The sequence below is a fragment of the Rhodococcus sp. BUPNP1 genome, from assembly GCF_002215235.1.
In the GTDB taxonomy this organism is placed as follows: domain Bacteria; phylum Actinomycetota; class Actinomycetes; order Mycobacteriales; family Mycobacteriaceae; genus Rhodococcus.
Window position 1 is genome coordinate 56,743 of sequence record NZ_NERM01000011.1, and the last position, 115,343, is coordinate 172,085.

107 protein-coding genes (2 of these 107 only partly in view) are annotated in these 115,343 nt (G+C 69.1%); 42 read left to right on the forward strand and 65 right to left on the reverse strand.

Translation table 11 applies throughout. The features are described 5' to 3' along the window. Positions 1–651 carry the 5' portion of a uroporphyrinogen decarboxylase gene (gene hemE, locus B9C99_RS13180; RefSeq protein ID WP_016694449.1) on the reverse strand. 447 nt of this gene lie to the left of the window's left edge, so the window shows 651 of its 1,098 coding nt (coding positions 1–651); the start codon lies at positions 649–651; its stop codon lies beyond the left edge, outside the window. 168 nt (positions 652–819) lie between these two features. Between hemE and B9C99_RS13185 the strand changes: the two genes are divergently transcribed. From B9C99_RS13185 to B9C99_RS13195, 3 genes are all read left to right on the forward strand, one after another. Then, positions 820–1,395, forward strand: a complete 576-nt coding sequence (locus B9C99_RS13185; protein ID WP_026061620.1) for a DUF3000 domain-containing protein — start codon at positions 820–822, stop codon at positions 1,393–1,395. A 51-nt stretch (positions 1,396–1,446) separates the two neighbouring features. Further along, positions 1,447–2,859 (forward strand): wax ester/triacylglycerol synthase family O-acyltransferase, encoded by a 1,413-nt coding sequence (locus tag B9C99_RS13190; protein WP_088898187.1) that lies wholly within the window; start codon positions 1,447–1,449, stop codon positions 2,857–2,859. A gap of 116 nt (positions 2,860–2,975) precedes the next feature. Beyond that, a complete protein-coding gene (locus tag B9C99_RS13195) occupies positions 2,976–4,229 on the forward strand; it encodes a ribonuclease D (protein ID WP_016694452.1) in 1,254 nt (417 codons plus the stop codon). A gap of 55 nt (positions 4,230–4,284) precedes the next feature. Here B9C99_RS13195 and B9C99_RS13200 read toward each other — a convergent pair whose 3' ends face one another. Next, positions 4,285–5,094: an oxygenase MpaB family protein gene (locus tag B9C99_RS13200; RefSeq protein ID WP_253250070.1), complete on the reverse strand. Its 810-nt coding sequence runs from the start codon at positions 5,092–5,094 to the stop codon at positions 4,285–4,287. Between the two features lie 287 nt (positions 5,095–5,381). On the opposite strand from B9C99_RS13200, the gene B9C99_RS13205 reads away from it, so the two are divergent. Further along, positions 5,382–6,779 carry a sugar porter family MFS transporter gene (locus tag B9C99_RS13205; RefSeq protein ID WP_088898189.1) on the forward strand — a complete coding sequence of 466 codons (1,398 nt, stop codon included), beginning with the start codon at positions 5,382–5,384 and terminating at the stop codon, positions 6,777–6,779. A gap of 79 nt (positions 6,780–6,858) precedes the next feature. Here the strand turns inward: B9C99_RS13205 and dxs are convergent, their stop codons facing one another. The 5 genes from dxs to B9C99_RS13230 form a co-directional block, all read right to left on the reverse strand. After that, entirely contained in the window at positions 6,859–8,802 is a 1,944-nt protein-coding gene (dxs, locus tag B9C99_RS13210; RefSeq protein ID WP_088898190.1) for a 1-deoxy-D-xylulose-5-phosphate synthase, read from the reverse strand. Positions 8,803–8,961: 159 nt separating this feature from the next. Beyond that, positions 8,962–10,557, reverse strand: coding sequence for an MDR family MFS transporter (locus B9C99_RS13215; protein ID WP_088898191.1), 1,596 nt, complete (start codon positions 10,555–10,557; stop codon positions 8,962–8,964). Beyond that, positions 10,554–11,012 carry a MarR family winged helix-turn-helix transcriptional regulator gene (locus B9C99_RS13220; protein ID WP_016694457.1) on the reverse strand — a complete coding sequence of 153 codons (459 nt, stop codon included), beginning with the start codon at positions 11,010–11,012 and terminating at the stop codon, positions 10,554–10,556. The genes B9C99_RS13215 and B9C99_RS13220 overlap by 4 nt, the downstream gene beginning before the upstream one ends. A gap of 151 nt (positions 11,013–11,163) precedes the next feature. After that, on the reverse strand, positions 11,164–12,447 hold the full coding sequence (locus B9C99_RS13225) for a class I SAM-dependent RNA methyltransferase (protein ID WP_016694458.1): 1,284 nt from the start codon (positions 12,445–12,447) through the stop codon (positions 11,164–11,166). Next, entirely contained in the window at positions 12,444–14,441 is a 1,998-nt protein-coding gene (locus B9C99_RS13230) for an APC family permease (protein ID WP_016694459.1), read from the reverse strand. Before B9C99_RS13230 ends, B9C99_RS13225 begins: the two co-directional genes overlap by 4 nt. 139 nt (positions 14,442–14,580) lie before the next feature. Between B9C99_RS13230 and B9C99_RS13235 the strand changes: the two genes are divergently transcribed. After that, a complete protein-coding gene (locus tag B9C99_RS13235) occupies positions 14,581–15,246 on the forward strand; it encodes a TrkA family potassium uptake protein (protein WP_016694460.1) in 666 nt (221 codons plus the stop codon). A 25-nt stretch (positions 15,247–15,271) separates the two neighbouring features. After that, on the forward strand, positions 15,272–15,925 hold the full coding sequence (locus tag B9C99_RS13240; protein WP_016694461.1) for a TrkA family potassium uptake protein: 654 nt from the start codon (positions 15,272–15,274) through the stop codon (positions 15,923–15,925). An 84-nt stretch (positions 15,926–16,009) separates the two neighbouring features. On the opposite strand, the gene B9C99_RS13245 is transcribed toward B9C99_RS13240, so the two are convergent. Together B9C99_RS13245 and B9C99_RS13250 are read right to left on the reverse strand one after the other, a co-directional pair. Beyond that, positions 16,010–16,762: a DUF3159 domain-containing protein gene (locus B9C99_RS13245; protein WP_088898192.1), complete on the reverse strand. Its 753-nt coding sequence runs from the start codon at positions 16,760–16,762 to the stop codon at positions 16,010–16,012. Positions 16,763–16,837: 75 nt separating this feature from the next. Next, positions 16,838–17,212 carry an OB-fold nucleic acid binding domain-containing protein gene (locus B9C99_RS13250; RefSeq protein WP_088898193.1) on the reverse strand — a complete coding sequence of 125 codons (375 nt, stop codon included), beginning with the start codon at positions 17,210–17,212 and terminating at the stop codon, positions 16,838–16,840. A 183-nt stretch (positions 17,213–17,395) separates the two neighbouring features. Between B9C99_RS13250 and B9C99_RS13255 the strand changes: the two genes are divergently transcribed. After that, positions 17,396–18,127, forward strand: coding sequence for an alpha/beta hydrolase (locus B9C99_RS13255; protein ID WP_216359305.1), 732 nt, complete (start codon positions 17,396–17,398; stop codon positions 18,125–18,127). A gap of 12 nt (positions 18,128–18,139) precedes the next feature. Here the strand turns inward: B9C99_RS13255 and B9C99_RS13260 are convergent, their stop codons facing one another. Both B9C99_RS13260 and dut read right to left on the reverse strand, forming a co-directional pair. After that, a complete protein-coding gene (locus B9C99_RS13260) occupies positions 18,140–19,009 on the reverse strand; it encodes a DUF3710 domain-containing protein (protein WP_088898195.1) in 870 nt (289 codons plus the stop codon). Position 19,010: 1 nt separating this feature from the next. Beyond that, positions 19,011–19,481, reverse strand: coding sequence for a dUTP diphosphatase (dut, locus tag B9C99_RS13265; RefSeq protein ID WP_016694466.1), 471 nt, complete (start codon positions 19,479–19,481; stop codon positions 19,011–19,013). A gap of 126 nt (positions 19,482–19,607) precedes the next feature. On the opposite strand from dut, the gene B9C99_RS13270 reads away from it, so the two are divergent. Then, positions 19,608–20,060 (forward strand): DUF3093 domain-containing protein, encoded by a 453-nt coding sequence (locus B9C99_RS13270; RefSeq protein ID WP_016694467.1) that lies wholly within the window; start codon positions 19,608–19,610, stop codon positions 20,058–20,060. Positions 20,061–20,228: 168 nt separating this feature from the next. Here the strand turns inward: B9C99_RS13270 and B9C99_RS13275 are convergent, their stop codons facing one another. After that, entirely contained in the window at positions 20,229–20,531 is a 303-nt protein-coding gene (locus B9C99_RS13275) for a DUF4193 domain-containing protein (protein ID WP_006551346.1), read from the reverse strand. 361 nt (positions 20,532–20,892) lie between these two features. Here B9C99_RS13275 and cei point away from each other — a divergent pair, with 361 nt between their 5' ends. Next, a complete protein-coding gene (gene cei, locus B9C99_RS13280; RefSeq protein ID WP_026061624.1) occupies positions 20,893–21,576 on the forward strand; it encodes an envelope integrity protein Cei in 684 nt (227 codons plus the stop codon). An 86-nt stretch (positions 21,577–21,662) separates the two neighbouring features. Here the strand turns inward: cei and B9C99_RS13285 are convergent, their stop codons facing one another. Then, positions 21,663–22,556, reverse strand: coding sequence for an inositol monophosphatase family protein (locus tag B9C99_RS13285; RefSeq protein WP_051033002.1), 894 nt, complete (start codon positions 22,554–22,556; stop codon positions 21,663–21,665). Between the two features lie 101 nt (positions 22,557–22,657). On the opposite strand from B9C99_RS13285, the gene ppgK reads away from it, so the two are divergent. Together ppgK and B9C99_RS13295 are read left to right on the forward strand one after the other, a co-directional pair. Then, entirely contained in the window at positions 22,658–23,443 is a 786-nt protein-coding gene (gene ppgK, locus B9C99_RS13290) for a polyphosphate--glucose phosphotransferase (protein WP_088898196.1), read from the forward strand. A gap of 134 nt (positions 23,444–23,577) precedes the next feature. Then, complete coding sequence (locus B9C99_RS13295; RefSeq protein WP_016692739.1) at positions 23,578–24,948, forward strand: RNA polymerase sigma factor; 1,371 nt, start codon at positions 23,578–23,580, stop codon at positions 24,946–24,948. An 82-nt stretch (positions 24,949–25,030) separates the two neighbouring features. Here the strand turns inward: B9C99_RS13295 and B9C99_RS13300 are convergent, their stop codons facing one another. From B9C99_RS13300 to B9C99_RS13310, 3 genes are read right to left on the reverse strand one after another with little or no spacing between them, the layout of a single operon-like run. Then, positions 25,031–26,245 carry a cation:proton antiporter gene (locus B9C99_RS13300; RefSeq protein WP_016692738.1) on the reverse strand — a complete coding sequence of 405 codons (1,215 nt, stop codon included), beginning with the start codon at positions 26,243–26,245 and terminating at the stop codon, positions 25,031–25,033. A 9-nt stretch (positions 26,246–26,254) separates the two neighbouring features. After that, positions 26,255–26,737 carry a cation:proton antiporter regulatory subunit gene (locus B9C99_RS13305; protein WP_088898197.1) on the reverse strand — a complete coding sequence of 161 codons (483 nt, stop codon included), beginning with the start codon at positions 26,735–26,737 and terminating at the stop codon, positions 26,255–26,257. Between the two features lie 10 nt (positions 26,738–26,747). Continuing rightward, entirely contained in the window at positions 26,748–27,128 is a 381-nt protein-coding gene (locus tag B9C99_RS13310) for a DUF952 domain-containing protein (protein ID WP_088898198.1), read from the reverse strand. 258 nt (positions 27,129–27,386) lie between these two features. Here B9C99_RS13310 and B9C99_RS13315 point away from each other — a divergent pair, with 258 nt between their 5' ends. Further along, on the forward strand, positions 27,387–27,581 hold the full coding sequence (locus B9C99_RS13315) for a hypothetical protein (protein WP_006551338.1): 195 nt from the start codon (positions 27,387–27,389) through the stop codon (positions 27,579–27,581). 75 nt (positions 27,582–27,656) lie between these two features. Here B9C99_RS13315 and B9C99_RS13320 read toward each other — a convergent pair whose 3' ends face one another. Next, a complete protein-coding gene (locus tag B9C99_RS13320; protein WP_229567969.1) occupies positions 27,657–29,384 on the reverse strand; it encodes a DEAD/DEAH box helicase in 1,728 nt (575 codons plus the stop codon). A 211-nt stretch (positions 29,385–29,595) separates the two neighbouring features. On the opposite strand from B9C99_RS13320, the gene B9C99_RS13325 reads away from it, so the two are divergent. Next, entirely contained in the window at positions 29,596–30,933 is a 1,338-nt protein-coding gene (locus B9C99_RS13325) for a YihY/virulence factor BrkB family protein (RefSeq protein ID WP_088898200.1), read from the forward strand. Here B9C99_RS13325 and B9C99_RS13330 read toward each other — a convergent pair. Continuing rightward, on the reverse strand, positions 30,906–31,142 hold the full coding sequence (locus B9C99_RS13330; RefSeq protein WP_006551335.1) for a DUF3039 domain-containing protein: 237 nt from the start codon (positions 31,140–31,142) through the stop codon (positions 30,906–30,908). The genes B9C99_RS13325 and B9C99_RS13330 overlap by 28 nt on opposite strands. 73 nt (positions 31,143–31,215) lie before the next feature. Between B9C99_RS13330 and B9C99_RS13335 the strand changes: the two genes are divergently transcribed. From B9C99_RS13335 to B9C99_RS13345, 3 genes are all read left to right on the forward strand, one after another. Then, the gene (locus B9C99_RS13335; protein ID WP_026061236.1) at positions 31,216–31,575 is read left to right on the forward strand and encodes a DUF3099 domain-containing protein; all 360 of its coding nucleotides are present in this window, start codon (positions 31,216–31,218) and stop codon (positions 31,573–31,575) included. 37 nt (positions 31,576–31,612) lie between these two features. After that, a complete protein-coding gene (locus B9C99_RS13340) occupies positions 31,613–33,091 on the forward strand; it encodes a methyltransferase (protein ID WP_088898201.1) in 1,479 nt (492 codons plus the stop codon). A gap of 168 nt (positions 33,092–33,259) precedes the next feature. Continuing rightward, a complete protein-coding gene (locus tag B9C99_RS13345; protein ID WP_016692730.1) occupies positions 33,260–34,222 on the forward strand; it encodes a sigma-70 family RNA polymerase sigma factor in 963 nt (320 codons plus the stop codon). A gap of 100 nt (positions 34,223–34,322) precedes the next feature. On the opposite strand, the gene B9C99_RS13350 is transcribed toward B9C99_RS13345, so the two are convergent. After that, on the reverse strand, positions 34,323–36,977 hold the full coding sequence (locus B9C99_RS13350) for a bifunctional GNAT family N-acetyltransferase/acetate--CoA ligase family protein (RefSeq protein WP_088898247.1): 2,655 nt from the start codon (positions 36,975–36,977) through the stop codon (positions 34,323–34,325). A 106-nt stretch (positions 36,978–37,083) separates the two neighbouring features. Next, positions 37,084–38,355: an acetoin utilization protein AcuC gene (locus B9C99_RS13355; protein WP_088898202.1), complete on the reverse strand. Its 1,272-nt coding sequence runs from the start codon at positions 38,353–38,355 to the stop codon at positions 37,084–37,086. A gap of 104 nt (positions 38,356–38,459) precedes the next feature. Here B9C99_RS13355 and B9C99_RS13360 point away from each other — a divergent pair, with 104 nt between their 5' ends. Together B9C99_RS13360 and galE are read left to right on the forward strand one after the other, a co-directional pair. Then, positions 38,460–39,146, forward strand: a complete 687-nt coding sequence (locus tag B9C99_RS13360; RefSeq protein ID WP_016692727.1) for a metal-dependent transcriptional regulator — start codon at positions 38,460–38,462, stop codon at positions 39,144–39,146. Between the two features lie 45 nt (positions 39,147–39,191). Next, positions 39,192–40,184, forward strand: a complete 993-nt coding sequence (gene galE, locus B9C99_RS13365; RefSeq protein ID WP_172414945.1) for a UDP-glucose 4-epimerase GalE — start codon at positions 39,192–39,194, stop codon at positions 40,182–40,184. Positions 40,185–40,203: 19 nt separating this feature from the next. On the opposite strand, the gene B9C99_RS13370 is transcribed toward galE, so the two are convergent. Together B9C99_RS13370 and B9C99_RS13375 are read right to left on the reverse strand one after the other, a co-directional pair. Then, entirely contained in the window at positions 40,204–41,340 is a 1,137-nt protein-coding gene (locus tag B9C99_RS13370) for a DUF4192 domain-containing protein (RefSeq protein ID WP_088898203.1), read from the reverse strand. A 170-nt stretch (positions 41,341–41,510) separates the two neighbouring features. Further along, positions 41,511–42,185 (reverse strand): sensor domain-containing protein, encoded by a 675-nt coding sequence (locus B9C99_RS13375; protein WP_172414950.1) that lies wholly within the window; start codon positions 42,183–42,185, stop codon positions 41,511–41,513. Between the two features lie 219 nt (positions 42,186–42,404). On the opposite strand from B9C99_RS13375, the gene B9C99_RS13380 reads away from it, so the two are divergent. The 4 genes from B9C99_RS13380 (at position 42,405) to B9C99_RS13395 (ending at position 48,043) form a co-directional block, all read left to right on the forward strand. Further along, on the forward strand, positions 42,405–43,427 hold the full coding sequence (locus B9C99_RS13380; RefSeq protein ID WP_088898205.1) for a proteasome assembly chaperone family protein: 1,023 nt from the start codon (positions 42,405–42,407) through the stop codon (positions 43,425–43,427). 174 nt (positions 43,428–43,601) lie between these two features. Next, positions 43,602–44,639 (forward strand): alpha/beta hydrolase, encoded by a 1,038-nt coding sequence (locus B9C99_RS13385; RefSeq protein WP_006551325.1) that lies wholly within the window; start codon positions 43,602–43,604, stop codon positions 44,637–44,639. A 90-nt stretch (positions 44,640–44,729) separates the two neighbouring features. Continuing rightward, entirely contained in the window at positions 44,730–47,234 is a 2,505-nt protein-coding gene (locus B9C99_RS13390; protein WP_016692721.1) for an RNA helicase, read from the forward strand. A 41-nt stretch (positions 47,235–47,275) separates the two neighbouring features. Beyond that, on the forward strand, positions 47,276–48,043 hold the full coding sequence (locus tag B9C99_RS13395; protein WP_088898206.1) for a LysR family substrate-binding domain-containing protein: 768 nt from the start codon (positions 47,276–47,278) through the stop codon (positions 48,041–48,043). A 36-nt stretch (positions 48,044–48,079) separates the two neighbouring features. Here B9C99_RS13395 and B9C99_RS13400 read toward each other — a convergent pair whose 3' ends face one another. Both B9C99_RS13400 and B9C99_RS13405 read right to left on the reverse strand, forming a co-directional pair. Then, positions 48,080–49,012 (reverse strand): hydrogen peroxide-inducible genes activator, encoded by a 933-nt coding sequence (locus B9C99_RS13400; RefSeq protein WP_088898207.1) that lies wholly within the window; start codon positions 49,010–49,012, stop codon positions 48,080–48,082. 68 nt (positions 49,013–49,080) lie between these two features. Next, positions 49,081–49,791, reverse strand: coding sequence for a hypothetical protein (locus B9C99_RS13405; RefSeq protein WP_088898208.1), 711 nt, complete (start codon positions 49,789–49,791; stop codon positions 49,081–49,083). 131 nt (positions 49,792–49,922) lie between these two features. Between B9C99_RS13405 and B9C99_RS13410 the strand changes: the two genes are divergently transcribed. Next, positions 49,923–50,189: a hypothetical protein gene (locus B9C99_RS13410; protein ID WP_088898209.1), complete on the forward strand. Its 267-nt coding sequence runs from the start codon at positions 49,923–49,925 to the stop codon at positions 50,187–50,189. Here B9C99_RS13410 and B9C99_RS13415 read toward each other — a convergent pair. Continuing rightward, positions 50,149–51,342, reverse strand: a complete 1,194-nt coding sequence (locus B9C99_RS13415) for an aminotransferase class III-fold pyridoxal phosphate-dependent enzyme (RefSeq protein ID WP_088898249.1) — start codon at positions 51,340–51,342, stop codon at positions 50,149–50,151. The genes B9C99_RS13410 and B9C99_RS13415 overlap by 41 nt on opposite strands. A gap of 125 nt (positions 51,343–51,467) precedes the next feature. On the opposite strand from B9C99_RS13415, the gene B9C99_RS13420 reads away from it, so the two are divergent. Continuing rightward, complete coding sequence (locus B9C99_RS13420) at positions 51,468–52,433, forward strand: TIGR03621 family F420-dependent LLM class oxidoreductase (protein WP_088898210.1); 966 nt, start codon at positions 51,468–51,470, stop codon at positions 52,431–52,433. A 50-nt stretch (positions 52,434–52,483) separates the two neighbouring features. After that, complete coding sequence (gene hrpA, locus B9C99_RS13425) at positions 52,484–56,377, forward strand: ATP-dependent RNA helicase HrpA (protein ID WP_088898250.1); 3,894 nt, start codon at positions 52,484–52,486, stop codon at positions 56,375–56,377. Positions 56,378–56,389: 12 nt separating this feature from the next. Here hrpA and nrdR read toward each other — a convergent pair whose 3' ends face one another. Both nrdR and B9C99_RS26140 read right to left on the reverse strand, forming a co-directional pair. Further along, positions 56,390–56,860 carry a transcriptional regulator NrdR gene (gene nrdR, locus B9C99_RS13430; RefSeq protein ID WP_059381265.1) on the reverse strand — a complete coding sequence of 157 codons (471 nt, stop codon included), beginning with the start codon at positions 56,858–56,860 and terminating at the stop codon, positions 56,390–56,392. 193 nt (positions 56,861–57,053) lie between these two features. After that, the gene (locus B9C99_RS26140) at positions 57,054–57,659 is read right to left on the reverse strand and encodes a LysM peptidoglycan-binding domain-containing protein (protein WP_232622139.1); all 606 of its coding nucleotides are present in this window, start codon (positions 57,657–57,659) and stop codon (positions 57,054–57,056) included. A 253-nt stretch (positions 57,660–57,912) separates the two neighbouring features. Between B9C99_RS26140 and lexA the strand changes: the two genes are divergently transcribed. Then, positions 57,913–58,623, forward strand: a complete 711-nt coding sequence (gene lexA / locus B9C99_RS13440; protein WP_016692711.1) for a transcriptional repressor LexA — start codon at positions 57,913–57,915, stop codon at positions 58,621–58,623. Between the two features lie 79 nt (positions 58,624–58,702). On the opposite strand, the gene B9C99_RS13445 is transcribed toward lexA, so the two are convergent. From B9C99_RS13445 to ptsP, 3 genes are all read right to left on the reverse strand, one after another. After that, positions 58,703–59,845: an acyl-CoA dehydrogenase family protein gene (locus B9C99_RS13445; RefSeq protein WP_016692710.1), complete on the reverse strand. Its 1,143-nt coding sequence runs from the start codon at positions 59,843–59,845 to the stop codon at positions 58,703–58,705. A 172-nt stretch (positions 59,846–60,017) separates the two neighbouring features. After that, a complete protein-coding gene (locus tag B9C99_RS13450; RefSeq protein WP_088898211.1) occupies positions 60,018–61,310 on the reverse strand; it encodes a solute carrier family 23 protein in 1,293 nt (430 codons plus the stop codon). 85 nt (positions 61,311–61,395) lie between these two features. Next, on the reverse strand, positions 61,396–63,063 hold the full coding sequence (gene ptsP / locus B9C99_RS13455; protein WP_016692708.1) for a phosphoenolpyruvate--protein phosphotransferase: 1,668 nt from the start codon (positions 63,061–63,063) through the stop codon (positions 61,396–61,398). A gap of 132 nt (positions 63,064–63,195) precedes the next feature. On the opposite strand from ptsP, the gene B9C99_RS13460 reads away from it, so the two are divergent. The 4 genes from B9C99_RS13460 (at position 63,196) to B9C99_RS13475 (ending at position 67,404) form a co-directional block, all read left to right on the forward strand. Further along, the gene (locus B9C99_RS13460; RefSeq protein WP_088898251.1) at positions 63,196–63,963 is read left to right on the forward strand and encodes a DeoR/GlpR family DNA-binding transcription regulator; all 768 of its coding nucleotides are present in this window, start codon (positions 63,196–63,198) and stop codon (positions 63,961–63,963) included. Then, a complete protein-coding gene (locus B9C99_RS13465; RefSeq protein ID WP_088898212.1) occupies positions 63,960–64,949 on the forward strand; it encodes a 1-phosphofructokinase family hexose kinase in 990 nt (329 codons plus the stop codon). Before B9C99_RS13460 ends, B9C99_RS13465 begins: the two co-directional genes overlap by 4 nt. A gap of 8 nt (positions 64,950–64,957) precedes the next feature. Then, a complete protein-coding gene (locus tag B9C99_RS13470; protein ID WP_088898213.1) occupies positions 64,958–67,048 on the forward strand; it encodes a fructose-specific PTS transporter subunit EIIC in 2,091 nt (696 codons plus the stop codon). 98 nt (positions 67,049–67,146) lie between these two features. Next, positions 67,147–67,404 (forward strand): HPr family phosphocarrier protein, encoded by a 258-nt coding sequence (locus B9C99_RS13475; RefSeq protein WP_006551308.1) that lies wholly within the window; start codon positions 67,147–67,149, stop codon positions 67,402–67,404. Between the two features lie 2 nt (positions 67,405–67,406). Here B9C99_RS13475 and B9C99_RS13480 read toward each other — a convergent pair whose 3' ends face one another. The 5 genes from B9C99_RS13480 to B9C99_RS13500 all read right to left on the reverse strand — a co-directional run bounded on the left by B9C99_RS13480 (position 67,407) and on the right by B9C99_RS13500 (position 72,569). After that, positions 67,407–68,447: a hypothetical protein gene (locus B9C99_RS13480; protein ID WP_088898214.1), complete on the reverse strand. Its 1,041-nt coding sequence runs from the start codon at positions 68,445–68,447 to the stop codon at positions 67,407–67,409. Continuing rightward, entirely contained in the window at positions 68,447–69,913 is a 1,467-nt protein-coding gene (gene hflX / locus B9C99_RS13485) for a GTPase HflX (protein WP_059381257.1), read from the reverse strand. Before hflX ends, B9C99_RS13480 begins: the two co-directional genes overlap by 1 nt. Positions 69,914–70,019: 106 nt before the next feature. Continuing rightward, the gene (gene dapF / locus B9C99_RS13490) at positions 70,020–70,886 is read right to left on the reverse strand and encodes a diaminopimelate epimerase (RefSeq protein WP_088898215.1); all 867 of its coding nucleotides are present in this window, start codon (positions 70,884–70,886) and stop codon (positions 70,020–70,022) included. 10 nt (positions 70,887–70,896) lie between these two features. Beyond that, a complete protein-coding gene (gene miaA, locus B9C99_RS13495; protein WP_172414946.1) occupies positions 70,897–71,859 on the reverse strand; it encodes a tRNA (adenosine(37)-N6)-dimethylallyltransferase MiaA in 963 nt (320 codons plus the stop codon). Beyond that, on the reverse strand, positions 71,856–72,569 hold the full coding sequence (locus B9C99_RS13500; RefSeq protein WP_088898216.1) for a hypothetical protein: 714 nt from the start codon (positions 72,567–72,569) through the stop codon (positions 71,856–71,858). The genes miaA and B9C99_RS13500 overlap by 4 nt, the downstream gene beginning before the upstream one ends. A gap of 149 nt (positions 72,570–72,718) precedes the next feature. Here B9C99_RS13500 and B9C99_RS13505 point away from each other — a divergent pair, with 149 nt between their 5' ends. Beyond that, on the forward strand, positions 72,719–74,131 hold the full coding sequence (locus B9C99_RS13505) for a DUF349 domain-containing protein (protein WP_088898217.1): 1,413 nt from the start codon (positions 72,719–72,721) through the stop codon (positions 74,129–74,131). Between the two features lie 76 nt (positions 74,132–74,207). Here B9C99_RS13505 and B9C99_RS13510 read toward each other — a convergent pair whose 3' ends face one another. Further along, positions 74,208–74,801 (reverse strand): hypothetical protein, encoded by a 594-nt coding sequence (locus B9C99_RS13510; RefSeq protein ID WP_088898218.1) that lies wholly within the window; start codon positions 74,799–74,801, stop codon positions 74,208–74,210. Next, positions 74,789–76,318, reverse strand: a complete 1,530-nt coding sequence (gene miaB / locus B9C99_RS13515) for a tRNA (N6-isopentenyl adenosine(37)-C2)-methylthiotransferase MiaB (RefSeq protein WP_088898219.1) — start codon at positions 76,316–76,318, stop codon at positions 74,789–74,791. The genes B9C99_RS13510 and miaB overlap by 13 nt, the downstream gene beginning before the upstream one ends. Before the next feature lie 225 nt (positions 76,319–76,543). Between miaB and gluA the strand changes: the two genes are divergently transcribed. From gluA to B9C99_RS13535, 4 genes are all read left to right on the forward strand, one after another. Next, a complete protein-coding gene (gluA, locus tag B9C99_RS13520; RefSeq protein WP_172414951.1) occupies positions 76,544–77,272 on the forward strand; it encodes a glutamate ABC transporter ATP-binding protein GluA in 729 nt (242 codons plus the stop codon). A gap of 69 nt (positions 77,273–77,341) precedes the next feature. Next, positions 77,342–78,175 carry a glutamate ABC transporter substrate-binding protein gene (locus B9C99_RS13525; RefSeq protein WP_006551297.1) on the forward strand — a complete coding sequence of 278 codons (834 nt, stop codon included), beginning with the start codon at positions 77,342–77,344 and terminating at the stop codon, positions 78,173–78,175. A gap of 123 nt (positions 78,176–78,298) precedes the next feature. Further along, a complete protein-coding gene (locus B9C99_RS13530; RefSeq protein WP_006551296.1) occupies positions 78,299–78,979 on the forward strand; it encodes an amino acid ABC transporter permease in 681 nt (226 codons plus the stop codon). Further along, a complete protein-coding gene (locus tag B9C99_RS13535) occupies positions 78,976–79,884 on the forward strand; it encodes an amino acid ABC transporter permease (RefSeq protein ID WP_006551295.1) in 909 nt (302 codons plus the stop codon). Before B9C99_RS13530 ends, B9C99_RS13535 begins: the two co-directional genes overlap by 4 nt. A 56-nt stretch (positions 79,885–79,940) precedes the next feature. Here B9C99_RS13535 and recX read toward each other — a convergent pair whose 3' ends face one another. The 6 genes from recX to B9C99_RS25880 form a co-directional block, all read right to left on the reverse strand. Beyond that, positions 79,941–80,558, reverse strand: a complete 618-nt coding sequence (gene recX, locus B9C99_RS13540) for a recombination regulator RecX (RefSeq protein WP_033096537.1) — start codon at positions 80,556–80,558, stop codon at positions 79,941–79,943. A 96-nt stretch (positions 80,559–80,654) separates the two neighbouring features. Continuing rightward, positions 80,655–81,698 carry a recombinase RecA gene (gene recA / locus B9C99_RS13545; protein WP_006551292.1) on the reverse strand — a complete coding sequence of 348 codons (1,044 nt, stop codon included), beginning with the start codon at positions 81,696–81,698 and terminating at the stop codon, positions 80,655–80,657. 277 nt (positions 81,699–81,975) lie between these two features. Continuing rightward, positions 81,976–82,170, reverse strand: a complete 195-nt coding sequence (locus B9C99_RS13550; protein ID WP_006551291.1) for a DUF3046 domain-containing protein — start codon at positions 82,168–82,170, stop codon at positions 81,976–81,978. Between the two features lie 37 nt (positions 82,171–82,207). Continuing rightward, positions 82,208–83,353, reverse strand: coding sequence for a nucleotide disphospho-sugar-binding domain-containing protein (locus B9C99_RS13555; RefSeq protein WP_211269808.1), 1,146 nt, complete (start codon positions 83,351–83,353; stop codon positions 82,208–82,210). A 40-nt stretch (positions 83,354–83,393) separates the two neighbouring features. Further along, complete coding sequence (locus tag B9C99_RS13560; protein ID WP_088898221.1) at positions 83,394–84,116, reverse strand: PIG-L deacetylase family protein; 723 nt, start codon at positions 84,114–84,116, stop codon at positions 83,394–83,396. A 16-nt stretch (positions 84,117–84,132) separates the two neighbouring features. Continuing rightward, on the reverse strand, positions 84,133–84,306 hold the full coding sequence (locus B9C99_RS25880; RefSeq protein ID WP_006551287.1) for a hypothetical protein: 174 nt from the start codon (positions 84,304–84,306) through the stop codon (positions 84,133–84,135). Between the two features lie 249 nt (positions 84,307–84,555). On the opposite strand from B9C99_RS25880, the gene B9C99_RS13565 reads away from it, so the two are divergent. Genes B9C99_RS13565 through B9C99_RS13575 form a run of 3 tightly spaced genes read left to right on the forward strand, consistent with a single transcriptional unit; the run spans position 84,556 to position 86,454 of the window. Continuing rightward, complete coding sequence (locus B9C99_RS13565) at positions 84,556–85,152, forward strand: biotin transporter BioY (RefSeq protein ID WP_088898222.1); 597 nt, start codon at positions 84,556–84,558, stop codon at positions 85,150–85,152. A gap of 19 nt (positions 85,153–85,171) precedes the next feature. Continuing rightward, complete coding sequence (locus B9C99_RS13570; RefSeq protein WP_024100681.1) at positions 85,172–85,852, forward strand: energy-coupling factor ABC transporter ATP-binding protein; 681 nt, start codon at positions 85,172–85,174, stop codon at positions 85,850–85,852. Continuing rightward, a complete protein-coding gene (locus tag B9C99_RS13575; RefSeq protein ID WP_088898223.1) occupies positions 85,849–86,454 on the forward strand; it encodes a CbiQ family ECF transporter T component in 606 nt (201 codons plus the stop codon). The genes B9C99_RS13570 and B9C99_RS13575 overlap by 4 nt, the downstream gene beginning before the upstream one ends. Positions 86,455–86,513: 59 nt before the next feature. Here the strand turns inward: B9C99_RS13575 and B9C99_RS13580 are convergent, their stop codons facing one another. The 4 genes from B9C99_RS13580 to pgsA form a co-directional block, all read right to left on the reverse strand. Then, the gene (locus B9C99_RS13580; RefSeq protein ID WP_088898224.1) at positions 86,514–87,323 is read right to left on the reverse strand and encodes a hypothetical protein; all 810 of its coding nucleotides are present in this window, start codon (positions 87,321–87,323) and stop codon (positions 86,514–86,516) included. A gap of 26 nt (positions 87,324–87,349) precedes the next feature. Further along, on the reverse strand, positions 87,350–88,156 hold the full coding sequence (pspA, locus tag B9C99_RS13585) for a phage shock protein PspA (protein ID WP_006551283.1): 807 nt from the start codon (positions 88,154–88,156) through the stop codon (positions 87,350–87,352). A 199-nt stretch (positions 88,157–88,355) separates the two neighbouring features. Beyond that, positions 88,356–88,742 (reverse strand): helix-turn-helix domain-containing protein, encoded by a 387-nt coding sequence (locus B9C99_RS13590; RefSeq protein ID WP_026061660.1) that lies wholly within the window; start codon positions 88,740–88,742, stop codon positions 88,356–88,358. 219 nt (positions 88,743–88,961) lie between these two features. Then, complete coding sequence (pgsA, locus tag B9C99_RS13595) at positions 88,962–89,690, reverse strand: CDP-diacylglycerol--glycerol-3-phosphate 3-phosphatidyltransferase (protein WP_016694602.1); 729 nt, start codon at positions 89,688–89,690, stop codon at positions 88,962–88,964. 43 nt (positions 89,691–89,733) lie between these two features. Between pgsA and B9C99_RS13600 the strand changes: the two genes are divergently transcribed. Together B9C99_RS13600 and B9C99_RS13605 are read left to right on the forward strand one after the other, a co-directional pair. Beyond that, complete coding sequence (locus tag B9C99_RS13600) at positions 89,734–90,261, forward strand: amino-acid N-acetyltransferase (RefSeq protein WP_016694603.1); 528 nt, start codon at positions 89,734–89,736, stop codon at positions 90,259–90,261. A 25-nt stretch (positions 90,262–90,286) separates the two neighbouring features. Next, positions 90,287–90,571 carry a YciI family protein gene (locus B9C99_RS13605; protein WP_033096530.1) on the forward strand — a complete coding sequence of 95 codons (285 nt, stop codon included), beginning with the start codon at positions 90,287–90,289 and terminating at the stop codon, positions 90,569–90,571. Here B9C99_RS13605 and B9C99_RS13610 read toward each other — a convergent pair. The 6 genes from B9C99_RS13610 to thyX form a co-directional block, all read right to left on the reverse strand. Beyond that, positions 90,561–91,544, reverse strand: coding sequence for a TerC family protein (locus B9C99_RS13610; RefSeq protein WP_088898225.1), 984 nt, complete (start codon positions 91,542–91,544; stop codon positions 90,561–90,563). The two genes, B9C99_RS13605 and B9C99_RS13610, sit on opposite strands and share 11 nt — an antisense overlap. A 217-nt stretch (positions 91,545–91,761) precedes the next feature. Then, entirely contained in the window at positions 91,762–94,545 is a 2,784-nt protein-coding gene (locus B9C99_RS13615; RefSeq protein ID WP_172414947.1) for a DNA translocase FtsK, read from the reverse strand. A 92-nt stretch (positions 94,546–94,637) separates the two neighbouring features. Beyond that, positions 94,638–95,264, reverse strand: coding sequence for a TIGR03085 family metal-binding protein (locus B9C99_RS13620; protein WP_088898226.1), 627 nt, complete (start codon positions 95,262–95,264; stop codon positions 94,638–94,640). Between the two features lie 77 nt (positions 95,265–95,341). Next, the gene (locus B9C99_RS13625) at positions 95,342–97,147 is read right to left on the reverse strand and encodes a ribonuclease J (RefSeq protein WP_016695557.1); all 1,806 of its coding nucleotides are present in this window, start codon (positions 97,145–97,147) and stop codon (positions 95,342–95,344) included. After that, a complete protein-coding gene (gene dapA, locus B9C99_RS13630; protein WP_016695556.1) occupies positions 97,147–98,052 on the reverse strand; it encodes a 4-hydroxy-tetrahydrodipicolinate synthase in 906 nt (301 codons plus the stop codon). The genes B9C99_RS13625 and dapA overlap by 1 nt, the downstream gene beginning before the upstream one ends. A gap of 152 nt (positions 98,053–98,204) precedes the next feature. Next, positions 98,205–98,960, reverse strand: a complete 756-nt coding sequence (gene thyX, locus B9C99_RS13635; protein ID WP_016695555.1) for an FAD-dependent thymidylate synthase — start codon at positions 98,958–98,960, stop codon at positions 98,205–98,207. 143 nt (positions 98,961–99,103) lie between these two features. Between thyX and B9C99_RS13640 the strand changes: the two genes are divergently transcribed. Further along, the gene (locus tag B9C99_RS13640; RefSeq protein WP_088898227.1) at positions 99,104–99,676 is read left to right on the forward strand and encodes a hypothetical protein; all 573 of its coding nucleotides are present in this window, start codon (positions 99,104–99,106) and stop codon (positions 99,674–99,676) included. Between the two features lie 57 nt (positions 99,677–99,733). Then, on the forward strand, positions 99,734–100,174 hold the full coding sequence (locus tag B9C99_RS13645; protein ID WP_088898228.1) for an SRPBCC family protein: 441 nt from the start codon (positions 99,734–99,736) through the stop codon (positions 100,172–100,174). A 2-nt stretch (positions 100,175–100,176) separates the two neighbouring features. On the opposite strand, the gene B9C99_RS13650 is transcribed toward B9C99_RS13645, so the two are convergent. From B9C99_RS13650 to B9C99_RS13705, 12 genes are all read right to left on the reverse strand, one after another. After that, positions 100,177–100,680: a flavodoxin family protein gene (locus B9C99_RS13650; protein ID WP_172414953.1), complete on the reverse strand. Its 504-nt coding sequence runs from the start codon at positions 100,678–100,680 to the stop codon at positions 100,177–100,179. 64 nt (positions 100,681–100,744) lie between these two features. Next, positions 100,745–101,224: a hypothetical protein gene (locus tag B9C99_RS13655; protein WP_039587008.1), complete on the reverse strand. Its 480-nt coding sequence runs from the start codon at positions 101,222–101,224 to the stop codon at positions 100,745–100,747. Further along, positions 101,221–101,976: a 4-hydroxy-tetrahydrodipicolinate reductase gene (dapB, locus tag B9C99_RS13660; protein WP_170318494.1), complete on the reverse strand. Its 756-nt coding sequence runs from the start codon at positions 101,974–101,976 to the stop codon at positions 101,221–101,223. The genes B9C99_RS13655 and dapB overlap by 4 nt, the downstream gene beginning before the upstream one ends. Before the next feature lie 153 nt (positions 101,977–102,129). Further along, positions 102,130–103,467, reverse strand: a complete 1,338-nt coding sequence (locus B9C99_RS13665) for a pitrilysin family protein (RefSeq protein ID WP_088898230.1) — start codon at positions 103,465–103,467, stop codon at positions 102,130–102,132. Positions 103,468–103,551: 84 nt separating this feature from the next. Next, complete coding sequence (gene narI, locus B9C99_RS13670; RefSeq protein ID WP_088898231.1) at positions 103,552–104,283, reverse strand: respiratory nitrate reductase subunit gamma; 732 nt, start codon at positions 104,281–104,283, stop codon at positions 103,552–103,554. Then, positions 104,280–104,945: a nitrate reductase molybdenum cofactor assembly chaperone gene (gene narJ, locus B9C99_RS13675; RefSeq protein ID WP_088898232.1), complete on the reverse strand. Its 666-nt coding sequence runs from the start codon at positions 104,943–104,945 to the stop codon at positions 104,280–104,282. The genes narI and narJ overlap by 4 nt, the downstream gene beginning before the upstream one ends. Then, positions 104,942–106,612, reverse strand: a complete 1,671-nt coding sequence (narH, locus tag B9C99_RS13680) for a nitrate reductase subunit beta (protein ID WP_088898233.1) — start codon at positions 106,610–106,612, stop codon at positions 104,942–104,944. Before narH ends, narJ begins: the two co-directional genes overlap by 4 nt. Positions 106,613–106,637: 25 nt before the next feature. Continuing rightward, the gene (locus tag B9C99_RS13685) at positions 106,638–110,333 is read right to left on the reverse strand and encodes a nitrate reductase subunit alpha (RefSeq protein ID WP_088898234.1); all 3,696 of its coding nucleotides are present in this window, start codon (positions 110,331–110,333) and stop codon (positions 106,638–106,640) included. After that, positions 110,330–111,577 (reverse strand): NarK/NasA family nitrate transporter, encoded by a 1,248-nt coding sequence (locus B9C99_RS13690; protein ID WP_160875927.1) that lies wholly within the window; start codon positions 111,575–111,577, stop codon positions 110,330–110,332. The genes B9C99_RS13685 and B9C99_RS13690 overlap by 4 nt, the downstream gene beginning before the upstream one ends. A gap of 192 nt (positions 111,578–111,769) precedes the next feature. Continuing rightward, on the reverse strand, positions 111,770–114,055 hold the full coding sequence (locus B9C99_RS13695) for a polyribonucleotide nucleotidyltransferase (protein WP_060650958.1): 2,286 nt from the start codon (positions 114,053–114,055) through the stop codon (positions 111,770–111,772). Positions 114,056–114,379: 324 nt separating this feature from the next. After that, entirely contained in the window at positions 114,380–114,649 is a 270-nt protein-coding gene (gene rpsO, locus B9C99_RS13700; RefSeq protein WP_006551263.1) for a 30S ribosomal protein S15, read from the reverse strand. Between the two features lie 137 nt (positions 114,650–114,786). Continuing rightward, positions 114,787–115,343, reverse strand: the 3' portion of a protein-coding gene (locus B9C99_RS13705; protein ID WP_143543560.1) for a wax ester/triacylglycerol synthase domain-containing protein. It continues 862 nt past the right edge of the window; 557 of the gene's 1,419 nt are visible here — the last part of the coding sequence; its start codon lies beyond the right edge, outside the window; the stop codon is at positions 114,787–114,789.

Genomic DNA, 115,343 nt, shown 5'->3' on the forward strand with positions numbered 1-115,343 from the left:
GACACCGGCACCGATCTGCGCGCGGAGGAAGGCGATGGCGACATCGGTGAGCTTGCCGAGGAGGGCGTGCCAGGTCTTCGGGTCGGCGTGCATGAGCGCCTTGGTGCGCTCGTGGTTGCGGCTCGGGCCGCCTTCGACGAGATAGGAGGCCAAGGTGAAGGGCGCGCCTGCGAACCCGATGAGCGGGGTGTCTCCGAGCTCGCGGGTCAGCAACCCGACCGCGCGGGCGACCGCTCCGACCTCCTCGGCCTCGAGGGTCGGCAGCGCGGTGACGTCGGCGGCGGTGCGGACGGGGTTCGCGACGACCGGGCCCGTGCCGGCGACGATGTCGAGGTCGATCCCGGCGGCCTTGAGCGGGACGACGATGTCGGAGAACAGGATGGCGGCGTCGACCTTGTGACGCCGCACCGGCTGCATCGTGATCTCGCAGACCAGTTCGGGATCGAAGCACGATTCGAGCATGCCGATGCCGGCCCGGATCTCCCGGTACTCGGGCAGGGAGCGACCGGCCTGGCGCATGAACCACACGGGGCGGTGGGCCGGCTTCTCACCGCGAGCGGCCGCCAGCAGGGGCGCATGGGGCAGGATCCTCCGCGCGGGGTAGTCCGCGGGCACCGCAGATCCGACGTTCGTGTTCTCCAAGCCGGTCATCGATCCTCGTTCTTCGGGCACTGCGCGCCGTCGCGCAGGGCAGCGTCTGCCGGGGCGCACACGGGACGTGTGGTCCGGACCCGTTGCCCATGCTGCCACGCCCGTGCCGTTCGCCGGAATCGGCGCGCCTCCCGCGTGCGGTGCGTCACCGGCACTAACCTCCGCTCGGTGACCACCTCGCCCGCCGAGCCGGCCCGCTTCCGTTCCGCAGTCGATGCGATGAACGCGGCCACCGTGCGCCCGGAGATCGAGGTCGGGCCGATCCGGCCCCCGCAACGGCTCGCGCCCTACAGCTACGCGCTGGGCGCCGAGGTCCTGCACGACGAGACGGACCGGGTGCCCGAGCAGTCCGAGGGCGACGCGTTCGGCCGCCTCATCCTTCTCTACGACCCCGACGGCGACGAGGCGTGGCACGGGACCACCCGGCTCGTCTCGTACATCCAGGCCGACGTCGACGAGAGCCTGGCAGCGGACTCACTGCTGCCGGAGGTCGCGTGGAGTTGGCTCGTCGACGCCCTCGCTGCGCACGGTGAACCGCTCACGGCGCTGGGCGGCACGGTGACGGCGACGACCTCCGTGCGGTTCGGGGACATCGCCGGGCCGGGACGGGCCCACCAACTGGAACTGCGTGCATCATGGACTCCGCAGTCCGACATGCTGACCCCACACGTGGAGGCGTTCTGTGACGTCCTTGCCTATGCCGCGGGTCTGCCTCCGGCGGGGGTCGCGCGCCTCCAGCGGTGAAAACCGGCGCAATCCGACCGGATTTCTAGAACCTGTTCTACCCTTGTTTCCATGCAGCGTCTCAGCGGGCTCGATGCCGGTTTCCTCTACCTCGAGACCCCCAGTCAGCTCCTCCACATCTGCGGGCTGATCGTGCTGGATCCGTCCACCGTCCCGGGCGGCTACGACTACGTGAGCCTGCGCAACGAACTCGCAGCGCGCCTCACCGCCGTGCCCCAGTTCCGGATGAAGCTGGCCGACAGCAGGTTCAACCTCGACCATCCGGTCTGGGTCGACGACCACGACTTCGACCTCGACCGGCACGTCCATCACGTCGGCGTGCCCGCCCCGGGCAGCCGGACCGAGCTCGCGGAGCTGTGCGGCCACATCGCCGCGCAACCCCTGGATCGCTCCCGGCCGCTGTGGGAGATGTGGTTCGTCGGCGGCCTCGACGACGGCAGGATCGCGGTCATCGCGAAGATGCACCACGCTGGGGTGGACGGGGTCTCCGGCGCCGCACTCATCGCACAGCTGTGCAGCCTCGACCCCGCCGATCCCCGGCCCGAACCGGTGCAGTGGGGCGCCGGCGACGCGAACGACCTCGCCATCGCGATTGCCGGAGCTCTCAACGTGGCCCGCCGGCCCCTGCATCTGCTGCGGATCCTGCCCGGCGCGGTCACATCGCTGACCTCGTGGATCGCCCGCGCACGACGCGGCGACGCCATGCCCGCGCCGTTCACGGCGCCGCGCACCCCGTTCAACTCCACCATCACCGGCCACCGCAACGTCGGCTTCGCCGAGTTGAACCTCGACGACGTGAAGCTGGTGAAGAACGTCTTCGGCGTCACCGTCAACGACGTGGTGATGGCGGTGTGCTCCGGCGCGCTGCGCCGATATCTGGAGCGGCGCGGCGAGCTGCCCGACTCGCCGCTCATCGGGATGATCCCGGTCTCGGTGCACGGAAGGTCGGATCGGCCGGGGCGCAATCAGGTCTCGGCGATGTTCGCCGACCTCCACACCCACATCGCCGACCCGGCCGAGCGGCTGCGGGCACTCTCGGAAGCGAACGCGGTGTCCAAGGAGCACAACGCCGACCTCGGCGCGAACCTGCTGCAGGACTGGTCGCAGTTCCTCGGCGCGGCGGTCTTCGCCCCCGCGATGCGCGCGTACGCCGGGCTCCGCCTCGCCGACCGGCATCCGGTGATCCACAACCTCGTGATCTCCAACGTGCCCGGGCCGCCCGTGCCGCTGTACTTCCTGGGTGCGCGCATGACGGCGATGTACCCCTTCGGACCGATCTTCCACGGCGCGGCGCTCAACGTGACGGTGCTCTCCCTCGACGGCAGGCTCGACATCGGCCTGATCTCGTGTCCCGATCTCGTCCCCGACCTGTGGGAGCTCGTCGACGACTTCTCCCCCGCCCTCGAGGACCTCGTCCTCGCGGCCGGTGCGGACAGCGACGATGTCGTCTCGCAGGAGGGGTGACGCGGCGCCCCGGAGAGGTTCGCGTGGCATCGAGCGGGTCCGCGCGTGTCCACCGATCGGACGTTCCGGACAGGAACGGAATTGCGCACGGGGACGACACCGCTAGAGTCACGCCCATGCCGGCACAGAACGACGAGGACGAGCAGAAGAGCACGAGCGTGACCACGGTGCCGCTCCTCGAACCGCGCGACGGCGTCCCGGAGGTCGTCACCACGGCGCGCGGGGTCGCCGACGCGGCAGCGATGCTCGCGCGGGGACACGGCCCGCTCGCCGTCGACGCCGAACGCGCATCGGGTTACCGCTACTCGGCGCGCGCCTATCTCGTCCAGCTCCGTCGTGACGGCGCCGGCACGGTGCTGCTCGATCCCATTCCGACACGGGACGACCTGGCTCCCCTGGCCGAGGTGATCAACGACCTCGAATGGGTCCTGCACTCCGCCGACCAGGATCTCCCCGGCCTGGCCGAACTCGGACTCCGCCCGGCGAAGCTGTACGACACCGAACTCGCCGGTCGTCTCGCCGGATTCCCCCGTGTCGGGCTCGCCGCGATCGTGGCCGAGACCCTCGGCCTCGAACTGCGCAAGGGCCACGGTGCGGCGGACTGGTCGACGCGACCGCTCCCCGACTCGTGGCTCAACTACGCCGCGCTCGACGTCGAACCGCTCGTGGAACTCCGCGAGGCGATGGCGCGCGAACTCGAGCGGCAGAACAAGACCGAGTGGGCCGCCCAGGAATTCGAGCACATCCGGCTCGCGGGGCCGCCCGCTCCGAAGCCCGATCGGTGGCGGCGCACGTCCAAGATCCACGCGATCAAGGACCGACGCCGTCTGGCGATCGTCCGGGAACTGTGGACCACACGCGACGAGATCGCTGCGCGGCGCGACATCGCGCCGGGGCGCATCCTTCCCGACTCCGCGATCATCGCCGCCGCAGAGGCGAATCCCACGACCGTCGAACAGTTGCAGAAGCTTCCGGTCTTCGGCGGTCCGCGGCAGCGCCGTTCCTCCCGCGCGTGGCTCAACGCGATCGAGCGGGCCCGTGCACTGCCGGAAGACCGGCTCCCACCCCTCACTCCGCCGCTGACCGGGCCTCCCCCGGCCGGTCGGTGGTCGCGTCACCACCCCGAGGAAGCGGCACGTCTCGCCCTCGCGCGCGGCGAACTCGCCGCCCTGAGCGAGGAAGTCGCCGTTCCCGTCGAGAATCTGGTGAGTCCCGAACTCGTTCGGCGCCTGTGCTGGGACTGGGACGTCTCCGACGGAGACGACGTCGAGGAGTACATCGACGGCCGCTTCGCCGAGGGTGGGGCACGGCCGTGGCAGCGCGCGCTGACCGCGCCGCGGCTGGCGAAGGCGCTCACGGCGGAGAACTGATCTCCGCCGTCCGCCCTGCGTGCCATCTACTTCCGGCGCTGCCGCGTCCTGGACATCACATCCGGGCAGCCGCAGCGTGCGCGGGCAACGCGGCGAACCTCTTGCGTGCGTCGCGCAGGACCAGCTTCCTGGGCAGGTGCCGCGCCGCCGCGGGCAGTGCCCGGTAGGCGGGCGCCGCGATCCGCATGAGGCGGTCGAACCACCGCTGGTGGGCCTCGGTCCACGTGAATCCGTAGGCCTCACGGATACGGGGATCGAGCATGCCCAGGGTGAAGAACCTGTTGAGCGCCATCGCCGGCCGGACGACGATCGGCAGGTCGCCACCGGAGAGCAGGGCGCGCGCGTAGGAACGAACGGTCCCGTCGATCTCGAGATCGTCGACGACGCTGTGCCAGTAGGCATCGAACGCGTCGAAGTCGGCAGGCCACATCTCCTCCGGTACCTGCAACGACGTGCCGTAGACCGCGAATTCGCGGTACAACCGTTCGGCCTCGGCCCGGTCGAGGCGGCCGAAGAACCGCTCGTACACGTCGCGGCCGCCGTGGAACATCACCGCGGCGATCCACAACTGGAGCTTCGGATCGAAGGCGTTGTATCCGTCGGCGCGAACCGGTGCGTGTGCGCGGTTGACGAAGCGCACCACCCTGCGCCGTTCCTCGTCATCGCCGAACGCCACGAGGAAGATATACGCGCTCGTGTTCCGGAAACGTGTGACGGGATCGATGAGCGCCTTGCTGTGTTCCACCACACCGTGCCCCACCGGAGGCAGAGCGATCTCCATGAGGAACCTCCAGGGAGAGGTCAGAAGGAACGCCGCTTCACCCACCACACCCTGCACCGTTGCGTCCGGTCGTCGCCGAGTCATGGAACGAGACTGTATTCCCAGATCACACAGTGTCAAGCAGAGGTCCTCACCGGACGGGAACGTCGCAGGCAGAACGACGGTGCGGAGAGAATATTTCTTAACTTCCTGCCCGCTCGGAGGCGTCGTCACACACCGTGGATGTCCCGTCCGGAGTCCGCCCTGTGGGCGAGTTCTCGCCGGAAACGTCGAGTCGGCCGTTCACCCCGGCGTAATGTTCCCCTGAAGAAAACACACTGTGTCCAGCCCTTTTCCCGCCCTCGCGGCCAGTCCCATCTAGGAGTTCCTCGGTGACCCAACCATCGACCGCACACGCCGCGAAAGTCATCGCCGTGACCGTCGCGGCAGCCGTGGGCGGTTTCCTGTTCGGCTTCGACAGCTCGGTCATCAACGGCGCCGTCGACTCCATCCAGGACAACTTCGCGCTCAGTTCGTTCGTGACCGGTTTCGCCGTCGCCATCGCCCTGCTCGGCTGTGCCGTCGGCGCATGGTTCGCCGGACGCCTCGCCGACAGTTGGGGCCGCAAGCGCGTGATGCTCCTCGGCTCCGCCCTGTTCGTCATCTCGTCGATCGGGTCCGGTCTGGCCTTCAGCGTTCCCGATCTCATGCTGTGGCGCGTGCTCGGCGGCCTCGGCATCGGTATCGCCTCGGTCATCGCACCCACCTACATCTCCGAGATCGCACCCGCCCGCTACCGCGGTGCGCTCGCATCGCTGCAGCAGCTCGCCATCACCCTCGGCATCTTCGCGGCCCTGCTGTCCGACGCGGTCCTGCAGAACGCCGCCGGTGGAGCGTCGAACGAGCTGTGGTGGAATCTCGAGGCCTGGCGGTGGATGTTCCTCGTCGGCGTCGCGCCCGCCGTCCTCTACGGCGTACTGGCGCTGACGATCCCGGAGTCGCCCCGCTATCTCGTCGGCAAGGACATGGACGAAGAGGCCGCGGCCGTGCTGGCCAACGTCACGGGCGAACTCCGGCCCGACGAGCGTGTCCGCGAGATCCGGCTGACGCTGCGGCGGGAGTCGAAGGCGTCCTTCGGCGACATCCGCGGCCCGGTCTTCGGTCTGCAGCCGCTGGTGTGGGTCGGCATCACGATGGCCGTCTTCCAGCAGTTCGTCGGTATCAACGCGATCTTCTACTACTCGACGACCCTGTGGAAGTCGGTGGGCTTCACCGAGAACCAGTCGTTCACGACGTCGGTGATCACGGCCGTGATCAACGTGCTCATGACGTTCGTCGCGATCCTGTTCGTCGACAAGATCGGCCGCCGTCCGCTGTTGATGACCGGTTCGATCGGCATGTTCGTCAGCCTGTTGCTCGCCGCGATCGCCTTCTCGCAGGCGGTCGGCAGCGGTGAGGACGTCGAACTGCCGGCACCGTGGGGGGCGCTCGCGCTCGTCGGCGCGAACGCCTTCGTGATCTTCTTCGCTGCCACCTGGGGCCCGATCATGTGGGTGATGCTCGGCGAGATGTTCCCGAACCGCATGCGCGCAGTGGCCCTCGGCATCAGCACCGCCGCCAACTGGGTCGCGAATTTCACGGTGACGCTGGCGTTCCCGCCGCTCACCTCCGCGGTCGGACTGTGGTTCCTGTACGGACTGTTCGCGTTCTTCGCCCTGCTGTCGTTCTTCTTCGTCAAGTCGAGGATTCCCGAGACCAAGGGCATGGAACTCGAGGAGATGCAGAGCTAGTCGATACAGACGCGAGGGGCGGTATCCGGATCACCGGATACCGCCCCTCGTGTCTGTGTGTACCTGGGTCCGGCCGGACTCAGCCCGCTTCGCGGTCGGACTGCTCGACCGCCGAGGGGCGCGACCGTTCCTCGGGTTCGCTGTCCAGGCCGGCGACCCAACCGGTGACCTGACGCGCCACGTCCTGGGCCGTCAGACCGAGTTCGGCGTGGATCTCGTTGCGGGAGGCGTGATCGAGGAACTTCTGCGGCACCCCGAGATCGCGCGTGGGCACGTCGACGTCGTTGCGGCGCAACGCGGCGGAGACCGCCGAGCCGACACCACCGTGGAGGCCGCTGTCCTCGATCGTGACGACGATCCGGAAGCCACGGGCGAGGTCGACCACCGCGTCGGGCACCGGGAACACCCACCGCGGGTCGACGACGGCAGCGTCGATGCCCTGCTTGGAGAGACGATCGGCGACGTCGAGCGCGAGACCGGCGAAGGCACCGACCGCGACGATCAGTGCGTCGCCGCGACGCGATGGCGGCATCCGCAGCACGTCGACGGTGCCGTCGAGACGCTCGATCGTCGGGATGTCTTCTCCCACCGAGCCTTTGGGGAAGCGGAGGACGGTCGGTCCGTCGGAGACGTCGAGCGCCTCACCGAGTTCCTCGCGCAGCGTCGCCCCGTCGCGTGGAGCGGCGACCCGGATGCCGGGGACGATGCCCAGCAAGGACAGATCCCACATGCCGTTGTGGCTGGCGCCGTCGGAGCCCGTCACACCCGCACGGTCGAGCACCACGGTGACCGGCTGCTTCAGCAGCGCGACGTCCATGAGCAGCTGGTCGAACGCCCGGTTGAGGAAGGTCGAGTAGACGGCGACGACGGGATGCATCCCGCCGAGCGCGAGACCTGCCGCCGAGGTCACCGCGTGCTGTTCGGCGATGCCGACGTCGAAGGTGCGATCGGGGAACCGTTCGCCGAACTTGGCGAGGCCGGTCGGCCCGGGCATCGCGGCGGTGATGGCCACGACGTCCTCCCGCTTCTCCCCCAGCGCGATGAGTTCGTCGGAGAAGACCGACGTCCAGTCGGGGGCGGAGGCGGACTTCGCGCGACCCGTGCGCGGATCCATCACGCCCGTGGCGTGCATCTGATCGGCGAGGTGGTTCTCGGCGGGCGCGTAGCCGGCTCCCTTGCGGGTGACGGCGTGGACCAGGACGGGGCCGCCGTACGCCTTCGCACGGCGCAGAGCGGATTCCATCGCCTGCTCGTCGTGCCCGTCGACGGGGCCGAGATACTTGATGCCCAGATCGGTGAAGAGCACCTGGGGGCTGACCGCGTCCTTCACGCCGGACTTCATGCCGTGCAGCACCGAGTAGGCCGCCGAGCCGATCCAGGGGATCCGCTTGACGATGCGCCGACTGTTGTCGAGCACCTTCTCGTAGCCGGGCTTGAGGCGCAGCGCCGCGAGGTGCTCGGCGAGACCGCCGATCGTGGGGGCGTAGGAGCGGCCGTTGTCGTTGACGACGATCACCATCGAGCGGTTCTGCCCGGCGGCGATGTTGTTGAGCGCCTCCCAGCACATACCACCGGTCAGCGCGCCGTCGCCCACCACGGCCACCACGGTCCGATCGGACTGTCCGGACAGCGAATAGGCCTTGGCGAGTCCGTCGGCGTACGACAGGGCCGCCGAGGCGTGCGACGACTCGATCCAGTCGTGTTCGCTCTCCGCGCGGCACGGGTAGCCGGACAACCCGCCCTTCTGCCGGAGACTGTCGAACTCGTCGCGACGACCGGTGAGGATCTTGTGGACGTAGGCCTGGTGACCGGTGTCGAAGAGGATCGGATCGCGTGGCGAATCGAACACCCGGTGCAGAGCGATGGTCAGCTCGACGACGCCGAGATTGGGCCCGAGGTGACCGCCGGTCGCCGCGACCTTCTCGACCAGGAATTCCCGGATCTCCCCCGCGAGCTCGGTGAGCTCCACAGGGGAGAGTCGACGCAGATCGTCGGGCGACTGGATGCGGGACAGAACACCCAACTGGAACAGCTCCCTCCGGCTCGTGGCTCACGCTCGTCGCGCGAGTGATTTCCTCAGTCTACGGAGCGCGGGAACGGAGCGTCTCCCGCCACCGCCTCGCTTCCGCGTGATCTCCTGGTCACCGGCGGACGGATCGTCCGCCGGTGAGCGAGGTCACCCTCACGAGGAGATGTCGGCGCGATCTGCCGGCGACTTCTCCTCGACGAGGTCGATGGTGGTGCGCAACGCCTGGTTCGGAATCAGCACCACTGCCACCAGGGTAACGACCGCGAACGCCGCCGCCACGAGGAAGAGGGTCGCCGTCGCGTCGCCGTAGGCGGCACGGATGACTTCCGCCACGGGTGCGGGCAGCTGGGAGAAGTCGAGGCTTCCGCCCGATCCGCCGCCGGAGGTGTCCACACCGAGCTTCGCGAGGCCGTCGGCGGAGATCGTCGCGACGCGGGACGCGAGGATCGAGCCGAGCACCGACACACCGATCGCGCCACCGAAGGTGCGGAAGAAGGCGACCGAGCTGCTCGCGGCGCCGATGTTGCGCACGCTGACGGTGTTCTGCACGGCGAGGACGAGGTTCTGCATCAGCATGCCGGTGCCCAGACCCACGATCGCGATGTACACGCTGATCAGCGTGAGCGAGGTGAGGTGGTCGACCGTGCCGAGCAGGCCGAAACCGACCATCTGCAGGATCGCGCCGCCGATCAGGAAGCCCTTCCACTTGCCGAAGCGCGTGATGAGCTGACCGGAGAGCATCGACGAGACGAGCGTGCCGGCGACCATCGGGATGGTGAGCAGACCGGCCACCGTCGGGCTGTAGGCCCGCGAGGTCTGGAAGTACTGACCGAGGAAGGTCGTGGCACCGAACAGACCGATACCGACTGCCACGGACGCGATGATCGCGAGGCCGGTGGTGCGTTCGGTGACGATCTTCAGCGGGATGATCGGATCGGCGACCTTCGACTCGACGATCAGCGTCGCGACGAGCAGGACGATGCCGGCACCGACGTAGAGGGCGGACTCGAGCGAGAACCACTCGTAGTAGCCGGCCTTACCCGCGAAGGACACCCACACGAGCAGGACGCTCACGGCGGCGGTGATGAGCGTGGCGCCGAACCAGTCGATGCTCACGTTCTCCTTGCGGACGGTCGCGACGTGCAGCGTGCGCTGCAGCAGGATCAGCGCCACGACGGCGATCGGCACGCAGACGTAGAAGCACCAGCGCCAGCCGAGGAGGTCGACGATGACACCACCGAGCACGGGTCCACCCGACATGGCGACGGCCATGACGGCGCCCATGTAGCCGGAGTACCGGCCACGCTGACGGGGCGGGATGATGCTGCCGATGATCGCGACGACGAGAGCGGTCAGACCACCCATGCCGATGCCCTGGATCACGCGGGCGGCGAGCAGGACCGGCACGTTGTGCGCGATACCGGCCAGCACCGAGCCGATCACGAAGACCAGGATCCCCAGCTGGACGAGCATCTTCTTGTTGAACAGGTCGGCGAACTTGCCCCAGATGGGCGTCGACGCGGCGTTCGCGAGGAGGGCCGTGGTGATGACCCAGGCGTACTGGGTCTGGGTGCCGTTCAGGTCGGCGATGATCGTCGGCAGGGCGGTCGAGACGATCGTGCTGCTCAGCAGCGCCGTGAAGAGAGCGGCGAGGAGGCCCGACAGCACGACGAGGATCTCGCGGTGCGTCATCTGCTCCTCGGCTGCCGGAGCATCCGGCTGCGCTCCCGATCCGGAGACTGTGGTCATGAATTGGTCCTTCGAGTATCGATGACGAGCGGAGCCAGGGACGAGGTGAGACGGTCGAGCGTCGTGATGGCGCCCGCGATCTCGTCCTCGTGCCAGTCCGCGAGTTCTGCGGAGAGCCGTTCGGTTCGGCGCTTCTTCACGAGTTCGAGGATCTCGATACCCGCGACCGAACAACTCACCCGATGAGCGCGACGATCGTCGGGATCGGGATGTCGATCCACGAGGCCTCGCTCGACGAGTTCGGCGATCTGTCTGCTCAACGACGACTGGCTGACGCACATCTCGACGGCGAGCTCGCTGGGGCGGCACTCCCCCATCCGTGCGAGCACGAACAGCACCGCGACGAGCGCGGAAGGAAGCACATCGGTGTCGTGGTGCACGAGTGCACCACGCAGCGTGCGACCGAACATGAAGATGGCGTCGGCGAGTTCGTGGGCCTGAGCCTTTTCCGGCACAGCGAACCTCCGTCGGAACGAACTAATTGATTACGTCATGCAACTATACAGATTAGTTGCGTACTACAAGCAATCGTATTTTCATGTCACACGGACTACCCCGATGCGGTCTCCGTCACACCTCTTCCGAGCGGTGCGGCGGGAACCCTGTTCAACGGGTGAACAGACCGATGCATTCCACGTGATGGGTGGAGGGGAACGCCGCGAAGGCCCGGACGTCCGTCAACTCGAATCCGTGGTCCCGGTACAGACCCACGTCCCGACCGAAGGACGCGGGATCACAGCCGACGTGGACGATCCGGCGAGGTCCCGCCGCGGCCACGGCGGCCACCACGTCCTTGCCCGCCCCCGCGCGCGGCGGATCGAGGACGACCACCTCGGGAGCCGGCAGATCAGGGATGATCCGCTCCACCCGTCCGTGACGGAAGGACACCTGATCGAGGTCGGCGAGCGCCTCGATCCCGTCGTCGACCGCGGTCTTCGACGACTCGACCGACACCACCCGGCCGGACGGACCGACCTGCTCGGCGAGCACGGCCGCGAAGACCCCCACTCCGCCGTACAGATCCCATGCCGTCGCACCCTCCGAGGCCCGCGCCCAGTCGGCCACCGCAGCCGAATAGGTCGACGCAGCGCCGCGATGGGCCTGCCAGAAACCGGTCGGAACCAACCGCCACTCGCGCTCGCCGACCCGCTCGACCACGCGTCCCGGGCCTTCGATCACCTTCTCCGGACGAGGCGCGTTCACCGCCGCCCGTCGCGACGCCGCGCCGCGCCGGCCCTGCCGCCGGGCACCCCCCGAGAGGACCGGAGGTGCGATCTCCACCACGTGCCGCCTGCCGTCCGCGTCGAGCACGACCTGCAGCTCCGCTCCCGGCTGCCACACACGATCGGCGAGACCGACGTAGGCGTGCGGATCGATCTGCGGGCACGCAAGTTCCGGGACGACCTCGTTGCTGCGATACCGGCGGTAACCGGGGTTCCCCACCACGTCCACCGCGAGCCGGACCCGGGTGCGCCACAGGGTGCCGTTGGACGCACCGCCCGGCACCTCCTCGACGGTCACTTCCCGGTCCACCCCACCGAGCCGACGCAGTTGTTCGGCCACCACGGCGCCCGTGAAACGGCGTTGAGCCTCGACGGTCATGTGCGAGAGGTCGCAGCAACCCGCTCCCCCCGGGCCGGAGATCGGGCAGACCCGCTCGACGCGGTCCTCGGACGCCTCGAGCACGTCCTCCACGTCGGCGAAACAGAACGACCCGCCCCGATCCTCGGTGACGCGAGCGAAGACCCGCTCCCCCGGCAGTCCGTGCCGCACGAACACGACGCGTCCCTCGAACCGCGCGACACACGCACCGCCGTGGGCGGGATTGCCGAGGATCACCTCGATCCTCCGGCCGGACCAATCCGTGCGCGGGTGTGCCTGACGATTCACCGCGGTTCCTCCTCGTTGTCGAACTGTCGATCCTGCCCGTTCGGGGTGGCCCGCCCCACCGCGCCGGCGTCCGCGGACGAGCGCAGCTGCCAGGGCACACTCGTCACCATCACCCCCGGCTGGAAGAGGAGCCGGCTCTTGAGCCGCAGGGCGCTCTGGTTGTGGAGCAATTGCTCCCACCAGTGCCCCACCACGTACTCGGGGATGAAGACGGTCACGACGTCGCGGGGAGAATCACGCCGCACCCGGCGGACGTAGTCGAGGACGGGCCGCGTGATCTCCCGGTAGGGCGACTCGACGACCTTCAACGGCACGGTCAGATCGCTCTTCTCCCACTCGAGGACGAGACGCCGGGTGCTCTCGTCGTCGACGTTCACGGTGATCGCCTCGAGCGTGTCGGGGCGTGTCGCCCGCGCATAGGCGAGGGCGCGCATCGTGGGCAGGTGCAGGGTCGAGACGAGCACGATCGAATGGGTGCGGCTGGGCAGCACGCCGTCCCAGTCCGCCCTCTCGAGTTCCGCGGCGACCGTGTCGTAGTGGTGCCGGATCGCCTTCATGAGCCCGAACGCGACGACCATGGTCACCACCGCGATCCACGCACCGGCGGCGAACTTGCCCGTCAGCACGACCAGCAGCACCACCGACGTGGAGACGCATCCGACACCGTTGATCAACCGCGATCGGGTCATGCGGCCCCGGGCCGCCGGATCCGTCTCGGTGCCCAGTTCCCGCGTCCAGTGACGCACCATGCCGGCCTGTCCCAGGCTGAACGCGACGAACACACCCACGATGTACAGCTGGATCAACCGGGTGACCTCGGCCTCGAAGACCCACACGAAGACGATCGCGATCCCGGCGAGGAAGAGGATGCCGTTGCTGAAGGCGAGCCGGTCGCCGCGGGTGTGGAACTGGCGCGGCAGGTAGCGGTTCTGCGCGAGAACCGAGCCGAGCACCGGGAATCCGTTGAAGGCCGTGTTGGCGGCGAGCACGAGGATCACGGCGGTGACGATCGTGATCAGGACGAATGCTGCCGGCACCCCCTCGAAGACGGTGTGCGCCAACTGGGAGAGCAGCGTCTTCTGCTCGTAACCCTCGGGTGCACCGCGCAGCTGGGTGTCGGGATGCTCGGCCACCACCACGCCGAGTCGCTCGGCGAGGAAGACCACCCCCAGGAACAGCGTGACGGCGACACCGCCGAGCACCAGCAGGGTCGTCGCGGCGTTGCGTGCCTTCGGCTTCTTGAAGGCCGGCACGCCCGTGCTGATCGCCTCGACACCCGTCAGCGCCGCGCAACCGGACGAGAAGGCGCGCGCGAGCAGGAGGACGAAGGCGAGCGCGGTCAGATCGGTCTGCTCGGCGACGAGTTCGAAGTCCGCCGACTCCGCACGCAGGTCGTCGCCCAGGACGAAGATCCGGAACAGCCCGGCCCCGAGCATCACCAGCATGCAGCCCACGAAGGTGTAGGTGAGCACGGCGAAGGCCCGGCCGGCGCGCCGGAGTCCGCGCAGGTTCACCGCGGTCAGCAACGCGATCGCGACGACGACGAAGAGCACCTTGTGCCGGGCGACGAACGGGACGGCCGATCCGACCGTCGCCGCCGCGGACGACAGCGACACCGCGACCGTCAGGACGTAGTCGACGAGCAGCGCACTGCCCACGGTCAGTCCTGCCGTGGGGCCGAGATTCTTCGTGGCGACCTCGTAGTCGCCGCCGCCGGACGGGTAGGCGCGCACGGTCTGGCGGTAACCGGCGATCACGATCACGAGCACGAAGGCGACCGCGAGACCGATCCACGGGGAGAAGGCGTAGGCGGACAGCCCCGCGACGGACAGGACGAGGAAGATCTCCTCGGGTGCGTAGGCGACCGACGACAGCGCGTCGGAGGCGAAGACCGGCAGTGCGGTGCGCTTGGGCAGCAACTCGTGCCCGAGAGTGTCGCTGCGGAAGGGGCGACCCAGCACGAGCCGCTTCGCCGCGGTGGAAAGCTTGGACACGCGCAAAGCCTATGCGGTTCCGGCCCCGAAGTACCCCTCGGCCGGGTCACGACCTCTCGAAGATCGTCACGCGGTACCGTTCGGATCGGCGGTCCGCTGCGGTCCGTCTCGGAAAGATCGACCGGAACGGAGTCCACGGGTGTACGTGGTGGTGATGGGGTGCGGTCGGGTCGGTTCGGCGGTGGCCACCGCTCTCGTCCGGCTCGGTCACGAGGTCGCGGTCATCGACCGCGACGAGAGCGCGTTCGGACGGCTCGGCCCGGACTTCCCCGGGCACACGGTGCTCGGCATGGGCTTCGACCGCGACGTCCTGATCTCCGCCGGCATCGAACGAGCCGATGCCTTCGCGGCGGTCTCGTCCGGCGACAACTCGAACATCATCTCGACGCGCGTGGCTCGGGAGACCTTCGGCGTCGAGCGCGTCGTCGCGAGGATCTACGACGCCAAGCGGGCCGCGGCGTACGAGCGGCTCGGCATCCCCACCGTGGCGACGGTGCCGTGGACCACCGACCGTTTCCTGCATGCGCTCACGCACGACAGCGAGACCGCCCGTTGGCGCGATCCCACCGGATCCGTCGCCATCGCCGAGGTGAACGTGCACGAGGGGTGGGTCGGACGACGCGTCACCGAACTCGAGGAGGCCACGGGTTCGCGTGTCGCGTTCCTGATCCGGTTCGGCACCGGACTGCTGCCCGACCGCAGGACGGTGCTGCAGGCCGACGACTCCGTCTACATCGCGGCCGTGTCGGGTTCGGTCTCGGAGGCGATCACGCACGCCGAGAACCCGCCGGTCGACGAGAACTGACCCGTCCACCCGAGAGGAAGCCCACATGAAGGTGGCGATCGCCGGCGCCGGCGCGGTGGGGCGCTCGATAGCGCGGGAACTGCTGCGCAACGCCCACGAGGTGATGCTCATCGAACGCAAGCTCGACCACGTCGAACCCGAGTCCGTGCCGGACGCGACATGGGTCCACGCCGACGCCTGCGAACTCAGCTCGCTCGAATCCACCGGACTCGAACAGTACGACGTCGTGATCGCGGCGACGGGTGACGACAAGGCCAACCTGGTCCTCAGCCTGCTCGCGACCACCGAGTTCGGTGTCCCGCGGGTCGTGGCCCGCGTCAACGATCCGCGCAACGAGTGGCTGTTCGACGAATCGTGGGGTGTGGACGTCGCGGTCTCCACCCCGCGCATGCTTGCGGCGCTGGTCGAAGAGGCCGTCACCGTGGGCGATCTGGTGCGGCTGATGACGCTGCGCAAGGGCGCGAATCTGGTGGAGGTCACCCTGCGCGACACCACCGCCCTCGCCGGGAAACCGGTCCGGAAACTGGAACTGCCGCGCGATACGGCCCTGGTGGCGATCCTGCGCGGGGGGCGGGTGATCGTCCCGCAGCCGGACGACCCGCTCGAAGGCGGGGACGAACTGCTGTTCGTCACGGCGGAGGACGTCGAGGACGATCTCCGGCAGGCGGTGAACCGCTAGTCGCGGAGGCTGTGCCGACTGGTCGCGGAGGCTGTGCCGACTGGCCGCGGAGGCTGTGCCGACTGGCCGCGGAGGCTGTGCCGACTAGTCGCGGAGCCGGTGCTGACCGGGGAGTCGGTGCTCGTCGCGCGTGCCGTGCTCGTCACGGGACTTGTCCGACAGCGCGTCGTCCGCCGCCGGATCATCGGTCGGTGCGGCGTCGACCGATGCGTCGTCGACCGTCTCCGCGGGCGGGGGTTCGACGATGCGGTCGGCACGCCGGACCGCCCAGAGTGTCACGAGCAGGGCCAGCGCGGTCAGCGGCCAGCCCATGCCGATCCGGGCCACCGCGAGCCAGCCGGTGCGGTCCTCGTCGTAGAGGTGGTTCTGCACGAGATAGCGACCGAGGAAGACCAGGGTCCATGCGAGGGTCGCGACGTCGTACGCGCGCACCGCGGTGTGATGCGAGCGCCACCGCGATCCCTGGCCGTTGAGCATTCCCCAGATCACGCCCACGAGCGGTCTGCGGACGAGCACGGACAACAGGAAGGCGCCCCCGTAGACCAGGCTCGCGTAGATCCCGAAGAGGAAGTATCCCTTCGCATCGCCGGTGCGATGAGCGATGAAGGCACACAGCGCGACTCCGAAGAAGCCCGAGATCGCGGGCTGGATCGGGGTGCGCTGGATCAAACGCCACACGAGCACCGCGAGAGCGGCGCCCAGCGCGGACCAGATGGCGACGGTGAGGCCCCAGAGGCTGTTGACGGGAACGAACACCAGGACCGGCAGCGTCGAATAGATCAACCCGCTGATACCACCGAGTTGTTCGAGCATCGTCTGCTGGTTGGTGTTGCTCACTCCTACGAGCCTGCCACATCCGGCACAGGGCCACGACCCCGCATGCACCGGGTTGTCGCCCCCGAGGTGCACCGATCAGGCGGGCTCGCGCAGCTCGTAGTAGGGGTTGTAGATCACCTTGCGTCCGTCGCGTTCGCCGACACGACCGCGCACCGTCAACGTACGCCCGGGCTCGATTCCCGGGATGCGCCGACGGCCGATCCACACGAGCTGGATCGAGTCGGTCCCGTCGAAGAACTCCGCCTCGACGACGGCGGCAGCAGCACGCGAACACGACTCGACACTGCGAAGACGTCCGTACATGGTCACTTCCTGACCGCGGGCGCATTCGACGACGGGTAGAGCGCCCGTGGAGTGCGAGGATTCGGCCATCTCCTCGGCATCGAGTTCTTCGATGTCCTCGGTGAGCCGCCGTGTGAGCCGACGCAGGCAGCCGGCCGGGGAAGCCATAACACGCTCCTGTACGGAAGGGGCACGGATCTCGTGCCACCGGACTCTTCTTCGACCGCCACTGTAGACGCATTCTCGCCGGATACAAGTTGCACGGTGCACACGCGCGTGCAGCCGCCCTTCGTCCTGCTGTGCGGGCAGGTGAGCGCGGTCTCCGGGGGCCGATGGTGCAGGATCGTCCGCATGTCCCACAGCGAATCCCCGGTCCCCCCGACCGTCGGCACCGCGGTCGTGCTTCCCGGCACGGGTTCGGACGCATGCTTCGCCGAGAAGGCGTTCGGCGCCGAACTCCGACGGCGGGGCATCACCCCGATCGCCGTCGATCCGGATCCGCGCGGTGTGGTGGCCAGCTATCTCGCCGCGCTCGACGACGCGGCCGGGAACGGACCGATCCTCGTGGGAGGGGTGTCGATCGGAGCGGCCGTCGCGGTGAGGTGGGCGTTCGACAATCCGGGCCGGGCCGTCGGCGTCCTCGCTGCCCTACCTGCATGGACCGGCGATCCGCGGGAGGCGCCGGCCGCCGCGAGTGCGCGGTGGACGGCCTCCGAGCTACGGACCCACGGGATCGATGCGGTCACCGCTGCGATGACGGCGTCGAGTCCGTCCTGGCTCGCGCGGGAACTGAGGCGTTCGTGGAGCGCCCAATGGCCCGATCTCCCGGCCGCACTGGACGAGGCCGCGCGCTATCGGGCACTCGACGTCGACGAACTGCGGTCCGTGGCCGTGCCGGTCGGCATCGCCGCCGCGGTGGACGACGCGGTCCATCCGCTCGAGGTGGGGCGGCAATGGGCGCGGGAGATCCCTCGCGCGGAACTCGCGACGGTGACACTCGAACAGGTCGGGGACGATCCCTCCGTGCTCGGGAGGCTGTGCCTCACCGCGCTCGACAGGATCGTCCCCGTCCCGAACCGATGATCGGTCTCGGTCTCAGAAGCCGAGTTGCTGCATCGCCGAACCGGATTCGCCCCGACGCGGCGGCGTCTGCTGAGTGGGCGGAACCTGCTGCGTCTGCTGGGTGGGCTGTGCCGGCGGGGCCGTCCGCGGAGCGGGTTGCGCCGGAGCCGTGCCCTGCTGGGGCGCGGCCTGTTGTTGCTGCTGCGCGGCGGCGGCCTGCTGTTGCTGCTGCTGGGCCGCGACGAGCTGGCGGGTGAGTGCCTCGGGCAGCACGATCGGCAGCGGCGTACGGACCGGATGGGGCTCGGATCCGCGGCGGACGACGGTGCCGGAGATCACCGACCGCGCGATCCCGACGAGTTCGGAGTCGGCTCCGGCGTTCCCGGCGGGCGCTGCGACGACGCAGCGGATCATCCAGCGGAAGCCGTCGACACCGATGAACCGGAGATCCGCGTTCGCGGTCCTGCCGTGCAGTTCGCGGCCCCACGGCCCCGATTCGATGCTGACCTCGGCCTTGTCGTTGCGCAGCGTCTCCGCGAGCTCCGCGGCGACCTCGCGCCACTGTCCCGGCGACTTCGGTGCCGCGTACGCGGAGACCGTGATGCGCCCGAACTGGGTCACGAGGTGGACGTTCTGCGGCGTGCCGTTCGGTGCCATCTCGACCTGGATCTGGCCACCGGCCGGGAGCGGAACGAGCACGGATCCGAGGTCGAGACGGGAGGCCGTCACCGTCTCCTCGTCGACCTCGTCGATGTCGTACGGGCCGGAATCGGCCGCACTTCCGGTGGCGTACTCGTCGTACTCCTCGTCGGAGGGCTCGTCGTACGCGCCGAGGTCGCCGGCGGGTGCGGCGTCGGCCGCCTCGACGTTCGACCCGCGGTCCTTGCGGCGTCGTCCGAACATGTCAGGAACCCTCCTTCACGAGGCCGGCGTGCCCGCCGCTCGATCCGTATCCGCCGCTGCCCCGCGCCGTGTCGTCGAGCTCGTCCACTTCGACGAAGTCGACGAGTTCGACACGCTGGACGAGCAGCTGCGCGATGCGGTCGCCCCGGCGGAGTTCGACGGCGCGCTCGGTGTCGTGGTTGATCAGGCACACCTTGATCTCTCCACGGTAGCCCGCGTCGACCGTCCCGGGAGTGTTCACGACGGACAGGCCGAACTTGGCGGCGAGGCCCGAACGGGGGTGGATCAGGCCGACCGTGCCCACGGGCAGCGCGACGGCGATGCCGGTGCCGACGAGCGCCCGCTCCCCCGGGCCGAGAGTCACGTCGACCGACGTGCACAGGTCCACACCGGCGTCACCGGGGTGGGCACGAGTGGGCACGGGGAGCTCCGGATCGAGCCGGCGCAGCGGTATCGGGGGAAGATCGGTCACGTCGTCCGAGACTACTCGCGTGCCGGGCCGCTCCACCGAGCCGACTATCCTTACGGTGTGTCCCGTTCCTCGCGCACCTCACCGACTACTCCTCCGACGGCCGACGCTCCGACCTTCTCGGAGCGGATGTGGGTGCCGTGGTGGTGGTGGCCGATCGGGCTCGGTGTGGCCGCTCTGCTCGCGGCCGAGCTGCACATGGGCGCGCCGGGGATGTACGCGTGGCTGCCCTACGTCCTTCTGCTCCCGGTTCCGATCTGGGTGCTGACCTGGCTCTCACGCAGCCGGGTCGAGGCGGTCGGCGGCGAACTCGTCGTCGGTCGCGCACATCTGCCCGTCGACGTGATCTCGCGGGGTGTGGTGGTGCCGGCGTCGGCCAAGAGTGCCGCGATGGGACGCCAGCTCGATCCGGCGGCGTTCGTCCAGCACCGCCCCTGGGTGCGGACCATGGCGCTCGTCGTGCTCGACGACCCGGAGGATCCGACGCCCTACTGGCTGGTGAGCACGCGGCGGCCTGCCGAACTGCTCGCGGCGCTGGGTTGCGACGAGTCGGGCCGCAAGGACGATCCGACCCGCAAGTAGGGCTGCTCGAACGGGAATCGGCCCCGGATACGACAGGGCCCGGATACGACAGGGCCCCGGATGCCGGGAACAGCGGAGGCTGCCGCGGCGCCGGGGCACGCACGAGGGAGACGCGGGTGACCACGGCGCACCGTCGTCACCCGGCCTCGTTCCGCACCTATGTCCTCATCACGCTGCGCAGTCCCGGCAGATCATGACACCGTTCTCCTCGCTTGCGAGTCTGCTCCGGTGATGCACCAGGAAACAGCTCGAGCAGGTGAACTCGTCGGCCTGCTTCGGGACGACACGCACCGACAGCTCTTCGCCGGACAGATCCGCCCCGGGCAGCTCGAAGGACTCGGCGGTGTCCGATTCGTCGACGTCCACCACCGCGGACTGGGCCTCGTTGCGCCGGGCCTTCAGTTCCTCGAGTGAATCCTCCGACACATCGTCGCTGTCGGTCCGCCGGGGTGCGTCGTAGTCAGTCGCCATTTCCTCTTACCTTCTAGTACTCGTACCGGTAGCCGGCCGGGACACGGACGGTGCTCCCGGCCAGGGCAACGCACGGCCGTCCGTTGGAGTTCCCGACGGGTGTGTCACTGCTGTGGCATACCCGAATTCACTCTGTTTTCGCGCCGCACCGCCCCTTCTTGGACGGTTCGGCCGCCGAACAATAGCCGACCTCACGCACGAATATGCAATCGATGCGTGGAAACGCCGGAAATTGTCGGGCAATCGTCATCAACAACACAACGGCTCGTGACATTTCCTCGGGTCGGCGGTTCCACCGACCACGTCCACGACCTCTACAGTGAGTGCGACGAACCCGGCATGACACGAGAGGCAGGGCCGCGTGGTTTCCCTGATCACCGAAGGAAGCGCAAGCGATGATCGCGGCCGCCCGTTCCGTCGGCGCCGGGTGGTCCCGGCCGCCGTCGCGGGTGCCGTCCTCGCCGCCGCCACCATCGTCGTGTGGACGTCCGTGTTCACCTCGTCCGAGCCCGTCACGACCACGGTGGCGTGCAATGCTCCTCCGACCGAGGCCACCGATCCCGAAGGCCCGCAACCGGCCCCACTCGGCGAGGTCGTGGACCGGTCGACGCTGCTCGAGGTCGAACCCGCTCCCCTGGCGGCCACCCGGGTGCGCGTCTACAACGCCAACGGCGAACGCGGCCAGGCCACGCACGTGGCCGCCCAGTTGAGCGATTACGGTTTCTCGAGCCCGCCCGACGTGCAGGCCGGCAACGATCCGGTCTACGTCGACCAGAACATGCAGTGCCAGGGGCAGATCCGGTTCGGCGAGGCCGGACGCGCGGCTGCGTCCTCGGTGTGGTTGCTCGCCCCGTGCGCCGAGTTGGTGCAGGACACACGCGAGGACGACACGGTCGATCTCGCGCTGGGGACCTACTTCCGGGACATCTCCCCCGGGGCGGATGCCGAGGAGGTCCTGCGGGCGTTACGCGAGGTCCCGGTGGGCGAGCAGACGGCTCCGCTCGACCTCGATCTGCTCACGGCCGCACGCAATGCCCGGTGCTGAATCTCTTTTCACAGACCGCGCATCCTGTTTTTCGTCACTACTGCGATAAAAGGTGACGAACGGCAATTCGTGATGTGACGAATCGGTCAATTCGGAATTGGGTCGAGCGCTCCGATTTCGGCGAGCAGAGTTTCGAAATCGGCGGCGATCCCCGGCGCGGCCGCGACCGTGAGCTCGCCGTCGTCCCCGGTGCCGTTCGGGACACGTACCACCGCACCGGCTTCCGCAGCGACGAGCGCACCCGCCGCCCAGTCCCAGGGACCGAGTCCGTGTTCGTAGTGGGCGTCGACCCTGCCGGCCGCGACCATGCACAGGTCCAGGGCGGCCGCTCCGACCCGCCGGATGTCGCGCACCCTCGGTAGCAGCGCCGCCACGAGCTGTCCCTGACGCGCGCGTCGTTCCGGCGAGTACGAGAAGCCGGTCGCCACGAGCGCCAGGCGCGGATCCGTCACGGGATTGCATCGCAACGGCACCCGCGCGCCGTCGACGTCCAGATGGGCACCGAGACCCTCTGCCGCCGAGAACGTCTCCCCCGAAGCGATGTCGACGACGGCACCGGCCACCGAGCGCCCGTCGACCCGCGCGGCCACCGAGACCGCCGAGGCAGGGAGTCCGTAGACGAAGTTGACGGTACCGTCGATGGGATCGACCACCCAGACGACTCCGCTCCCCGCCGTGGACGTCCCGCCGTCGGCCCCGGTCTCCTCGCCGAGGAAGGCGTCGCCCGGCCGCAGTTCCGTGAGCCGGCGCCGGATGAGTTCCTCGCTCTCGGTGTCGGCGGCGGTGACGGGATCGGTCACCGTCGATTTCGTCCCGACACGAGCGGCCTCCCCCGAACCCGGAGGACCGAACAGCTCGACCCGGCGTGCACGGACGTAGGAGGCGGCCTCACGTGCAACGGTCACCGCCACGTCCCTCAATGCGGACAACTCGGATTCGGGGAGTGTTCTCTGTGCGTACACGAACCGATCCGAACACAGTGCCGACGGTTTCGCCACCGGCCCCGCACCCGGCGGCACCGGGCATTATCGTTTCCACACGAGCGGAGCAGCCGGCCCCACACAGCGAGAGGAAGTACGCAATGGCACAGGACGTCCCCACGGACCGATCGACTGCCGTCAACCACGGGTTCGGAGTCGACATCGGGGGCAGTGGCGTCAAGGGTGCCGTGGTGGATCTCGACACGGGCCGTCTGGTCGGCGACCGGATCAAGATCCTCACTCCGCAACCGTCCACTCCGGAGGCCGTGGCGAAGACGGTGGCGCAGATCGTCGAGCAGGCCGGCTGGACGGGCCCCGTCGGCGTGACACTGCCGAGCGTGGTCACCGGAGGCGTCGCCCGCACCGCCGCCAACATCGACAAGTCGTGGATCGGCACCGACGCCGGATCCCTCTTCTCGCGGGTGCTCGGCGACCGGGACGTCTCGGTGCTCAACGACGCGGATGCCGCGGGGATCGCCGAGGACCGCTTCGGTGCCGCCAAGGACACCGACGGCGTGGTGATCCTGCTGACCTTCGGCACCGGGATCGGTTCGGCCGTGCTGCACAACGGTGTACTGCTGCCCAACACCGAGTTCGGGCACATGGAGGTCGACGGCAAGGAGGCCGAGCACCGCGCCGCTTCGTCGGTCAAGGAACGCAACGACCTGTCGTACAAGCAGTGGGCGAAGGAGGTCTCCCGCGTCCTCACCCGCTTCGAGGCCCTGCTCTGGCCCGACCTGTTCATCGTGGGCGGCGGTATCAGCCGCAAGCACGAGAAGTGGGTCCCACTCCTGACCAACCGCACCCCGGTGGTCCCCGCCGAACTGCGCAACGCGGCGGGAATCGTAGGGGCTGCATATGCTGCGAAAACAGGTGTCACTCCCTGAGTCCGGCGCATCGGCTGCCCGAGGGATCGTTACAATGGTCCCCAGCAGGCCGGAACCGGCCCCCATCCCGACAGACCTCTCCGCCGGAATCACTCTGGCGCGACGCCGCACTACCTCGTCACGAAAGGGCGTACGTGGCAGCCACCGACATCCACACCGCTGATTCCGCCAACGAATCGGCACCCGTTGCGGACGCTTCGAGCGTCGCAGGCGCTGCGGACTCCGCGGAGGGCACCGCTCCCGGTGCCAAGCCGCCGGCGAAGAAGACCGCTGCGAAGAAGGCCCCCGCGAAGAAGGCAGCCGCCAAGAAGGCTCCTGCGAAAAAGGCAGCCAAGAAGACCACCGCGAAGAAGGCAGCAAAGAAAGCCACGAAGGCTGCAGGTTCGGGCGACGAGGACTTCGACGCCACCGAGGAAGCGGACCTCGCAGACCTCGAGGTCTCGGAGGGTGATCTCGCCGGCGCCGAGGATGTCGTGGTCGACGACGACGAGCCCAGCGAGAAGGACAAGGCCTCGGGCGACTTCGTCTGGGACGAGGAGGAGTCCGAGGCGCTGCGTCAGGCACGTAAGGACGCCGAGCTCACCGCATCGGCCGACTCCGTGCGCGCCTACCTCAAGCAGATCGGCAAGGTCGCCCTCCTCAACGCCGAGGAGGAGGTCGAGCTCGCCAAGCGCATCGAGGCCGGTCTGTACGCGACCCACATGCTGCAGCAGCTGGCGGAGAAGGGCGAGAAGCTCCCCGTCGCCCAGCGCCGCGATCTGAATTGGATCTGCCGCGACGGCAACCGAGCCAAGAACCACCTGCTCGAGGCGAACCTCCGCCTCGTCGTCTCGCTCGCCAAGCGCTACACCGGCCGCGGTATGGCGTTCCTGGACCTCATCCAGGAAGGCAACCTCGGTCTGATCCGCGCGGTCGAGAAGTTCGACTACACCAAGGGTTACAAGTTCTCCACCTACGCCACCTGGTGGATCCGTCAGGCCATCACCCGCGCCATGGCCGACCAGGCCCGCACCATCCGTATCCCGGTGCACATGGTCGAGGTCATCAACAAGCTCGGTCGTATCCAGCGCGAGCTGCTCCAGGATCTGGGCCGCGAGCCCACACCCGAGGAGCTCGCCAAGGAAATGGACATCACGCCGGAGAAGGTGCTGGAGATCCAGCAGTACGCGCGTGAGCCCATCTCCCTCGACCAGACCATCGGCGACGAGGGCGACAGCCAGCTCGGCGACTTCATCGAGGACTCCGAGGCCGTCGTGGCCGTCGACGCCGTCTCCTTCACCCTGCTGCAGGATCAGCTGCAGTCGGTGCTCGAGACCCTGTCCGAGCGCGAAGCGGGCGTCGTGCGTCTGCGCTTCGGCCTCACCGACGGCCAGCCGCGCACCCTCGACGAGATCGGTCAGGTCTACGGCGTGACGCGCGAGCGCATCCGCCAGATCGAGTCGAAGACCATGTCGAAGCTGCGCCACCCGTCGCGGTCGCAGGTGCTGCGCGACTACCTCGACTGACCTCCGTCACGCGGAACAGTCATACGGAACGAGGGCCATCCGATGGGGTGGCCCTCGTTCTGCGTTCCGGGCCACAGGCCCGCTAGAGGAGTTCCGGCTCGTCTCCGGGAAGGCGCTGGCGCCCCTCGCGTCCGGGGAGCCGTGCGGATGCGAACCGCATGACCGGTTCGACGACACGCGCGGCCACCGGACCGAGCACCGCGGTGATCATCACGTATGCCGAGGCGAGAGCCGCGAGGCGGCTGTCGACGTGGCCGGAGGCGACGGCCAGTCCGGCGATCACGATGGAGAACTCTCCCCGGGCGATGAGTGCGGCGCCGGCGCGCGCCCGGCCCATCACGGCGATACCGTGATGGGCCGCCGCGATCCATCCGGTGACGAGCTTCGTCAGCGCGGTCAGCACGGCCAGCAGGACCGCCCAGCCGAGCACCGGCGGTATAGCCGTCGGATCGGTGTTCAGTCCGAAGAAGACGAAGAAGATGGCGGCGAACAGGTCGCGGAGCGGTTCGAGGACCCGGACCGCGTTGTGTGCCGTCGAACCGGAGATGGCGATGCCCAGCAGGAAGGCTCCCACGGCCGCCGACACCTGCAGGGCCGACGCGATCCCCGCCACCAGCAGCGCTGCGCCGAGCAGCTTGAGCAACAGCGTTTCCCGGTCGGGGCTGTCGAGCACGACCGAGACGTAGCGTCCGTACCGCACCACCAGGACCAGCACCACGGTGACGAGACCGAGCGAGATCGCGACGGCTTCGAGGCCGCCGAGCAGGCTCACGCCCGCCAGGATCGCGGTGAGGATCGGGAGGTAGACGGCCATCGCGAGATCCTCGAAGACGAGAATCGACAGGACGACCGGTGTCTCACGATTGCCGAGGCGTCCCAGATCGGCGAGAACCTTCGCCACGATCCCGGACGACGAGATGTAGGTCACGCCCGCGAGCACGAAGGCACCGATGGGACCGAGACCCAGGATCAACGCGACGGCGGCTCCCGGCACCGCATTCAGAGCAAGGTCGAGCAGGCCTCCCATCCGGGAGCGTCTCAGGCCGCTGATCAACTCGTTCGCGGTGTACTCGAGCCCGAGCAGCAACAGCAGCAGGACCACGCCGATCTCGCTGGCGAGGTGACTGAACGCCCCGATGTCGCCGAGTTGGATGAAGCCACCGTTGCCGAAGCACAGGCCGCCGATCAGATAGAATGGGATCGGCGACATGCCGATCCGCGCCGCGAGCCGGCCGAGGACGCCGAGTCCGAAGAACACCGCACCCAGTTCGATGAGTGCGAGTGTCGTGGTGTTCATTCCGCGGGATCAGCCGTTGCGCAGGATCCTGGCGGCAGCGTCGAGACCGTCCGCTGTGCCGACCGCCACCAGGATGTCCCCACCCGTGAGGACGAAGTCGGGTGTCGGGGACGGCATGACCTGACCGGCACGCATCACGGCCACGACCGACACGCCGGTGCGCGTGCGCAGCGCCGTGTCGCCCAGTACCGCTCCGTCGAACCGCGAATCCTCGTGGATGTGGAGCTGGCGAGTGAGGATTCCGGGCAGGTCGCGGTGGTCCTCACGCAATTGGGCGACGAGCTGTGGGGCACCGAGGAGATTGCTGAGCGTCGCTGCCTCCTCGACGGTGAGAGGCAGGGAGGCGGCACACGCGTCGGGGTCGCCCGCCTTCGAGATGATGAGGTCGCTGTGACCGTCCCGATGGGTGATCACCCCGATGCGGCGTCCGGAGGCGAGTTCGAAGTCCTTGCGTACACCGATCCCGGGTAGCGGCGTCACGTCGACGATCATGGCCGAAAGACTAGTCCTCCGGACCGACGACGTCCGCCTGCTCCCGGTCGAGGGGTGCGAACCGGCCGTCCGGTCCCGGCAGGTAGGGCATCACCTCCACCACGGCATCGACGGGCAGCGGCCCGTAGAGGTGGGGGAAGCGCATGGACTCCGGGTCCCCCGGCACGCCGGGTTCGAAACGGAGCGGGTCGACGAGACGCGTCGGATCGACATGCAACAAGAGCAGATCCGTACGGCCTGAGTACAAGCGGTCGGCGGGCAGGTGCACCTGGTGCGGCGTGGAGAGGTGGACGAAACCCTGGGTCCCGAGGGACTCCGGTGCGACCGCCCCGAGGGGTCGGAAGTGGTCCCACTCGTCGCGGGAGATGATGTGCAGCAGGGTCTCGGTCATGGCGTCATTGTGCGTCGGACGGCCTCTCCGGGGCGTTCCCGGCCCCCTGGAGCTCTGCGCTGTGAGCGAACACACTGTGCGGAAAACGGCCATGTCGCAGCGTTTTCGCTGTTCGATGCGTGAAACACGCCACCATTGGGCATCCAGGGGAACAACACGTGAATACGAATCGTCTGTCAGAGTAGATCCACCGCGCCGGCCGGTGCGGCGGACCAGACCCCGGCACCCGATATGAGCGGTGGCCAGTTTGGAGGAGTCATGCCCGGTACGTTGACCAGCCCGAAGTTGACCGCTGCAGATCGCTGCGATCGGTGCAATGCCGCCGCTCGTGTCCGCGCCGTCCTTCCGACCGGCGGAGAACTGTTGTTCTGCGGGCACCACGCGAACGAGCACACCGACCGCCTCCGTGAACTCGGAGCGACGATCGTGAGCGAGTCCGACGCCACCGTGTGATCCGCCGTCCGGAACCACGGTTCCGAGACCCGACCGAACGGGCGACCACCTCGAGGTGGTCGCCCGTTCTCGTCGTCACCAGCTGCGCAGGATCGCGATCCGGTCGCGCAGTTGCTCGGCGGTCGCCATCGCCGTCGGCGGACCACCGCACTGGCGACGCAGTTCGCCGTGGATCACCCCGTGCGGCTTCCTGGTCCGGTGGTGCACGACCGCGACGAGCGAATTGAGTTCGCGGCGGAGCTGGGCGAGGGTGTCGGCAGTTTCGACCCGCTCGGTCACCTGGGGCGGCGGAGTGGGTGCCGGTGCGGCCTTCGGCTTGTTCAGCTGCTGTTCCTGACGCTGACGCAGCAGTGCCCGCATCTGTTCCGCGTCCAGCAGACCCGGGAGTCCCAGATAGTCGGCCTCCTCGTCGGAACCGGCGAATGTCGCGGTGCCGAACGAGGATCCGTCGTAGATGACCTGATCGAGTTCGGCGTCCGCTCCGAGCGAGTGGTAGGCCTTCTCGTCCTCGCCGGGTTCGTCCTTGCGCCGGTTCGCGTCGGCGAGCAGCTCGTCGTCGAAGCCCTCCTTGACCCGGTGCGGCTTGCCGAGGATGTGGTCGCGCTGGGCCTCGAGCTGGCTGGCGAGCTCGAGCAGCACCGGCACGGACGGCAGGAAGACACTGGCGGTCTCCCCCTTGCGCCGCGACCGCACGAAGCGGCCGATCGCCTGTGCGAAGAACAACGGGGTCGAGGCGCTGGTCGCGTACACACCCACCGCGAGTCGCGGGACGTCGACGCCCTCGGACACCATGCGCACGGCGACCATCCACCTCTGGTTGCCCTCGCTGAACTGCGAGATGCGCTCGGAGGCGGTGGGATCGTCCGAGAGCACGACGGTCGGTATCTCGCCGGTGATCGACTCGAGGATCTTCGCGTACGCCCGCGCGGTGGTCTGGTCGGTGGCGATGACGAGGCCACCGGCGTCCGGCATGCCGCCGGCACGCAGCTGCTGCAGACGGGTGTTCGCCGCCCCCAGCACCGCGGGAATCCAGTCGCCCTGGGGATCGAGGGCCGTCCGCCACGCCCGGGCCGTCTGCTCGGCGCTGAGAGGCTCCCCCAGCCGCGCGGTGAACTCCTCCCCCGCACTCGTGCGCCAGCGCGCCTCGCCCGAGTACGCGAGGAACACGACGGGGCGCACGACGCCGTCGGCGAGCGCGTCGGCATAGCCGTAGGCGTGATCGGCCTTGGACTGCAGCAGACCGTCCTCGTTCGGCTCGTAGCTCACGAACGGGATCGCACTGTCGTCGCTGCGGAAGGGTGTACCGGTCAGCGCCAGACGGCGGGTCGCGTCCCCGAACGCCTCGAGGATGCCCTCACCCCAGCTCTTCGCGTCGCCACCGTGGTGGATCTCGTCGAGGATCACCAGGGTGCGGCGCCCCTCCGTACGCACGCGGTGCTTGAACGGATGCGAGGCAACCTGCGCGTAGGTGACCACGACGCCCTGGTAGTCGCTCGACGTCTGTCCGGTGGAGTTCGTGAAGTTCGAGTCGAGCGCGATACCGATGCGGGCCGCAGCACCCGCCCACTGGTGCTTGAGGTGCTCGGTGGGGGCGACGACCGTGATCTGGTCGACCGTCCGGTCGCGCAACAGCTCCGACGCCACCCGGAGGGCGAAGGTCGTCTTACCGGCGCCGGGGGTCGCGACGGCGAGGAAGTCACGCGGCTTCGTCGCGAGGTACTTGGTGAGGGCGCGGCGCTGCCAGGCACGCAGCTGGGCCACAGGGGCGGAGGTCGTAGCTTGTCCGACGGTTTCGGTGCTCACCGGTTTCTCGTGCTCCTTGTCCGCTTCGCTCGGGTCGGTGCCACCGCACTCGTCCGGGCGCCGACCGTCATGCAGCCTATCGTCTCGGAGCCCGCGAACCTGCCGAAGCCGCGGCGTCGGCGGGTTCTCCGAGGACTGCGTGGCAGAATTCGAGAGGCCCTCACCTGCCTGTGCGCGCACGCGAGCGTGTCTTCAGGAATTCTGGAAGTAGATGAACGACACACCACGATCCCCCGCACAGGCATCCTCCGGCCGCGTTCGCCGCGCGGTCGGGAAGGGCCGGGAGGTCGTCACGCACACCCTGTCGTCGGCCTGGGACCACTCGATCTTCAGCAAGGCGGCGACGGCGGCCTTCTGGCAGACCCTCTCGCTGCCGCCCTTGGTGCTCGGTCTGCTCGGCAGCCTCGGTTACGTCGGAGGCTGGTTCGGTCCCGACACGGTGGAGATCATCACGTCGAAGACCGTCACCTTCCTCCGCTCGGTCTTCAGCGACAGCGTGGTCGACCAGATCATCGAACCCACCGTCGAGGACGTCCTCCGGCGGGGCCGCGCCGACGTGATGTCGTTGGGCTTCGTGTTGTCGCTGTGGGCAGGATCGTCGGCGATCTCGACATTCGTGGATTCGATCGTCGAAGCGCACCACCAGCAGGACCATCGCCACCCGGTGTGGCAGCGGATCTTCGGCCTGCTCCTCTACGTGGTCTTCCTGATCCTGGCGGTGTTCACGATGCCGCTCGTCGCGCTCGGGCCCACACTGATCGGCCGGTTGCTGCCCGACGCCTGGTTCGACGTCGGCTCACGGATCATCGACACCTTCTACTTCCCCGCGGTGGGCCTGCTCCTGCTGATCGGTCTGACGACCCTGTACAAGGTGGCGCTGCCCAGGTCGCTGCCGTGGCACCGACTGCTCGGCGGCGCGGTCCTGGCCGGGGTGTTCTTCCTCGCGTCGAGCGTGATCCTGCGGTGGTACCTGACGTGGGTCGCGGCAACGGGCTACACCTACGGCGCGCTCGCCGCCCCGATCGCGTTCCTGCTGTTCACGTTCTTCCTGGGTTTCGCCGTGGTCCTCGGAGCCGAGTTCAACGCCACGGTGCAGGAGTTCTGGCCGGCACGCGCCACACGCCTGGAGCAGTGGCGGATCTGGCTCGCCGAGCAGTCGGCACGAGATCCGTCGCCCGACAGCGGGCCGGTGACGAACCTCACTCGCCGGTTGACGGGCTCCACGACGATTCGGCTGTCCGACCTGATCCGGCCCGGGGATCGCCAACCCGAGTCGTGGCCGATCGACGGGAAGCCGACCGAGTCGGATACGGCGACCCACAACGACACGTCTCTGCACGACGACACTGCCTCGTGCGACGAGCACGACGCCACTGCCTCGTGCGACGAGAAGGCCCGGCACGACGACAAGGCCGGGGGATCCGAAGTTCCCCCGGCCGAGACCGAACTTCCGCCGGTGGAGACGCTTCCGCAACAATCACCCGACGCCGCGGCGGACGACGGGGTGTTCCACCAGGTGTCTCAGTCGCCCTTGCGCAAGCCGTCGTAGACTTTCTTGCATTCGGGGCACACCGGCGAGCCGGGCTTCGGCGACCGGGTCACCGGAAAGACCTCACCGCACAGCGCGACCACATGGGTACCCATGACCGCACTCTCGGCGATCTTGTTCTTCTTCACGTAGTGGAAGAACTTCGGGGTGTCGTCGTCGGTCGTTTCGTCGGTGGTGGTATCCGGCCGTTCCTTGATATCCGTGCTCACGTGTCCATGATGCCGCACGGAAGGGCCGGATGCGTATGTGCGTGCGACGGCCCGGCGTGGGAAGGTGGAAGACATGGCGAGAACTCACGGTTTCGGCGGATCCCCCGAGAACGGATCGCCCGACAACCCGGTTCTGATCACCGCGGCGGAGACGTCGCTCGAGGATCAGCACCGAGCACGGGTTCGCAAGTACCTCACCATCATGTCGGTCCGCATCCCCGCCCTGCTGCTGGCGGCGATCGCGTACGGCATATGGGCCAATCCCTGGATCTCGATGGCGATCATCGGGGTGTCGATCCCGCTGCCGTGGATCGCCGTCCTCATCGCCAACGACCGGCCGCCGCGCCGCAAGGACGAACCGAGCCGCTGGGACGGCCGCTTCGACGATGCCCCGGCGATCGAGTCGTCCCGCCACCATGTGATCGACGGCTGAGACGGACCCCGGACGGGACGCTTGCGAGAATGTCGTGGTGGACCGCGACCTTCTTCTGTCTCTCTGCCCGGCTCTGCGCACCGCACTGATCCGGTGCCGCTACGACCTCGACACCGTCCGGGAACTGCTCGGCCCCGAGGCGCACGCCGCCCTCGGGCGCAGCGAACCCGTCCCTGCCCGGCGCATCGCGCGCGGTGCGGGCGATCTCGGCGTGCTCGTGCGGCTGTTCCTCCTCCAGGACACCTGCCCCGAGGACGAGGTCGCGCAGGCTCTCGCTCCGGTGACGACGGAGCAGGCAGTGCAGGCGGGACTCGTCGAACGCGACGGCGACGGCGTGCGGGCCACTCTCGACCTGCGGCCCCTCGACGCCGGGACCGGCAGCCGCTGGGTGCTGTCCGATCTCGACGGCTCGATCCGGCCCGTCCCGACCCGCCCCGATCACGTCCTCGGCGTCGGTCAGGCCTCCCTGTCGCTGCTGCAGGCCACCCCGACCGATCGGGTCGGTTCGGTGCTTGACCTCGGCACCGGTTGCGGAGTGCAGGCCATCCGCGCCGCGGACCACGCGGACGAGGTCACCGCGACCGACATCAATCCCCGCTGCCTGGCCCTGGCCGCCGCGAGCGCCGCGTTGAACGAGATCGACATCGATCTTCTCGAGGGGTCGTGGTTCGAGCCGGTCGCCGGCCGGACCTTCGACCGCATCGTCGCGAATCCGCCGTTCGTGGTGAGCGCCGGACGCGTCGAGCACAGCTACCGCGACTCCGGTCTCGACCTCGACGGCGCCAGCCGCCTCATGATCTCGCAGGCCGCCGAACACCTGAATCCCGGCGGCACCGCCGCGATGCTCGCGTCCTGGGTGCACGTCGAGGGTGAGGACTGGCGGGCCCGCGTCGCATCGTGGTTGCCGTCACACGGCGTCGACGCCTGGATCGTGCAGCGCGATGTCGCCGATCCCGCCCTCTACGTCGGGACGTGGCTGCGCGACGGTGACGCCGATCAACGCGAGCCGGAGGTCGCGGTGCGCGCCGAGCAGTGGCTCGACCACTTCGAGGAGCACGGCGTCGAGGGCGTCGGGTTCGGGTTCGTCTACCTGCGCCGCACCGACCTGCCGTCCGATGTGATGGCCGAGGACCTGCGGCACGCGTTCACCGACGCGCTGGGCGACGAGGCGATCGACTACTTCCGGCGCCTCGACTGGTTGCGTACGCACGAAGTGCTCGACGCCCGCTTCGCGGTGCGGCCCGACACGGCCCTCGAGCGGGTGCACCTGCCCGGTGAGGACGGGTGGGACCAGGTGGTCGCGCGGGTGCATCGCGGTGGCGGTCCGGCCTGGCAGCACGAGGTGGACGACCTCGCGGCCGCCCTGCTCGGCGGCATGCGCGCCGACGGCCTGCCGCTCGGGGATCTCGTGTCGCTGCTCGCGGCCGCGCACGGCGAGGACGAGGACGACCTCCTCGCGCAGGCGGTGGGCCTCGTGCACGGGTTGGTGCGGCACGGGCTGATCGAGCCCGCCTGACCCCCTTCGGGGCGTTCCTGAGGTTCCACGATTCGGTTCTCTCAGCAACTTCTCAGGAGCTCATCGGGTTAGTGCAGGTCAGCGCGGTGGTACTCGGAGACCGACGGGAACTCCACCGCTTCGCCGGTCGTTGAACCCTGTGAGACACCACCGATGAGGAGGCACGTCATGGCACGCCCCGAAACCACCGCTCGCTTCGATTCCGACCTCGACGGTCAGAGCCCCGCAGCCGATCTCGTTCGCGTCTACCTGAACGGTATCGGACGGACTGCTCTGCTCACCGCAGCCGACGAGGTGGAACTGGCCAAGCGGATCGAGGCCGGCCTGTATGCCAAGCACCTGCTCGAGACGAAGAAGCGTCTGTCGGCCGCGAAGAAGCGCGATCTCGCGATCATCGTCCGCGAAGGACAGGCCGCTCGCAGCCACCTGCTCGAGGCCAACCTGCGCCTCGTCGTCTCGCTGGCGAAGCGTTACACCGGACGCGGTATGCCCCTGCTGGACCTCATCCAGGAGGGCAACCTCGGCCTGATCCGTGCGATGGAGAAGTTCGACTACGCGAAGGGCTTCAAGTTCTCGACCTACGCGACGTGGTGGATCCGTCAGGCCATCACCCGCGGCATGGCCGACCAGAGCCGCACCATCCGGCTCCCCGTCCACCTCGTCGAACAGGTCAACAAGCTCGCCCGCATCAAGCGTGAGCTGCACCAGCAGCTCGGCCGCGAGGCGACCGACGAGGAACTCGCCAACGAGTCGGGTATCCCCGTCGAGAAGATCGCCGACCTGCTCGATCACAGCCGCGACCCGGTGAGCCTCGACATGCCCGTCGGCAACGACGAGGAGGCCCCGCTGGGCGACTTCATCGAGGACGCCGAGGCGACGTCCGCCGAGACCGCGGTCATCGCCGGCCTCCTGCACAGCGACGTCCGGAGCGTCCTCGCGACGCTCGACGAGCGCGAACAGCAGGTCATCCGGCTGCGCTACGGACTCGACGACGGCCAGCCCCGCACCCTCGATCAGATCGGCAAGCTCTTCGGGCTCTCCCGTGAGCGTGTCCGCCAGATCGAACGCGAAGTGATGGCCAAGCTCCGCGAAGGCGACCGCGCCGAGCGCCTTCGCGCCTACGCCAGCTGACCGGGCGCGTCAGCGGTATCCGATCCCCGAGAACCGGGCTGGGTTCTCGGGGATCGTTGCTGTCCGGGGCCTGTTCGGTGAGACGTCCACCAGGCCGCCGTCAGCGCAGACGGCGCGGGCCGAGGTCGAGAGGGTGCGGTTCGGGCCCGATCCGCACATGGGCGTCGGTGAGTTCGGCTCCCACCACCGAGGCCAGCACCGGCTCGCACACCAGCTCGCGCACCTCGGGAAGGTCGTCGGCGAGCGCCGAGATCCGCTGGACGAAATCGACGAGTGCCGGCTTGTTCACCGGCGCGGCGTTGCGGTAGCCCGACAGCAACGGCGCCGCCTTCGGAGCGTCGATCAGCTCGACCGCCTCGTCCTCCGTGAGCGGCAGGACCCGGTAGGCCCGATCACCGAGCAGATCGGAGATCACACCGGCGAGACCGAACGAGATGAGCGAACCGAACGACGGGTCGTCCTGCACACGGATCGCGCACCCGATGCCCTTGTGGGCCATCCGCTGCACGTGCATCAACGGCTCCCCCGACACCGCGGCCAGGTCGCGATAGGCGATCCGCACCGAATCCGCGTCGACGAGATCGAGCCGGACACCGCTCAGGTCGGGCCGGTGCCGCCACTGGGCACCGGTGGCCTTGACCGCCACGGGGAAACCGATCTCCTCCGCCGCAGCGACCGCCTCCTCCTCGGTGGTGACGGCGCGGAAGTCCGCGACCTCGACCCCGTAGCAGGACAGCAGCAGCGCCGCCTCGGTGTCCGACAGGTAGCGGCCCTCGGGTGTCGTTTCGAGCCAGCCGTCCACGAGCCCGCGGGCGCGTTCGGGGTCGATGCCCGCCGGCCGCACGACCTGCGAGGGCGGACGACTGCGCCACTTCGCGTACCGCCAGGCCCGTCCCAGGGCGAGCGCGGCCCGTTCCGGACCGGGATAGGACGGCACGGATCCGCGCGTCGGGTTGCCGTCCGGCCCGCGTACGGCCAGCACGTCGGGAATACCCTCGGTCGCCAGAAAGGTCGTGACCACGGGCTTCTCCGACCCTGCGACGGCGTCGCGCAGGGCCTGGGCGTAGGGCTGGACGTCGACGGCGACCGGCGGGACGAAGACCGCGATCACCGAGTCGACGTCGGGTGAGTCGAGCGCCTTCGCGACGGCCTCGGCGAACTCCTCCGGCGACGCCTGCGCGCCGAGATCCACCGCGTCCGGTGCCTGCAGGCCCTGGCCCCGGGCGGCGTCGACGGCGAGCAGGCCCAGCGCGGTGGAGTTGCCGACCACGGCGACGCGGGGACCGGCGGGCAGCGGCTGGTAACCGAACAGCAGCGCCGAGTCGAAGAGCTGGCCGATCGACTCGACCTGGACGACACCGGCCTGCTCGAACAGGTATCGCACGATGGTGTCGTCCATCTCCCCCGTCCGGGCGGCGAGCGCCGGCGGCACCGCGTGGCGGCCGCTCTTGACGGCGACGATCGGTTTGCTGCGCGCCACCCGCCGCGCGATGCGCGAGAACTTGCGTGGGTTGCCGAAGCTCTCCAGGTACAGCAGCACCACTTCGGTGGCGGGATCGGTGTCCCAGTACTGCAGCAGGTCGTTGCCGGACAGGTCGGCGCGGTTACCGGCCGAGACGAAGGACGACAGCCCGACCCCCGTCTTGGCGGCCTCGTCGAGGATCGCGATGCCGAGGGCACCGGACTGGCAGAAGAAGCCGACGTTGCCGGCGGCCGGGAGCACGGGTGCGAGGGTCGCGTTGAGCCGGATGGCGGGATCGTTGTTGGCGACACCGAGAGCGTTCGGCCCGATGAGCCGCATACCGTGCGACCGAGCGGCCAGTGTGAGCCGCCGCTCGGCGTCGCGGCCCTCCGGTCCGGTCTCGCCGAAACCGGACGAGACGACGAGCAGCGCCTTGACGCCCTTGGCGAGGCAGTCGTCGAGCACCGAGTCGATCGATTCGGCGGGCACGGCGGCGACGGCGAGGTCGATCTCGTCGGGGATGTCGCGGACGGTCGGGTAGGCGCGGACACCCCGGACGGACCGGTGTTCGGCGTTGACCGGGTAGACGGGCCCGGTGAATCCGCTGCGCAGCATGTTCACCAGCACGGCGTTGCCCACCTTGCGGCTGTCGGTGGACGCACCAATGACGGCGACGCTGCCGGGACCGAGGATGTTGCGCACGCTGCGCGCCTCGGCGGCGCGTTCGCGGGCGTTGCGGACCGAGACCAGGGCCTCGGTGGGGTCGATCGCGAACTCGAGCCGGACGACTCCCCCTTCGAAACTACGGCTGACCTGGTAACCGGCCTCCCGGAAGACCGTGATCATGTGCCGGTTCTCGGCGAGGACCTCGGCGACGAAGGTGTGCAGTCCGTTCTCGGCGGCCGCGCCGGCGAGATGTTCGAGCAGGATCGGACCGAGACCGCGGCCCTGGTGGGCGTCGGCGACGGTGAAGGCCACCTCGGCGGAGAGACCGTCGCCCTCGTGCGAGAGTCCCTCGTACCGCCCGACGGCGATGATCTCGTCGCCGAGCACCGCGACGAACGCCACCCGGGACCTGTGGTCGACGACCGTGAAGTTGAACAGGTCCTTCTTCGAGATCGTCGGGTACGGACCGAAGTACCGCAGATAGCGGGTGCGTTCGGACAGCTTGCTGTGGAAGGCGACGATCCCGTCGGCGTCCTCCGGGACGATGGGCCGCAGGTGCACGACACCGCCGTCCGAGGCCAGCACGTCGGCGACCCAGTGCCGCGGATAGTTGCGGGCGCGCGCCAGCGCCGCCTCGCGCGCAGGGTCGGTCTCCCCGGTCGGCCCGGCGCCCTGCGCGGGAGTCGCCCCCGCCGCAGACGCGGAGTCCGGTGCCGCCGAAGGATTCTGCCGGTCAGTCACGGGGATCCTCCGGGTCCAGGCCGAGCATCGGGAAGGCCGCCCGCCTCGTGGCGATGATCGCCGAATCGATGCGGGTCAGTGCACGGTCCAGGGACGCAATGCCCGTCTCCGGTGTGCCGCCGGGTCCGTCCCACGGCAGGTACGAGACGTCGGAGCCCTCCCCCATGACGGTGGGCAGTTCGACGCTCGGAGCGAGAGCGCCGACGCGCTCGCTCCAGTCCGCCGGGACGGGGGTGCTCAGGTCGATCTCGCGGTCCAACGCCGCGGCGATCAGGTGGGTCCACGCCCGGGGCACCACCCGCACGAGGCCGTAACCGCCGCCGCCCACGGCGAGCCAGCGGCCCTCGCAGTAGCGGTCGGCGAGATCGCGCATCGCGAGATACGACGCGCGCTGGCCGTCGACGGTCAGGGAGAGGTCGGCCAGGGGGTCCTCGCGGTGGCTGTCGGCACCGCATTGGCTGATGAGGATCTGGGGGCGGAACGCCGCGACCGCGCCCGGTACGACGGCGTGGAAGGCGCGCAACCACAACGCGTCCACGGTGCCCGGCAGCACCGGCAGATTGATCGCGGTGCCCTCGGCCGGACCCGAACCGACCTCGCTGGACCAGCCGGTGTTGGGCCACAACGTCGCGGGATGCTGGTGCAGGGAGATGGTCAGGACGCGGGGATCGCCGAGGAAGGCGTGCTGCACACCGTCGCCGTGGTGGGCGTCGACATCGATGTAGGCGATGCGGTCGTAGCCGTGGTCGAGCAGCCACGAGATCGCGATGGCGGCGTCGTTGTAGACGCAGAATCCGGCAGCCCAGTCGGCCATCGCGTGATGCATCCCGCCCCCGATGCTCACCGCGCGGCGGGCCCGGCCGCTCGCGATCTCGCGTGCGGCTGCGAGGGTCCCCCCGGCGAGCGTCGCGCTGGCCTCGTGCATGCGGGGGAAGATCGGGTTGTCCTCGGTGCCGAGACCGTGGGGCGCGTCGGCCGGAGGCGCCGCTCCCTCGGGGGCGGAGCCCGCGCGCTTGACCGCGTCGACGTAGGAGGCGGTATGGATGCGCAGCAGATCGGTGTCGTCCGCAGGGGACGGGCGGACCGTCTCGACACCTTCGAGGAGACCGAGACTGCGGGACAGCGCCATGGTGAGATCGAGGCGCGTGGGATTCATCGGATGTGTCGGACCCCACCGGTAATCGAGGTAGTCGGGGCTCCACACCACTATCCGATCGCCGCTCAGCTGTGTCGTACCGCCCGCCGCGGTGGAGCTCGTGGTCATGGACACAGACGCTACTGGTCCACCCACGGACATGCGAGCCTCGGAGGGCGCCCCCACCGTCCTGTTCGCACGGTTAGAATCGGCCCAGACGAAGGGGTGTGAGAGTGAAGGACCTGGTCGATACAACGGAGATGTATCTCCGGACCATCTACGACTTGGAAGAGGAAGGCGTGGTGCCGCTGCGCGCGCGTATCGCCGAGCGCCTCGAACAGAGCGGACCGACGGTCAGCCAGACCGTGGCCCGTATGGAACGCGACGGCCTGCTCCGGGTCGCCGGCGACCGCCACCTGCAGCTCACCGAGAAGGGCCGCGACCTCGCGGTCTCGGTCATGCGCAAGCACCGGCTCGCGGAACGGCTTCTCGTGGACGTGATCGGTCTCGACTGGGAGAACGTGCACGCCGAGGCGTGCCGCTGGGAACACGTGATGAGCGAGGAGGTCGAGCGCCGCCTCGTGGAGGTGCTCAACAACCCGACCACCTCCCCCTACGGCAACCCGATCCCGGGACTGGCCCAGCTCGGTCTCGACCGCACGGCGGTCCTCGACGAGAAGCTGGTGCGGTTGACGGAGATCCCGCACGGCAAGCCGACCGCGGTCGTGGTGCGCCGGCTCGCGGAGTACGTCCAGTCCGACCCCGAGGTCATCGCGCGGCTGCGTGAGGCCGGTGTGGTCCCCGACGCGCGGGTTACAGTCGAGACGCGACCGGGCTCGGTGTCCATCACCGTGGCCGGTCACGACAGCTTCGAGCTTTCCGACGAGATGGCCCACGCCGTGCAGGTGAAGCAGGTCTGACCCAGACCCCTTTTCGCATGTCCGGTACGGGCATGCGAAAAGGGGATGTCCAGCGTGAGACTTCTGGTGACCGGCGGCGCCGGCTATGTGGGCAGCGTGTGCACGACCGTGTTGCTCGAGCAGGGCCACGACGTCGTGGTCGTCGACGACCTGTCCACCGGCAACGCCGGGGCGGTGCCCACCGGTGCCGAGTTCGTCGAGGGCGACATCGCGGCCGTCGCCGACGAACTGCTCTCCGGATCCCGTTTCGACGGCGTCCTCCACTTCGGTGCACAGTCGCTGGTCGGCGAGTCGGTGGAGTTCCCCGAGAAGTACTGGCAGGGCAACGTGGTGACCACCCTCGCCCTGCTCGAGGCCATCCGCCGCTCGGGCACCCCGCGGTTGGTGTTCTCCTCCACCGCCGCGACCTACGGCGAACCCGAGAGCGTGCCGATCACCGAGGACGCACCCACCCGGCCGACCAACCCGTACGGTGCGTCGAAGCTCGCCATCGATCACGCGATCTCGTCGTACGCGCACGCCCACGGTCTCGCGGCGACGAGCCTGCGGTACTTCAACGTCGCCGGCGCCTACGGCGGTGCCGGGGAGAACCGGGTCGTCGAGACGCATCTGATCCCGCTGGTACTGCAGGTCGCTCTCGGTGTGCGCGATCACATCTCGGTCTTCGGCACCGACTGGCCGACCAAGGACGGCACCGCGGTGCGCGACTACATCCACGTCAAGGATCTCGCCGACGCCCACGTACTGGCACTGACGAAGTCCGAGCCCGGCCGCCACGGCATCTACAACCTCGGAAGCGGAGAGGGTTTCACCGTCCGCGAGGTCATCTCGGCGTGCGAGCGGGTCACGGGCCTCCCGATCGCTGCGGTCGACGCGCCGCGCCGCGCCGGTGATCCGGCCGTGCTCATCGCCTCGAGCAGCCGCGCGATCTCCGAGCTCGGATGGAACCCCCAGCACACCGATCTCGACGAGATCGTCTCCGATGCGTGGGAGTTCACCCGGTCCCTCGGCGACCGTCTGCACGCCGCTCGACGCTGATCGAGCGCACCACTCCGGTTCAGGACGGTTCGTCGCCGCGCGGCAGTTCGAGTCCCAGCCGCGCCGCGATCTCGTGTCCGGTCTCCGCGAGGCCGCGGATCGACTCGGGACGCAGTCCCGCCTGCAGGGCCTGGTCGAGCAGATCCGAAAGCCGGTGGCGGGGATCGGATTCGAGGGCCGCTGCGAGCGCAACCCCGGCGAGCGGACCGTCGCCGCGCACGTAGGCACCGAAGCCGACGAGCGCGGCGGCATCGGCCCGCTCGGGATCGGGCAGAGCTCGAGCGAGCTCGGTCCACAGACGCTCCGCCGGCCGCGCGAGCGGTCCGGTCGCGAGTCCCATGGCGGCGTCCCGCACCGTGCGGTTGGCGAGCAGGACGGCCAGCTCGGCGATGTCGGACGCGCTGGGATCCGTTCCGGCGGCGTACGTCTCGATGTGCGCGAGCACGGTCTCGAGTTCGAGACGGTCGGCGCGTTCGCCGCCGCCCTCACGGGCACAGCGTTCGTACTCGCGGTCGCGGGTCTCGACGACCTCGTCGATGCACCGCGCGACCTCCTGCCGCACCGCCGGCGGATACGGCGCGAGCAGCGCGGCGAGTTCGGTGCGGGAGCCGCGGATCGGGCTGCCCTCGAACACCCGGGCCGCCGCGACCACCGAGGACCCGGGATCGGCCACCCTGCCGGTGATGTCCTGGCCGGGCACGAACCAGGTCGCTCCGCCGGTGATCTCCGGAAGCGCGTACACCCCCGCCAGGTCGATGCCGACGGCGTCGAGATGATCGGCGAAGTCGTCGACGAGCCTGCACAGGTCGGCGATCACCGGATCGTGCCGGTCGGCGAGATCGTCGTCGACGAGAACGGCCACCACCGATTCCGCGCCCTCGCGGGCACAGACGGCGCAGAAGCGCCGGAACGCCGCGCGCATGAGCTCGGGGACGGGTTCCCCCGGCCGGGGCAGGACGAGGTCGTGTCGCATCACCGCGCCGATGCTCGCCACCCTGCCGTTCGGGCGGGTCGGGGCGTCTCCGGTCGGGGTCAGGCACATCACGACGATCGAGCGCGTCGGCGGGAAGCCCATCAGTGCGGGCAGGGCAGCGATGACGTCACCGACATCGGTGAGACGGAGCGGATGCGACGACGAAGGCGTGGAAGTTGTCATGCGCCGACCGTGGCCCATCGGTCCGAACGACAAGCGGCGCCGGAGGCCGTTCCGGGGTCTTCTGGGGATGAACCGGCCGGCTGTGGACAACTCCGCGAGCGGCACCGCGATCGGATGCCGGACGGGCGATCCCGTCGGCAGGCGCTGTTAGGGTGCGCGCCCGGCCCCCGTCAGGGACGGGCGGCGAAGTCGACGGCCTCCCGGAACACGCGGTCGAGATTGTCGGTGTCGGGCGCCGCCGCATCGAAGGACATGTACGTGACCGTCACACGCACGTCCTCGATCTGCGCGATCCGCGTGGCCATCGACTGGGTCATGCCGCCCGATCCCCGACCGGAGTCGACCGTGCGGGTCAGGGCCAGCGTCCCGGCTCCGTCGAGGGGCGCAGCGGGATCGTCGCCCAGGACGGTCGAGACGGTCGAGGTGATGCCCCGCACGGTGGCGTCCACCTGCGAGCATTCCGTCAGATAGGTGCGGTACTCGGCGAGGTCCGGAGCAGGCCGGGTGACCTCGACGCTGATCGTCGCGCGACTGGCGTTGTCGGTACCGACCACCATGGCGGTGCTCTCGGGGCCGTAATCCTGCGCGGGCGGCAGACATCCGCCCGGATCGACCCTCGAGCCGGGCTGGATCCCGGTCAGGTCGGGCGCCGCCTGCGCCACCGCCTCCGGTGGGAGGACCACCGCGACGTACGGTTCGGGAAACCGTTCGGGGGGAAGCACCAGTTCGCCCGGTGCCCGGACGATCGCGGGCGCAGGCGCAGGCGCGGACGCGGTTCCTGTCAGGGCTGCCGGTTCGGGCCGGGGGTCGCCGGAGACGGTCTGGGAGCAGGCGGATGCGAGCATCAGGCACGCGGCCGCCACCACGCTCCGGCCGGCCGATGCGCGGCGCCTCGGACGAGTATCGCGTCGGGTCATCCGAACCTCCCTCGGTCGTCGACGTCGGGCAGGGTGTGCGCCCCGGAATCGGTCGTCGTGGCGTCAATTAGACTCGAACACCACCATGCCACGTCGGGTGACCCCGGCGGAGATGCCGAGACTGAGTGTGATCGGAGTGGTTCGCAGATGGACGAGCAGTCCCGCATGTACGAGCTGGAATTCCCGGCTCCGCAGCTCACCTCCCCGGACGGTGAGGGGCCCGTCCTCGTGCACGGTCTCGAAGGGTTCGCCGACGCGGGACACGCGGTGCGCCTGGCGACCACGCACCTGCGCGAGAACTTGGAGACCGAACTCGTCGCGTCGTTCGCCGTCGACGAACTGATCGACTACCGGTCGCGTCGGCCGCTCATGACGTTCAAGGCCGACCACTTCTCGGACTACGCCGAGCCCGAACTGAACCTGTACGCGCTCATCGATGAGGCCGGCACCCCGTTCCTACTGCTCGCGGGTGCTGAGCCGGATCTGAAGTGGGAGCGTTTCATCACCGCGGTGCGGTTGCTCGCCGAGCAGTTCGGGGTGCGGCGGACCATCGGACTCAACGCGATCCCCATGGCGATCCCGCACACCCGGCCGTTGGCGGTCACCGCGCACTCGACGAACAAGGACCTCATCGCGGGGCACCACCGTTGGTCGGGCGAGCTCCAGGTGCCCGCGGGAGTGTCGTCGCTGCTCGAATACCGCATGGGCCAGCACGGGCACGAGTCCGTAGGCTTCTCCGTGCACGTGCCGCACTATCTCGCCCAGACCGACTATCCGGCGGCCGCCGAGACGCTGCTGACGAACGTCGCAGAGGTCGGCGGCCTCGAGCTGTCTCTGCAGGCGCTCGGTGAGGCCGCGGCGCGGGTGCGGGAGCAGATCGACGAGCACATCGAGGACAATGCCGAGGTCCTCGGCGTCGTGCACGCGCTCGAGCGGCAATACGACAGCTACGTCGCCGCCCAGGAACAGCAGACCTCTCCCCTGCCGACCGACGAGAGTCTGCCGACGGGTGAGGAGATCGGGGCGGAGTTCGAGCGGTTCCTCGCCGAATACGACCGGCGCGGCGCCGGTCCCGGCGGCGATCTCCCCGGTCCGGACGACGGAAGAACCGGCGACGGCGGATTCGGCGAGTTCGACCCGGACGACGGGGACGATTCCGCTTCGCGTTGACACCACGGCGGGTTCGCCGGATGTTTCATGATCATCACAATCGTCGTTGTCGACGTCACATACAGACATGTACGCTTCGGCGACATGCCACAGTGGTAGTCGTGTCCGGTTCTCGGCCACGGGTCGGGCAGCCTGACTACCACCACGCGATCACCGACGTCGCAGGAGACGCTCATGGTTCCACCGCGCGCCCGGACGCTCCGCCCGGTTCCGGACAACGAACCCCGCATCGTGTTCCGCACGATCCACGGTTACCGACGCGCGTTCCGCCTGGCCGGAAGCGGTCCCGCACTGCTGCTCGTACACGGAATCGGTGACGACTCGTCGACCTGGCAGGACGTGATCCCGCACCTGGCGGAGAAGTACACCGTGATCGCCCCCGACCTGCTCGGGCACGGTCGATCCGACAAGCCGCGGGCCGACTACTCGGTGGCCGCCTACGCGAACGGTATGCGCGACCTGCTGTCGGTCCTCGGGATCGAATCGGTCACGGTGATCGGCCATTCGCTCGGCGGCGGGGTGGCGATGCAGTTCGCCTACCAGTTCCCGCACATGGTCGAGCGTCTGGTGCTCGTCGCGTCCGGCGGGGTCACCAAGGACGTCCATCTTGCCCTGCGGCTGATCTCGGTGCCGATCGTCAGCGAAGCGCTGCGGGTCCTGCGACTGCCCGGGGCGATGCCCGTCCTGCGCGCTGCCGGCGCGATGCTGAACCGGGTCAACGGATCGCCACTGAGGCCCGGTGCCCTGCTGCACGACACCTCGGATCTGGTGCGCGTGCTGGGGAACCTCCCCGACCCCACGGCCTACGAAGCGTATCTGCGCACGCTGCGCGCGGTGGTCGACTGGCGTGGTCAGGTGGTGACCATGCTCGACCGCTGTTATCTGACGGAGAACCTTCCCGTCCAGCTCATCTGGGGCGATCACGACAGCGTCATCCCCATCGCCCACGCCTATCTCGCGCATTCGGCCATGCCCGGTTCACGTCTCGAGATCTTCCGGGGCTCCGGCCACTTCCCGTTCCGCGACGACCCGCTGCGCTTCCTGCGGGTGGTCGAGAACTTCCTGGAGACCACCGCTCCCCTGGAGTTCGACCTCGACCGCTGGCGCCGGCTCCTCGTGTCGGGCGTGAGCGAGTCGCAGATCAGCGGTGGCCCGGAGACCCGCATGGCGGTGCTCGGCGCGATGGGTTCGGACGAGCGCAGCGCCACCTGACCTGAACTCGACCCAGGGCCACCGACTGCGCTCCTGCAGCGCCGCGCGACCCGCTCCGGTGGGTCGGGTCCTTCCGACTAGCCTGGAGAAGTGCTGCTTCCCGATCTGATACCCGACCCCGTCGACGACGACGCGCTGTTCGACGCGTTCACCACCTGGACGACGGATCGGGGCATCTCGCTGTATCCGGCGCAGGAGGAAGCGCTCATGGAGCTCGTCGCCGGCTCCAACGTCGTCCTCGCCACGCCCACCGGTTCGGGTAAGTCGATGGTGGCGCTCGGCGCGCACTTCTTCGCGCTCGCTGCGGGGAAGCGCACCTTCTACACCGCCCCGATCAAGGCGCTGGTGAGCGAGAAGTTCTTCGCCCTGTGCGACGTTTTCGGCGCCGACAAGGTCGGCATGATGACCGGCGACGCGTCGGTCAACGCCGGAGCACCGATCATCTGCGCGACCGCCGAGATCGTCGCGAATCTCGCCTTGCGCGAGGGACCGGACTCCGACATCGGCCAGGTCGTGATGGACGAGTTCCACTTCTATTCGGAACCCGACCGCGGGTGGGCGTGGCAGGTTCCGCTCATCGAGTTGCCGCACGCACAGTTCCTGCTCATGTCCGCGACGCTCGGCGACGTGACCTTCCTGCAGAAGGATCTGACCCGGCGCACCGGACGGCCGACGGTGGAGGTCTCGGGCTCCGAACGCCCGGTCCCGCTGACCTTCTCGTACTCGCAGGCGCCCATCGGGGAAGCGATCGAGGAGCTCGTCACCACGCATCAGGCGCCCGTCTACGTCGTGCACTTCACCCAGGCCGCGGCCCTCGAGCGCGCCCAGGCCCTGACCAGCGTGAACATGTGCACGAAGGCCGAGAAGGAGGCCATCGCCACCGCGCTGGGCGACTTCCGGTTCTCCACCGGTTTCGGCAAGACCCTCTCGCGTCTCGTCCGGCACGGTATCGGCGTGCACCACGCGGGCATGCTGCCGAAGTACCGGCGCCTGATCGAGAAGCTCGCGCAGGACGGGCTGCTGAAGGTCATCTGCGGCACCGACACGCTCGGCGTCGGCATCAACGTCCCGATCCGCACCGTGTTGCTCACGGGCCTGACCAAGTTCGACGGCACCCGCACCCGGCAGCTCAAGGCCCGCGAGTTCCACCAGATCGCCGGTCGTGCAGGTCGCGCCGGATACGACACGATGGGCACGGTCGTCGTGCAGGCCCCCGAGCACGAGATCGAGAACGTCCGGGCCCTCGCCAAGGCCGGGGACGACCCGAAGAAGCGCCGGAAGGTGCAGCGCAAGAAGGCACCCGAAGGCTTCGTCTCCTGGGGTGAGGGCACCTTCGACAAGCTGATCGCGGCGTCGCCCGAACCGCTGCAGTCTCGGTTCTCGGTGAGCAACTCGATGCTGCTCAACGTCATTGCGCGACCGGGCAACTGCTTCGACGCGATGCGGCACCTGCTCGAGGACAACCACGAACCCCGTCCGGCGCAGCGCAAGCACATCCTCAAGGCGATCTCGCTGTACCGGGGGCTGCTGCAGGCGGGCGTGGTCCAGCAGCTCGACGAGCCGGACGAGTTCGGGCGCCGGGCCCGTCTCACCGTCGACCTGCAACGCGACTTCGCGCTCAACCAGCCGCTGTCGCCGTTCGCGCTCGCAGCGATCGAACTGCTCGACGTCGACTCCCCCACCTACGCACTCGATGTGGTGTCCGTCATCGAGTCGACGCTCGACGATCCGCGTCAGGTGCTCATGGCGCAGCAGCATGCCGCGCGCGGTGAGGCCGTCGCGCAGATGAAGGCCGACGGCATCGAGTACGACGAGCGGATGGAACTGCTCGAGGAGATCACCTGGCCCAAGCCGCTCGTGGAGCTGCTCGAGCCGGCCTTCGAGACGTATCGGGGTGGGCATCCCTGGGTGTCGGAGTTCCCGCTGTCCCCGAAGTCGGTGGTGCGCGACATGATCGAGCGCAGCATGACCTTCTCCGAGCTGGTCTCGCACTACGGTCTGGCCCGCTCCGAGGGATTGGTCCTGCGCTATCTCGCCGACGCCTACCGCGCGCTGCGGCAGACGGTGCCGGACGCCGCGCGCACGGAGGACCTCGAGGACATCATCGAGTGGCTCGGTGAGCTGATCCGTCAGGTCGACTCGTCGTTGCTCGACGAGTGGGAGTCGCTGACCCATCCCGGGGCGGAATCCGACGAGCAGCAGATCGCGTTCGGCGCCGACTCCCCTCGCCCGTTGTCCGCGAACGTCCGTGCGTTCAAGGTCATGGTCCGCAACGCGATGTTCAAGCGGGTCGAGCTGGCCTCGCGTCGGCGCTGGGACGAACTCGCGGCCCTCGGCGACGGTCTCGATGCCGAGGACTGGGAGGACCTGCTCGAGCTGTACTTCGAGGAGTACGACGAGATCGGCACCGGTCCCGACGCGCGCGGACCGTTGCTGTTCACCGTCGAGACGGGTCCGGAACTGTGGCGGGTGCGCCAGACCCTGCACGACCCGCAGGGGGATCACGGCTGGGCGTTGATCGGCGAGGTGAATCTCGGTGAGTCCGATGCCGCCGGCGAAGTGGTGTTCGACGAGTTCGAGATCGTCGAGGGTTGATCGTCGCAGGCGGCGGGTCCCGGGAGCGGTAGCCTGACTCGGTGAGCGAACCGACCGTGCAACCCTTCCGCTTGGCCTACGTCCCGGGTGTCACCCCCGCGAAGTGGGTGCGGGTGTGGAACGAGCGGATGCCGGACGTCCCGATCGAACTGGTCCCCGTCGAACCGACAGCAGGTGCGGATCCGCTGCGCGAGGACGTCGCCGACATCGCGCTGCTGCGCCTACCGCTGCAGCGGGACGGCCTGTCGGTCATCCCGCTCTACACCGAGGTCTCCGTCGTGGTCGTGCCCAAGGAGCACGTGTTCGCGGCGGTCGACGAGGTGTCGGTGTCCGACCTCGCCGACGAGACGGTGCTGCATCCGCTCGACGACGTGCTCGACTGGGTCGCCCTCCCCGGTGAGGAGGCCTTCGAACGGCCCGCGACCACCGAGGACGCGATCTCGCACGTCGCCTCGGAGGTGGGTGTGCTCGTCACGCCGCAATCGCTCGCCCGTCTGCACCACCGCCGCGACCTGACCTACCGTCCCGTCGTCGACGCGCCGGCGTCCCAGGTGGGTCTCGTGTGGATCACCGACCGGACGACCGATCTCGTCGACGAGTTCGTCGGGATCGTCCGGGGGCGGACGGCCAACAGTTCTCGTGGACGCCGCAGTGATTCCGAGCCGGAAGGCGAGTCGGGCGGCACCTCGCGTCGTGGCGAACGCAAGGGCTCGACCCCCAAGCGCCGCGCGCCGGAACCCAAGACGTCCCGCCGGTCGGGGGCGTCCGCGCGGAAGCGCCCCGGAAAACCCCGACGCGGTAAGCGCTGATCGACACGACGCGGTCGGCGCTGATCGGGGTCGTGGTCAGGAGACGACGGGGCGGCAGGTCGGCGGGACGCAGCCGCGGATGGTCTCGGCGAGGATGCGGTAGTCGACTCCGCGCGGGGACGACGAGCGGAACACCAGCCCGATCCGGCGGCCGGGTGCCGGGTCCGCGAACTGCGCGACCTCGAGGTCTCCCCTGGCGGTTTCGACGGCGACCGCGGAGGCCGGGACGAGGGTGATGCCCAATCGTCCTGCGACGCAGCGCACCACGGTGGACAGGGAGGTCGCGCGGGTGTCGCCGAGTGCCGGGCGCGCGTCGACGGACCGGCACAGGTCGAGTGTCTGGTCGCGCAGGCAGTGGCCCTCGTCGAGCAGCAGCAGTTGAGCGTCGTCGAGTGCGGACACCGAGAGGTCGGTGCGCCCGGCGAGTTCGTGTCCGGTCGGCAGGACGAGGACGAAATCCTCGTCGTAGAGCGGAACTTCGATCACACCCGAGACGTCGGCGGGCAGCGCGAGGACGGCGACGTCGAGGGTTCCGGCTCGCAGTGCGTCGAGGAGCCGGGCGGTCTGGTCCTCGACGACCTGCAGCGACAGGGCCGGCATCGCTGCGTCGAGGGCGGGCAGGATCTCGGGCAGGACGTAGGGCGCGACGGTGGGGATCAAGCCCACCCGCAGCGGGCCCGACAGCCCGTCGGACACTCCTGCCGCCGCGTCGACGAAGCCGTCGGCGGCGTCGAGCACCACCTCCGCGTAGGGAAGCAGGCGTGCGCCCACCGGTGTCACGAGCACACGGCGGGTGCTGCGCTCGATGAGCTGGACGCCCAGGCCGTTCTCGAGAGCCGCCAGGCCCTGGGACAGCGTGGGCTGGCTGACCTCGAGTCGCGCTGCTGCCGTGCCGAAGTGACGGTAGGTGGCCACCGCGACGAAGGCACGCAACTGCGAGAGGGTGGGCTGGTAGCTCTGATCGCTCACGCCTATCAGTGTAGAGCGACCTATCGCCTTTACCTTTCGCAACTATCGGACTGGGCCGGCCGCGGGCCCTACGACGTCGAGCCTGCCGCCTTTCCGGCAGCGAGGTCGTCCTCGTCGAGCACGACCTCGATCTCGCCACCGAACTCCACACCGGGGGCGAGCGGCAGCCGATCGCCACTCCAGAACCGGCCGGGGTCGTACCAGTTGCTCCCCCGGTGCCGTTGCCGCAGCAATCCCATCTCCTCCAGGGTCAGACCGACCACCTCGGCGCAGTAGGCGCTCTCGAGCCCACCCGACGGGACGGCCGCCCGGCGGCGACGTGGGAGCCGACCCGCGAACCATCGCCCCGTGAGTTTCGTCGTCGACGGGAACGGTGTGCCGTCGAGCCGCGCGATCGTGCGCAGCAGCTGGTCCTCCTGATCCGGGGTGACCGCCACCGAGATCTGCCGCAACCAGCCGCGCTGTCCGTAACGAGCGGCCCACACCTGCACCGCACTATGAAGGTCGTGCAGCTGCACGCCGCGCTGGTGCCGCCCCGTCCACATGTCCGGGAGGCTGCGTCCGAGCTCGGCGTGCCACATCAGCGGCGGCAGGTCCTCGAGCGCGACCGTCATCCCCACGTGGTTCACCGGCGCGTTGGTCAGCGTCTGGATCGCCCGGTCGGCCGGGGTGGCGCCGCGGAAGATCCACAGGTCCCCCGTGCGGGTCGTCGCCACGGCCTCGTCGAGGGTGAGACGCGAACGCGCACCGGCGGACCGATCTGCCGACGAAGTGTCCATGCCGTCAGCCTGCCATGCCCGACGGCCGCTGGGGTCGTCCGCACGGCCCGAGAGCCGCTGGGGTCGTCCGCACGGCCCCGAAGGCCGCTGGGGTCGTCCGCACGGCCCCGAGGGCCGCTAGGGTCGTCCGCATGGCACTACGCGGTGGCAAGTGGTGGAAGCTCGTCGGACTCGCCGGGATCGTGGGAGTCGCGGCGACCGGTGCCGTCGCCGCCCGCAACGAGCGACAACGACGGAACTACAGCCCCGACGAGGTGCGGTCGGTACTGCACGAACGCTATGCGCGTTCGCTCGCCGCACGCGACGGCAGCGCCGAACTCCCCCTCGCCGAGGTACCGGTCGGGCCGAAGGAACGGATCAGCCGAGTGCTGCGGCGATTCCGTCGGCGAGATCGGTGATCTGCTCGTCGGTCATCACGAACGACGGGGAGATCTGCATCGCGCCCTGACCGGCCGCGCGTCCCGAGATCCCGTGCTGCCGCAGGGTCTTCACGAAACCGAGCGCCTCGGACGGATCGGCGAGCTGCACGGCCGCCACCGCACCGAGGCCGCTGCGCACCTCCGCCACCCGCGGGTGGTCCGCCAGCGGAGCGAGCTTCTCGTGCAGCGTCCGCTCGATCCGCGCCGCCTCGGCGAGCAGATTCTCACGCTCGATGATGTCGAGGTTGGCGAGCGCGGCCGCTGCGGCTGCAGCATGCCCGCCGTAGGTGTATCCGTGGCGCCACCACACGCCGCCGGCGAAGAACGGTTCGGCGACCCGCGGAGCGACGAACAGGGCGCCCATCGGCAGGTAGCCGGAGGTGAGTCCCTTGGCGGTGGTGACCATGTGGGGATCCAGGTCGAATCGCGACGACGCGAACCACGAACCGCCGATACGACCGAAGCCGGTGACCACCTCGTCGACGACGAACAGGATGTCGTGCTCGCGGCAGATGTCGCGGATCTCGGCGAGATAGCCGTCCGGCGGCAGGTACACCCCGCCCGCACCGATGACGGGTTCGCAGAAGAAGGCCGCGATGGAGTCGGCACCGACCGAATCGACGAGTTCGAGCAGCGCCTTGGCGTCGTCCCACGCAACCCGCGCGGTGTCCTCCCACAGGCGGCCGTAGCCCTCACCGTTGACGGGGATACCGGCGAGCGAGGTGCCACCGACGTGCATGCCGTGGTACGCCTTCTCGCGCGAGACCAGCAGCCGCTTGCCGGGCTTCCCGACCTCCTGCCAGTACCGCCGCGCGAGCTTGGCCGCCGAGTCGACGGAGTCGGATCCACCGGAGGTGAAGAAGATCTTGCTGCCCGGAACGGGGGCGATCCCCGCGAGACGCTCGGCGAGTTCGACGGTGGGTTCGGAGGTCAGATCGCCGAAGTTCGAGTAGTGGGCGAGCTTGGCGACCTGCGCTGCGATCGCGTCGCCGATCTCGGTACGGCCGTGACCGACATTGGTGAACCACAGTCCGGCGGTGGCATCGAGGTAGCGGTTGCCGGCGTCGTCCCAGATGTACGCGCCTTCCCCACGCGACACGACGAATGCTCCGTCCCGTTCGATCGCGCCCATATCGGCGAATCCGTGCCACAACGCACCCACGACCAACTCCCGTCCACGACGATCACGACACCCGTCATCGTATGCGGAGGAAACGACTCTGGTGCCGGAGGCCCGAACCCGCCACCCTGGGTGCCATGACCGAGTTCCGCTTCTCCGTCAACATCTTCGAGGTCGGGTCCCCCGACAAGTTCGTTCGCTGGTGCCGCGCCGTGGAGGACGCCGGCTTCGATGCGATGTACGCGGCCGACCATCTCGGTGTCCCCGCGCCGTTCCCCGTCCTGGTCGCCGCCGCCGGCGCCACCGAGCGTCTGCGGGTCGGCACAATGGTGCTCAACGCCGGTTTCTGGAATCCGGCACTGCTCGCCCGCGAGATCGCGACCACCGATCTGCTCACCGGTGGCCGGCTCGAGGTCGGCCTCGGCGCAGGCCACATGAGATGGGAGTTCGAGGCGGCCGGGATCGAGTGGGAGCGCTTCGACGAGCGCGCCGAGCGTCTCGAATCCACCGTGCAGGAACTGCAGCGATCGTTCACCGGGTCCGGTTTCGACGAGCAGGCGGCGCTGCGCGAAGCGTTCGATCTGCCCGTGCTCCGTCCGGTACAGCGGCGCGGATTCGGCGGCTACGGCCCGCCCCTGATCGTCGGAGGCACCGGCGACCGGATCCTTTCCGTCGCCGCCGCCCACGCCGACATCGTGAGTGTCGCGGGTGCCGTCCAGCTGCCGGGGAGGCCACCGGGGACGTTCCGCATCGCCACCGCGACCGAGGCCGACGACCGGGTCGCGTTCGCGCGGGCGCGGGCCAGCGACCGGGTCGAGGACATCGAGTGGCACACCCTGCTCCAGGCGGTCGTCGAGACCGACGACCGGGCGGGCACCGCCGCCGCGCTCGCCGAGCGGTTCGAGCACACCGTCGGCGCCGACGACCTGCTCGACTCGCCGTTCGTGCTGATCGGCACGGTGGACGAGATGGCCGGGCAGATCCTGCGCAGCCGGGAGCGCTACGGGTTCACCCACTTCACGGTCCACGCCCCGTACCGGGAGATCTTCGGCGCGGTGATCGGCCGGGTGCGTGCCCTGGCGGGCCGACCACCGGAAGCCTGACCTCCCCGACCGGCCCCGACCGGGCCGTTTCGCTAGGCTGTGTGATCAGCATGTCCATCTCCCCCGCCCCGAATCGTCGCGAACTGCGCGCTGCCCTGTCCGAGGTCTCCCTCCGCGACGAGAACCGCCTCCGTCGCAGGCTCGACCGGGCGCGGGGCGGCGAGGCGCTGACCGAAGTCGCCGCCGAGATCGAGAACGCCCGCACCCGGCTCGCGTCCCGCGCGTCGTCGGTCCCGCAGATCCGCTATCCCGAGGATCTGCCGGTCTCGCAGCGCAAGGACGACATCGCCGCCGCGATCCGCGACCACCAGGTCGTGGTGGTCGCCGGTGAGACCGGTTCGGGCAAGACGACGCAGATCCCGAAGATCTGTCTCGAACTCGGGCGTGGAGTTCGCGGCCTGATCGGCCACACCCAGCCGCGCCGTATCGCCGCGCGCGCCGTCGCCGAGCGACTCGCGGACGAACTGGACACCGAGCTCGGCGACGCCGTCGGATACACGGTGCGGTTCAACGATCAGGTCACCGAGTCGACACTCGTCAAGCTGATGACCGACGGCATCCTCCTCGCCGAGATCCAGCGCGACCGGCTGCTGCGCCGGTACGACACGCTCATCATCGACGAGGCGCACGAACGCAGCCTCAACATCGACTTCCTGCTCGGCTACCTCGCGCAGCTGCTTCCGCGTCGTCCCGACCTGAAGGTGATCATCACCTCGGCGACGATCGACCCCGAACGTTTCGCGCGCCACTTCGCCGACGCGAACGGCACGCCCGCCCCCATCGTCGAGGTCTCCGGCCGCACCTATCCCGTCGAGGTGCGTTACCGGCCGCTGACCGTCGAGGTGGGCGACACGCTCGTCGACCGCGACCCCGTCGACGCGGTGTGCGAGGCCGTCGAGGAACTCCAGCGCGAGGGCGACGGCGACATCCTGGTCTTCCTCTCCGGCGAACGCGAGATCCGCGACACCGCCGACGCACTGCGCGACCGCAAGCTCCGCAACACCGAGATCCTCCCGCTCTACGGACGCCTGTCGGCGGCCGAACAGCACCGCGTCTTCGCACCGCACACAGGACGCCGGGTCGTGTTGTCCACCAACGTCGCCGAGACGTCCCTGACGGTTCCCGGTATCCGCTACGTCGTCGACCCCGGCACCGCCCGTATCTCGCGGTACTCGGTGCGCACGAAGGTGCAGCGACTGCCGATCGAGCCGATCTCGCAGGCCTCGGCGCGTCAGCGCGCCGGACGCTGTGGTCGTGTGGCCGACGGCATCTGCATCCGCCTGTACTCCGAGGACGACTTCGACGGCCGGCCGGAGTTCACCGAACCCGAGATCCTGCGCACCAACCTCGCGTCGGTGGTGCTGCAGATGACGGCGCTCGGTCTCGGCGACATCGAGGCCTTCCCGTTCGTGGAGGCACCGGATCCCCGCGCGATCCGCGACGGCATCGCTCTGCTCGAGGAACTCGGCGCGCTCGAACCGGCGAAGAAGGGCGAGACGCCGCGCCTGACCGCGACGGGCCGCGACATCGCCCGGTTGCCTGTCGATCCGCGCATGGCCCGGATGATCGTCGAGGGCCACCGCAACGGATGCCTGCGCGAGGTGCTCATCATCGTCGCGGCCCTGTCGATCCAGGACGTGCGCGAACGCCCGACCGAGTTCCAGCAGGCCGCCGACGAGAAGCACGCCCGGTTCGCCGTCGAGGGCTCGGACTTCCTGGCCTTCCTGCGGCTGTGGGACTACCTGAAGGAGCAACGGCGGGAACTGTCGTCGAGCAGGTTCCGCAGGTTGTGCCGCGACGAGTTCCTGCACTGGTTGCGGATCCGTGAGTGGCAGGACCTGCAGGGGCAGCTCCGTCAGATCACGGTCGACATGGGCTGGCAGACGCACCACCGCGACGTGAATCCCGACGACGTCCACAAGTCGCTGCTCGCAGGCCTGCTGTCGCACATCGGTCTTCGCGAGGGCGACAAGCGCGATTTCCTCGGTGCCCGCGGCGCACGGTTCGCGGTCTTCCCCGGATCGTCGTTGTTCAAGAAGCCTCCGCGCTGGGTCATGGCGGCCGAACTCGTGGAGACCTCACGGCTGTGGGCGCGGACGGCCGCGCGCATCGAACCCGAGTGGGTCGAGAAGCTCGCTCCGCACCTGGTCAAGCGCACCTACTCGGAGCCGCACTGGTCGACGCGCCGAGAGTCGGCGATGGCCTACGAACGCGTCACGCTCTACGGCATCCCGTTGATCGCCCAGCGTCCCGTGCCGTACGGACGGATCGATCCGGAGGTCTCGCGAGAGCTGTTCATCCGCCATGCCCTCGTGCAGGGCGAATGGCGCACGCAGCACAAGTTCTTCCACGACAACCGGGCGCTGCTCGAGGACGTCGAGGAACTCGAACACCGTGCGCGCCGGCGCGACATCGTCGTCGACGACGAGACCCTGTTCGACTTCTACGACCAGCGGGTGGGCCCGGAGGCGATCTCGGCCCGGCACTTCGACACGTGGTGGAAGAAGACCCGGAAGCAGCAACCCGACCTGCTGACGTTCACGCCGGACACCGTGGTGAACCAGGACGCCGCGTCGGTGCTCGAGGGCGACTACCCGGATGCGTGGCGTCAGGGCGAGATCCAGTTCCCCCTCACCTATCAGTTCGAGCCGGGCACGGAGGAGGACGGCGTCACCGCCCGCGTCCCCGTCGCGCTGCTCGCGAACCTCAAGTCCGTCGGTTTCGACTGGCTCGTACCCGGGATGCGGACCGAGCTGGTGACGGCCCTCATCAAGACCCTGCCGAAACACCTTCGGAGGCAGGTCGTCCCGGCTCCCGATTTCGCGGCGGCCGCCCTCGCGTCGGTGACGCCGCGCTCCGAACCGCTCGTCAACGCGATGGCCCGCGAGCTGTCCCGGCTCGGCCGGTGCACGATCGAGCCCTCGGACTTCGATACCGGTGCGTTGCCCGACCATCTGCGGATGACCTTCGCGGCGGTCGACGAACGCGGCACCGTGCTGGGCCGCAGCAAGAGTCTGGTGGCGCTGCGGAAGAAGCTGGCTCCGCTGGTCGAAGCGGAGGTCTCGCGCGCCGCTGCGGGCACCGAACGTCCCGCGGCGGTGGTGTGGACGGCCGAGACCCTCGGGAACCTGCCGGACACCGTCACCCGTGAGGTCGGCGGCCGGAAGGTCACCGGTTATCCCGCCCTGGTTGCGGAGAAGGACGGCGTCGCGGTGCGCGTGCTCAGCACACCGCAGGCCCAGCAGAACGCGACGCGTCAGGGGTTGCGTGCCCTGCTTCTGTCGTCGGCACCGACGAAGGCGAAGGCCGTGACCTCGGGACTGACCAACATGGAGCGACTCGCGCTCGGGCGGAACCCGGACGGATCGTTCGAAGCGCTGATCGAGGACTGCCGTGCCTGCGCGGTGGACGAACTCATCGCCGCGCACGGAACTCCCGTGCGCACACCCGAGGAGTTCGAGGCGCTCGCGGCCACGGTGCGCTCACATCTGCCGGGGCGCGTGGCCCGTCTGTTGAAAGCGGTTGTGCCCGTGCTGTCCCGCGCCCACGAGGTGGGTGTGCTCCTCGATCGGTCGAACGGCGAGGCTGCCGACGACGTACGCGAACAGCTGCAGTCGTTGCTGTTCCCCGGCTTCGTCACCGACCTCGGATCGCGGCGGATCGCCGACCTGCCGCGCTACCTCACCGCGGCCGCGCAGCGCCTGGAGGCGTTGCCGGGAAGTGCGCATCGCGACGCGGCGGGAATGGATGTGCTCGATCGCGTCTACGGCGCCTACGACAAGCTGCTCGCACGACTGCCGGAGGAGCGACGTGCCGCGCCCGAGGTGGTCGAGATCTACTGGATGATCGAGGAATTGCGCGTGAGCCTGTTCGCGCAGGGTCTCGGGACGCGGGTCCCGGTGTCGGAGAAGCGCGTCCTGAAGGCGATCGAGGCGATCCGGTAGCGACCGGGACGGTCAGTCGGTCGCGTCCGAGCGGGACTTCTTGTGCTCGCGCAGTTCCTGGATCTCGCGTTCGAAATCCTCTGCGGAACTGAAGGAACGGTAGACCGAGGCGAATCGCAGATAGGCGACCTCGTCGAGATCGCGCAGGGGCCCGAGGATCGCCAGTCCCACCTCGTGGCTCGGGACCTCGGGGGATCCCTTCGCCCGCACCGCGTCCTCGACCTGCTGCGCGAGCTTGTTGAGCGCATCGTTGTCGACATCGCGTCCCTGGCAGGCGCGGGCCACGCCGCGCACGACCTTCTCGCGGCTGAACGGCTCGGTCACGCCGCTGCGCTTGACGACGGACAGCACGGCCGTCTCGACTGTGGTGAAGCGGCGCCCGCATTCGGGACACGCCCGCCGACGACGGATCGCGGCACCCTCGTCTGCCTCGCGCGAATCGACCACCCGGGAATCGGGGTGGCGGCAATACGGGCAGTACATGTCGGTTCCTTCGTCGTGCCCGTGCGGGTCGCGACGTCGGCGCCGAAGCAATGTCTCCCGACCGGAACCGTCTCCACCCGCGAGTGGGCCGACACCGCCGCAACCACACGGAGTGGTGTGACTGACAGTGTTAGACAATACCCGCCTGTCCGGTTCGGGCGCGGATCGCGGGTCGGGCAGGGCCACGACACCCTCATCCCCGGGAGGAATCCGGCACGAGGAGACGGCTTCCGGCCTGCACGGCCGTACCGTCGAGCGAGTTGAGGTCGGCGATCCTCGCCGCCGTGACGTCGACCGGAGCATCGGGCCACACGCGAGCGGCCAACGCCTCCAGGCTCTCCCCCTCGCGTACGACCGTGACCGTGGTGCCGGCGCCCTGCGAGATCACCTCATCGGTACGCACGTGGGCGAGCACGAGGAGCATCGTCGTCGCGAGCGCGGTGAGGAGCACCGTCGCGGCCATCTGCCGCCAACTCGTCCCCTCCGCAGGCCGGCGACTGCGCGGCGTGATCTCCGAGCGACGGTGCAGGGGTTCGCGCGAGGGTACGGCGACATATTCGCGCGTGGGCGCGGCGACGCGCGGTCTCGTCCGCGCCGGGACACGGGTGCGATGATGCAGCGTCGACGTCGCGATCGGCCGGATGCGATACGCCGCCGCCCCGGGTGCACCTGCTCCGGGCGGGCCCGTGACGGTCCGTCCTGCCGTGCTCGTCCGGACTGAGGCACCGGTTCGGGCCACAGCGCCCTGTCGCGCCGTACCCACCGGAACCGCCGTGTCGATCCGAACCGCTCTGCTCATCGGAAATCCTCCGTGTCGCTGTGCGTGGTCTTCCGACCCCGTCCGTGTCGCTGTGTGTGGTCTCACGACCTCGTTCGATCAGTCGCTCATGTGTTCGAACGAAAGTCTGTTCGAATGTTCTACCACGAGTCGCACCCCCACGACAGCTCCTCGGAGGGTGAATCTCGAACATCTGTTTGATATACGCGCGGGATCTCGATAGATTCGAAAGGCAACTTGCAACCCATCCGACACTCGCCGCACGGAGGTCACGATGAAGGCGGACGGAACATCCACAGCCCGCCGGGGCGGACCCACGACCGACGATCCCACCGCGAGCCTCACCGAGCGTCAGCGTCGTGTGCTCGAGGTCATCCGCGATTCCGTCAGCGAACGGGGGTACCCACCGAGCATCCGTGAGATCGGCGACGCCGTCGGGCTCAACTCCACGTCCTCCGTCGCGCACCAGCTGCGCACCCTCGAACGGAAGGGCTTCCTGCGCCGCGATCCGAACCGTCCGCGTGCCGTGGACGTCCGCGGTCTCGAGCCCACCCCCGCACCCGAGTCCTCCCCTGAGGTGGTCGCCGGCTCGTCGACCGACGACATTCCTTCGGCGGCAATGGTTCCCGTCGTCGGCCGGATCGCGGCCGGTGGCCCGATCCTGGCCGAGGAATCGGTCGAGGACGTCTTCCCGCTGCCGCGCGAACTCGTCGGTCAGGGCTCGCTGTTCCTGCTCAAGGTCGTCGGCCAGTCGATGATCGATGCGGCCATCTGCGACGGCGACTGGGTAGTCGTCCGGCAGCAGAACGTCGCCGACAACGGCGACATCGTCGCCGCGATGCTGGACGGCGAGGCCACCGTCAAGACGTTCAAGCGGGTCGATGGCGACGTCTGGCTCATGCCGCACAACCCGATGTTCGAACCGATCCCGGGCAACGACGCGGTCATTCTCGGCAAGGTCGTCACGGTCGTCCGCAAGATCTGATTCCCGGGTGCACCCGGAGACGAAGGAGGCCGGGGTGGCTCCGCTGAGCGGAGCCACCCCGGCCTTTCTCGTACGTGCCTCAGACGTTGAGGCCGCGCCCGATGACTTCCTTCATGATCTCGTTCGTGCCGCCGTAGATCTTCTGCACGCGGGCATCGAGGTACGCCTTGGCGACCGGGTACTCGCGCATGTAGCCGTAGCCGCCGTGCAGCTGCAGGCAGCGGTCGATCAGCTCGACCTGCTTGTCGGTGGTCCAGTATTTGGCCATCGCGGCTTCCTGGACGGTGAGCTTCTTCTCGTTGAGCAGCTCGATGCACCGGTCCACGAACACCCGGGCGAGCTGGGTCTCGGTGGCGAGCTCGGCGAGCTCGAAGCGGGTGTTCTGGAACTTGCCGATCGGCTTGCCGAACGCCTTGCGGTCGCGGCAGTACTGGATCGTGTCGTCGAGCACGCGCTCCATCGCAGCCGCGGCGACGACCGCGATCGCCAGGCGCTCCTGCGGCAGGTTCTGCATCAGGTAGATGAAGCCCATGCCCTCCTGACCGAGGAGATTGGCCGCCGGGACGCGGACGTCGTTGAAGCTGAGCTCCGCCGTGTCCTGCGCGTCGAGGCCGATCTTGTCGAGGTTGCGTCCCCGCTCGAAGCCCGGCATGCCGCGCTCGACGACGAGCAGCGAGAAGCCCTGGGCGCCCTTCTCCGGGTCGGTGCAGGCGACGACGATCACCAGGTCGGAGTGGATGCCGTTGGTGATGAACGTCTTGGCGCCGTTGAGGACCCAGTCGTCACCGTCGCGCACCGCACGGGTCTTGATGCCCTGCAGGTCGCTGCCGGTGCCGGGCTCGGTCATCGCGATGGCCGTGATCAGCTCACCCGAACAGAAGCCCGGAAGCCAGCGCTTCTTCTGCTCCTCGTTCGCGAGCTCGAGCAGGTAGGGAGCGACGACATCGTTGTGCAGCATGAAGCCCAGACCGCTGAAGCCCAGCTTGGTGGTCTCCTCGGCCATGATGGCGTTGTAACGGAAGTCGTCCATTCCACCGCCGCCGTACTCCTCCGGCACCGCCATGCCGAGGAAGCCCTGCGCGCCGGCCTTCTTCCACACCTCACGGTCGACGATCTTGTCCTTCTCCCACTGCTCGTGGAAGGGGGCCACCTCCTGTTCGAGGAACTTCCGGTACGACTCCCGGAAGAGGTCGTGCTCGGGCTCGAAAAGGGTGCGTTCCATCTGCGCTCCTGTGTGAGACGTCGTTCGACATACTCACGGTATGCAGCCGAGCGCGCGGTGACGCTGACACAACCGAGCGCATTTTGTGACCCGGACGACCCCCGGCGGGCGCGCGTCGGTATCGAACGACCCGCGGGCACGGGTCGGTGTCGGCCGTCGCGCCGGGCGCCGGTCAGCGGCGCAGATCTGCGAGTCTGCGCAGCAGCGGGTACGCGACGAGGATGCCGATCGAACCCCAGGCGATACCGCCGAGTTCGACCGAGCCGATCGACAGAGTCAGGTCGCCGATACCGGCGACGAGCGCCGCGGCCGCGACCGTGAGGTTGACCGGATCCGTGAAGTCGACCTTCGCCTCCGTCCAGATGCGGACACCGAGGATGCCGATCAGGCCGTAGAGCACGAGGGTCGCGCCACCGAGGACACCGTCGGGCACGGTGAACACCAGCGCACCGAACTTCGGCGAGAAGGCCAGCACGACGGCGGTGACCGCCGCGACGGCGTATGCAGCGGTCGAGTACACGCGCGTGGCCGCCATGACGCCGATGTTCTCGGCGTAGGTGGTGGTGCCCGAGCCGCCGCCCGCACCGGCGAGGGTGGTCGCGAGGCCGTCGGCGATGAGCGCGTTGCCGGCCATATCGTCGAGGTTCCGGCCGGTCATCGCGGCGACCGCCTTGACGTGGCCGACGTTCTCCGCGACCAGCACGACGACGACGGGCAGCGCCAGCAGCACGACCGACAGTTCGAAGGTGGGGGCGCGCAGGTCGGGCAGACCGAACCAGGCGGCGTCCCGCATGGCGTCGATGCGTTCGGACGCGATCGCCCCGGTGAGCGCCGCGAAGATCCATCCGACGATCACACCGACGAGGATGCCGAGGCGGCCGAGCATGCCCGGGCCGACGACTGTCACGAGCAGCGTGACCACGAGCGTGATCGTGGCGACGAGCGGTTGGGCTTCGAACGAGCCGGTGGCGGTCGGTGCGAGATTGAGGCCGATGAGGGCGACGATCGCCCCGGTGACCACCGGCGGCATGACCGCGTCGATGATGCGCGAACCCGCCGCCTTGACGATCAGACCGATGAGCACGAGCACGATGCCGACGGCGACGATTCCGCCGAGCTGCGCTGCCGGACCGGAACCGGCCGACGCGCTGAGCGGCGCGATGAACGCGAACGACGAACCGAGATAGCTCGGCACCCGGCCGCGCGTGATGATCAGGAACAGCGCGGTGCCGATACCGGAGAAGAGCAGCGTCGTCGTGACGGGGAAGCCGGTGATCGTCGGCACGAGCAGGGTGGCGCCGAACATCGCGATGACGTGCTGCATCCCGATGCCGATGGTGCGCGGCCACGACAGTCGCTCGTGCGGTGCGACCACCGCACCGGGATTGATACGACGCCCGTCGCCGTGCAGGGTCCAGCCGCGGCGTGTGGTCGTGCGTCCGGTCGTGTTCGCTCGTTCGGTCACGACAGGTCATCGTAGAACCGGCAGCCTCGAGCGCGTGGAACAGGCCGTCCCGGCCGCGTGGAACCGGCCGTCCCGGCCTTGCCGCTCAGTCCAGCAGTTTCGCTGCCGCGGCCCGTGCCGCGACGGGGTCGTCGCTCGCGAGGACCGCCTCGGCCGCCTCACGGCAACGGTCCAGCGGGACCGAGGAGAGCCGGGCCCCGACACCCGTCACCGCCGACGCGGCGCACGACAGGGAGGTCACGCCCATGCCGGCCAGGACGCAGGCGAGGAGCGGGTCGGCCGCCGCCTCGCCGCACACCCCCACCGGCTTGCCCGCGGCCGCCCCGGCCTGTGCCGCGCGGGCCACGAGCGTGAGCACCGCGGGCTGCCACGGGTCGGTGAGTGCGGCCAGCTGCGGCGACATCCGGTCGGCCGCCATCGTGTACTGGGCGAGGTCGTTGGTGCCGATCGACAGGAAGTCCAGGTGTTCGAGCAACCGATCGGCGAGCAGCGCAGCAGACGGAACCTCGATCATGACGCCCGGTGACAGTCCGCGCTCGCGCACCCTCGCGGCGAAATCGGCGGCCTCCGAGACGGTCGCCACCATCGGCGCCATGACCCACGGCGTGGCGCCGGTGCGCGAGGCGGCCGCGGCCACCGCGTCGAGCTGACGATCGAGGACCCCCGGCGCCGTGGTCGTGATGCGGATACCGCGGACGCCGAGGGCGGGATTGTGCTCGTCGGGGTGGTTGGCGAACCGGAGGGGCTTGTCGGAGCCGGCGTCGAGAGTCCGCAGGACGACCTTCCGCCCTTCGAACGCCTCGAAGACCTCCGCATAGATGTCGGCCTGCTCGTCCACCGTCGGTTCGCTGTCGCGGTCGAGGAAGCACAGTTCGGTGCGGAACAGACCGACGCCCTGCGCCGGCGTCCGGCGCGCCGCGACGGCACCGGATCCGTCCTGCACATTGGCGAGGATCTCGACCGGGTGACCGTCGGCGGTGGCGCCGGGACCGGACCACCCCGCCACCCGCTCGCGCTCGACGCGGTCGCGTTCGACCTCGGCCGCGGCCTCGCCACTGTCCGGGGAGAGCACGATCCGGCCCGTCGCGCCGTCGACCAGCACCTCGGTGCCGGCCGGGACATCGTCGAGGCCTGCCACCGCGACGACGCACGGGATGCCGAGCTGGCGCGCGATGATCGCGGTGTGGCTGGTGGGCCCTCCGAGGGAGGTGGCCAGCGCGACGACCACGGACGGGTCGAGTCCGGCGGTGTCGGCGGGTGCGAGATCGGTCGCGAGGAGCACGGACGGCGCGTCGGGCATCTCGAGCCCGGGTTCGGGGGCGCCCTGCAATTCGGCGATCACGCGGTCGCGGATGTCGAGCAGGTCGGTGACCCGCTCGGCCTGTAGTCCGCCCATCTTCTCGAACAGGGCCGCGAACTGGTCGGTGGCGGCGACGGTGGCGCCGACCGCATCGGTGCCGGAGCGGATCTTCGTCGCGGCCGCCCCGCGCCAGGCGCGGTCCTCGACCAGCACAGCGGTGGCCTGGAGCACTTCTGCCGCGGCACCCGATGCACGCGAGGCACGGGCCCGCAGTCGCTCGGCCACGACCTTCGCGGCGTCCTCGAATCGGCCCACCTCGGCCTCGCGCGCCGTGTCGGGGATCGAGGTGCCCTGGGCCGGAACCACAGGACGCGCGACGGGACGGATGACCGGCCCGTATCCGATACCGGGGACGACGGGGGTGCCGTGCAGGACGGACGCCGACTGCTCCATGGAGATCTCCTCACCGCAGTAGTTCGTTGTGACTCAGATTACTCGGAAGCCTTGACATGTCAACACAGACGGGCGTAAAACAACATAAACCAACATTGTTTTCCCACAAATCGGGTACCCCCAGGAGTGTCGGTGTACGCAGAGGAACGGCAGCAGGCGATCGCAGCGCTGGTGGCGGCTCGTGGCCGCGTATCGGTCGCAGTGCTCGCCGACCGGTACGGCGTCACCACCGAGACGGTGCGCCGCGACCTCGCGCACCTCGAACGCCTGGGCCTCGTGCGGCGCGTCCACGGCGGCGCGATCCCGGCCGCCTCGCTCTCGGTGGCCGAGCCCGCCCTCTCCGAACGCGAGCACACCCGCGCCGAACACAAGGACCGCATCGCCACCGCCGCGACGTCCTTCCTCCCGCCCACCGGCGGAAGCGTGCTCTTCGACGCCGGCACCACCACCGGCAGGATCGTCGGAGCGCTGCCGCCCGAGGTCGAACTCACCGTCGTCACCAACTCGGTGCCCATCGCCGCGCGCCTCGCCGCGATGAGCACCGTGCAACTGCACCTGCTCGGCGGTCGTGTCCGCGGCGTCACGCAGGCCGCGGTGGGCGCCGAGGTCCTCGCCACCTTGTCGACGGTGCACGTCGACGTGGCGTTCATCGGCACCAATGCCCTCAGCATCGACCACGGCCTGTCCACCCCCGACGCCGACGAGGCCGCGGTCAAGCGCGCGATGGTGCGCACCGCCGACCGCGTCGTCGTGGTCGCCGACTCGTCGAAGGTCGGTCGGCGCAATCTGCTGAGCTTCGCGTCGCTCGAACCGATCGACGTCCTGGTGACCGACACCGACCTCGACGACACCGACCGTCGGCAACTCATCGAACACGGAATCGAGGTGGTGACGGCATGATCGTCACGCTCACGGCCAACCCCAGTCTCGATCGCACGGTCGGGCTGACGGGCCCTCTCGAGCGCGGGAGGGTGCATCGAACCGAGCGATCCACCGTCGATCCGGGCGGCAAGGGGATCAACGTCGCTCGTGTGCTGCACGCCGCGACGACCGAGGTCGTCGCCGTGCTCCCGGCCAACGCCGGCGATCCTCTGCTCGCCGCGCTCGACGACCAGGGCATCGCCCATCGGGCCGTGCCCACCTCCGGACCTACGCGCAACAACATCACCGTCGCCGAACCCGACGGCACCACCACCAAGCTCAACGAACCCGGAACCCCCTGCACCGGACGCACACTGGGCGAGCTCCACGCCGTCCTGCTCGAATGCGCTCAGGGAGCGGCGTGGACCGTCCTGTCCGGTTCTCTTCCTCCCGGTGTGCCCGAATCGTGGTATGCCGATCTCGTAGGTGCACTGCGCGGCCTCGGATGCCGCATCGCGGTCGACACCTCCGAGCGGCCACTGCTCGCCCTCGCCGAGCGGTTCCCTGCGGCGGCCCCGGACGTGATCAAGCCGAATTCCGACGAACTGGCCCAGCTCACCGGCGCCGACGCCCACGAACTCGAATCCGGTGCCGCCGCGGGGGACGTCGGCGCCGTGGTCGACGCAGGACGCGTGCTGGTCGAACGCGGTGTCGGCGCGGTGCTCGCGACCCTCGGCGGTGCAGGCGCAGTGTTGGTCACCGCCACCGGCGCGTGGCGCGCCACCGCCGACGACGTCACGGTCCGCAGCACGGTCGGGGCGGGCGATTCGTCGCTCGCCGGATATCTGCTCGCCGAGCAGGCCGGTCACACACCCGACGAGTGCCTGCGCCTCGCCGTGGCGTACGGGACCGCGGCCGTCACACTCCCCGGAACAGCCTTGCCCACAACCGATTCCGTCGATCCATCCCGAGTGCACGTCACCGACGTCCACCGCCGACCCCGACCGCTCCCCTCCCACTCCTAAGGAACGTCATGTCCGACACCACCTCCGGCTCCGCAGGCGGTTCCTCGATCATCGGCACGGAACTCGTCTCGCTCGATGCCGACCTGGGATCCGACAAGAACTCCGTCATCGCCGCCCTCGCCGAGCGTCTCGCAGCGAACGGTCGCGCGTCCGACGCCGACGCACTCACCGCGGCCGTTCTCGAACGGGAGGCCAAGTCCGCCACCGGTCTTCCCGGCGGGATCGCGATCCCGCACGCGCGCAGCGAAGCGGTGACCACCCCGTCGCTCGGTTTCGCCCGACTGTCCCCGAAGGCCGACTTCGGTGCGCCCGACGGACCCGCCGACCTCGTCTTCCTCATCGCCGCGCCCGAAGGTGCGGGCGGCGACCACATGAAGCTCCTCACCGCTCTCGCTCGTGCACTCGTGCGCCCCGACTTCGTCGCGTCGCTGCGCGCGGCCGCGTCCGCGGAGGAGGTCATCGCGCTGGTCGAGGACGTCCTCCCGCCCCGACCGGCGCCGTCGAGCGGCACTCCCGCCGCCTCGACCGCAGCGCCGCAGCAGCCGGCACCGACAGCCTCCGCGAAGCCCGCGGTCGCGCCGCCTCAGAGCGCGGAACAGCCCGGAGGCCGCACGATCGTCGCGGTCACCGCGTGCCCGACCGGCATCGCGCACACCTACATGGCCGCCGACGCACTGTCCGCAGCCGGTGAACGCGCAGGTGTGACCGTCCGGGTGGAGACGCAGGGATCGAGCGGCAGCACTCCCCTGCCCGCCGAGGTGATCGCCGGTGCCGACGCCGTCATCTTCGCCACCGACGTGGGCGTCAAGGGCCGCGAACGGTTCGCCGGCAAGCCCGTGATCGCGTCGGGCGTCAAGCGCGCGATCAACGAACCGGACACCATGGTCGACGAGGCCCTGCGGGCCGCCACAGATCCGTCCGCACGCACCGTCGAGGGAACCCCCGGCGCCCCGGCGGGTGAGTCGGAGAGCGGCAGCGACCTCGGCTGGGGCACCCGATTGCGGCAGATCCTGCTCACCGGCGTGAGCTACATGATCCCGTTCGTCGCGGCCGGTGGTCTGCTCATCGCCCTGGGCTTCCTGCTCGCCGGTCCCGACATCACCGATTCGGCCGCCGACATCGTCCTCGACAACACGCTCACCAACCTTCCCGAGGGTGGGCTCGGCGCCTATCTCGGTGCGGTCCTGTACCAGATCGGCTCGTTGGCGTTCTCGTTCCTCGTCCCGGCACTGGCCGGGTACATCGCCTTCGCGATCGCGGACCGTCCGGGTCTGGCCCCGGGTTTCACCGCCGGCGCGGTGGCCGTCTTCGTCGGCGCCGGCTTCATCGGCGGTCTCGTCGGCGGCATCATCGCCGGTTTCGCGGCCCTGTGGGTCGGCCGTATCCCACTGCCCACCTGGGCCCGTGGCCTGATGCCCGTGGTGATCATCCCGCTGCTCGCGAGCCTGATCGTCGGTGGGCTCATGTTCCTGCTGCTCGGTCGCCCGCTGGCCGCGATCACCACCGGTCTCACCGACTGGCTCAACGGTCTGTCCGGCGGTTCCGCGGTGCTGCTCGGTGCGATCCTCGGCCTGATGATGTGCTTCGACCTCGGCGGGCCGGTCAACAAGGCCGCCTACGCCTTCGCGGTCGCGGGTCTCGACGTCGCCAACACCGGTTCGCTCGAGATCATGGCGGCGGTCATGGCCGCCGGCATGGTTCCGCCGCTCGCCATGGCACTGTCGTCGCTGGTGCGTCCGCGTCTCTACAGCACGGCCGAACGCGAGAACGGCAAGGCCGCCTGGCTGCTCGGTGCGTCGTTCATCTCGGAGGGCGCCATCCCGTTCGCCGCGGCCGACCCGTTCCGGGTGATCCCCTCGATGATGCTCGGCGGCGCTGTGACCGGCGGCATCGTCATGGCGACGGGTGTCACGCTCACCGCTCCCCACGGCGGATTGTTCGTGCTGTTCGCGATGGACCGCGTCGTGTGGTTCCTGATCGCGCTGGCGGCGGGCACGGTGGTCGCCGCACTCGCGGTCAGTATCGCCAAGTCGATCACCCGTCCCGCCCGGGAAGCCGCCGACGAGACGAACCCCGAGCCCGTAGCCGCACGCTCCTGATCACAGCCGCACGCTCCTGGTCACAGCGGCACGCTCCTGATCACAGCGACATCTTCCTGATCGACGCCCTGCACTTCCCCACCACGAAGGAGATTCACATGCCCAGCACCACGGTTGCCGTCGGTTCGTCCATCGGCCTCCACGCCCGTCCCGCAGGAATCATCGCCGAGGCCGTGGTCGCGGCCGGTGTCCCGGTGACCCTCGCGGTCGACGGCGGCGAGCCCGTCGACGCCGGTTCGGCCCTGATGATCATGACGCTCGGCGCGGAAAAGGGCACGCAGGTCACGATCTCGTGCGACGACGACGCGGTCCTCGCGCAGGTTGCGGAACTGGTCGCCGCAGACCTCGACGCCTGATCTCAGCCGCGGGCGCGGCGCCGGACGACGAGTCCGAGGACCCCGAGCGCGATGACCCCGGCTGCCACGCCCGCACCGACTACCGGCAGTGCCGCGGACGACATCTCGTCCGCGGCATCGTCGTCCGCGGGTGCGAAGAGATCGGTCGCACCGCGACGGATATGGATCGGTGGATTCTCCGTGCCTGCCGCGCCGCGCTCGGACGCGGTGACCAGGTCACCGTCGGCGGTGAAGGCGACGGCTTCGCCCTGCGGTTCGTCCGGGATCGGGACGCGGAAGCGCGGACCGGCGACCAGAGCGGACGCGAGATCGCCGTCGGGGACGTGGAACAGGTAGACGTCGGTGTAGGTGCGGACCGCCGCGACCGTCCCGTCGGCGCTGACCGCACCGCCGGTGACCATCGAGGAGGACGCACCGGGAACGGGACCGCCGGGGGTGTCCGACGGTCCGAGTGCCAGCGATCCGACCTTCTCGAGGGGGGCCGGTCCCGGGACGGGCAGGCCGTCGATCGTGAGTCCGCGTGCGGGCCGGTAGACATTGCTCGATCCGAACAGCGCCTTCGTCACGATGATCGGTTCGCCTGTCGCGGAGACGAGTACGGTCTCGGCGTCGCGGGGACCGTCGGGATAGGTCAGCCGGTGCAGATCTCCCTGCCCGGTGTCGGGGTCGAGGGAGATGAGCGCGATCGTCTCGCGGACGCGGGTGTTGTCGCCGAGATCGCCGAGCCACAACCGGCCGTCGGGACCCGCGGCGAGATCCTCGACGTCGTAGGGATCGACGGGCGACGGGATCCGTTGCAGAACCGCACAATCCCCGTCGAGTTCGACGATGCGTTCGTCCTCTCCGGCGTCGGGGGTCGCGAACAGCCGGTCGCCGATCGTCGCGAGGCCGGACAGTTCGGCGAGCGCGGGATCGTCGGGAGTGCACAGCATCTCGGTCGGCAGATCCGCGGCCGGGATCGCGGTGTCCTGCGCGCCGGCGTTCGGGGCCGGCACGAACGCCACGACGGCAGCGAGCAGCGCCGCCCGGCGCACGACCCGCATCAGGCCGCGAAGTCGACCAATGCCGACGCCAGCGCTGCCGGCACCTTCGCGTGCACCCGTGTGCCGTCCACCTCGTGCTCGGACGAGAGGATCTGACCGTCCGAGTGGATGCGTGCGAGCAGGTCGCCGCGGGTGTACGGCAGGAGCAGCTTCACCTCGACGTCGGGATCCTCGAGCAGACCCGCGAGCTGGGTCTGCAACTCCTCGACGCCCTCCCCGGTGTGCGCGGAGACGAACACCGCGCCGGGGATCGCGCTGCGCAACTGTGTCAGTGTCACCGGATCGGCGGCGTCGATCTTGTTGACGACGATCAACTCCGGCGGCGGCGGGGCGTCCGATTCGCGGAGCACCTCGGTGACGACCTCGCGCACCGCCTTGATCTGCTCGGTGGGCAGCGGGTCGGAGCCGTCGACGACGTGGAGCAGCACATCGGCGTCGGCGACCTCCTCGAGGGTCGACCGGAACGCCTCGACCAGCTGGGTCGGGAGGTGCCGGACGAAACCGACGGTGTCGGTGAGCACGTACTCGCGGCCGTCGGGCAGCGCCGACCGGCGGGTCGTCGGATCCAGGGTCGCGAACAGTGCGTTCTGCACCAGGACACCGGAGCCGGTGAGCTTGTTGAGCAGGCTCGACTTACCGGCGTTGGTGTAGCCCACGATCGCGACGGACGGGATCCTGTTGCGCAGACGCCGGGTGCGCTTGGTGTCGCGCGCGGCCTTCATCGCCTTGATCTCGCGACGGAGCTTGGCCATCCGCTCGCGGATCCGGCGGCGGTCGGTCTCGATCTTCGTCTCACCGGGGCCACGCAGGCCCACACCGCCGTTGCTGCCGGCACGACCACCGGCCTGCCGCGACATCGACTCGCCCCAGCCGCGCAGGCGCGGGAGCATGTACTCCATCTGCGCGAGGGAGACCTGCGCCTTGCCCTCTCGCGAGGTGGCGTGCTGGGCGAAGATGTCGAGGATCAGCGCGGTCCGGTCGATGACCTTGACCTTGACGACCTTCTCCAGCGCCGTGAGCTGGGCGGGAGTGAGTTCGCCGTCGCAGATCACGGTGTCCGCGCCGGTGGTCAGTACGATCTGCCGGAGCTCGTCGGCCTTGCCGGAACCGATGTAGGTGGAGGCATCGGGCCGGTCGCGACGCTGGACGAGACCTTCGAGGACCTCGGAGCCGGCGGTCTCGGCGAGTGCGGCCAGCTCGGCCAGGCTCGCTTCCGCCTGGGCGGCCGTTCCGCCCGTCCAGACCCCGACGAGCACGACACGCTCGAGTCGGAGCTGGCGGTATTCGACCTCGGTGATGTCCTCGAGTTCGGTGGACAGACCGACCACACGCCGCAACGCGCTGCGGTCTTCGAGTTGCATCTCGCCGACGGACGGATCCTCGGCGGTCCAGCCTCCGGGTGCGTCGTACGCGGTCGAAGTGCTGTCATCTGTGGTTGCGCGGCGCGTGCGCTGTGTGTTCGTCATACACCTCCATGGTGTCACGAAGCCCGAATCGGTGCATTCGAGTTTTTCCGCCGCATTCGCGCAGGGGCATACCCGAGTGCGCCTCAGCAGGGCCGATCGGTGCCGATCAGTTCGGCGCCGACCACCAGGTGTCGTCGAGTTCACCCACCGCGACCAGCACCGACGGTCCGCGTAGCCAGGCGTGACCGTCCTCGATCCGCACCTCGACCGAGCCGCCCGGGATCCGGACCCGCACCGCGCCCTCGGATGCGCCGTCGAAGCGCAGGGCCGCAGCGGCCGCGGCGACCGTGCCGGTTCCGCACGAGCGGGTCTCCCCCACGCCGCGTTCGTGGACGCGCATGTGGACCGTTCCGGCCGCGATGGGGGTCAGAAACTCGATGTTGACGCCGTGTGGGAAGAAGCCCGGGTCGAAGCCGGGCGAGGTGAGGTCGAGACCGGCCAGGCTCGTCTCGTTCAGGTGCGGGTCCACGCACGCGAGGTGCGGGTTGCCGACGTCGATGCCGATGCCCGGGTAGACCCGTCCGTCGATGGTCGCCGCCGACTCGCCGAGGGTGCGCACCGTCCCCATGTCCACGGTCACCTCGCCGAGGACAGGTCCGGTCTCGTGCACCGTGACGGGCTTGCCTCCGGCGCGGCTGCCGACGACGAACTCGCGGCGGTTCTCGAGCCCGTGCGCGGTGAGATAGTGCGCGAACACCCGCACACCGTTGCCGCACATCTCGGCGATGGATCCGTCGCCGTTGCGGTAGTCCATGAACCAGTCGTCCGCCCCGGTGCCCTCGGGCAGTTCTCCGAGCACGCCGGCCGACACCAGCGCACCGGCACGGGCGACGCGGAGCACACCGTCGGCACCGAGCCCGCGACGCCGGTCGCACAGGGCGGCGATCCGGCCTGCGTCGAGGTCCAGGCGCGCGTCGGGATCGGGAAGGATCACGAAGTCGTTCTCGGTTCCGTGCCCTTTGCTGAACTCCATGCGCGCTACCTTATCGGGCTGGTGAGGCCGGTGATGTGCGTGCGTCCCGGACGGCCCGCAGGGCAGCGTCGAGCAGGTGGGGGTCGGCGCCGTCGAGCCAGTGGATGCGCGGGTCGCGGCGGAACCACGAGCGTTGCCGTCGTACGTAGCGCCGGGTCCCGATGAACGTCCGCTCGCGCGCGTGATCGAGGTCGTACTCCCCGTCGACGTACGCGAGGACCTGCGCGTAACCGATCGCGCGACGGGCCGTGACACCCTCGCGCAGGCCGACCTCGAGGAGACCGTGCACCTCGTCGACGAGGCCGCGTTCGAACATCAGGTCGGTGCGCCGCGCGATGCGGTCGTCGAGTTCGGCGGTGTCGCGGTCGACGCCCAGGATCACGGTGCCCCAGCGAGGCTCACCGATCGTCGGCTGCGACGCCGCGAACGGTTGCCCGGTCAGTTCGACGACCTCGAGCGCGCGGACCATGCGGCGGCCGTCGGTGGGCAGGATCGTCGCCGCGGCGGCGGGATCGGCGCTCTGCAGCGCCCGGTGGACCGCTGCGAGCCCCTCGGTCTCGAGGACCGCCTCCCACTTGGCGCGGACCTGCGGATCCGTCGCCGGGAACTGCCATTCGTCGAGCAGTGCCTGTACGTACATCATCGATCCGCCGACGACGATCGGGAGACGACCGCGCCCGAGGATCGCCTCGACATCGGCGATCGCGGCCTGCTGGTAGCGGGCGACCGTCGCAGTCTCGGTGACGTCGAGGACGTCGAGCTGATGGTGCGGGATCCCGCGACGCTCGTCCGGTGCCAGCTTGGCCGTCCCGATGTCCATCCCGCGGTACTGCTGCATCGCGTCGATGTTGACGATCTCGCCACCGAGCGCCTCGGCGAGGTCCAGTCCGAGATCGGACTTGCCCGTGGCGGTGGGGCCCACCACCGCGATCGGTACGAGCGTGTCGGCGGGGCCGGTGATTCCTGCGCTCACGGTGTCCAGATTCCCACGTGGTAGCCCACGCCGTAGGGCGCGGCGGAGTAGGTGACGGACGCCGAACGCGGGCGCGCGCCGAGGGTGGCCGCAAGGACGTGCCAGGCGGCGCGTCCGGTCAGCTTGATGTCCGAACACAGCTCGGGGTCGAGTGCCGCGAGCGCCTCCGAATCGCCGGCGCAGAGCGCCGCGGCCAGGGCCGCCTCGACCTCCTCCGAACGCGGATCGTAGGCGCCGGGCGCCTTGGCCGTGAGGGTCGTCGCTCCGTCCGCGACGACGAGCAACGCTCGCGGCCGATCGTCGCGGTCGAGTTCCGCACGCAGGTCGCGGCCGAGATCGGCGCAGTGGGCGGCGGCGGCGTCGGCGGCCACCACGTGGGTCGTCACGCGGGTGCCGGGTGCCGTGCGGTCGCGGATCCAGCCGGCCACCAGAGCGGTCAACGCGAGCGCGGGATCGGGTTCGCCGGCGGCCTCGGGACCGAGCTGGACCGTGACGTCGACACCGAAGCCGAGGAAGGACCCGCGCGCGGTGGGGGGAACGGTCTGTTCGGCCGTCTCGGCTCCCACGACCACCCATTCCGTGGCACCGGACAGGCTACGACCGACCTCGAGAACCGCCTCGCGCAGATCGTCGGTCTCGGACGCGGCGAGACCGGTCAGCTCGGGCACGAGCAGCGGTGGGGACGGCACGAACGCCGCGGCGGTCAACACATCGGCAACCGTAGTCCACCGGACCCGGCGCCCTGCATCGACACGACCTGTTTCAATAGTGGGCGGACACGATCGCGGAGCCCCGGGATCGACCGGCGGTAGACCCATGCGACCAGGCAGCCGTGCCGCGCGGCAGAGATGAGGTATCGATGAGCGACCCGAACGCACAGGACCGAACCGGCGAGTCGACGCAGGAGCGGACCCCGCGTCCCGGTCCCGCCACACCCCGAGCCCATGCTGCGACGCCCGGCCCTGCGGGCCGAGAGAACGGCAGTTCCACCGCAGCACCCCCGAAGCCGCATCCCGTCGCGGCCCAGACGCACCCCCACGTCCCGGCGGTGCCCGCGAGCGATCCGAGTCGGTTCGGACGCGTCGACGAGGACGGCACCGCATGGGTCCGCACGAGCGAGGGCGAGCGGTGCATCGGATCGTGGCAGGCAGGCGACGCCGCCGAGGGCCTCGCGCACTTCGGACGCCGTTACGACGATCTCGCCACCGAGGTGGCGATCCTCGAGACCCGGTTGACCTCCGGCACCGCCGACGTGAAGAAGACCCGCGCGGCCGCCGAGGCACTGGCCGAGTCGCTGCCGACCGCCGCCGTCATCGGTGATCTCGATGCGCTCGCCACCCGGCTCACCGCGATCATCGAGCACTCCGAGGAGGCCGCGGCTCTCGCCAAGCAGGAGAAGGAGCGTCGGCGCGCCGAGAGCACGGCCCGCAAGGAGGCCCTCGCGGCCGAGGCCGAGACGATCGCCGCCGAATCCACCCAGTGGAAGGCTGCGGGCGACCGGCTGCGCGAGATCCTCGAGGAGTGGAAGACCATCCGCGGGGTCGACCGGAAGGTCGACGACGTGTTGTGGCGTCGCTATTCGAAGGCACGCGAGGGGTTCAACCGGCGTCGCGGGGCCCACTTCGCCGAACTCGACCGCGAGCGCGCCGCGGCGAAGAGCCGCAAGGAAGAACTCGTCGCCCGGGCGGAGGAGCTGCAGAACTCCACCGACTGGGGTGCCACCGCCGCGGCCTTCCGCGACCTGCTCGCCGAGTGGAAGGCGGCCGGACGGGCACCGAAGGACGCCGACGACCAGCTGTGGAAGCGATTCAAGGGCGCCCAGGACGTCTTCTTCGCCGCACGCAACGCCGCGAACGCCGAGCGCGACGCCGAGTTCGAGGAGAACGCCCGCGCGAAGGAGGCCCTGCTCGAGGCGGCCTCCTCGATCGACCCGTCGGCCGATCTCGAAGGTGCCCGGGCGCGCCTGCGCGAGTTGCAGGACCAGTGGGAGGCGATCGGCAAGGTGCCGCGCGACCGCATGCACGATCTCGAGGGTCGGCTGCGGGCCATCGAGAAGAAGGTGCGCGAGGCCGCGGATTCCGAGTGGCGCCGCACCGATCCCGAGGCACTCGCGCGCGCGGCCCAGTTCCGTGAGCGGGTGCGCCAGTTCGAGGAGCAGGCCGCCAAGGCGACCGCCGCCGGCCGGGCGAAGGAGGCCGAGAAGGCTCTCGCCCAGGCCGCGCAGTGGCGCGAGTGGGCCGACGCGGCCGAAGGTGCCGTCGGCGAGCGCTGACCCCCGCGACATCCGAGACGGACGATCCCCCTCTCCCGGTCGGGAGAGGGGGATCGTCGTGTTCGTGCCGGAGGCGTCAGGCCTCGGGGTCGTCGCGCATCAGGCGGGGCCGTTCGTGCTGGGCTGCGACCTTCCGCAACTCGGCCTCGGCCTCGAGCTGGGCCGAGGTCCGCGCCCACACCACGCGGGCCCAGTGGAAGACGATCACCATGACGGCGAACCAGCCGATGACGAGACCGAATCCCGGTCCCGCGGCGGACGACTCGACGGGCAGGGTCTGGCGCGACCAGATCGCGAGCATGCCGAAGACGATGGTCACCGCCGATCCGGCCAGGGACACCCACGCGAGCGACCACTTGCGGGTGACGAGCGCGAGGATCGAGCCCAGCCCGGCGAAGACCACTGCGAAGCCGACGAACAGCCGCGACGGCAGACCGATCTCCTCGGTGGTCGCGTCCGGGGCGAAGGACAGCACCTCCCACCCGTTCGCGGATCCGGCGTGGGGCAGGCTGAAGGTCGCCAACAGGATCAGGACGGCGATCGCGACGAACATCGCCCGGGCGCCCGGGTCGATGTCGCTCGCCACCTTCCGTTCGGCGGCTTCGAGTTCGGCGCGTACGTCACCCGTCGCGTGGTGATCGTGCGGCTTGTCGGTGGTCATGCGTTGCATCCCATCTGAGGCGGCAGCGGGTCGGGGACGCCGATGCTCGGCAGTCCGAGTCCGACACCGATCGGCGGTGTCTTGGGCAGCCGGCCCTGTTCGAAGTGGTCGCCCGCACGTGTACGGCGGTGCGTGAGGATCGGGGTGTCCGCGACGAGGTGGTGCGGCGCGGCGTCGCTGACGACGATCGTGATGACGTCGCCGGGACGCACCGCGGTGTCGATCGCGCCCTCGGGACGGAAGTGGACGAGGCGGCCGTCGCGGGCACGCCCGCTCATCCGGGCGGTCTCGGCGTTCTTGCGGCCCTCCCCCGCGGCGACGAGCAGTTCGACCTCGGTTCCGACGAGCTTGCGGTTCTCCTCGAGGGTGATGCGTTCCTGCAGCGCGATCAGGCGCTCGTAACGTTCCTGCACCACGGCCTTGGGGAGCTGACCGTCCATGTCGGCAGCGGGCGTGCCGGGGCGCTTCGAGTACTGGAAGGTGAACGCGCTGGTGAACCGTGCCTTCTCGACGACCTCGAGGGTCTGCTGGAAGTCCTCCTCGGTTTCGCCGGGGAAGCCGACGATGATGTCGGTGGTGATCGCGGCGTGCGGCATCGCGGCACGGACCCGCTCGATGATGCCCAGGAAGCGTTCCTTGCGGTACGAGCGGCGCATGGCGCGCAGGATCCGGTCGCTGCCGGACTGCAGCGGCATGTGCAGCTGCGGGCACACGTTGGGGGTCTGCGCCATCGCGTCGATGACGTCGTCGGTGAACTCCGCCGGATGCGGGGACGTGAAGCGCACCCGCTCGAGGCCCTCGATCTCGCCGCACGCGCGCAGCAGCGACGCGAAGGCGCCCCGGTCGCGGGGCTGCTCCGGATCGGCGAAGGACCGGCCGTAGGAGTTGACGTTCTGGCCGAGCAGTGTCACCTCGAGCACGCCCTCGTCGACGAGCGCCTGCACCTCGGCGAGGATGTCGCCCGGGCGCCGGTCGACCTCCTTGCCGCGCAGCGACGGCACGATGCAGAAGGTGCACGTGTTGTTGCAGCCGACGGAGATCGACACCCATCCGGCGTACGACGACTCGCGCTTGGCGGGCAGCGTCGAGGGGAACGCCTCGAGGGCGTCGAGGATCTCGACCTCGGCACGGCGGTTGTGCCGCGCGCGTTCGAGCAGTGCGGGGAGATTGCCGATGTTGTGCGTGCCGAAGACCACGTCGACCCAGGGCGCTTTCTTGACGACCGTGTCGCGGTCCTTCTGGGCGAGGCAGCCTCCGACGGCGATCTGCATGTCGGGGTTGTCGTCCTTGACCGGACGCAGATGACTCAGATTGCCGTACAGCTTGTTGTCGGCGTTCTCCCGCACCGCGCAGGTGTTGAAGACCACCAGATCGGGTGACGCGCCGGGCCCGGCCTTGGTGAAGCCGGCGTCCTCCAACAACCCCGACAGACGCTCGGAGTCGTGTACGTTCATCTGGCAGCCGTAGGTGCGGACCTCGTAGGTCCGGGCACCGGTGCGGGGGGCTTCTTCGTCGATCAGTGACACGTCTCAGGGTATCTCACCTCGACCGGTCTCCTTTCCACGCGCTGCCCCCATGAGCCCCGTCGAGGTGTCGGTCACCGCTCGTGCCGTAAAAATCCCGTGACGCGTGCACCGAAGGTGTCCCGAAATGCGAAGTCTCGGGCGCCGGACGGCATAGGGTCTGCAGATATGACATCAGCGGCAGCCGGAACGGATCGTCCGTCCGAGAAGTCGGACACCAGCTCGTCCATGATCTCCATGAACGGGGTGAACAAGCACTTCGGATCCCTGCACGTATTGCAGGACATCAACCTCGAGATCCCACGAGGGCAGGTCGTCATCGTCGTCGGCCCGTCCGGTTCGGGGAAATCGACCCTCTGCCGCACCATCAACCGGCTCGAACCGATCGACACGGGCGAGATCCACGTCGACGGCACCCTACTGCCGGAGGAGGGCCGGGCGTTGGCCCGCCTGCGCGCGGACGTCGGCATGGTGTTCCAGTCGTTCAACCTCTTCGCCCACAAGACGATCCTCCAGAACGTCATGCTCGGCCCCTCGAAGGTGCGCAAGATCAAGAAGGAACAGGCCCGCGAGTCGGCGATGGCGCTGCTCGACCGCGTCGGGATCGCCAACCAGGCCGACAAGTACCCGGCGCAGCTGTCGGGCGGCCAGCAGCAGCGCGTGGCGATCGCACGCGCGCTCGCGATGAACCCCAAGGTCATGCTGTTCGACGAGCCCACCTCCGCCCTCGACCCCGAGATGGTCCAGGAAGTCCTCGACGTGATGACCTCCCTCGCGAAAGAGGGCATGACGATGGTCGTGGTCACCCACGAGATGGGATTCGCCCGCAAGGCCGGCGACCGCGTTCTGTTCATGGCCGACGGTCGCATCGTCGAGGACACCGATCCCGAGACCTTCTTCACCGCACCGAAATCCGATCGCGCCAAGGACTTCCTCGGCAAGATCCTCAGTCACTGACCTGATTCCCGCATCCGACGGGCCGCCCGGCCCGTCGGACGTAGTTCCGAACCGCACCGGAGGTATTCGATGAAATTGTCCCGCTCCATCCGCCTGGGCATCGGCGCCGTCGCCGTGGCAGTGGTCGCTACGGCGTGCGGTGGCGACGAGACGCGCAGTGTCTCGCAGTCCGCGGAGAACGGCACCCTGACGGTCGGTATCAAGTTCGACCAGCCGGGCCTGGGCCTGCGCAACCCGGACGGTTCGTTCAGCGGGTTCGACGTCGAGGTCGCCAAGTATGTCGCCGGTCAGCTCGGTGTCTCGGAGGAGAACATCGAGTTCAAGGAAGCTCCGTCCGCGCAGCGCGAGACCCTCATCCAGAACGGTGAGGTCGACTACATCGTCGCGACCTACTCGATCACCGATTCCCGCAAGGAGAAGGTGGACTTCGCCGGCCCGTACTTCATCGCGGGCCAGTCGCTCCTCGTGCGCGCGGACGACACCGAGATCACCGGACCCGACTCGCTCAACGGCGGCAAGCGCCTGTGCTCGGTGGCGGGTTCGACCCCGGCCCAGAACGTGAAGGACAACTACGCGCAGGACGTCCAGCTCCAGGAGTTCGACACCTACTCGCTGTGTGTCGAGGCGCTGCGCAACGGCGCGGTCGACGCGGTGACCACCGACGACATCATCCTCGCCGGCTACGCCGCGCAGAGCCCGGGCGACTTCAAGGTCGTCGGTGAGCCGTTCACCACCGAGCGCTACGGCATCGGTCTCGCCAAGGGCGACGACGAGTCGCGCAATGCGATCAACGACGCGATCGAGGAGATGATCGCCAGCGGTGCGTGGGAGGCCGCATTCCAGGAGACGGTCGGCGCCTCGGGCTACGAGCTCCCGGAGCAGCCGAGCGTCGATCGCTACTGAGTGTCGATCGTCACCGAGTACGGGTACCACCCGTCACGTCCGGCGGTGCGGCCGGTCCGTAATCCCACGGACCGGCCGGACCGTTCCGGACTCCCACCCGTCCCCTCGATCCCGGAGTGACCTGTGGATCTGTTGAGCAAGTACAGCAGCCAGCTACTCGACGCGTTCTGGACCACGATCCAGTTGACCGTCATCTCGGCGATCGGTGCACTGATCCTCGGAACGATCCTCGCCGCGATGCGCGTGTCCCCCATCCCGGTGGCGCGTGCCGTCGGCGCCGCCTACGTGACGATCTTCCGGAACACCCCGCTGACCCTCATCATCATCTTTTGCCTGTTCGGTCTGTCCCAGACGCTCGGCATCAAGCTGGCCTCCGAGTCGTCGCCGACCTTCCTGGTGGACAACAACTTCCGGCTCGCTGTGCTCGGCCTGAGCGTCTACACGGCGGCCTTCGTGTGCGAGTCGCTCCGCTCGGGCATCAACACGGTCTCGCTCGGACAGTCGGAGGCCGGCCGCTCGCTGGGTCTGACCTTCAGCCAGAATCTGCGCCTGATCGTCCTCCCCCAGGCTTTCCGCGCGGTCATCGCCCCGCTCGGTTCGGTGCTCATCGCGTTGACCAAGAACTCGACGATCGCCTCCGTCATCGGCGTGTCCGAGGCCTCGCTGCTGATGAAGACGATGATCGAGAACGAAGCGGCCATCTTCGTCGTCGGTGGCATCTTCGCGCTCGGATTCGTCATCCTCACCCTTCCCACCGGCCTGCTCTTCGGCCGGCTCAGCAAGCGATACGAGGTCGCCCGATGAGTGCACACGGAACCGTTCTCTACGACGCACCCGGGCCCCGCGCCAAGGCGCTCTACCGGATCCTGTCGGTGGTCGTGGTCGCGCTCCTCGTCCTGGTCGGCTGGATCGTCTACCGCGCGCTCGACGCCAACGGACAGCTGACGGCCGCCAAGTGGGAGCCGTTCGTCGAATCGTCCAGCTGGACCACCTATCTGCTGCCCGGCATCCGCGGCACGATCATCGCGGCCGTCGCGTCGATCGTGCTGGCACTCGTGCTCGGCACGGTCCTGGGTATCGCGCGTCTGTCCGACCACCGGTGGGTCCGCTGGATCGCCGGCACGATCGTCGAGTTGTTCCGCGCCGTCCCGGTGCTGATCCTGATGATCTTCGCCTACCAGGTGTTCGCCGAGTACCGCGTCTTCAAGTCCGGATATCTCGCGCTCGCGGCGGTCATCACCGGCCTGACCCTGTACAACGGCTCGGTCATCGCCGAGATCGTGCGCGCGGGCATCCGATCGCTTCCGCGTGGTCAGAGCGAGGCCGCCTACGCGATCGGCATGCGGAAGAACCAGCTCATGCGACTGATCCTGCTGCCGCAGGCCGTGACGGTCATGCTCCCGGCGATCGTGTCGCAGATGGTGATCGCGCTCAAGGACTCCGCGCTCGGCTACCTCATCGGCTATGTCGAAGTGGTGCGTTCCGGCCAGCAGCTCGGCGCGTTCTTCCAGAACTACCTGCCGTCGCTGCTGGTGGTCGCGGCGATCATGATCATCCTCAACAGTGCGCTGACACAGTTCGCGATCTGGCTCGAGAAGCGTCTGCGATCCGGGAAGCGGAAGAAGGGTGCCGTGGCGGCCGAAGAGCCGCAGACGATGCCCACGATGTCGGTGCCGGGCCTGGACCTGAGCGGCGAGGGCCGCAAGTAACAGCAGCACTGCGGTTGCGAAGTTCGCAGTCGAGCCCAGGCGTTTCGCAGTCGGGCTCAGTCGTGCGGGAGGTCGCTCGCGTCGGCACCGAACGTCGCGAGTTCTTCCCGCACGACATCGAACGCCATCCCCTGCGCGTAGCCGCGCCGGGCCAGCATCCCGACCAGCCGCCGCACCAACTTGTCGCGTTCGGCCGCGATCTCGCGCCGATCCCCTTCGGTGGGCAGCGGCGGCTGGGTGCGGAGCTTCTTGCGGACGAGTTCGACCGCCCGTTCCCGTTCGTCGGCGGTGTCGATCTGTTCGAGGGCAGCCGCCGCGTCGTCGGCGTCGATTCCCTTGCGGCGCAGTTCGAGTGCGATCGCGCGCTTACCCTTCCCCGCGTGCAGATGCCGTGAACGTGCCCACTGGTTGGCGAAATCCGCGTCGTCGATCAACCCGACCTCGGTGAGACGGTCGAGGGCACGTTCGGCGACGTCGGACGCGAATCCCTTCTGCTCGAGCTTCGTCGCGAGCTCGGATCGGCTGCGTGCCCGATCGGTCAGCAGACGGAGACAGACGTCCTTGGCCTGCGCTTCGGTGCCGCCGCCGGGCAGTTCCTGCTCGGTGCGAGCCGAGCGCCGCCGTCCGCGTCGTTCGCGCCGAGCGTCGGGGCGTCGTTCCTCGGAGTCGTCCATGACGCGCACAGTAGCCGGACGCACCGACAGCGCGGCCGGGTGCGGATACGCCACGGGGGCACGGACGACGTGCGTCCGTGCCCCCGTGGGCGGTGACTAGAAGTCGACCGGCTCCTCGACATCACTCGGATCGGTGAGAACGGCACCGATGCCGAGCTTCTCCTTGATCTTCTTCTCGATCTCGTCGCGCACATCGGTGTTCTCGAGCAGGAACTTGCGGGCGTTCTCCTTGCCCTGCCCCAGCTGGTCGCCCTCGTAGGTATACCAGGAGCCGGACTTGCGGATGAAGCCCTGCTCGACACCCATGTCGATGAGCGAGCCCTCCTTCGAGATGCCCTGGCCGTACAGGATGTCGAACTCGGCCTGCTTGAACGGAGGCGAGACCTTGTTCTTGACGACCTTCACGCGGGTGCGGTTGCCCACCGCGTCGCCCCCGTCCTTGAGCGTCTCGATCCGGCGCACGTCCAGACGCACGGAGGCGTAGAACTTCAGCGCCTTACCGCCCGTGGTGGTCTCGGGCGAGCCGAACATCACGCCGATCTTCTCGCGCAGCTGGTTGATGAAGATCGCGGTGGTGCCGGAGTTGTTGAGCGCACCGGTCATCTTGCGCAGTGCCTGGCTCATCAGGCGGGCCTGGAGACCGACGTGGCTGTCGCCCATCTCGCCCTCGATCTCGGCGCGGGGCACGAGCGCCGCGACCGAGTCGATGACGATGATGTCGAGCGCACCCGAGCGGATGAGCATGTCGGCGATCTCGAGGGCCTGCTCACCGGTGTCGGGTTGGGACACGAGCAGGGCGTCGGTGTCGACACCGAGCTTGCGCGCGTAGTCCGGATCGAGGGCGTGCTCGGCGTCGATGAACGCCGCGATGCCGCCGGCGGCCTGCGCGTTGGCGACCGCGTGGAGGGCCACCGTCGTCTTACCCGAGGATTCCGGGCCGTAGATCTCGATGACGCGCCCGCGCGGCAGGCCGCCGATACCGAGAGCCACGTCGAGTGCGATCGACCCGGTGGGAATGACTGCGATGGGCGGACGGACGTCCTCGCCCAGGCGCATCACCGAGCCCTTACCGAAGCTCTTGTCGATCTGCGCGAGGGCGAGCTCGAGCGCCTTCTCGCGGTCGTGAGCCTGTGCTGCCATCTTGGTCCCCTTAATAGAATCTCGTCCTTGTTGTCGACGACGTTAGAACCCGGCACCGACAAGTTCGCTGTCGCGACCGCGGAAACGCCGTATCTGTGGATGGAATCACCACCTGTGGACAACCCACCCGGCGTTCCCAGCATAGCCGAACACGTGTTCGAAATCCGGTCGCTTCGTGTACGCCAGGAATGGTCTCATCCCGGTCGGACAGAAAATCGATTCCGGCATCTACTCCTGCACCGATTCCGGTCGGGAACAGCCCCGACCGGCTCCGCGGCTACCGCCGCACGGGTGGGACGTCGAACTCGTCGCAGAGAGCGCGCCATACCTCCCGGGGCTCCTGTCCCGCCTCGATCGCCTCGGCCGCCGTCCGTCCACCGAGCGAAAGCAGCACGTGATCGCGCAGCAGGGCATCGCCGTGCATCTGTCCGAACTCGTCCCGGACCACCTCGTAGAACTCCGTCAACCGCACCCCGACCACGGTAGTCGCGCGCGGTGTGGCGCGACAGTCAGTCCGCTGCGGCCTCGCACACCGCGACCGGATCCTCCACGTCGCCGGCACCGTCCGCGGCCGCACGAGCCGCGGCGGCGAAGTCCGGCGACGACAGCACGGTGTCGATCGCGGAGCGGACCGCATCCGCGTCGAGCGGACGCACCACCACCGCACTCCCCTGCCGTGCGGCGCGGTTCGCCAGCTCCCACTGGTCGCCGCCCCCGGGAACGATCACCGCCGGAACCCCCGCACTCAGCGTCTTGGCGAGCATCCCGTGCCCACCCCCGCACACGACGACATCGGCCTGCCGGAGCAGGACGTCCTGCCTGCCGCGACCCGAGACGGCCCAGCTGGGGAGCGACTGCGGCGGAGGGTCGAGCATCGTCGCGGCGACCCGCATCCCGGCCCCGTCGAGTGCGTCGCAGACCGTCTCGACCATCCCGGTCACGCCGGTGACCGCGGTCGACGGCGCGACCATCACGAGAGGTCCGTCCCCTGGCGGCGGATCGAGGATCTCCACGGTGGGTTCCCACAGCAGCGGACCGACGACGTGCGCGTGCCCGGGCCAGTCGGGACGTGGCACCTCGAGTGCCGGCAGGGTGGCGATCAGCCGGGGCCGGGGCCCGGGATCGCGCGCCGGCAGACCGATCCCGACGCGTGCGGCAGAACGCTCGCGCTCCCCCTGCCGCAGCGATCTCGCGGTCATCGCTCGCAACGCGGCATCCCTCAACCGGCCCCGCACGCCCCTGCCCACATCGAGACCGCTGCCGATCGGCGGGAGCCCGCGCGACGGCAGGTACAACGGGTGCGGCGAGAGCTCGACCCACGGGATCCCCAGGCGCTCGGCGGCCATCCCTCCGCCGGCGGTGAGCACGTCCGCCACGACGAGGTCGGGTAGCAGGGCCCCGAGATCCGGGAGCATCTCGCTCGCGATATGGGCGGCGCGGGCGTGGATCTTCGCCCCCGCGTCGCCGTCGTCGTCACCGAGCCGGGGCGCCAGCCCCTTCAACTCAGCGAACGTCACACCGGGCAGCTCGAGGCCGAGCCATCGTTCGCCCGTGAGGACGACCGCGTCGTGCCCGGCATCCGCGAGCCGCAGCGACAACGCGATCGCCGGAATCGCATGACCCGCATCGGGCCCGGCCACCACCGCCACTCGCACGCGCACAGCCTGCCACAGGCCACCGACGGCGGGACGCTTCCTATCCCGCGAAGGTGTACAACTCGAACCCGGAGGCGCGCTCGGCAGCGAATCCCGGCAGCGGCGCCGATGCGCGCTCCACCTGTTCGCGCGCTTGTGCCTCCACCGGCCTGTCGTCGAGAGCCTGCAGGTACAGACGGTGCGCCGCGAGGGACTCGACTGCCGGTTCGACCGTATCGGTCACGTCCACCGCGTGGGTCGGAGGCGAACCCGGACACACGGCAGCCCATCGCACGCCGTGCCACGGTTCCAGACCGCGTTCGGTGAGTTCCGGGAAGATCCATTCGTTCGCGGCATCGGAGACGGCGTCGAGGACGCTGATCCCGAGCGCCCGATGGTCGGCACTGTTGACCCAGCCCGGCCGGGGCGACAGCCCGAACGCGAGCGTGACCACCATCTCAGGACGATGACGTCGGATGGCGGAAGCGATGTCGCGACGGAGATCGAGACTCGGGACGAGTCGACCATCCGGGTGCCCGAGGAACTCGACGGTATCCACTCCGACGATCCGCGCGGACTCGCGCTGCTCCGATTCCCGCACCGGCCCGCTCTTCTCGGGCGACAGACCGGCGATGCCCGCCTCGCCACTGGTGGCCAGAACGTAGGAAATCTCCTTGCCCTGTCGGGTCCACCGCGCGATCGCCGCCGCCGCGCCGTATTCGATGTCGTCCGGGTGGGCGACGACGACGAGTCCGTCCTGCCAGTCCTCCGGTACCGCCTCCACAGCTGCCCCCTTCGTCCTACAGACGTGTCAGGTCGTGCTTGTCACCTCCCGATACTGCCTTGTACAGCAGGTATCCGCCGAAGATCACGGCGCCGAGTACGAGAAAGCCGAACAGGTTGTCGAGCAGGGCACCGAGGACGGCGAGACCGACCCACACCACCGCGACGATTCCTACGATCTTCCAGAACATTGGGTACTCCCACCCTCGATGCCGACCTCTTCCGTGCCGGACTCCGTTTGCTCGGTACGCCTCGATCCTGACAGCTCGAGTGGAGAAAAACAGCAGGTCAGCGCAGATATCAGGGAAAGATCAGGGGACACCCGGAGACGCACCCCGGGTGTGGCCCACGGGCACCCGGAGGTGGGTCGGTGACTCGCGGCACGCCGGTACGGCTTAGGCTCTACGGGTTCACCGTCCATACCGGAAGGCTGAGTAATCGTGTCCACGTCCCGCCGTATCCCCGCGCGCGACCTCGCGCAGATCGCCGTCTTCGCCGCCCTGATCATCGCCCTGGGACTGCCCGGTCAGATCAGTATCGGATCGTCCGGCGTGCCCATCACGTTGCAGACCCTCGGCGTGATGCTCGCGGGTGCACTGCTCGGCGCACGCAAGGGTGTCCTGTCGGTGCTCACCGTGATCGTGCTGGGACTGGCGCTGCCCGTACTCGCCGGCGGGCGCACGACCCTCACCTCGCTGGCCGGTCCCACGGTGGGCTTCCTCATCGGCTGGGTTCCTGCCGTCGCCGTGATCGGCTGGCTGAGCATGAAGATGCTGCCGCGATACCGCACGTTGCCCGGTGTGGCCGTCAACGTCCTCGGTGGCATCGTCGTTCTCTACGCCTTCGGTATCGCGGGCATGGTCCTGCGCACGGATCTCACGGTGTGGGCCGCCGCTGCTGCCAACGTCACCTTCCTGCCGGGCGATCTCGCCAAGGCGGTCGTCGCCGCAGCGGTCGCCGCCCAGGTGCACCGCGCCTATCCCGCACTGGCGGCACCGCGCATCGCGCCCCGCCCCGCTGCGGATCCCGCGCACTGACGCCGCCGCCCGACCGTCGATGAGCGAGATCCGATTCCGGGAGGTGCGGCACGCCTACGGCGACCGCACCGTCCTCGACGGGGTCGACGTGGTCCTCACCGAACGACGCGTCGGCATCGTCGGCGCGAACGGCAGCGGCAAGTCGACGATGGCGCGCATGATCAACGGCCTGCTCGTCCCGTCGTCCGGTTCGGTGACCGTCGACGGCCTCGACACAGCGCGCAAGGGCCGGGAGGTCCGCAAGAAGGTCGGATTCGTCTTCACCGACCCGGACCATCAGATCGTCATGCCGACGGTCGCCGAGGACGTCGCCTTCTCGCTCCGACGCAGCGGACTCGGCAAGGAGGAACGCGAGGCCCGGGTACGGCAGGTCCTCGCCGACTTCGGGCTCGCGGGGCATCACGACCACCCCAGCCACCTACTCTCGGGCGGCCAGAAGCAGTTGCTCGCGCTCGCCGCGATCATGGTGACCGACCCGGCGGTGCTCGTCGCGGACGAACCGACGACCCTGCTCGACCTGCGCAACACGAAGCTCATCGCGCGCACCTTCGCGAGCCTGCCACAGCAGGTGATCGCGGTGACCCACAATCTCGAACTCCTCGCGGACTTCGATCGTGTGCTGGTGGTCGATTCGGGGCGGGTCGTCGCCGACGACGAACCGGCGTCCGCGCTCGCGTTCTACCGGAATCTGATCGGGTGAACACTTTCGGCCTCTACCATCCCGGACGCTCCGTCCTGCATCGGCTTCCGGCGGGAGCGAAGCTGCTCGCGGTGGCAGCACTGATCCTCGCCCTGACCCTGTGGATCCGGCAGCCCTGGCAGGTGCTGCCCGCCCTGGCGTTGGCCGTGCTCGCGTACGCGGCCGCGCGCATACCTCCGCGTCTGGCCGCTGTGCAATTGCGGCCGCTGGTGTGGATGCTGGCGATCATCGCAGCGTTCCAGGTCCTGGTGGCGGGATGGGAACGGGCGGTGGTGATCTGCGGGTCGCTGCTCGTGGCGGTCGCTCTGGCCGCCCTCGTGACCCTCACGACGCGGACCACCGAGATGCTCGACGCGATCGTGCGGGCGGCGCGTCCCCTCGCGCGCGTCGGGGTCGATCCCGATCGGGTGGGACTCGTGCTGGTGATGACCGTCCGGGCCATCCCGCTGATCGGCACCGTGGTCACCCGCGTGACCGAGGCACGCAAGGCGCGTGGTCTCGGATTCTCGTTGCGGGCCCTCGTGGTTCCGGTGGTGGTGGGAGCGCTGCGCACCGCGGAGGCGATGGGTGAGGCCCTCGCCGCTCGTGGTGTGGACGACTGACCGGTGTCGACGGCCGACGTGCTCGGCTCGCGGTGTCGATGACGGAGGTGTTCCACCCCTCAGGGGCGGTAACGCTGCTCGATCTGTCCCAACTCGCGCCAGGACTGCGCCCAGCTCTCGAGCTTGTCGGACGTGGCGATCAGTTCGGCGCGTCGCTGGTCGAGCATCGCCAGCGACCGGTTGCCCTCGGCGGTCGCGGCGAGGCGTGCGGCGGCGGCGACGAGTTCCTCGAACTGGTCGACACCCGTCCCGAGACGCTCGCCGGCGTCGACGATGGCGGCGGAGAGATGGGTCTTCGCGGCCGCACTGCCCCGCGCGGCGGATTCGAGGGCCACGACGTCCTCGACGACGGCATCGAGTGCGGATGCGGCTGCGCGGGCCGCGTCGTCGATCTCGGTGAGGTCGTCGGGGGCCACGGAGTTCGACCGGACGAGCACACCGAGCAGTCGCCGCAGGCTCTCCTCGTTCGCCGCGAGGCGTTCCATCGGGGCGCGGGCGACCGAACCGGCCGGTGGCAGCGACCGGCGGCGCGGCGGCGGTGGGGGCAGCGGCACCGCATCGAGACGACGGAACGTACGGACGGCGAGGACGGCGGGCACCGCGAGAGCCGCCGTGGCTCCCCCGGCCGCGGCGAGCGTCCATTCGGGAGCCGACGCGACGGCGAGAGTGGCGGTGCCGATTGCTGTGGTGCCCGAGCCGGCACCGAAGAAGCTGGCCCGGCGACGCGCGCGACGCTTCTTACGCCGTAAGCGGGCGGCGGGATCGCGCCAGCGGCGCGCGGCCTCCATCGCGTTGTCGGTGGCGTCGCGGAACGCAGAGACGACCGAACCGGGGATGTTCCCGGTCCGGTCGTCTCCGGAGGCGTTCACGGCGGATCGGTTCCGAGGCGTGCGGATCAGCGGCCGGTGGTACCGGCAGCGTTCGGGGGCTCTTTGCGCGTGTCGACGGCAGGGTTGGCGGGAGTGCCCGGAAGGGCCTCGCCCTTCATCGATGCCCGGATCTGCTCCAGTCGGCTGTGGCCGGCCATCTGGACGGTGGCCTGCTGCACCTCGAGCATGCGGCCCTGCACCGAGTTCTGGGCGAGCTCGGCGGAACCGAGAGCGTTGGCGTAGCGACGCTCGATCTTCTCGCGGACGGCGTCGAGGCTCGGGGTGGTGCCCGGCGCTGCGAGGGTCGAATCCATCGAACGCAGCGACTCGCTCACGCGCTCCTGCATCTTGGCCTGCTCGAGCTGGCTGAGCAGCTTCGTGCGCTCGGCGACCTTCTGCTGCAGCGCCATGGCGTTCTGCTCGACGGCCTTCTTGGCCTGCGCGGCGGCCTGGAGCGACTGGTCGTGCAGCACCTTGAGGTCCTCGACGGACTGCTCGGCGGTGACGAGCTGGGCCGCGAAGGCCTCCGCCGCGTTCGTGTACTGGATCGCCTTCTCGGTGTCGCCCGCCGCCGTCGCCTGGTCGGCCATCATGACGGCCTGGCGAGCACTCGCGTTGAGCTTCTCGACCTCGTCCAACTGACGGTTGAGCTTCATCTCGAGCTGACGCTGGTTACCGATGACGGAAGCCGCCTGCTGCGAGAGCGCCTGGTGCTGCCGCTGCGCGTCCTCGATCGCCTGCTGAATCTGGACCTTCGGATCGGCCTTCTCATCGATCTTCGAGTTGAAAAGCGCCATCAGGTACTTCCAGCCCTTGACGAAAGGATTAGCCATGGGTGTGATCCTGCCTCCATCTGGTACGCCGCGCCGAACGCGACCCGGTACGCGGCCCTCGCGCCCCGGTTCGAAGGTCGCCGGTCCGCTGCTACCCCCGACGACCCACCTGCCCCGGCCGGGTCCGTGCACGCACCACGCCCCGGTCGATGTCGCTTACGACCGTATCCGGCGAGGCCGGCACGGTTCGTGATCCATGTTAGGCGGCTGCCAGCGCCTGTGCGGCGGGTGCAGGGATCACCATGCGCGGCTCCTGCGCGAGCAGCCCCGGCTCGGCGGTGGCGCCGTCGTCGGACCGCTCGGCGGGTGCCGTGGCGGCTGCGGTGGTCTCCATGCCCGCGCGACGGTCGACGCCGTCCGCCAGCAGACCGCTCACGTCGAACAGCACGTCGGACAGCGGGACGTCCAGTGCATCGCAGATGGCCGCGAGCAGTTCGCTCGAGGCCTCCTTCCTGCCGCGCTCGATCTCCGAGAGATAGCCGAGGCTGACCCGGGCGCTGCTGGAGACTTCGCGCAGGGTGCGGCTCTGCGAAACACGGGTGCGCCGAAGGCTGTCACCGAGTGCCTCACGCAACAACAGCGCCATCCCATCCTCCTTCGTCCGTCGTGCCGACACCTCGTCAACGCACGACGACGCTGCGAGGTTCCCGCAGATCGATCGGACCTCGATACCGCGGTGTCCAGACATTACAACGCCGACGGCGGTTGCAGACGTCCGAGTAGTCCCGACACAGCGGTGTCGGCCGCACCGGGCCGGATCCCGCACGTGCCGCACGTGGTTACCGGACGCGGTTACGGGGCAGGGTCACCGGGCGTCCTCACCCACCGTGCGACCGTCGTCCGGCGTGTCCTGGGCGGCGACGTCGTCCGCCGGCCCGTCCTCCGCCCGGACGGTCTCGCTCCGGCGCACCCCGGTACGCAGCCGGATCGCCTGGACCACATAGTCGAGTCCCGTCACCACCGTCAGGGCGACCGCGAGGATCATCAGGCCGATCGCCACCGGTGCCACCGAGTCCGGCAGCGGCAGCAGGTAGACGCCGATCGCGAGCGTCTGTACCAGGGTCTTGAGCTTGCCGCCGCGACTCGCCGGGATCACGGCGTGCCGGAGCACGGCGAACCGCAGGGCGGTGATCCCCAGTTCCCGGGCCGCGATGATCCCGGTGACCCACCACGACAGGTCGCCGAGCAACGACAGGCCGACCAGCGCGGCACCGATGAGGGCCTTGTCGGCGATGGGATCGGCGAGTTTGCCGAAATCGGTGACGAGACCGTGCTTTCGCGCGAGTTGACCGTCGATCCGGTCGGTGATGGCGGCGATCGCGAAGACTCCGGTCGCCGCGAGCCTCCACACGGTGTCGTGCCCGTCGCCGACGAAGAGCAGCACCAGGAAGACCGGCACCAACGCGATCCGGCCCACCGTCAGGATGTTGGCGATGTTCCACAACGGCACCGGATCGTGCGGGCTCCCGGCGTGCGGTCCCGGTGCGGCGCCGCTCCCGCCCGACGCGGTGACATGCTGGCGGGGCGTGCTCATGTGCCCCACAATATCGGTAGCCGCACGCGCTACTGTTCACCGCATGACGACACCGCCGACGAACCACGACTCGAACGATCGAATGGTCGTCCGGCGCGCCCGAACCTCCGACGTGCCCGAGATCAAGCGGCTCATCGACATCTACGCGGGCAAGATCCTGCTCGAGAAGAATCTGGTGACCCTGTACGAGGCCGTCCAGGAGTTCTGGGTCGCCGAACTCGGAGGGCAGGTCGTCGGTTGCGGTGCCCTGCACGTGCTGTGGTCGGATCTCGGCGAGGTACGCACCGTGGCCGTCGATCCGTCGGTCAAGGGTCACGGCGCGGGTCACCTGATCGTCGCGCGCCTCATCGAGGTCGCCCGCGAGCTCGAGCTGGAACGATTGTTCGTGCTCACCTTCGAGGTGGAATTCTTTGCGCGGCACGGTTTCGCGGAGATCCAGGGGACTCCTGTGACGGCCGAGGTCTACGCGGAGATGTGCCGGTCGTACGATACGGGCGTCGCGGAGTTCCTGGACCTGAGCTATGTGAAACCGAACACGCTCGGGAACACCCGGATGCTCCTCACCCTCTGATCGAGACCACGAAAGCGAGGCCCGCATGGCCCTGTTCGCCGTCGAGTACACCTATTCGGACGCGACCGCCTCGGCGCGCGACGAGCACCGCCCGAAGCACCGCGCATGGCTCGGCGATCTCGTCGAACAGGGCATCGTGCGGGCAACCGGCCCGTGGACGGACGGTTCGGGTGCGCTCATCCTCGTCGACGTGGCCGACGAGGCCGCGGCGCGCGAACTGATGGCCCAGGACCCGTTCGCGCAGCGCGACCTCGTCGATGCCGTGCGCATCACCGGGTGGAACCCGGTGATGGGCGTATTCAACTCCTGACGGATTCCTTCTCGCCGCGCGTTTTCAGCAGGCTGGCCACCGTCGTCACGGCCAGCACGCCGACGATCACGACCAGGGACACGCCGGTGGAGATCTCCGGGACGGCGACGTGCTCGCCGCCGTTGATCCAGCCGAGCGTGTTCTCGTGCAGGGCGTGGAGCACCAGCTTCACGCCGATGAACGCCAGGATGATCGACAGTCCGTAGGACAGGTAGACCAGCCGCTCGAGCAGACCGCCGATGAGGAAGAACAGCTGTCGCAGACCCATCAGCGCGAAGGCGTTCGCGGTGAACACCAGGTACGGCTCGTTCGTCAGACCGTAGATCGCGGGGATCGAGTCGAGCGCGAAGAGGATGTCGGTGAACCCGATCGCGACGAGCGCGAGCAGCATCGGCGTGACGAGCTTCTTGCCGTCGATGCGGGTGACGAGCCGGTCGCCGTCGTACTCGTCGTGCACCGGCAGGAACTTCCGGGCCAACTTGACCATCCGGTTCTCCGAGATGCCCTGCGGGTCCTCGCCGTGGTCGCGGATGAGCTTGACGGCGGTGTAGACGAGGAAGAAGCCGAACAGGTAGAACACCCAGCTGTAGGCGTTGATCGCCGCGGCACCGACCGCGATGAAGGCACCACGCATGACCAGGGCCAGCACGATGCCGATGGTGAGAACCTTCTGCTGGTACTCACGGGGCACCGCGAAGGTGGCCATGATGATGACGAAGACGAAGAGGTTGTCGACCGACAACGCCTTCTCGGTGATGTAGCCGGCGAAGTACTCGCCGCCGTAGGTCGGGCCCCAGATCACGAAGACGATCACGCCGAAGAGGATCGCGATGGCGATGAAGACGGCCGACCAGAAGCCGGATTCGCGCAGGGTGGGCGCGTGCGGCTTGCGGACGTGGGCGAAGAAGTCGAAGACGAACAACCCGATGATGACGGCGATCGTGATCAACCAGGTGGTCAGGGTTACGTGCATGGATACACGGGCCTTCCGGTAGGTATGCGTACCTGCCGGAGGTCTCTCCCGCCCGGACTATCGCCGGACCGACGGCCCCGGGACGGCATCGGCGCCGCACGTGTTGACGAGACCGCCGCGGATCAGGGGATACTCCCCTCCACAGCTCCCACGATTGTGCCACACATCGTCACTTCCCGCCGGAGACAGCAGGGACGGCCCGTCGAACGGGCATGTCTCACTGCTCTGCGGCCGGGGCCTCCGCCGGGTCTCCGCCGCCACGGATCGAGTACAGCAGGCCGTCGAGTTCCTCGGGCTTGACCAGAACCTCGCGGGCCTTGCTGCCCTCGCTCGGGCCGACCACGCCGCGGGTCTCCATCAGGTCCATCAGGCGACCGGCCTTGGCGAAGCCGACGCGGAGCTTGCGCTGCAGCATCGACGTGGAACCGAACTGGCTGGTGACGACGAGTTCGACCGCCTGCAGGAAGACGTCGAGGTCGTCGCCGATGTCGGGGTCGACGTCCTTCTTGTCGCCGGCCTTCGGGGCGGTGACGCCCTCGTTGTACTCGGGTTCGGCCTGGTTCTTGGCGAAGTCGACGACCCCTGCGATCTCCTCGTCGGTGATGAACGCACCCTGCAGGCGGATCGGTTTGCCCGCGCCCATCGGCAGGAACAGTCCGTCGCCCATACCGATGAGCTTCTCGGCACCGGGCTGGTCGAGGATGACACGCGAGTCGGTGAGCGAACTCGTCGCGAACGCGAGTCGCGAGGGCACGTTCGTCTTGATGAGACCCGTGACGACGTCCACCGAGGGTCGCTGGGTGGCGAGCACGAGGTGGATGCCGGCGGCGCGGGCCTTCTGGGTGATGCGGACGATCGCGTCCTCGACGTCTCGCGGGGCCGTCATCATCAGGTCGGCGAGCTCGTCGACGATGGCGAGGATGTAGGGATACGGCCGGTACACGCGCTCGCTGCCGAGCGGTGCGGTGATCTCCCCCGACTTCACCTTGGCGTTGAAGTCGTCGATGTGCCGCACACGGTTGGCCTGCATGTCCTGGTAGCGCTGCTCCATCTCCTCGACGAGCCACGCGAGCGCCGCCGCGGCCTTCTTCGGCTGCGTGATGATCGGCGTGATCAGGTGCGGGATGCCCTCGTAGGGCGTCAGCTCGACCATCTTGGGATCGATGAGGATCATCCGCACCTCGTCGGGCGTCGCGCGGATGAGCAGCGACACGAGCATCGAGTTGACGAAGCTCGACTTACCGGAACCGGTAGAACCGGCGACCAGCAGGTGCGGCATCTTCGCGAGGTTGGCCGAGACGAAGTCGCCCTCGATGTCCTTGCCGAGACCGATGACGAGGGGGTGGTGGTCGCGGCGGGTCGACGGTGCCGCGAGCACGTCCGACAGACGCACGAGTTCGCGGTCGGTGTTGGGGACCTCGATGCCGACTGCGGACTTACCCGGGATCGGCGCGAGCAGACGGACGTTGTCGGTCGCCACCGCGTACGCGATGTTGCGGGCGAGCGCGGTGATCTTCTCGACCTTGACGCCGGGGCCGAGTTCGACCTCGTAGCGGGTGACGGTCGGACCGCGGGTGAAGCCGGTGACCGCGGCGTCGATCTTGAACTGTTCGAGAACCTCGGTGATCGCCTCGATCATCTGGTCGTTCGCGGCCGACCGCGTCTTGGGCGGGTCGCCCTTGGTGAGCAGTTCCAGGGAGGGCAGCGTGTAGTCGCCCTCGACCTCGCGGTCGCGGACGAACGTCTCGGCCGGTTCCGGTTCGGAGGTCTGGTCGACGACCTCGGGGACGGGTGCGGCCTTCGGCTTCTTGCGGGCGGGAGCGGGGGCCGGTGCTGCGGCCGGGGTCTCGGCGACCGAGGGCATCTCCAGCGTGGCCGGCGGTGAGGTGGGCTTCTCCGGTTCGGGTGCGCGATCGTCCCACAGCGGGAGCACCTCGGTCTTCGCGTCTCCGTCGAACTCGTCGGGCGGGTAGTTCTCCACCGGGGTACGGCGGCGGCGGGACCGCTTGGGCGCGGGCGGCTCGTCGATCGGGTAGCCGTCGGCGTCGAACATCGGCGGCTCGTCGTAGCCGTAACCGTCGTCGTAGTGGTCGTCGTAGTCGCCGTATTCGTCGTCGGCGCGGTAGCCGAGGCCGAAGTAGTCGCGGAACAGTTCCGGCAGCTCACGCACCGTGGTTCCGGTGAGGAGCAGGATCCCGAAGCCTGCCGCGAGGAGCATCAGCGGCACGGACAGCCAGACGGTGAGGCCGGAGGTGAGTGGTCCGCCCACGGCGGCACCCACGAAACCGGCTCCTTCGGATCGGCCCTCCGCGTCGGTGGGCGAACCGGAGGCGATGTGCCACAGGCCCAGTGCGGGCAGACCGACGAGCAGTCCGCCGACGACGAGCCGGGGACGGATCTCGGGATGCGGTTCGGTGCGCATCAGCGTCACTGCGATGCCGACCGCGACGAGCGGAAGGACCGCGCTCGCACCGCCGGTGACGGCGCGGACGGCCGTCTCGACCCACTCCCCCACCGGGCCACCGACGCCGAACCACACCGTGCCGGCGATGATCACGCCGAGGGCGATCAGTCCGAGCGCGATGCCGTCGCGGCGGTGTCCGGACTCGATCTCGGTGGCGCGACCCATCGTGCGGGTCGTGGCTCCGACGGCGCGGGCCGTCATCATCCAGCCGGCACCGACGGTGCGGCCCACGGCGGTGAGAATCCCCCCGGAACTGCGCCGGGGACGGGCGGGCGCGGGGCGGCGGCTCGCGGCCGGAGCGCGACGCGCGGTGCCACCGCTGCGACGGTTCGCGGTCGAGGCCGCGGCGCGCGGCTTGCGTGCAGCGGTGGACCGGGTGGAACCGGCCGCCTTCGACTTCGCGGTCGATCGGGTCTTCGAAGTGGAGGCACCCGCGCTGCGGGCACGGGAGGTGCTGCCGCCCGAGCCCCGCGCCCCCGCCCGCGACCGAGAGGTCGTAGACGACGTTCCGCGGCTGCCCGACGACTTTCCTGCCATATCCGCCAGGGTAGCCGCACGGACCTCTCATGAACCATCAGCAACACGGGTACCGGGCGGCGGCACTGGTCACACGCCGTCCGGGCGAGCGCTCACAGTCCGCGTTTCGACCCCGCCAGTTCGGTGACCGCCGACTCGTCGCCCTCGATCCCGAGCCGCACCTGATCGCGTCCGAAGGCGTGCAGCACGAGTTCGGACGGTTCGCCGCGCAGCACGACGGTGCGCGGACCGCGCTTGCGCAGGGTGACCCGCTCGCCGGAACCGGACCTTTCGAAGACCACCGTGACGTCGCATCCGCCGTAGCTGTTGCGTCCGATCATCCGCGCGATCCGCCAGAGCTGGTCCTGGTCGTCCGCCGACAGCGTCCGCGGCTCCCATCCGGGCTGCGCGCGGCGCACGTCCTCGTGGTGCACGAACATCTCCGCCGCGTTGGCGACGGCATCGAACAGGAACATCGGCGACCACTTCGGCGGGCCGGAATCGACGTCGGCGAGCAGGTGTGCCCACTGCCGGTCGGTGGCGGAGCGTCGCACCTTCTCCGTGTGATCGGCCAGGGCCGGGACGACGATGCCGGGCATCGCGTCCACGCGGCGCTCGCGGACGAGCAGGTGTGCGGCGAGATCCCGGACCGTCCAATCGCCGCAGAGCGTCGGCGCGTCGGGTCCGACCTCGGACATGGTGCGGACGAGGGCATGTCGTTCGCTTCGGGCGAGGCTCATTCCGCCACTCTAGCGATCACCATCGCCCGCGCCCATCGCGCGAGCCCGCGTGTTCGGCGGACCCGCGCGGACCGCGCTCAGGAGACCGGGATCACCGTGGGCACGATCATCGGGCGACGACGATAGGTCTCGGCGACCCAGCGTCCGACGACCCGGCGGATGCCCTGGGCGATGCGATGGGTCTCCGTGACCCCTTCGGCAGCGAGTTCGTTGAGCGCCTTGTCGACGAGCTGCGCTGCTTCGTTGAGCGCGCCCGGATCGTCGGAGAAACCGCGACCGGAAACCTCCGGGGTGCTCACCGCACGGCCGGTCGTGGCGTCGACCGCGACGGAGATCGAGATGAAACCACCCTCGCCGAGGACGAGACGATCGGACAGCGTGGACTCGCCCACGTCACCCACCGACAGGCCGTCGACGTAGACGTGACCGACCGGGACGCGCCCGACGATCTCCGCGAGTCCGTCGACCATGTCGACGACCACACCGTCCTCCGCGAGCACGATCCGCTCGCGGGGAACACCCGTGGCCTCGGCCAGGGCGGCGTTCGCCCGCAGGTGGCGCCACTCGCCGTGGACGGGCATCGCGTTGGTCGGACGCACCGCGTTGTAGAGGTACAACAGTTCGCCGGCCGACGCGTGACCGGAGACGTGCACCTTCGCGTTCTGCTGGGTGACGACCTTCGCGCCGCGCTTGGCCAGACCGTTGACGACCGCGAACACCGAGTTCTCGTTGCCGGGGATCAACGACGACGCGAGGACGACGAGGTCGTCGGCCCGGATGTTGATCTGCCGGTGCTCGCCGCGCGCCATCCGGGACAGCGCCGAGAGCGGTTCGCCCTGCGAACCGGTGGAGACCAGCACGACCCGATCGTCGGGCAGGCTCGCGGCGGTGTCGATGTCGACCTCGAGGCCGTCGGGCACGTTCAGGTAGCCGAGATCCTGCGCGATCTGCATGTTGCGGACCATCGACCGGCCGACGAACGCCACGCGCCGGTTGTAGCGCTCGGCGACGTCGACGATCTGCTGGATGCGGTGCACGTGGCTCGCGAAGGACGCGACGATCACCCGGTTGGTCGCCTTGCCGATGACGGTGTCGAGCACTCCGCCGATCTCGCGCTCGGGCGTGACGAAACCGGGGACCTCGGCATTCGTCGAGTCGACGAGGAACAGGTCGACACCTTCGTCACCGAGGCGGGAGAAGCCCGCGAGGTCGGTGAGACGGTTGTCGAGCGGCAGCTGGTCGAGCTTGATGTCGCCGGTGTGCAGCACGACGCCCGCCGCGGTACGGATCGCGACGGCGATCGCGTCGGGGATGGAGTGGTTGACCGCGAAGTACTCGCACTCGAACGGGCCGTGTGAGGTGGTCTGCCCCTCGACGACCTCGACGAGGTTGGGGCGCTGACGGTGCTCGCGGCACTTCGCCGCGACCAGCGCCAGGGTGAACTTGGACCCGACGACCGGGATGTCGGGGCGCAGGCGCAGCAGGAACGGCACGGCACCGATGTGGTCCTCGTGACCGTGGGTGAGGACGATCGCCTCGACGTCGTCCATCCGGTCCTCGATGTACCGGAAGTCGGGCAGGATCAGGTCGACGCCCGGCTGCTGGTCCTCGGGGAAGAGCACACCGCAGTCGACGACGAGCAGTCGTCCCTGGTGCTCGAAGACCGTCATGTTGCGGCCGATCTCACCGATACCGCCGAGCGCGACGACCCGCAGACCGTCGCGGGGAGCCTTCGGCGGCAGCCCCAATCGCTCGGTGGGGTCGACGATGCGGGCGTCCGGACGCTGGGGGTTCGCCGAGTTCTGCGCGACACGCCGCGGAACGCGGGCGGGCGGACCGGCGTTGCGGGTGGCGCGGCCCCGGCCGCGTGCGGGGCGGCTCATCACAGCACCCCCGCAGCCTGGAGATCCGCCGCGAGAGCGTCGATCTGCGCGGTCACCGGGGCGACCTGCGGCAGACGAGGCTCTCCGACGTCGATGCCGAGCAGCCGCAGACCGGCCTTGGAGGCGCTCACGCCGCCGAGCCGGGCGACGGCGCGGTAGATGGGCACCATCGACAGGTTGATGCGGCGGGCGAGTTCGAGATCGCCGGCCTCGAAAGCGGTGTGCAGCTCGCGGAGGCGACCGGGCACGAGATGGCCGATCACGCTGACGAATCCGACGGCACCGACGGACAGCCACGGCAGGTTCAGCGGGTCGTCGCCCGAGTAGAACTTCAGGTCGGTGGTGCCGATCAGCTCGGCGCCCGCGTTCAGATCGCCCTTGGCGTCCTTCACCGCGACGATCCGCGGATGCTCGGCGAGCAGACGCAGCGTGTCGGTCTCGATCGGCACGACGGATCGAGGTGGAATGTCGTAGAGCATGACCGGCAGATCGGTCGCGTCGGCCACCGCGACGAAGTGGGCGTAGAGGCCGGCCTGCGGGGGACGCGAGTAGTACGGGGTCACCACGAGCAGGCCGTGCGCACCCGCCCGCGCGGCGTCGCGCGCGAGCTCGACGCTGTGGGCGGTGTCGTTGCTGCCGGCACCGGCGATGATCTTGGCGCGGTCGCCGACGGATGCGAGCACGGCCCGCATCAGCTCCATCTTCTCGTTCTCGGTCGTCGTGGGCGATTCGCCGGTCGTACCGGCGAGAACCAGTGCGTCACAGCCACCGTCGACGAGGTAGTTCGCCAGACGCACGCCCGCATCCACGTCGAGCTTGCCATCGGCAGTGAACGGGGTCACCATCGCTGTGGCGACGGTGCCGAACGGAAGCTCGACAGCAGTTGCGGAATCACCGTTGGTCATGGTCAGAAGGCTACCGCGTGGCAGGGCCGACTCGACACACGCCCGCCCCCCGAAGACGGATCACAGATCGGTGTAGCGGTCGAGCAGAGATCTGTGTGCAGGTCGATCGGAGATCGGTGTGCAGGTCGATCGGAGATCGGTGTGCAGGTCGATCAGAGATCGGTCGCAAGCGTGGGAGCTGCGATCTCGCTGCCGTCGGCCAGCTTCGTGATCGCGAAGTCCGAGAACGCGTTCGGTGCGGCATCCGCGAGCTGACGCACACATTCGACGGCGAGACGCCGGATCTCGACGTCGGCATGTTCGGTCGCGCGCATCGCGACGAAGTGACGCCACGAGCGGTAGTTGCCGGTGACGACGATGCGGGTCTCCGTGGCGTTGGGAAGCACCGCCCGGGCGGCCTCCCGGACCTGCTTGGCGCGCAGCGGACCGGCGGGAAGATGCGAGAGCTTCTCGTCGAGCGCCGCCAGCAGCGCCACGTACGCCTCGCGGCTGCGTTCCGCGGCGGCGAGGAACAGTTCCTCGAGCTCGGGATCGCCCGCGATCGCGGGCGGAACCACCACGGGCACCTCGCCGTCGGCGACGAAACGCTGGGACAACTGCGAGAACGAGAAGTGCCGGTGCCGGATCAATTCGTGCGTGCACGAGCGGGAGATACCGGTGATGTAGAAGGTCGCCGTGGCGTGTTCGAGAACGGACAGGTGTCCCACGGTGAGCAGGTGACGGAGGTATCCGGCGTTCGTCGCGGTGCGGGGGTTGGGCTTGGACCAGCTCTGGTAGCAGGCGCGACCGGCGAACTCGATGAGCGCTTCGCCGCCCTCGGCGTCGGTGTCCCAGTCGACGTCGTCGGGGACGTGGAACTCCGTCGTGGCGATGAGCCGGACCTTCGGAACGGCGGGTTCGGGCGCCATCGTCTCCTCCTCGCCTCGGTCGTCGCGCGTCCTTATGACGCACCGTCTCTTCCGTCCGAACACTAACGCGCCTCGACCTGCGACGATCGATGACATCACGATGACACCTTGCATGACGTCACCAGCGGCGTCACACTGGCGTCATGGACATCGACAAGTACACGTCCGCCATCACGGACTCCGTGATCTCCGCGGCCGAACTCGGCGACGAGCAGACCCGGCGCACCGCCGCCGCCCTCGCGACCGCCATCGCCGCACCCGTCCGCCTCGCGGTCCTGGCAGCACTGTCCGACATGGCCAACGAGATCAGCGCCGAACTCGGCGACCGCACCGTCACAGTGCGACTCGACGGCACCGATGCCGTCCTCGCCGTCCACAACGAACCCGCTCCCCCGCACGAGGATCCGACGCCGTCGTTCGAGGAGATGACCGGCGACATCAGCCGGGTGACCCTGCGCCTCGTCGAGCAGATCAAGACCAAGGCCGAGGAAGCGGCGCAGCAGAGCGGACTGTCGCTCAACTCCTGGATGGCACAGGCCGTGCAGGGCGCCCTGCGTGAGCAGATGCGCTACCAGCGCCGGGCCGACGAATGGCGCCGGCAGGGCGGCTGGGCGAAGCCCACCCCGCCTGCACCCACCGAGCAACCGCCGACCGACACCGCCGGCCCGGACGATGCCGCGGGACCCGACGACACGGGCCCTCGCACCGACGCGTGAGGCACCTCACCGCACGATAGAGTGCCGACGCACACAATCGGGCGACGCGGAGGGCGCATGGCGGTCAGCAGCACCAGGAGTTTCGACATCGACGCAACCCCGGAGCAGGTGATGGCCGCGCTCGCCGCGGTCGAACGCCTGCCCGAGTGGTCCTCGACCCACAAGTCCGTCACCGTCGAGTCCACCCACCCCGACGGACGACCGCACCGCGTGCGGATGACCGTCTCCATCGTCGGCATCACCGACGAACAGGTCGTCGAGTACGCCTGGAACGGCGACGAGTCCATGTCGTGGACCCTGGTGGAGAGCAGCCAGCAGCGCCAGCAGGACGGCGCCTACACCCTCACCACCAAGGGATCCGGCACGACGGCCGAATTCTCCCTGACGATCGACCCGAAGATCCCCGTCCCCGGATTCCTCGTGCGACGCGCCGAGAAGATGGCCCTCGAAACCGCCGGCAAGGGCCTCAAGTCGTTCACGGAGAAGAACTTCCGCTGACGTCAGATGTCACCGGCCGCGGTCGCCGCGACGATGGCGCCGAGCTCGTAGCACTGCTCGCGTACCTTCGCGTCGACCGGTCCGGTGATCTCGAGATCGGCAGCAGCCTGCACGAGACCCAACCCGGTGGTCAAGCGCCGAACCGACGCCACAGCGCCGGCGGTGTCGTTGTTCCCGTGCACCCACAGACCGTAGGGACGGCCGGCCACGGCATCGAGACACGGGTAGTAGACCGTGTCGAAGAAGTGCTTGAGCGCACCCGACATGTAACCGAAATTGGCTGTCGTGCCGAACAGGAAGCCGTCGGCGGCCAGCACATCGGGCACCGTGGCGCCCAGCGCGGGGACCACCTGGACGGTGACACCCGTGATCTCCGGGTCCCGCGCTCCCTCCAGGACGGCTTCGAGGATCTCGCGAGTCGGCGGCGAGGGGGTGTGATGCACCACCAGCACTGTGCGGGATCCGTCCTCGCGCCCTGCCTCGCCCGCCCCTGCCCGGTCTTCCACAGCCTCGTCCGTCACATCAGCAGGCTGCTGCACCATCTCGAGGTTGTCAAAGCCGCTCGCCGGTTCAGGAACCGGCGTGGCCGTCCCGTTCGAGCTTCTCGAGCGCAACGGCTCGGCGCATCGTCTCCCGCGCACGACTGCGGTCGCCCGCATAGTCGTAGGCGCGTGCGAGCCGGTAGGAGTTGCGCCAGTTGTCGGGGTCGGCTTCCCATTCCTGCTTCACGGTCGCGAACAGTTCGTCGGCGGCGTCCCGCTCGACCCGCCCCGACGGCATGCGGGGCAGGTCGTCGACGTCGAGTTCGAGGCCTTCGTCGTGGATCCGCCGCGCGAGGTGCTGATGCTGCAGCCCTGCGCGGAGGGTCGCGTAGACGATCCAGGCTCCCACGATCGGGAGAATGAGGATGCCGATCCCGAGACCGATCGCCGCGACCTCACCGGACCGGACCAGTTCCAGGCCGGTGGAGCCGAGCAGAACGAAGTAGAACCCCAGCGCCACCACGATGAACGCAATGGGGACGAGGACCTTGAGCGAGCCGGTTCTCACAGGTCGAGGAGGGGATCGATTCCGACGGTCAGACCCGGTCGCTTACCGATCTCCCGCACACCGAGCAGCACGCCGGGAGCGAAGGAGGAACGGTCGATCGAGTCGTGCCGAATGGTGAGGGTCTCGCCCTGGGTGCCGAGCAGCACCTCCTGGTGAGCGACGAGGCCGGCGAGACGCACGGAGTGCACGCGGACACCGTCGACGTCACCGCCGCGCGCACCGTCGAGTTCGGTGGTGGTGGCGTCCGGGCTCGGAGCCACACCGGCCTCGGCGCGGGCCTGCGCGATCAGACGGGCGGTGCGGTAGGCGGTGCCGGACGGGGCGTCGGCCTTGTTCGGATGGTGCAGCTCGATCACCTCGACGGAATCGAAGAACCGGGCGGCGGCCTGAGCGAAGCGCATCGACAGCACGGCACCGATCGCGAAGTTCGGCGCGATGAGCACGCCCACCTCGGGACGATCCGCGAGCCAGCTCCGCACCCGGTCGAGGCGCTCGTCGTCGAAGCCGGTGGTTCCGACCACGGCGTGGATGCCGTTCTCGACGAGGAAGTGCAGGTTGTCCATGACGACGTCGGGGTGGGTGAAGTCGACGACCACCTGGGTCTGCGAGTTCACGAAGGCGTCGAGGCTGTCGCCCTTGTCGACGGTGGCGACGAGCTCGAGATCGGACGCGGCGTCGACGGCGGCGCAGATCGCCTGGCCGACCTTGCCGGCAGCACCGAGTACACCCACCCGAACCTTTGTTGCATCCACTTGCGTCGTCACGCCCTTTCGTTGCCGTCTCCCCCGGAAATCCTACGCAACCACCCGTAGACGTCCCGAGCGGGTCGAACGCCACCTACTGCTGCGCGCAGAGCGCGTCGACATCGGACGCCTCCGGAGCCGACTGGCTCAGCTGAGGACGATTCAGGACACGAGCGCGCGCACCGACGCCGGAAGATCACGCGTGCGCCGGTAGGGGCCGGCGACGGCGACCGCGAACGGCCGGTGCAGCAGGTCGGCTGCCACGCTGCGCACCTCCTCGGTGGACACCGACGAGATGCGTTCGAGGGTCTCAGTGATGCCCCAGTGCTGCCCGTAGCTCAGTTCGCTGCGGCCGATCCGGTGCATGCGCGCCCCGGTGTCCTCGAGTCCGAGCACGAGACCGCCGCGCAGCGACCCCTTTGCGCGAGCGCATTCCGCGTCGGTGATGCCGTGTTCGGCCACGTCGGTGAGCACCTCACGGACCACCGCGCCGACCTCACCGAGATTGTCGGGCTGGCAGCCCGCGTACACGGAGAAGGCGCCGGTGTCGGCGAAGGTGTCGGTGCCGGAGTACACCGAGTAGGCCAGGCCCCGCTTCTCGCGCACCTCCTGGAACAGGCGCGAACTCAGCCCACCGCCGACGGCTGCGTTGAGCACCGACAGCGCCCAGCGACGCCCGTCGTGCCGACCGAAGGACCGCACGCCGAGCGTCAGGTGCGCCTGCTCGTTGTCGCGCTCGACGATGCTCATCGTCGGTGCAGTGCGCAGTTCGAGCCGTCCGTCGCGGCAGGGCGCGGGGGTGGCCGCGTCGTCCAGGTGACCGGCGAAGGCGCGGCGGACCAGTTCGACTGTGTGCGCGTGGTCGACGTTGCCGGCGACCGCGACGACCATCCGCGGCGGGGTGTAGCGGCGCACATGGAACGAGTGCAACTGGGTCCGGGTCATGGACTCGATCGACTCGACGGATCCGATGATCGGCCGGCCGATGGGGTGATCGCCGTACAGCGCGGTGAGCAGCGAGTCGCCGAGCAGATCCTCCGGATCGTCGTCGCGCATCGCGATCTCCTCGAGCACCACCTGACGCTCGACGTCGACGTCCGCGCTCAGGCACCGGCCGCGCAGGACGACGTCTGCGACGACGTCGACGGCGATCGGCAGGTCGTCGTCGAGGACGTGCGCGTAGAAGCAGGTGTGTTCCTTGCTGGTGAACGCGTTGAGCTCTCCCCCGATCCCGTCCATCGTCTCGGCGATGTCGAGAGCGGTACGCGTCGGGGTCGCCTTGAACAGCAGGTGCTCGAGGAAGTGGGCGGCACCTGCGACCGACGGTTGTTCGTCGCGGGATCCGACACCGACCCACACGCCGACGGCCGCCGAGCGCACTCCCGGGACGTGCTCGGTGACGACCCGCACTCCCCCGGGAAGGACCGAGCGGCGGACGCCGGTGGCCGCGACGGGTGCGGGGGTCGAAGCGTCGTTCTTCACGTGGGAACTGGAAGCCATGGGGATCTTCGGTGGTCCTGACAAGGTCGGGGGGCGCGGAACATTTCACAGTACACCGGGACTGTCCCCCACCATCGGTCGCGCTCACCACCCCCGTCGTTGCGGTTGCGAACCCACGAGCCGGCCGGGACGTGCCTCCTCGCGGCTGCGGTAGACGATGTACGGCCGGAACAGGTATCCGACGGGGGCACTGAAGGCGTGGACTAGGCGGGTGAACGGCCATATCGCGAAGAGCACGAGGCCGATCAGCGCGTGCAGCCGGAAGCTGAACGGAGCCTCCACCATCAGGTCGCCGCGGGGTTGCAGGACCCAGATCGACCGGAACCACGGCGAGACGGTCTCCCGGTAGTTGTGTTCCTCGCCCACGACACCCGACCCCATCAGCGTGGTGGCGAGACCCGCCACGATCGCGGCGACGAGCACGACATACATGACCTTGTCGTTGAGAGTGGTGGCGCTGAAGACGGGACCGCTGGTGCGACGGCGATACACGAGCAGGGAGATGCCGACGAGCGTCGAGACACCCGCGATCGTGCCGAGCGTGATGGCCTGCACGTGATAGGCGTGCTGACTCAATCCCACGGCGTCGGTCCACGACTGCGGGATCACCAGGCCGATGACGTGGCCGACGATCACGACCAGGATCCCGAAGTGGAACATGGGGCTCGCGATGCGCAGCAACCGCGCCTCGTACAGCTGGGACGAACGGGTGGTCCATCCGAACTTGTCGTATCGGTACCGCCACCAGGTCCCCACCGCGACGATCGCGAGTGTCACGTACGGCACCACGTCCCAGAAGATCTCTCCTGCACTCATGATTCCGGAACTCCTCGCCGGGGCGGCACCGTCAGGGTGAAGGGCTGCAGACCGATCGACTCGCGGGGCGGTCCCGCCTGCGCGAGGCGCCGGGCCCGTTCCTCGTCCCGGGCGGTGACCGGCGGGAGCGTCGCGCACACGGCCGCGACGACCTGCGCGTACGCCGAGCCGGCCTCGTGCAGGGAGGTGTGCAGCACGTCGAGGGCCACCCGATACCGGGTGAGGAGTTCCTCGCCCGCGGCGGGATCCACGGTGGCCGCGAATTCGAGGACGACCGGCAGATGGTCGGGTGATTCGTGGGCGGGCGGCTCGACTCCCGCGGCGCGGTAGGCACTCGCGAAGGCGTGCATCTCGGCGCCGCGATTCCGGGTGTCGCCCGCGGTCCAGTAGGTCAGGTACATCGTCGAGCGTCGCCGCAGGTCGAAGGTCTCGACGTACCGCTGGGCCAGGACGAGCAGATCCGGTTCGTCCAGCGCGCGGACCGCCGCCTGCAGCATGTCCTGCTCGGGACCGGTGATGTGGTCGACGAGCTGCCCGGCGACGTCCAGCCGTCCGGCGTGTCCGGCGTCGGGATAGGCGAGCAGCAGCGACGCGGCCTGACGGACGAGGCGACGGTGCAGGGCGCGAGCGACGCCGGCGCGCCGTGGACGCAGCAGTCTCATTGCTTCTCCCCCCTCGTGTCGTGACCGCCCGGGAACATGCCCGTCGGTACGCCCTTGCCGTCCCAGTTCAGGAGGTTCACCCGCGACGGGTTCGACGCGTTCGCCGCCATCCCCTCACTGGTCTGCCGCTGTGCGAGGGCGTGGAAGGTCTCGACCGCCACCGGGACCGGGACGCCGCTGGCCTCCCCGAACGGACCCGACTCGTACATGCCGGGGCCACCTTCGTAGGACAGCGCACAGTCCGTCGCCGACTCCTCGAGCCGATGCCCTTCGGCCGCGTAGGCGGTCGGGATGACGTACCGCTCGTCGTACTTGGCGAGCGCGAGGAGCCGGTACATCTCGTAGATCCGTTCCTCGGTCATGCCGACGGCCTCGGGGATCTCGGGGCGGGTCTCGCGGCCGAGATTGATGTCGCGCATGTAGGAGCGCATCGCGGCGAGTCGTCGCAACACCGCCTCGACCGTCGCGGTGTCCCCGGCGGTGAACAGTTCCGCGAGGTACGCGATGGGGATGCGCAGGGCGTCGAGGGCGCCGAACAGGTTGCCGATGTCCTCGCCGTCGTGTCCCTCCCGGCTGACGGCGTCGACGACCGGTGACAGCGGTGGCACGTACCAGACCATCGGCATCGTCCGGTATTCCGGATGCAGCGGCAACGCGACCCGGTACGTGCTGATCAGGTCGTAGACCGGCGACCGTTGCGCGGCCTCGATCCACTCGTCGGAGATGCCCTCGGCGCGGGCACCGGCGATCACCTCGGGGTCGTGTGGGTCGAGCAGCAGCCCCCGTTGTGCCTCGTACAGGTCGGTGTCGTCCTCCACCGAGGCCGCCTCCAGGACCCGATCGACGTCGTAGAGGACCAGACCGATGTACCGGAGCCTGCCCACGCACGTCTCCGAACACACGGTCGGCAGTCCCACCTCGACCCGCGGGTAACAGAAGGTGCACTTCTCGGCCTTCCCGGTCCTGTGGTTGAAGTACACCTTCTTGTACGGGCATCCGGACACGCACATCCGCCAGCCGCGGCACCGGTCCTGGTCGACGAGCACGATGCCGTCCTCCGACCGCTTGTACATCGCCCCGGACGGGCACGATGCGACGCACGACGGGTTGAGGCAGTGCTCGCAGATCCGCGGCAGGTAGAACATGAAGGTCTGCTCGAACTCGAGTTTCACCCGGTCTCCGACCTTCTTCAGGATCGGATCGTCGGGCACGATCGACGGTGAGCCACCGAGATTGTCGTCCCAGTTCGCCGACCATTCCACCTTCATCGGCTCGCCGGAGATCAGGCTGCGCGGCGACGCCACCGGAACGTGGTCGCCGAGCGGGGCATTCGTGAGGTTCTCGTAGTCGTAGGTCCACGGTTCGTAGTAGTCCTGGATGGACGGCATCTTCGGATTCGAGAAGATGCGGGCGAGTTTCGCGAGCCGTCCGCCGTCGCGGAGTCGCAGACGTCCCTTCGCGTCCCGGACCCAGCCGCCGCGCCAGCGTTCCTGGTCCTCGTAGGTGCGCGGATAGCCTTGGCCCGGGCGGGTCTCGACGTTGTTGAACCACACGTACTCGGTGCCCGACCGGTTGGTCCACGCCTGCTTGCAGGTCACCGAACAGGTGTGGCATCCGATGCACTTGTCGAGGTTCATCACCATCGCAAGCTGTGCCATGACCTTCACGATCGCCTCGCTCCCTGCTCACGCATCAGTAGACGACCTCCTGGGATCGGCGCCGCACGATCGTCACCTCGTCGCGCTGGTTGCCCGTCGGGCCGAGATAGTTGAACGCGTAGGCCGTCTGCGCGTATCCGCCCGCGAGGTGACTCGGCTTGAGGAGGATGCGCGTCAGCGAATTGTGGATTCCGCCACGGCGTCCGGTGGTCTCGCTGCGCGGGACGTCGATGACGCGGTCCTGGGCGTGGTAGACGAACACCACCCCTTCGGGCATCCGGTGCGAGACGATCGCCCGGCACACCACGACACCGTTGCGGTTGACGGCCTCGACCCAGTCGTTGTCGCTCACCGAGATCTTCGCGGCGTCGGCCGGTGACATCCACATCGTCGGCCCGCCTCGGGACAGCGACAGCATGAACAGGTTGTCCTGGTACTCCGAGTGGATCGACCACTTCGAGTGGGGGGTCAGGTATCTCACCGTCAGGCCGATACCGTCGCCGGAGCCGAGCGTCTGCTCGCCGAAGAGCCGCGACATGTCGAGCGGGGGCCGGTAGACGGGGAGCTGCTCCCCGAGTTCTTCGAGCCAGTCGTGGTCGACGTAGAAGTGCATCCGGCCCGTCAACGTGTGGAAGGGTTTCAGCTCCTCGATGTTCACGGTGAACGGCGCGTACCGGCGACCTCCCGTTTCACTCCCCGACCATTCGGGGCTCGTGATGACCGGCACGGGACGGGCCTGGGTGTCGGCATAGGTGATCCGCCGTTCCTCGCTGCCCTCCGCGAGGTGCACGAGTCGCCGTCCGGTGCGTTTCTCCAGTTCGCGGAAACCCTCGACGGCGAGTCTGCCGTTGGACGTGCCCGACAGCGCGAGGATCGTGTCGGCCATGCGTTCGGCGGTGGTGATCGCCGGACGTCCCTGTCCGGCACCGGAATCCATCACGCCGAATCTCTGTGCCAGTTCGGCGACCTCACGGTCCGGCCGGGTCACGACGCCCTTGGTGTTCAACCCGAGAGACTCGACGAGCGGACCGAGCGTCGCCCACTTCTCCGCGATCGCACCGTAGTCCCGTTCGACGACGGTGAGCGGACCCATCGTCCTCCCCGGAACCGGCACCTCGCCGGTCGAGCGCCAGTCCCGCTCGGTGCCGGACGGATACGCCATCGCTGCGGGCGTGTCGTGCTGCAGTGTCCCCATCACGATGTCGGTGCGGGTTCCCAGGTGGGTCCGGGCGAGGGTGCTGAAGGTCTGCGCGATGGCGCCGAAAGCGTCGTAGTCCGAACGGGTTTCCCAGGGCGGATCGACCGCTGCGGTGAAGGCGTGGATGTAGGGGTGCATGTCGGTGCTCGACAGGTCGCCCTTCTCGTACCAGGTCGCGGCGGGCAGGACGATGTCGGAGAACAACGTTGTCGAGGTCATGCGGAAGTCGATCGACATGAGCAGGTCGAGTTTTCCTTCGGGCAGGTCGTCGGGCCACGCCACCTCACCGGGCCGCAGGCCGGGGGCGGTCGGCTCGGCCTGCACGTTGGAATCGGTGCCGAGCAGGTGCCGCAGGAAATACTCGTTGCCCTTGCTGGACGAGCCGAGCAGGTTCGACCGCCACACGCTGAGCACGCGCGGCCAGTTCCGCGGGTCGTCGGGGTCGGTCACCGACAGTTTCAGTTCACCCGAGGCGAGTTGCTGCGCGACGTGCTGCGGGATCTCCCGTCCCGCCGCCCGTGCCTGTTCGGCAATCTCGTGGGTGTTGCGGTCGAACTGGGGATAGAAGGGTGTCCAGCCCATGGCGACCGCGGACGCCATGACGTCCATCGTGTGCTTGTCGCGGAAACGACCTCGTCCCAGCGGACTGGCCAGCGCGTCGGCACGGTAACCGTCGTAGCGCCACTGGTCGGTGTGCACGTACCAGTAGGAGGTGCCGGCCATCTGGCGAGGTGGGCGAGACCAGTCCGTCCCCATCGCCATGGCCGCCCATCCCGTGACGGGACGGCACTTCTCCTGGCCGACGTAGTGCGCCCACCCGCCTCCGTTGCGTCCCATGCAGCCGGTGAGCATGAGCAGCGCAAGTACGGCGCGATAGGTCGCGTCGCCGTGGAACCACTGGCAGATGCCGGCCCCCATGATGATCATCGAACGCCCGCCCGACTCCTCGGCGTTGCGGGCGAACTCCGTCGCGATCCGGATCGCCTGGGCCGCGGGCACCCCGGTGAGGGCCTCCTGCCAGGCCGGGGTGTACGGCGAGCCCGGGTCGTCGTACCCGCTCGGCCACTGCCCGGGCAGGTCGAGCTCCGGACGGTTCACCCCGTACTGCGCGAGCATCAGGTCGAAGACGGTGCACACGAGGTGGTCCCCGATCCGACGGACCGGCACGCCCCGTTCGATGCTTTCACCGTGCCCGTCGACGGTGTCGAAGCTCGGCAGGTACACCGCCGCGGTCTCGCCCGCTCCCCCGCCGCCGGGCGCGACCGTCAATGTCGGGACGAGGTCGCCGAGTTCGAGATTCCACTTTCCGATGCCGTCGTCGCCGTAGCGGAAGCCGAGGGAGCCCGGGGGTACGACGACGGTGTCGGTCGTACCGTCGACGAAGACCGGTTTGAAGGCCGCGTTCTCGACGCTGTGCCCGAGATCGGCGGCGGTGAGGTTCTTGCCCGGCACGAGCCTTCCGTCGCGTTCCTCGACCCGCACGAGGAAGGGCAGGTCGGTGTACCGGCGCACGTAGTCGACGAAGAACGGCACGCGCTGCCGCACATAGAACTCGGTGAGGAGCACGTGGCCCATCGCCATCGCCAGGGCACCGTCGGTACCGGCCGCGCACGCCATCCACTCGTCGGCGAACTTGGTGTTGTCGGCGTAGTCCGGACTCACCGAGACGACCTTGGTGCCGCGGTAGCGGACCTCCGTCATCCAGTGCGCGTCCGGGGTGCGGGTGACGGGCACGTTCGAACCCCACATCATCAGGTAGGAGGCGTCCCACCAGTCCCCGGACTCGGGTACGTCGGTCTGATCGCCGAAGACCTGCGGCGACGCCACCGGTAGGTCGGCGTACCAGTCGTAGAACGACGTCATCACGCCGCCGAGCAGTTCGACGAACCGGGATCCGGCGGCGAAGGAGACCATCGACATGGCGGGGATCGGCGAGAAGCCGGCCACCCGGTCGGGTCCGTACTCCTTGATGGTGTGGACGTGCGCGGCGGCGATCATCTCGGTGGCCTCGGCCCACGTGACGCGCACCAGTCCGCCCTTGCCGCGGGCACGCTGGTAGCGGCGGCGCCGTTCGGGATCGTTCTGGACGTCGGCCCAGGCGAGCACCGGATCGCCGAGTCGCTGCCGCGCCTCCCGGTACATCTCGACGAGCAGCCCGCGCGCGTACGGATAGCGCACGCGCGTCGGCGAGTAGGTGTACCAGGAGAAGGCCGCGCCGCGCGGGCATCCGCGCGGTTCGTACTCGGGACGGTCGGGACCGACTGTCGGATAGTCGGTTTCCTGGGTCTCCCAGGTGATGATGCCGTCCTTGACGTAGATCTTCCACGAGCACGAGCCGGTGCAGTTCACCCCGTGGGTCGAGCGGACGACCTTGTCGTGGCTCCAGCGGTCCCGGTAGAAGATGTCGCCCTCGCGGCCACCGCGCCGCGTGACCGTGCGTGTGTCGTCGGACTGCTCGCCGGAGGTGAAGAACCGTCCGCTGCGCACGAGCAGTTCCTCGATCCGGTTCCCGACTCCGGCGGTGTCCGTCACGGCTTCTCCTCACGTACGTCGCGGGTTCCGGATCGTGCGACAGGGGGCGGTTCGTGGGCGTGCAGGCGGAATGCGGTGTAGAACAGGCACACCAGTGCCGTCGCCGCGAGCAGGAGCAGACCGACGGTGTAGTCGTTGCCTTCGGCGTCGTAGGTCGCGCCCATCACCAGTGGCGGGAAGTAGCCGCCGAGCCCACCGGCAGCGGCGACGATGCCGGTGACACTGCCCACTGTGTGCGCCGGGGCGCGGCGCGCCACCCACGCGAAGACACCGCCGGTGCCGATGCCGAGGAAGATCGCCATTGTGATGAACGTCAGCGCCGACCACAGGTCGGGCGGGGGCTGGAAGGTCGCGATCACCGCCATCACGGCGGTGCCGGTGAACGAGGCCAGGACCACGTATTTCGGCGGCACCCGGTCCGACAGCGCTCCGCCCACGGGCCGGGCGAGGACCGCGGCGAGCGCGAAACCCGCCGTGCGCGTACCGGCGTCGACGGCGGAGAAGCCGTAGATCGTCTTGATGTAGGTGGGCAGATAGTTGCTGAACGCCACGAATCCGCCGAACACGACCGCGTACAGGAACGACATCTCCCAGGTCACACCGAGTTTCGCCGCGGCTGTCAGTTTGGGCAGCACCGGGTCGGTGTTGGGACGGAAATCGGGAGCATTGCGCATCATCAGGATGCACACCACGGCGGTCACGGCGAGGGCGGCCGCCACGACGATGTGGGTGGGCACCAGCCCGAACCAGTTCACGAAACGCGGGGTGAAGAAGGCCGACAGGGCCGTGCCCACCATGCCCGCCCCGAACACGCCGGTCGCGAAGCCGCGGCGGGCGGGTTCGTACCAGTTGTTGGCGAACGGGATCCCGACCGCGAAGATCGTGCCGGCGATGCCGAGGAAGAACCCGCAGACCAGGAGCAACGGATAGGAGCCGGCCTCGGCGGCGAATCCGACCGCGACGACGGGAACGATCGACGACAGCGAGACGGCGATGAACATCGCCCGTCCGCCGTACCGGTCCGTCATCGCCCCGACCGCGATGCGACCGAGGGAGCCCACGAGGATCGGCGTGGCCACCAGCATCGACGCTTCCGTGCTGCTGAGCGACATGTCGGTGGCGTAGGTCGTCGACAGCGGCCCGATCATGTTCCAGGCCCAGAAGTTGATGGCGGACACCCAGGTTGCCAGAGCCAGATTCGCTCCGCGCAACCTCCCGAGATCCGCCTGCGTGTCCGTTCTCACATACTCAGGGAACCATTCCCGGGCGCGGTCCGGACCCGGTTCGGCGGAACCTCACCCGGATGACGTCCGGCCGTTGCACCCCGGTAACCATGGTCTGCCGGAAACGACGCACCCGTGGTGCCCGACCGGATGTCGGGCGCCACGGGTGCGGGGTTCACGCGCCCACCGGGAACCGGCAGGCGGGTGGGGTGATCAGGACTCGGCGTTCTCGCCGGTCGCAGCGGCCTCGGCCGACTCGTCCTCGACGGGGACGAGGCTGATCTTGCCGCGGTTGTCGATGTCGGCGATCTCGACGCGGATCTTCGAACCGACGTTCACGACGTCCTCGACCTTGGCGATGCGCTTGCCGTTGCCGAGCTTGCTGATGTGCACCAGGCCGTCGCGGCCGGGGAGCAGGGAGACGAACGCTCCGAACGCCGTGGTCTTGACCACGGTGCCGAGGAAGCGCTCGCCGACCTTCGGCAGCTGCGGGTTGGCGATGGCGTTGATCTTGTCGATCGCGGCCTGCGCGGACGGGCCGTCCGCTGCACCGACGTAGACGGTGCCGTCATCTTCGATGGAGATGTTGGCGCCGGTCTCCTCGGTGATCGAGTTGATCATCTTGCCCTTGGGGCCGATGACCTCACCGATCTTGTCCACCGGGACCTTGATGGTGGTGATCCGCGGAGCGAATTCGCTCATCTCGTCGGGCGTGTCGATGGCCTCGGCCATGACCTCGAGGATCGTGGCGCGGGCATCGTGGGCCTGCGAGAGCGCACCGGCGAGGACCTGCGACGGGATACCGTCGAGCTTGGTGTCGAGCTGCAGGGCGGTCACGAAGTCCTTCGTGCCGGCGACCTTGAAGTCCATGTCGCCGAACGCGTCCTCCGCACCGAGGATGTCGGTGAGGGCGACGTAGCGGGTCTCGCGGGTGCCGTCCTCGAGCTCGACCTCGTCGGAGACCAGGCCCATGGCGATACCGGCGACCGGGGCCTTCAGCGGCACACCGGCGTTGAGCATCGACAGCGTCGAGGCGCAGACCGAACCCATGGACGTCGAGCCGTTCGAGCCGAGGGCCTCGGAGACCTGACGGATGGCGTAGGGGAACTCCTCCTGGCTCGGCAGAACCGGGATGAGCGCGCGCTCTGCGAGGGCACCGTGGCCGATCTCGCGACGCTTCGGCGAGCCGACACGACCGGTCTCACCGGTGGAGTACGGCGGGAAGTTGTAGTGGTGCATGTAGCGCTTGCTGGTCTCGGGACCGAGCGAGTCGACCTGCTGCGCCATCTTCACCATGTCGAGCGTGGTGACACCCATGATCTGGGTCTCGCCGCGCTCGAACAGCGCCGAACCGTGGGCGCGGGGAACGACCGCGACCTCGGCGGAGAGGGCACGGATGTCGGTGACACCGCGGCCGTCGATGCGGAACTGGTCGCGCAGGATGCGCTGGCGCACGAGCTTCTTGGTCAGTGAGCGGAAGGCAGCGCCGATCTCCTTCTCGCGACCCTCGAAGTTCGGAGCGACCTGCTCGAGAACCTCGACCTTGATCTCGTCGGTGCGGTCGTCGCGCTCCTGCTTGCCGGCGATGGTGAGCGCCTCGGCGAGCTTCTCCGACGCGGCGGACTCGACCGCGGCGTAGACGTCGTCCTGGTAGGGCGGGAACAGCGGGAACTCACCGGTGGGCTTCGCGGAAGCGGAGGCGAGCTGCTGCTGCGCGATGCACAGGCGGGCGATGAACGGCTTCGCTGCCTCGAGGCCCTCGGCCACGACGGACTCGGTGGGCGCCTGGGCGCCACCGTCGACGAGCGCGATGACGTTCTCGGTCGCCTCGGCCTCGACCATCATGATCGCGACGTCGGCGGTGTCGGGATTGTCTCCCCCACCGACGATGCGACCGGCGACGACCATGTCGAAGACGGCGTTCTCGAGCTGCTCGACGGTCGGGAACGCGACCCACTGGCCCGACTTGTTGTCGTCGGAGACGATGAGCGCGACACGCACGCCACCGACCGGGCCGGAGAACGGCAGGCCGGCGAGCTGGGTGGAGGCCGACGCGGCGTTGATCGCGACGACGTCGTAGAGGTCGTTCGGGTTCAGGCTCAGAACCGTGACGACGACCTGGATCTCGTTGCGCAGACCGTCGACGAAGGACGGGCGCAGCGGCCGGTCGATCAGACGGCAGGTCAGGATCGCGTCGGTGGAGGGACGTCCCTCGCGACGGAAGAACGAGCCGGGGATACGACCCGCGGCGTACATGCGCTCCTCGACGTCCACCGTCAGCGGGAAGAAGTCGAACTGGTCCTTGGGCTGCTTCGAGGCGCTGGTGGCCGAGAGCAGCATGGTCTCGTCGTCGAGATAGGCGACGACCGAACCGGCGGCCTGGCGTGCGAGGCGGCCGGTCTCGAAACGGATGGTGCGGGTGCCGTAGGCACCGTTGTCGAGCGTCGCGGTGGTCTCGTAGACCCCTTCGTCGATCTCGACTGCGGTAGTGCTTGTCATCTGTATGTCTTCTCTTCCCTCTTCGTCTTCGCCGTACCCGCGCGGGCGCCGCGACCCCCGTGGCCACGGCTGCGCACCGACTCACGGAGGCGGTCGTCGATCGAAACCCTCCGGCGGATTCGGGATACGACACCCGACGGGACCGGAAGGTCACTACCGAGGACCGACACCGTCGGTGCATACGGATCATCGCCACTGGAGGCGATGGAAGTCGCCGGCCGAACCGGCACAAACACCGACAGCCAACGAGGCCCAGTGTAGTGGGTACCCCGTCGGCTGCCGGAAAAGATCAGCGAATGCAGATCAGGTCGTGTCCTGTCCGCGTCAGCGACGCAGACCCAGACGCTGGATGAGCGAGCGGTAACGCTCGACGTCGACCTTCTCGACGTACTTCAGCAGGCGGCGACGACGACCGACCAGCAGCAGCAGGCCGCGGCGGGAGTGGTGGTCGTGCTTGTGCTGCTTGAGGTGCTCGGTGAGGTCCACGATGCGCTTGGTGAGCAGGGCCACCTGCGCCTCGGGGGAACCGGTGTCGGTCTCGTGGAGGCCGTACTCGCCGAGGATCTGCTTCTTCTGTTCGGTGGTCAGAGCCACTGGGTCACTCCTGTACAACTGACGTCCGCGTGACGGTAGACGGACCGGAGTCCGCCCGGTACGGCCACCGCGAACCGCAGCACGCACCGACGGTCCAGCCTATCAGAGACGGGGTCCACCACCGAACCACGATCGGTTCAGCGGCGGCCTGCACCCGCTCGGCCCACCGCGGCCGACACCTCGGCGAACCCTTGGTCGAGCAACTCGACGTACCGGTCGATGTCGCGATCGGGACGGCTGTCGTCCCGATCGGGGGCCAGGACGGTGACCGCGAAGGCATCCCCGGCTCGCGCGAAGGTGTGCATGAAGTCGACACGCGGCACGAGGGCCTGCACGCCGGCGACGAACTTCAGGTGTCCCCACGGCACCGACCACCGCACGTCCGCGCCGCAGTTGACGCTGCTGAGCGCCGTCGCGACGCCGGGGACCGCTCCGGACGCGAGCGCGTGTGCCAGCGCGCGGGAGACACGCCGGAACACCGGATAGGGCGCGGCACCGGTGCGGTGCATCGCATCGATGCTCTCCGCCGAGTCGACGCGGGCCCGTTCGCGCGCAAGGGAGTCGGCGATCGTCGCGGCGCGCTGCGCGGGTTCGGGGATCTCGACGTGCAAGGGCACCAGACCACCGGCGACGCGGTTGACCCCGAGCCCGGTCGCCGACTCGCCGAGCGCCACGGGCACGGCCGCGTACTCCG

Excerpts from the sequence above, each read along its gene's own strand:
- B9C99_RS13190 (WP_088898187.1), top strand. The coding sequence starts at position 1,447 with ATGCAGCGTCTCAGCGGGCTCGATGCCGGTTTCCTCTACCTCGAGACC.
- B9C99_RS13195 (WP_016694452.1), top strand. The coding sequence starts at position 2,976 with ATGCCGGCACAGAACGACGAGGACGAGCAGAAGAGCACGAGCGTGACC.
- B9C99_RS13200 (WP_253250070.1), bottom strand. The coding sequence starts at position 5,094 with ATGACTCGGCGACGACCGGACGCAACGGTGCAGGGTGTGGTGGGTGAA.
- B9C99_RS13215 (WP_088898191.1), bottom strand. The coding sequence starts at position 10,557 with ATGACCACAGTCTCCGGATCGGGAGCGCAGCCGGATGCTCCGGCAGCC.
- B9C99_RS13240 (WP_016694461.1), top strand. The coding sequence starts at position 15,272 with ATGAAGGTGGCGATCGCCGGCGCCGGCGCGGTGGGGCGCTCGATAGCG.
- B9C99_RS13250 (WP_088898193.1), bottom strand. The coding sequence starts at position 17,212 with ATGGCTTCCCCGGCCGGCTGCCTGCGTCGGCTCACACGGCGGCTCACC.
- B9C99_RS13255 (WP_216359305.1), top strand. The coding sequence starts at position 17,396 with ATGTCCCACAGCGAATCCCCGGTCCCCCCGACCGTCGGCACCGCGGTC.
- B9C99_RS13260 (WP_088898195.1), bottom strand. The coding sequence starts at position 19,009 with ATGTTCGGACGACGCCGCAAGGACCGCGGGTCGAACGTCGAGGCGGCC.
- B9C99_RS13270 (WP_016694467.1), top strand. The coding sequence starts at position 19,608 with ATGTGGGTGCCGTGGTGGTGGTGGCCGATCGGGCTCGGTGTGGCCGCT.
- B9C99_RS13275 (WP_006551346.1), bottom strand. The coding sequence starts at position 20,531 with ATGGCGACTGACTACGACGCACCCCGGCGGACCGACAGCGACGATGTG.
- ppgK (WP_088898196.1), top strand. The coding sequence starts at position 22,658 with ATGGCACAGGACGTCCCCACGGACCGATCGACTGCCGTCAACCACGGG.
- B9C99_RS13300 (WP_016692738.1), bottom strand. The coding sequence starts at position 26,245 with ATGAACACCACGACACTCGCACTCATCGAACTGGGTGCGGTGTTCTTC.
- B9C99_RS13305 (WP_088898197.1), bottom strand. The coding sequence starts at position 26,737 with ATGATCGTCGACGTGACGCCGCTACCCGGGATCGGTGTACGCAAGGAC.
- B9C99_RS13310 (WP_088898198.1), bottom strand. The coding sequence starts at position 27,128 with ATGACCGAGACCCTGCTGCACATCATCTCCCGCGACGAGTGGGACCAC.
- B9C99_RS13315 (WP_006551338.1), top strand. The coding sequence starts at position 27,387 with ATGCCCGGTACGTTGACCAGCCCGAAGTTGACCGCTGCAGATCGCTGC.
- B9C99_RS13325 (WP_088898200.1), top strand. The coding sequence starts at position 29,596 with ATGAACGACACACCACGATCCCCCGCACAGGCATCCTCCGGCCGCGTT.
- B9C99_RS13335 (WP_026061236.1), top strand. The coding sequence starts at position 31,216 with ATGGCGAGAACTCACGGTTTCGGCGGATCCCCCGAGAACGGATCGCCC.
- B9C99_RS13345 (WP_016692730.1), top strand. The coding sequence starts at position 33,260 with ATGGCACGCCCCGAAACCACCGCTCGCTTCGATTCCGACCTCGACGGT.
- B9C99_RS13355 (WP_088898202.1), bottom strand. The coding sequence starts at position 38,355 with ATGACCACGAGCTCCACCGCGGCGGGCGGTACGACACAGCTGAGCGGC.
- galE (WP_172414945.1), top strand. The coding sequence starts at position 39,192 with ATGTCCAGCGTGAGACTTCTGGTGACCGGCGGCGCCGGCTATGTGGGC.
- B9C99_RS13370 (WP_088898203.1), bottom strand. The coding sequence starts at position 41,340 with ATGACAACTTCCACGCCTTCGTCGTCGCATCCGCTCCGTCTCACCGAT.
- B9C99_RS13375 (WP_172414950.1), bottom strand. The coding sequence starts at position 42,185 with ATGCTCGCATCCGCCTGCTCCCAGACCGTCTCCGGCGACCCCCGGCCC.
- B9C99_RS13380 (WP_088898205.1), top strand. The coding sequence starts at position 42,405 with ATGGACGAGCAGTCCCGCATGTACGAGCTGGAATTCCCGGCTCCGCAG.
- B9C99_RS13385 (WP_006551325.1), top strand. The coding sequence starts at position 43,602 with ATGGTTCCACCGCGCGCCCGGACGCTCCGCCCGGTTCCGGACAACGAA.
- B9C99_RS13405 (WP_088898208.1), bottom strand. The coding sequence starts at position 49,791 with ATGGACACTTCGTCGGCAGATCGGTCCGCCGGTGCGCGTTCGCGTCTC.
- B9C99_RS13410 (WP_088898209.1), top strand. The coding sequence starts at position 49,923 with ATGGCACTACGCGGTGGCAAGTGGTGGAAGCTCGTCGGACTCGCCGGG.
- B9C99_RS13415 (WP_088898249.1), bottom strand. The coding sequence starts at position 51,342 with ATGGGCGCGATCGAACGGGACGGAGCATTCGTCGTGTCGCGTGGGGAA.
- B9C99_RS13420 (WP_088898210.1), top strand. The coding sequence starts at position 51,468 with ATGACCGAGTTCCGCTTCTCCGTCAACATCTTCGAGGTCGGGTCCCCC.
- hrpA (WP_088898250.1), top strand. The coding sequence starts at position 52,484 with ATGTCCATCTCCCCCGCCCCGAATCGTCGCGAACTGCGCGCTGCCCTG.
- nrdR (WP_059381265.1), bottom strand. The coding sequence starts at position 56,860 with ATGTACTGCCCGTATTGCCGCCACCCCGATTCCCGGGTGGTCGATTCG.
- B9C99_RS26140 (WP_232622139.1), bottom strand. The coding sequence starts at position 57,659 with ATGAGCAGAGCGGTTCGGATCGACACGGCGGTTCCGGTGGGTACGGCG.
- lexA (WP_016692711.1), top strand. The coding sequence starts at position 57,913 with ATGAAGGCGGACGGAACATCCACAGCCCGCCGGGGCGGACCCACGACC.
- B9C99_RS13445 (WP_016692710.1), bottom strand. The coding sequence starts at position 59,845 with ATGGAACGCACCCTTTTCGAGCCCGAGCACGACCTCTTCCGGGAGTCG.
- ptsP (WP_016692708.1), bottom strand. The coding sequence starts at position 63,063 with ATGGAGCAGTCGGCGTCCGTCCTGCACGGCACCCCCGTCGTCCCCGGT.
- B9C99_RS13465 (WP_088898212.1), top strand. The coding sequence starts at position 63,960 with ATGATCGTCACGCTCACGGCCAACCCCAGTCTCGATCGCACGGTCGGG.
- B9C99_RS13470 (WP_088898213.1), top strand. The coding sequence starts at position 64,958 with ATGTCCGACACCACCTCCGGCTCCGCAGGCGGTTCCTCGATCATCGGC.
- B9C99_RS13475 (WP_006551308.1), top strand. The coding sequence starts at position 67,147 with ATGCCCAGCACCACGGTTGCCGTCGGTTCGTCCATCGGCCTCCACGCC.
- B9C99_RS13480 (WP_088898214.1), bottom strand. The coding sequence starts at position 68,447 with ATGCGGGTCGTGCGCCGGGCGGCGCTGCTCGCTGCCGTCGTGGCGTTC.
- hflX (WP_059381257.1), bottom strand. The coding sequence starts at position 69,913 with ATGACGAACACACAGCGCACGCGCCGCGCAACCACAGATGACAGCACT.
- dapF (WP_088898215.1), bottom strand. The coding sequence starts at position 70,886 with ATGGAGTTCAGCAAAGGGCACGGAACCGAGAACGACTTCGTGATCCTT.
- B9C99_RS13505 (WP_088898217.1), top strand. The coding sequence starts at position 72,719 with ATGAGCGACCCGAACGCACAGGACCGAACCGGCGAGTCGACGCAGGAG.
- B9C99_RS13510 (WP_088898218.1), bottom strand. The coding sequence starts at position 74,801 with ATGCAACGCATGACCACCGACAAGCCGCACGATCACCACGCGACGGGT.
- gluA (WP_172414951.1), top strand. The coding sequence starts at position 76,544 with ATGATCTCCATGAACGGGGTGAACAAGCACTTCGGATCCCTGCACGTA.
- B9C99_RS13525 (WP_006551297.1), top strand. The coding sequence starts at position 77,342 with ATGAAATTGTCCCGCTCCATCCGCCTGGGCATCGGCGCCGTCGCCGTG.
- B9C99_RS13535 (WP_006551295.1), top strand. The coding sequence starts at position 78,976 with ATGAGTGCACACGGAACCGTTCTCTACGACGCACCCGGGCCCCGCGCC.
- recX (WP_033096537.1), bottom strand. The coding sequence starts at position 80,558 with ATGGACGACTCCGAGGAACGACGCCCCGACGCTCGGCGCGAACGACGC.
- recA (WP_006551292.1), bottom strand. The coding sequence starts at position 81,698 with ATGGCAGCACAGGCTCACGACCGCGAGAAGGCGCTCGAGCTCGCCCTC.
- B9C99_RS25880 (WP_006551287.1), bottom strand. The coding sequence starts at position 84,306 with ATGTTCTGGAAGATCGTAGGAATCGTCGCGGTGGTGTGGGTCGGTCTC.
- B9C99_RS13570 (WP_024100681.1), top strand. The coding sequence starts at position 85,172 with ATGAGCGAGATCCGATTCCGGGAGGTGCGGCACGCCTACGGCGACCGC.
- pspA (WP_006551283.1), bottom strand. The coding sequence starts at position 88,156 with ATGGCTAATCCTTTCGTCAAGGGCTGGAAGTACCTGATGGCGCTTTTC.
- B9C99_RS13590 (WP_026061660.1), bottom strand. The coding sequence starts at position 88,742 with ATGGCGCTGTTGTTGCGTGAGGCACTCGGTGACAGCCTTCGGCGCACC.
- pgsA (WP_016694602.1), bottom strand. The coding sequence starts at position 89,690 with ATGAGCACGCCCCGCCAGCATGTCACCGCGTCGGGCGGGAGCGGCGCC.
- B9C99_RS13600 (WP_016694603.1), top strand. The coding sequence starts at position 89,734 with ATGACGACACCGCCGACGAACCACGACTCGAACGATCGAATGGTCGTC.
- B9C99_RS13605 (WP_033096530.1), top strand. The coding sequence starts at position 90,287 with ATGGCCCTGTTCGCCGTCGAGTACACCTATTCGGACGCGACCGCCTCG.
- B9C99_RS13610 (WP_088898225.1), bottom strand. The coding sequence starts at position 91,544 with ATGCACGTAACCCTGACCACCTGGTTGATCACGATCGCCGTCATCATC.
- B9C99_RS13615 (WP_172414947.1), bottom strand. The coding sequence starts at position 94,545 with ATGGCAGGAAAGTCGTCGGGCAGCCGCGGAACGTCGTCTACGACCTCT.
- B9C99_RS13620 (WP_088898226.1), bottom strand. The coding sequence starts at position 95,264 with ATGAGCCTCGCCCGAAGCGAACGACATGCCCTCGTCCGCACCATGTCC.
- B9C99_RS13625 (WP_016695557.1), bottom strand. The coding sequence starts at position 97,147 with ATGAGCCGCCCCGCACGCGGCCGGGGCCGCGCCACCCGCAACGCCGGT.
- dapA (WP_016695556.1), bottom strand. The coding sequence starts at position 98,052 with ATGACCAACGGTGATTCCGCAACTGCTGTCGAGCTTCCGTTCGGCACC.
- thyX (WP_016695555.1), bottom strand. The coding sequence starts at position 98,960 with ATGGCGCCCGAACCCGCCGTTCCGAAGGTCCGGCTCATCGCCACGACG.
- B9C99_RS13640 (WP_088898227.1), top strand. The coding sequence starts at position 99,104 with ATGGACATCGACAAGTACACGTCCGCCATCACGGACTCCGTGATCTCC.
- B9C99_RS13645 (WP_088898228.1), top strand. The coding sequence starts at position 99,734 with ATGGCGGTCAGCAGCACCAGGAGTTTCGACATCGACGCAACCCCGGAG.
- B9C99_RS13665 (WP_088898230.1), bottom strand. The coding sequence starts at position 103,467 with ATGGCTTCCAGTTCCCACGTGAAGAACGACGCTTCGACCCCCGCACCC.
- narI (WP_088898231.1), bottom strand. The coding sequence starts at position 104,283 with ATGAGTGCAGGAGAGATCTTCTGGGACGTGGTGCCGTACGTGACACTC.
- narJ (WP_088898232.1), bottom strand. The coding sequence starts at position 104,945 with ATGAGACTGCTGCGTCCACGGCGCGCCGGCGTCGCTCGCGCCCTGCAC.
- B9C99_RS13695 (WP_060650958.1), bottom strand. The coding sequence starts at position 114,055 with ATGACAAGCACTACCGCAGTCGAGATCGACGAAGGGGTCTACGAGACC.